102 protein-coding genes and 4 pseudogenes (1 of these 106 cut by a window edge) are annotated in these 111,856 nt (G+C 66.3%); 56 read left to right on the plus strand and 50 right to left on the minus strand.

Translation table 11 applies throughout. From position 1 onward, the window contains the following. The 4 genes from dnaA to ACSQ3O_RS00020 all read left to right on the plus strand — a co-directional run. The coding region (dnaA, locus tag ACSQ3O_RS00005; protein ID WP_436137389.1) for a chromosomal replication initiator protein DnaA at positions 1–1,365 on the plus strand (1,365 nt) is incomplete at its 5' end. Positions 1,366–1,532: 167 nt separating this feature from the next. Further along, entirely contained in the window at positions 1,533–2,651 is a 1,119-nt protein-coding gene (gene dnaN / locus ACSQ3O_RS00010) for a DNA polymerase III subunit beta (protein ID WP_436137390.1), read from the plus strand. 154 nt (positions 2,652–2,805) lie between these two features. After that, a complete protein-coding gene (gene gyrB / locus ACSQ3O_RS00015; protein WP_436137391.1) occupies positions 2,806–5,412 on the plus strand; it encodes a DNA topoisomerase (ATP-hydrolyzing) subunit B in 2,607 nt (868 codons plus the stop codon). A gap of 128 nt (positions 5,413–5,540) precedes the next feature. Beyond that, positions 5,541–5,954 carry a YkgJ family cysteine cluster protein gene (locus tag ACSQ3O_RS00020; protein WP_015011832.1) on the plus strand — a complete coding sequence of 138 codons (414 nt, stop codon included), beginning with the start codon at positions 5,541–5,543 and terminating at the stop codon, positions 5,952–5,954. Positions 5,955–6,031: 77 nt separating this feature from the next. Here ACSQ3O_RS00020 and ACSQ3O_RS00025 read toward each other — a convergent pair whose 3' ends face one another. The 5 genes from ACSQ3O_RS00025 to ACSQ3O_RS00045 form a co-directional block, all read right to left on the minus strand. After that, the gene (locus tag ACSQ3O_RS00025; RefSeq protein WP_436137392.1) at positions 6,032–7,672 is read right to left on the minus strand and encodes an AMP-binding protein; all 1,641 of its coding nucleotides are present in this window, start codon (positions 7,670–7,672) and stop codon (positions 6,032–6,034) included. Positions 7,673–7,763: 91 nt separating this feature from the next. Continuing rightward, positions 7,764–9,086 (minus strand): serine hydrolase domain-containing protein, encoded by a 1,323-nt coding sequence (locus tag ACSQ3O_RS00030; RefSeq protein WP_436137393.1) that lies wholly within the window; start codon positions 9,084–9,086, stop codon positions 7,764–7,766. Between the two features lie 73 nt (positions 9,087–9,159). Beyond that, the gene (locus tag ACSQ3O_RS00035; protein ID WP_436137394.1) at positions 9,160–9,732 is read right to left on the minus strand and encodes a thioredoxin family protein; all 573 of its coding nucleotides are present in this window, start codon (positions 9,730–9,732) and stop codon (positions 9,160–9,162) included. Between the two features lie 38 nt (positions 9,733–9,770). After that, on the minus strand, positions 9,771–10,496 hold the full coding sequence (locus tag ACSQ3O_RS00040; RefSeq protein WP_436137395.1) for a cytochrome c biogenesis CcdA family protein: 726 nt from the start codon (positions 10,494–10,496) through the stop codon (positions 9,771–9,773). Then, positions 10,493–10,999, minus strand: a complete 507-nt coding sequence (locus ACSQ3O_RS00045) for a DUF2147 domain-containing protein (RefSeq protein ID WP_436137396.1) — start codon at positions 10,997–10,999, stop codon at positions 10,493–10,495. Before ACSQ3O_RS00045 ends, ACSQ3O_RS00040 begins: the two co-directional genes overlap by 4 nt. A 179-nt stretch (positions 11,000–11,178) precedes the next feature. Here ACSQ3O_RS00045 and ACSQ3O_RS00050 point away from each other — a divergent pair, with 179 nt between their 5' ends. The 3 genes from ACSQ3O_RS00050 to ACSQ3O_RS00060 are packed head-to-tail and all read left to right on the plus strand — an operon-like array spanning position 11,179 to position 14,125. Beyond that, positions 11,179–11,937 (plus strand): response regulator, encoded by a 759-nt coding sequence (locus ACSQ3O_RS00050; RefSeq protein WP_436137397.1) that lies wholly within the window; start codon positions 11,179–11,181, stop codon positions 11,935–11,937. Beyond that, complete coding sequence (locus tag ACSQ3O_RS00055; RefSeq protein WP_436137398.1) at positions 11,934–13,253, plus strand: ATP-binding protein; 1,320 nt, start codon at positions 11,934–11,936, stop codon at positions 13,251–13,253. The genes ACSQ3O_RS00050 and ACSQ3O_RS00055 overlap by 4 nt, the downstream gene beginning before the upstream one ends. A gap of 59 nt (positions 13,254–13,312) precedes the next feature. Beyond that, positions 13,313–14,125 carry a DUF72 domain-containing protein gene (locus ACSQ3O_RS00060; RefSeq protein ID WP_436137399.1) on the plus strand — a complete coding sequence of 271 codons (813 nt, stop codon included), beginning with the start codon at positions 13,313–13,315 and terminating at the stop codon, positions 14,123–14,125. On the opposite strand, the gene ACSQ3O_RS00065 is transcribed toward ACSQ3O_RS00060, so the two are convergent. Next, positions 14,103–14,405, minus strand: a complete 303-nt coding sequence (locus ACSQ3O_RS00065; RefSeq protein WP_436137400.1) for an acylphosphatase — start codon at positions 14,403–14,405, stop codon at positions 14,103–14,105. The genes ACSQ3O_RS00060 and ACSQ3O_RS00065 overlap by 23 nt on opposite strands. A 69-nt stretch (positions 14,406–14,474) precedes the next feature. On the opposite strand from ACSQ3O_RS00065, the gene ACSQ3O_RS00070 reads away from it, so the two are divergent. Beyond that, positions 14,475–14,747, plus strand: a complete 273-nt coding sequence (locus tag ACSQ3O_RS00070) for an ATP-binding protein (protein ID WP_436137401.1) — start codon at positions 14,475–14,477, stop codon at positions 14,745–14,747. A gap of 146 nt (positions 14,748–14,893) precedes the next feature. Here ACSQ3O_RS00070 and ACSQ3O_RS00075 read toward each other — a convergent pair whose 3' ends face one another. Then, positions 14,894–16,198 (minus strand): M48 family metalloprotease, encoded by a 1,305-nt coding sequence (locus ACSQ3O_RS00075; protein ID WP_436137402.1) that lies wholly within the window; start codon positions 16,196–16,198, stop codon positions 14,894–14,896. Between the two features lie 294 nt (positions 16,199–16,492). On the opposite strand from ACSQ3O_RS00075, the gene ACSQ3O_RS00080 reads away from it, so the two are divergent. Together ACSQ3O_RS00080 and ACSQ3O_RS00085 are read left to right on the plus strand one after the other, a co-directional pair. Beyond that, a complete protein-coding gene (locus ACSQ3O_RS00080; protein ID WP_436137403.1) occupies positions 16,493–17,245 on the plus strand; it encodes a M48 family metallopeptidase in 753 nt (250 codons plus the stop codon). 280 nt (positions 17,246–17,525) lie between these two features. Further along, positions 17,526–18,917, plus strand: coding sequence for a homoserine dehydrogenase (locus ACSQ3O_RS00085; protein WP_436137404.1), 1,392 nt, complete (start codon positions 17,526–17,528; stop codon positions 18,915–18,917). A 102-nt stretch (positions 18,918–19,019) separates the two neighbouring features. Here the strand turns inward: ACSQ3O_RS00085 and ACSQ3O_RS00090 are convergent, their stop codons facing one another. Together ACSQ3O_RS00090 and ACSQ3O_RS00095 are read right to left on the minus strand one after the other, a co-directional pair. Beyond that, positions 19,020–19,655 carry an FMN-binding negative transcriptional regulator gene (locus ACSQ3O_RS00090; RefSeq protein ID WP_436137405.1) on the minus strand — a complete coding sequence of 212 codons (636 nt, stop codon included), beginning with the start codon at positions 19,653–19,655 and terminating at the stop codon, positions 19,020–19,022. Positions 19,656–19,657: 2 nt separating this feature from the next. Beyond that, positions 19,658–20,137, minus strand: coding sequence for an OsmC family protein (locus ACSQ3O_RS00095; protein WP_436137406.1), 480 nt, complete (start codon positions 20,135–20,137; stop codon positions 19,658–19,660). A gap of 67 nt (positions 20,138–20,204) precedes the next feature. Between ACSQ3O_RS00095 and ACSQ3O_RS00100 the strand changes: the two genes are divergently transcribed. After that, positions 20,205–21,647: a PLP-dependent aminotransferase family protein gene (locus tag ACSQ3O_RS00100; protein ID WP_436137407.1), complete on the plus strand. Its 1,443-nt coding sequence runs from the start codon at positions 20,205–20,207 to the stop codon at positions 21,645–21,647. Between the two features lie 32 nt (positions 21,648–21,679). Here ACSQ3O_RS00100 and ACSQ3O_RS00105 read toward each other — a convergent pair whose 3' ends face one another. Beyond that, positions 21,680–22,780, minus strand: coding sequence for an MBL fold metallo-hydrolase (locus tag ACSQ3O_RS00105; RefSeq protein ID WP_436141051.1), 1,101 nt, complete (start codon positions 22,778–22,780; stop codon positions 21,680–21,682). A 120-nt stretch (positions 22,781–22,900) separates the two neighbouring features. On the opposite strand from ACSQ3O_RS00105, the gene ACSQ3O_RS00110 reads away from it, so the two are divergent. The 3 genes from ACSQ3O_RS00110 (at position 22,901) to ACSQ3O_RS00120 (ending at position 26,296) form a co-directional block, all read left to right on the plus strand. Beyond that, a complete protein-coding gene (locus tag ACSQ3O_RS00110) occupies positions 22,901–23,599 on the plus strand; it encodes a TetR/AcrR family transcriptional regulator (RefSeq protein WP_436137408.1) in 699 nt (232 codons plus the stop codon). Positions 23,600–23,700: 101 nt separating this feature from the next. Further along, positions 23,701–24,279, plus strand: coding sequence for a gamma carbonic anhydrase family protein (locus ACSQ3O_RS00115; protein WP_436137409.1), 579 nt, complete (start codon positions 23,701–23,703; stop codon positions 24,277–24,279). A gap of 139 nt (positions 24,280–24,418) precedes the next feature. Next, positions 24,419–26,296 (plus strand): B12-binding domain-containing radical SAM protein, encoded by a 1,878-nt coding sequence (locus ACSQ3O_RS00120; RefSeq protein WP_436141052.1) that lies wholly within the window; start codon positions 24,419–24,421, stop codon positions 26,294–26,296. 211 nt (positions 26,297–26,507) lie between these two features. Here ACSQ3O_RS00120 and ACSQ3O_RS00125 read toward each other — a convergent pair whose 3' ends face one another. Beyond that, positions 26,508–27,878: a hypothetical protein gene (locus ACSQ3O_RS00125; protein WP_436137410.1), complete on the minus strand. Its 1,371-nt coding sequence runs from the start codon at positions 27,876–27,878 to the stop codon at positions 26,508–26,510. 170 nt (positions 27,879–28,048) lie between these two features. Between ACSQ3O_RS00125 and dinG the strand changes: the two genes are divergently transcribed. Together dinG and ACSQ3O_RS00135 are read left to right on the plus strand one after the other, a co-directional pair. After that, on the plus strand, positions 28,049–30,211 hold the full coding sequence (gene dinG, locus ACSQ3O_RS00130; protein WP_436137411.1) for an ATP-dependent DNA helicase DinG: 2,163 nt from the start codon (positions 28,049–28,051) through the stop codon (positions 30,209–30,211). 50 nt (positions 30,212–30,261) lie between these two features. Beyond that, positions 30,262–30,618 (plus strand): zinc ribbon domain-containing protein YjdM, encoded by a 357-nt coding sequence (locus tag ACSQ3O_RS00135; protein ID WP_436137412.1) that lies wholly within the window; start codon positions 30,262–30,264, stop codon positions 30,616–30,618. On the opposite strand, the gene ACSQ3O_RS00140 is transcribed toward ACSQ3O_RS00135, so the two are convergent. Together ACSQ3O_RS00140 and ACSQ3O_RS00145 are read right to left on the minus strand one after the other, a co-directional pair. Beyond that, a complete protein-coding gene (locus tag ACSQ3O_RS00140; RefSeq protein ID WP_436137413.1) occupies positions 30,590–31,672 on the minus strand; it encodes a M28 family peptidase in 1,083 nt (360 codons plus the stop codon). The two genes, ACSQ3O_RS00135 and ACSQ3O_RS00140, sit on opposite strands and share 29 nt — an antisense overlap. A 77-nt stretch (positions 31,673–31,749) precedes the next feature. Next, positions 31,750–33,171, minus strand: a complete 1,422-nt coding sequence (locus ACSQ3O_RS00145) for a serine hydrolase domain-containing protein (RefSeq protein ID WP_436137414.1) — start codon at positions 33,169–33,171, stop codon at positions 31,750–31,752. Between the two features lie 161 nt (positions 33,172–33,332). Between ACSQ3O_RS00145 and ACSQ3O_RS00150 the strand changes: the two genes are divergently transcribed. The 4 genes from ACSQ3O_RS00150 (at position 33,333) to ACSQ3O_RS00165 (ending at position 35,539) form a co-directional block, all read left to right on the plus strand. Further along, positions 33,333–33,944 carry a 3'-5' exonuclease gene (locus tag ACSQ3O_RS00150; protein ID WP_137747429.1) on the plus strand — a complete coding sequence of 204 codons (612 nt, stop codon included), beginning with the start codon at positions 33,333–33,335 and terminating at the stop codon, positions 33,942–33,944. Positions 33,945–34,121: 177 nt separating this feature from the next. Next, positions 34,122–34,703: an NnrU family protein gene (locus ACSQ3O_RS00155; RefSeq protein WP_436137415.1), complete on the plus strand. Its 582-nt coding sequence runs from the start codon at positions 34,122–34,124 to the stop codon at positions 34,701–34,703. 78 nt (positions 34,704–34,781) lie between these two features. After that, complete coding sequence (locus tag ACSQ3O_RS00160) at positions 34,782–35,045, plus strand: DUF3297 family protein (RefSeq protein WP_056643594.1); 264 nt, start codon at positions 34,782–34,784, stop codon at positions 35,043–35,045. Then, the gene (locus ACSQ3O_RS00165) at positions 35,042–35,539 is read left to right on the plus strand and encodes a ribonuclease HI family protein (RefSeq protein ID WP_436137416.1); all 498 of its coding nucleotides are present in this window, start codon (positions 35,042–35,044) and stop codon (positions 35,537–35,539) included. Before ACSQ3O_RS00160 ends, ACSQ3O_RS00165 begins: the two co-directional genes overlap by 4 nt. 21 nt (positions 35,540–35,560) lie before the next feature. Here the strand turns inward: ACSQ3O_RS00165 and ACSQ3O_RS00170 are convergent, their stop codons facing one another. The 6 genes from ACSQ3O_RS00170 to ACSQ3O_RS00195 form a co-directional block, all read right to left on the minus strand. Beyond that, positions 35,561–36,088: a GFA family protein gene (locus ACSQ3O_RS00170; protein WP_436137417.1), complete on the minus strand. Its 528-nt coding sequence runs from the start codon at positions 36,086–36,088 to the stop codon at positions 35,561–35,563. A 48-nt stretch (positions 36,089–36,136) separates the two neighbouring features. Further along, a complete protein-coding gene (locus tag ACSQ3O_RS00175; protein WP_436137418.1) occupies positions 36,137–37,429 on the minus strand; it encodes an RNA polymerase sigma factor in 1,293 nt (430 codons plus the stop codon). Positions 37,430–37,435: 6 nt separating this feature from the next. Further along, on the minus strand, positions 37,436–37,843 hold the full coding sequence (locus ACSQ3O_RS00180; RefSeq protein WP_436137419.1) for a VOC family protein: 408 nt from the start codon (positions 37,841–37,843) through the stop codon (positions 37,436–37,438). Positions 37,844–37,903: 60 nt separating this feature from the next. Further along, positions 37,904–38,440, minus strand: a complete 537-nt coding sequence (locus ACSQ3O_RS00185) for an SRPBCC family protein (RefSeq protein WP_436137420.1) — start codon at positions 38,438–38,440, stop codon at positions 37,904–37,906. Between the two features lie 33 nt (positions 38,441–38,473). Then, the gene (locus tag ACSQ3O_RS00190) at positions 38,474–38,890 is read right to left on the minus strand and encodes a YciI family protein (protein WP_436137421.1); all 417 of its coding nucleotides are present in this window, start codon (positions 38,888–38,890) and stop codon (positions 38,474–38,476) included. Positions 38,891–39,101: 211 nt separating this feature from the next. Then, positions 39,102–40,430 carry a M20 metallopeptidase family protein gene (locus ACSQ3O_RS00195; RefSeq protein WP_436137422.1) on the minus strand — a complete coding sequence of 443 codons (1,329 nt, stop codon included), beginning with the start codon at positions 40,428–40,430 and terminating at the stop codon, positions 39,102–39,104. A gap of 112 nt (positions 40,431–40,542) precedes the next feature. Between ACSQ3O_RS00195 and ACSQ3O_RS00200 the strand changes: the two genes are divergently transcribed. The 4 genes from ACSQ3O_RS00200 (at position 40,543) to ACSQ3O_RS00215 (ending at position 46,486) form a co-directional block, all read left to right on the plus strand. Next, positions 40,543–41,427, plus strand: a complete 885-nt coding sequence (locus ACSQ3O_RS00200; protein WP_436137423.1) for a LysR family transcriptional regulator — start codon at positions 40,543–40,545, stop codon at positions 41,425–41,427. Positions 41,428–41,951: 524 nt separating this feature from the next. Beyond that, on the plus strand, positions 41,952–44,000 hold the full coding sequence (locus ACSQ3O_RS00205; protein ID WP_436137424.1) for a TonB-dependent receptor plug domain-containing protein: 2,049 nt from the start codon (positions 41,952–41,954) through the stop codon (positions 43,998–44,000). Between the two features lie 3 nt (positions 44,001–44,003). Next, entirely contained in the window at positions 44,004–44,564 is a 561-nt protein-coding gene (locus ACSQ3O_RS00210; RefSeq protein WP_436137425.1) for a YfiR family protein, read from the plus strand. Then, the gene (locus tag ACSQ3O_RS00215) at positions 44,561–46,486 is read left to right on the plus strand and encodes a putative bifunctional diguanylate cyclase/phosphodiesterase (RefSeq protein ID WP_436137426.1); all 1,926 of its coding nucleotides are present in this window, start codon (positions 44,561–44,563) and stop codon (positions 46,484–46,486) included. The genes ACSQ3O_RS00210 and ACSQ3O_RS00215 overlap by 4 nt, the downstream gene beginning before the upstream one ends. A gap of 10 nt (positions 46,487–46,496) precedes the next feature. Here ACSQ3O_RS00215 and ACSQ3O_RS00220 read toward each other — a convergent pair whose 3' ends face one another. Then, on the minus strand, positions 46,497–46,862 hold the full coding sequence (locus tag ACSQ3O_RS00220; protein ID WP_436137427.1) for a YciI family protein: 366 nt from the start codon (positions 46,860–46,862) through the stop codon (positions 46,497–46,499). A gap of 418 nt (positions 46,863–47,280) precedes the next feature. Between ACSQ3O_RS00220 and leuA the strand changes: the two genes are divergently transcribed. From leuA to ACSQ3O_RS00240, 4 genes and pseudogenes are all read left to right on the plus strand, one after another. Beyond that, positions 47,281–48,960 (plus strand): 2-isopropylmalate synthase, encoded by a 1,680-nt coding sequence (leuA, locus tag ACSQ3O_RS00225; protein WP_436137428.1) that lies wholly within the window; start codon positions 47,281–47,283, stop codon positions 48,958–48,960. A gap of 134 nt (positions 48,961–49,094) precedes the next feature. Then, positions 49,095–49,598: a C40 family peptidase gene (locus tag ACSQ3O_RS00230; RefSeq protein ID WP_298451161.1), complete on the plus strand. Its 504-nt coding sequence runs from the start codon at positions 49,095–49,097 to the stop codon at positions 49,596–49,598. 174 nt (positions 49,599–49,772) lie between these two features. Beyond that, positions 49,773–50,873 (plus strand): 3-deoxy-7-phosphoheptulonate synthase, encoded by a 1,101-nt coding sequence (locus tag ACSQ3O_RS00235; protein WP_137747414.1) that lies wholly within the window; start codon positions 49,773–49,775, stop codon positions 50,871–50,873. A gap of 310 nt (positions 50,874–51,183) precedes the next feature. Beyond that, a pseudogene (locus ACSQ3O_RS00240) lies at positions 51,184–56,068 on the plus strand (EAL domain-containing protein). A gap of 1,162 nt (positions 56,069–57,230) precedes the next feature. Here ACSQ3O_RS00240 and ACSQ3O_RS00245 read toward each other — a convergent pair. Continuing rightward, on the minus strand, positions 57,231–57,788 hold the full coding sequence (locus ACSQ3O_RS00245; protein ID WP_436137429.1) for a Spy/CpxP family protein refolding chaperone: 558 nt from the start codon (positions 57,786–57,788) through the stop codon (positions 57,231–57,233). A 352-nt stretch (positions 57,789–58,140) separates the two neighbouring features. Here ACSQ3O_RS00245 and ACSQ3O_RS00250 point away from each other — a divergent pair, with 352 nt between their 5' ends. After that, positions 58,141–59,205, plus strand: coding sequence for a recombination-associated protein RdgC (locus ACSQ3O_RS00250; RefSeq protein WP_436137430.1), 1,065 nt, complete (start codon positions 58,141–58,143; stop codon positions 59,203–59,205). 100 nt (positions 59,206–59,305) lie between these two features. Here ACSQ3O_RS00250 and ACSQ3O_RS00255 read toward each other — a convergent pair whose 3' ends face one another. The 11 genes and pseudogenes from ACSQ3O_RS00255 to ACSQ3O_RS00305 all read right to left on the minus strand — a co-directional run bounded on the left by ACSQ3O_RS00255 (position 59,306) and on the right by ACSQ3O_RS00305 (position 71,017). Continuing rightward, positions 59,306–61,306 carry a beta-galactosidase gene (locus tag ACSQ3O_RS00255; RefSeq protein WP_436137431.1) on the minus strand — a complete coding sequence of 667 codons (2,001 nt, stop codon included), beginning with the start codon at positions 61,304–61,306 and terminating at the stop codon, positions 59,306–59,308. A 79-nt stretch (positions 61,307–61,385) separates the two neighbouring features. Then, positions 61,386–62,129: a gamma-glutamylcyclotransferase gene (locus ACSQ3O_RS00260; protein ID WP_436137432.1), complete on the minus strand. Its 744-nt coding sequence runs from the start codon at positions 62,127–62,129 to the stop codon at positions 61,386–61,388. Positions 62,130–62,145: 16 nt separating this feature from the next. After that, positions 62,146–62,892, minus strand: coding sequence for a pirin family protein (locus tag ACSQ3O_RS00265; RefSeq protein WP_436137433.1), 747 nt, complete (start codon positions 62,890–62,892; stop codon positions 62,146–62,148). 124 nt (positions 62,893–63,016) lie between these two features. Continuing rightward, positions 63,017–63,424, minus strand: coding sequence for a DUF3592 domain-containing protein (locus ACSQ3O_RS00270; protein WP_137747408.1), 408 nt, complete (start codon positions 63,422–63,424; stop codon positions 63,017–63,019). A gap of 83 nt (positions 63,425–63,507) precedes the next feature. Beyond that, the gene (locus ACSQ3O_RS00275; protein ID WP_436137434.1) at positions 63,508–64,308 is read right to left on the minus strand and encodes an enoyl-CoA hydratase/isomerase family protein; all 801 of its coding nucleotides are present in this window, start codon (positions 64,306–64,308) and stop codon (positions 63,508–63,510) included. 101 nt (positions 64,309–64,409) lie between these two features. After that, positions 64,410–66,209 (minus strand): AMP-dependent synthetase/ligase, encoded by a 1,800-nt coding sequence (locus ACSQ3O_RS00280; protein ID WP_436137435.1) that lies wholly within the window; start codon positions 66,207–66,209, stop codon positions 64,410–64,412. Then, the gene (locus ACSQ3O_RS00285) at positions 66,206–67,024 is read right to left on the minus strand and encodes an ABC transporter ATP-binding protein (protein WP_291472800.1); all 819 of its coding nucleotides are present in this window, start codon (positions 67,022–67,024) and stop codon (positions 66,206–66,208) included. Before ACSQ3O_RS00285 ends, ACSQ3O_RS00280 begins: the two co-directional genes overlap by 4 nt. Positions 67,025–67,037: 13 nt before the next feature. Beyond that, a pseudogene (locus ACSQ3O_RS00290) lies at positions 67,038–68,219 on the minus strand (ABC transporter substrate-binding protein). A 17-nt stretch (positions 68,220–68,236) separates the two neighbouring features. Continuing rightward, entirely contained in the window at positions 68,237–69,274 is a 1,038-nt protein-coding gene (locus ACSQ3O_RS00295; RefSeq protein WP_436137436.1) for a branched-chain amino acid ABC transporter permease, read from the minus strand. A gap of 10 nt (positions 69,275–69,284) precedes the next feature. Further along, positions 69,285–70,175: a branched-chain amino acid ABC transporter permease gene (locus ACSQ3O_RS00300; protein ID WP_056056932.1), complete on the minus strand. Its 891-nt coding sequence runs from the start codon at positions 70,173–70,175 to the stop codon at positions 69,285–69,287. Further along, positions 70,172–71,017 (minus strand): ABC transporter ATP-binding protein, encoded by an 846-nt coding sequence (locus tag ACSQ3O_RS00305; protein WP_436137437.1) that lies wholly within the window; start codon positions 71,015–71,017, stop codon positions 70,172–70,174. Before ACSQ3O_RS00305 ends, ACSQ3O_RS00300 begins: the two co-directional genes overlap by 4 nt. A gap of 156 nt (positions 71,018–71,173) precedes the next feature. Here ACSQ3O_RS00305 and ACSQ3O_RS00310 point away from each other — a divergent pair, with 156 nt between their 5' ends. After that, on the plus strand, positions 71,174–72,007 hold the full coding sequence (locus tag ACSQ3O_RS00310) for a TetR/AcrR family transcriptional regulator (RefSeq protein WP_436137438.1): 834 nt from the start codon (positions 71,174–71,176) through the stop codon (positions 72,005–72,007). Between the two features lie 311 nt (positions 72,008–72,318). Here the strand turns inward: ACSQ3O_RS00310 and ACSQ3O_RS00315 are convergent, their stop codons facing one another. From ACSQ3O_RS00315 to ACSQ3O_RS00340, 6 genes are all read right to left on the minus strand, one after another. Then, positions 72,319–72,534, minus strand: a complete 216-nt coding sequence (locus ACSQ3O_RS00315) for a hypothetical protein (RefSeq protein ID WP_436137439.1) — start codon at positions 72,532–72,534, stop codon at positions 72,319–72,321. A gap of 189 nt (positions 72,535–72,723) precedes the next feature. After that, entirely contained in the window at positions 72,724–73,293 is a 570-nt protein-coding gene (locus ACSQ3O_RS00320; RefSeq protein ID WP_436137440.1) for a hypothetical protein, read from the minus strand. Continuing rightward, complete coding sequence (locus tag ACSQ3O_RS00325; RefSeq protein WP_436137441.1) at positions 73,290–74,609, minus strand: AAA family ATPase; 1,320 nt, start codon at positions 74,607–74,609, stop codon at positions 73,290–73,292. Before ACSQ3O_RS00325 ends, ACSQ3O_RS00320 begins: the two co-directional genes overlap by 4 nt. After that, complete coding sequence (locus ACSQ3O_RS00330; protein WP_436137442.1) at positions 74,603–74,797, minus strand: hypothetical protein; 195 nt, start codon at positions 74,795–74,797, stop codon at positions 74,603–74,605. The genes ACSQ3O_RS00325 and ACSQ3O_RS00330 overlap by 7 nt, the downstream gene beginning before the upstream one ends. A 136-nt stretch (positions 74,798–74,933) precedes the next feature. Next, positions 74,934–75,458 carry a Cu(I)-responsive transcriptional regulator gene (cueR, locus tag ACSQ3O_RS00335; protein WP_436137443.1) on the minus strand — a complete coding sequence of 175 codons (525 nt, stop codon included), beginning with the start codon at positions 75,456–75,458 and terminating at the stop codon, positions 74,934–74,936. 142 nt (positions 75,459–75,600) lie between these two features. Beyond that, the gene (locus ACSQ3O_RS00340) at positions 75,601–75,807 is read right to left on the minus strand and encodes a heavy-metal-associated domain-containing protein (RefSeq protein ID WP_436137444.1); all 207 of its coding nucleotides are present in this window, start codon (positions 75,805–75,807) and stop codon (positions 75,601–75,603) included. 166 nt (positions 75,808–75,973) lie between these two features. Here ACSQ3O_RS00340 and ACSQ3O_RS00345 point away from each other — a divergent pair, with 166 nt between their 5' ends. The 4 genes and pseudogenes from ACSQ3O_RS00345 to ACSQ3O_RS00360 all read left to right on the plus strand — a co-directional run bounded on the left by ACSQ3O_RS00345 (position 75,974) and on the right by ACSQ3O_RS00360 (position 81,171). After that, the gene (locus tag ACSQ3O_RS00345) at positions 75,974–78,235 is read left to right on the plus strand and encodes a heavy metal translocating P-type ATPase (RefSeq protein ID WP_436137445.1); all 2,262 of its coding nucleotides are present in this window, start codon (positions 75,974–75,976) and stop codon (positions 78,233–78,235) included. Between the two features lie 118 nt (positions 78,236–78,353). Further along, positions 78,354–79,994, plus strand: a pseudogene (locus ACSQ3O_RS00350) (methyl-accepting chemotaxis protein); the annotation flags it as partial. A gap of 69 nt (positions 79,995–80,063) precedes the next feature. Further along, positions 80,064–80,372: pseudogene (locus ACSQ3O_RS00355) on the plus strand (CZB domain-containing protein); the annotation flags it as partial. A gap of 220 nt (positions 80,373–80,592) precedes the next feature. Then, positions 80,593–81,171 (plus strand): hemerythrin domain-containing protein, encoded by a 579-nt coding sequence (locus tag ACSQ3O_RS00360; protein ID WP_137747397.1) that lies wholly within the window; start codon positions 80,593–80,595, stop codon positions 81,169–81,171. Between the two features lie 292 nt (positions 81,172–81,463). Here the strand turns inward: ACSQ3O_RS00360 and ACSQ3O_RS00365 are convergent, their stop codons facing one another. Then, on the minus strand, positions 81,464–82,567 hold the full coding sequence (locus ACSQ3O_RS00365; protein ID WP_436137446.1) for an alkene reductase: 1,104 nt from the start codon (positions 82,565–82,567) through the stop codon (positions 81,464–81,466). 340 nt (positions 82,568–82,907) lie between these two features. Here ACSQ3O_RS00365 and ACSQ3O_RS00370 point away from each other — a divergent pair, with 340 nt between their 5' ends. Continuing rightward, positions 82,908–84,143, plus strand: a complete 1,236-nt coding sequence (locus ACSQ3O_RS00370) for a YbfB/YjiJ family MFS transporter (RefSeq protein ID WP_436137447.1) — start codon at positions 82,908–82,910, stop codon at positions 84,141–84,143. An 8-nt stretch (positions 84,144–84,151) separates the two neighbouring features. On the opposite strand, the gene gstA is transcribed toward ACSQ3O_RS00370, so the two are convergent. From gstA to ACSQ3O_RS00390, 4 genes are all read right to left on the minus strand, one after another. Beyond that, positions 84,152–84,760, minus strand: coding sequence for a glutathione transferase GstA (gene gstA / locus ACSQ3O_RS00375; protein ID WP_436137448.1), 609 nt, complete (start codon positions 84,758–84,760; stop codon positions 84,152–84,154). Positions 84,761–84,879: 119 nt separating this feature from the next. Continuing rightward, positions 84,880–85,650, minus strand: a complete 771-nt coding sequence (locus tag ACSQ3O_RS00380; protein ID WP_436137449.1) for a class II aldolase/adducin family protein — start codon at positions 85,648–85,650, stop codon at positions 84,880–84,882. A 173-nt stretch (positions 85,651–85,823) separates the two neighbouring features. Beyond that, positions 85,824–86,285 carry a carboxymuconolactone decarboxylase family protein gene (locus tag ACSQ3O_RS00385; RefSeq protein WP_298451259.1) on the minus strand — a complete coding sequence of 154 codons (462 nt, stop codon included), beginning with the start codon at positions 86,283–86,285 and terminating at the stop codon, positions 85,824–85,826. Positions 86,286–86,434: 149 nt separating this feature from the next. Further along, positions 86,435–87,355 (minus strand): RNA polymerase sigma-70 factor, encoded by a 921-nt coding sequence (locus ACSQ3O_RS00390; protein WP_436137450.1) that lies wholly within the window; start codon positions 87,353–87,355, stop codon positions 86,435–86,437. Between the two features lie 181 nt (positions 87,356–87,536). Here ACSQ3O_RS00390 and ACSQ3O_RS00395 point away from each other — a divergent pair, with 181 nt between their 5' ends. The 4 genes from ACSQ3O_RS00395 (at position 87,537) to ACSQ3O_RS00410 (ending at position 90,008) form a co-directional block, all read left to right on the plus strand. Then, positions 87,537–87,962, plus strand: a complete 426-nt coding sequence (locus tag ACSQ3O_RS00395; RefSeq protein WP_436137451.1) for a DUF4087 domain-containing protein — start codon at positions 87,537–87,539, stop codon at positions 87,960–87,962. A 90-nt stretch (positions 87,963–88,052) separates the two neighbouring features. Further along, positions 88,053–88,364, plus strand: a complete 312-nt coding sequence (locus ACSQ3O_RS00400) for a hypothetical protein (protein ID WP_436137452.1) — start codon at positions 88,053–88,055, stop codon at positions 88,362–88,364. 106 nt (positions 88,365–88,470) lie between these two features. Beyond that, the gene (locus ACSQ3O_RS00405) at positions 88,471–88,839 is read left to right on the plus strand and encodes a VOC family protein (RefSeq protein ID WP_436137453.1); all 369 of its coding nucleotides are present in this window, start codon (positions 88,471–88,473) and stop codon (positions 88,837–88,839) included. 152 nt (positions 88,840–88,991) lie between these two features. Then, positions 88,992–90,008: a hypothetical protein gene (locus ACSQ3O_RS00410; RefSeq protein ID WP_436137454.1), complete on the plus strand. Its 1,017-nt coding sequence runs from the start codon at positions 88,992–88,994 to the stop codon at positions 90,006–90,008. A 152-nt stretch (positions 90,009–90,160) separates the two neighbouring features. Here the strand turns inward: ACSQ3O_RS00410 and ACSQ3O_RS00415 are convergent, their stop codons facing one another. Then, positions 90,161–90,415 carry a YkgJ family cysteine cluster protein gene (locus tag ACSQ3O_RS00415; protein ID WP_436137455.1) on the minus strand — a complete coding sequence of 85 codons (255 nt, stop codon included), beginning with the start codon at positions 90,413–90,415 and terminating at the stop codon, positions 90,161–90,163. A 78-nt stretch (positions 90,416–90,493) separates the two neighbouring features. Continuing rightward, positions 90,494–91,111, minus strand: coding sequence for an NADPH-dependent FMN reductase (locus ACSQ3O_RS00420; RefSeq protein ID WP_298451283.1), 618 nt, complete (start codon positions 91,109–91,111; stop codon positions 90,494–90,496). A 134-nt stretch (positions 91,112–91,245) separates the two neighbouring features. Here ACSQ3O_RS00420 and ACSQ3O_RS00425 point away from each other — a divergent pair, with 134 nt between their 5' ends. Next, positions 91,246–92,538, plus strand: coding sequence for an SGNH/GDSL hydrolase family protein (locus ACSQ3O_RS00425; protein ID WP_436137456.1), 1,293 nt, complete (start codon positions 91,246–91,248; stop codon positions 92,536–92,538). A gap of 81 nt (positions 92,539–92,619) precedes the next feature. On the opposite strand, the gene ACSQ3O_RS00430 is transcribed toward ACSQ3O_RS00425, so the two are convergent. Together ACSQ3O_RS00430 and ACSQ3O_RS00435 are read right to left on the minus strand one after the other, a co-directional pair. Then, complete coding sequence (locus tag ACSQ3O_RS00430; protein WP_436137457.1) at positions 92,620–93,153, minus strand: anthrone oxygenase family protein; 534 nt, start codon at positions 93,151–93,153, stop codon at positions 92,620–92,622. A 59-nt stretch (positions 93,154–93,212) separates the two neighbouring features. After that, complete coding sequence (locus tag ACSQ3O_RS00435) at positions 93,213–93,806, minus strand: Crp/Fnr family transcriptional regulator (protein WP_436137458.1); 594 nt, start codon at positions 93,804–93,806, stop codon at positions 93,213–93,215. 158 nt (positions 93,807–93,964) lie between these two features. Here ACSQ3O_RS00435 and mnmG point away from each other — a divergent pair, with 158 nt between their 5' ends. The 15 genes from mnmG (at position 93,965) to ACSQ3O_RS00510 (ending at position 107,919) form a co-directional block, all read left to right on the plus strand. Further along, the gene (mnmG, locus tag ACSQ3O_RS00440) at positions 93,965–95,950 is read left to right on the plus strand and encodes a tRNA uridine-5-carboxymethylaminomethyl(34) synthesis enzyme MnmG (RefSeq protein WP_436137459.1); all 1,986 of its coding nucleotides are present in this window, start codon (positions 93,965–93,967) and stop codon (positions 95,948–95,950) included. Next, positions 95,947–96,630 (plus strand): 16S rRNA (guanine(527)-N(7))-methyltransferase RsmG, encoded by a 684-nt coding sequence (gene rsmG, locus ACSQ3O_RS00445; protein WP_436137460.1) that lies wholly within the window; start codon positions 95,947–95,949, stop codon positions 96,628–96,630. The genes mnmG and rsmG overlap by 4 nt, the downstream gene beginning before the upstream one ends. A 118-nt stretch (positions 96,631–96,748) precedes the next feature. Then, entirely contained in the window at positions 96,749–97,363 is a 615-nt protein-coding gene (locus tag ACSQ3O_RS00450) for a LysE family transporter (protein WP_436137461.1), read from the plus strand. A 24-nt stretch (positions 97,364–97,387) separates the two neighbouring features. Further along, positions 97,388–98,200 carry a ParA family protein gene (locus ACSQ3O_RS00455; protein ID WP_137747379.1) on the plus strand — a complete coding sequence of 271 codons (813 nt, stop codon included), beginning with the start codon at positions 97,388–97,390 and terminating at the stop codon, positions 98,198–98,200. A 34-nt stretch (positions 98,201–98,234) separates the two neighbouring features. Continuing rightward, on the plus strand, positions 98,235–98,777 hold the full coding sequence (locus tag ACSQ3O_RS00460; RefSeq protein WP_436137462.1) for an RBBP9/YdeN family alpha/beta hydrolase: 543 nt from the start codon (positions 98,235–98,237) through the stop codon (positions 98,775–98,777). Positions 98,778–98,839: 62 nt separating this feature from the next. Next, entirely contained in the window at positions 98,840–99,049 is a 210-nt protein-coding gene (locus ACSQ3O_RS00465; RefSeq protein WP_436137463.1) for a hypothetical protein, read from the plus strand. 25 nt (positions 99,050–99,074) lie between these two features. Beyond that, positions 99,075–99,371, plus strand: coding sequence for a cupin domain-containing protein (locus tag ACSQ3O_RS00470; protein WP_436137464.1), 297 nt, complete (start codon positions 99,075–99,077; stop codon positions 99,369–99,371). A gap of 43 nt (positions 99,372–99,414) precedes the next feature. Then, on the plus strand, positions 99,415–100,341 hold the full coding sequence (locus ACSQ3O_RS00475; RefSeq protein WP_436137465.1) for a ParB/RepB/Spo0J family partition protein: 927 nt from the start codon (positions 99,415–99,417) through the stop codon (positions 100,339–100,341). A gap of 239 nt (positions 100,342–100,580) precedes the next feature. Further along, on the plus strand, positions 100,581–101,915 hold the full coding sequence (locus ACSQ3O_RS00480; protein WP_436137466.1) for a hypothetical protein: 1,335 nt from the start codon (positions 100,581–100,583) through the stop codon (positions 101,913–101,915). A 19-nt stretch (positions 101,916–101,934) separates the two neighbouring features. Beyond that, positions 101,935–102,681 (plus strand): class I SAM-dependent methyltransferase, encoded by a 747-nt coding sequence (locus ACSQ3O_RS00485; protein WP_298451318.1) that lies wholly within the window; start codon positions 101,935–101,937, stop codon positions 102,679–102,681. 321 nt (positions 102,682–103,002) lie between these two features. Next, the gene (locus tag ACSQ3O_RS00490; protein ID WP_436137467.1) at positions 103,003–104,541 is read left to right on the plus strand and encodes a COG3014 family protein; all 1,539 of its coding nucleotides are present in this window, start codon (positions 103,003–103,005) and stop codon (positions 104,539–104,541) included. A gap of 35 nt (positions 104,542–104,576) precedes the next feature. After that, on the plus strand, positions 104,577–104,984 hold the full coding sequence (locus ACSQ3O_RS00495; RefSeq protein WP_063462219.1) for a YcfL family protein: 408 nt from the start codon (positions 104,577–104,579) through the stop codon (positions 104,982–104,984). Between the two features lie 42 nt (positions 104,985–105,026). Then, positions 105,027–105,644 carry a penicillin-binding protein activator LpoB gene (lpoB, locus tag ACSQ3O_RS00500; protein WP_137747371.1) on the plus strand — a complete coding sequence of 206 codons (618 nt, stop codon included), beginning with the start codon at positions 105,027–105,029 and terminating at the stop codon, positions 105,642–105,644. Between the two features lie 193 nt (positions 105,645–105,837). Beyond that, positions 105,838–106,800: a hypothetical protein gene (locus tag ACSQ3O_RS00505; RefSeq protein WP_436137468.1), complete on the plus strand. Its 963-nt coding sequence runs from the start codon at positions 105,838–105,840 to the stop codon at positions 106,798–106,800. A 6-nt stretch (positions 106,801–106,806) separates the two neighbouring features. Continuing rightward, a complete protein-coding gene (locus ACSQ3O_RS00510; protein WP_436137469.1) occupies positions 106,807–107,919 on the plus strand; it encodes an alpha/beta hydrolase in 1,113 nt (370 codons plus the stop codon). On the opposite strand, the gene ACSQ3O_RS00515 is transcribed toward ACSQ3O_RS00510, so the two are convergent. From ACSQ3O_RS00515 to ACSQ3O_RS00525, 3 genes are all read right to left on the minus strand, one after another. Next, entirely contained in the window at positions 107,897–108,529 is a 633-nt protein-coding gene (locus ACSQ3O_RS00515; RefSeq protein WP_436137470.1) for a flavin reductase family protein, read from the minus strand. The genes ACSQ3O_RS00510 and ACSQ3O_RS00515 overlap by 23 nt on opposite strands. A 157-nt stretch (positions 108,530–108,686) precedes the next feature. Further along, on the minus strand, positions 108,687–110,267 hold the full coding sequence (locus ACSQ3O_RS00520; protein WP_436137471.1) for a hypothetical protein: 1,581 nt from the start codon (positions 110,265–110,267) through the stop codon (positions 108,687–108,689). A 45-nt stretch (positions 110,268–110,312) separates the two neighbouring features. Continuing rightward, on the minus strand, positions 110,313–111,254 hold the full coding sequence (locus ACSQ3O_RS00525) for an AraC family transcriptional regulator (protein WP_436137472.1): 942 nt from the start codon (positions 111,252–111,254) through the stop codon (positions 110,313–110,315). Positions 111,255–111,319: 65 nt separating this feature from the next. Here ACSQ3O_RS00525 and ACSQ3O_RS00530 point away from each other — a divergent pair, with 65 nt between their 5' ends. Next, a protein-coding gene (locus ACSQ3O_RS00530; protein WP_436137473.1) for an MFS transporter crosses the window boundary here: on the plus strand, positions 111,320–111,856 show its 5' portion. Its footprint extends 735 nt past the window's final position; 537 of the gene's 1,272 nt are visible here — the first part of the coding sequence; the start codon lies at positions 111,320–111,322; the stop codon falls past the right edge of the window.

Below are 111,856 nucleotides of genomic sequence, written 5' to 3' on the forward strand. Positions count from 1 at the left end.
CTGTGGCAAGCCTGCGTAGAACAACTGGCGCAAGACCTGCCCGAACAACAATTCAACACCTGGATCAAGCCTCTGGTCGCCCAGGTGGCTGAGGACTTTTCCAAGGTCACCCTGCTGGTGGCCAACCGCTTCAAGCTGGACTGGATCCGCGCCCAGTACGCAGGCCGCATCGCCTCCCTGCTCGAAGGCCTGTACGGCCAGCCGGTCTCTCTGGAGTTAGCGCTCGCTCAGCGGGAATCCGTTACCCGTACTTATGTGCGCCCTGCATCGCCCGAGCCCTCCAGCGCCCCGGCACCGGCAGAATCCCCGGCCGCCAGCATCGACGAGGCCCCGGCCGGTGCCTTCCGCAACCGGCTGAACGCAGCCCTCACCTTCGAGACGCTGGTGGAAGGCACGGCCAACCGCATGGCACGCTCGGCCGCCATGCACGTGGCAGGCATGCCCGGCCACCTGTACAACCCGTTGTTCATCTACGGCGGCGTCGGCCTGGGCAAGACCCACCTGATGCACGCTGTGGGTAACCGCCTGCTGCAGGACAAGCCCGACGCCAAAGTTCTCTACATCCACGCCGAGCAGTTCGTGTCGGATGTGGTTAAGGCGTACCAGCGTCGCACCTTCGACGAGTTCAAGGAACGCTACCACTCGCTCGATCTGCTGCTCATCGACGATGTGCAGTTCTTTGCCAACAAGGACCGCACGCAGGAAGAATTCTTCAATGCGTTCGAGGCTTTGCTGACCAAGAAGAGCCACATCGTGATGACGTCGGACACCTACCCCAAGGGCCTGACCAACATCCACGACCGCCTGGTGTCGCGCTTCGATTCGGGCCTGACGGTGGCGCTGGAACCGCCCGAGCTGGAAATGCGCGTGGCCATCCTGATCAACAAGGCGCGCGTGGAAGGCACCGAGATGCCCGAGGAAGTGGCCTTCTTCGTCGCGAAAAACGTGCGCTCCAACGTGCGCGAGCTGGAAGGCGCGCTGCGCAAGATCCTCGCGTACTCGCGCTTCAACCAGAAAGAGATCTCCATTCAGCTCGCCCGCGAGGCGCTGCGCGATCTGCTGTCGATCCAGAACCGGCAAATTTCTGTGGAAAACATCCAGAAGACGGTGGCCGACTATTACAAGATCAAGGTCGCCGACATGTACAGCAAGAAGCGCCCGGCGAGCATTGCCCGCCCGCGCCAGATTGCGATGTACCTGGCCAAGGAGTTGACGCAAAAAAGCCTTCCTGAAATCGGAGAATTGTTCGGAGGGCGCGACCACACCACCGTTTTGCATGCCGTTCGCAAGATTTCGGGCGAACGCCAACAGCTGACCGAGTTGAACCAGCAGTTACACGTGCTGGAGCAGACCCTGAAAGGCTGAAACCCCGTGCGCTCCGGTAAGCCCGCTTCTGTAAGAACTTGTTCGTCGCTCCCGCGAGGGAACAAACACGTTCTTACAGGGCAAAATGGCGGATTGGGCAGCAGGGGGGGCACCACCCGTGCCGCTGCCAATGCACCGGTTTAGAAAATCCACAAGAGGTTGAAGACATGATCGTCCTGAAGGCAACACAAGACAAGGTTCTCGCGGTTCTGCAGTCCGTGGCTGGCATCGTCGAGCGCCGCCACACGCTGCCCATCCTGGCCAATGTGCTGATCCGCAAGACGGGCAATGCCCTGCAGCTGACGACCAGCGACCTCGAAATCCAGATCCGCACCACCGCCGAGCTGGGCGGCGACACCGGCGACTTCACCACCACCGTGGGCGCACGCAAGCTCATCGACATCCTGCGCACCATGCCCGGCGACCAGACCGTGAGCCTGGAATCGCAGCAGTCCAAGCTGATGCTCAAGGGTGGCAAGAGCCGCTTCACCCTGCAGAGCCTGCCCGCCGAAGACTTCCCGCTGGTGCAAGAATCCGCCGCCTTCGGCCCCGTGTTCGCCGTGCCACAAAAGACGCTGAAGGACCTCCTCGGCCAGGTGTCGTTTGCGATGGCGGTACAGGACATCCGCTACTACCTCAACGGCATCCTCTTCGTGGCCGAGGGCAAGACTCTCAGCCTGGTGGCCACCGACGGCCACCGCCTGGCGTTTGCCAGCGCCACGCTGGATGTCGAAGTGCCCAAGCAGGAAGTCATCCTGCCGCGCAAGACCGTGATCGAGCTGCAGCGCCTGTTGAGTGATGCAGGCGGCGAGAACCAGCCCCACATCGAGATGCAGTTCGCCAACAACCAGGCGAAGTTCACCTTCGGCGGCATGGAGTTCGTCACCAAGCTGGTCGAGGGCAAGTTCCCCGACTACAACCGCGTGATCCCCAAGAACCACAAGAACAGCATCACCCTGGGCCGCGCGCCCCTGCTGGCCAGCCTGCAGCGCACGGCCATCATGACCAGCGACAAGTTCAAGGGCGTGCGCCTGAACCTGGAGCCCGGCACCCTGCGCGTCGCGTCGAACAACGCCGAGCAGGAAGAGGCCGTGGACGAGCTCGACATTGACTACGGTGGCGACACCATCGAGATCGGCTTCAACGTGACCTACCTCATCGACGCCCTGGCCAACATGGGCCAGGACATGGTGAAGGTGGAACTGTCGGACGGCAACAGCTCTGCGCTGATGACCATCCCCGACAACGACAGCTTCAAGTATGTGGTGATGCCCATGCGCATCTGAGGCGGCCCCTCCCACCTGCCACACAGCCACGCAGCTGCACCCCGTTTACTATCGTATTGATAGCTACTAGCGCTTACTGGGTAGGCGGTAGAGCCCAATTTGACCATTGAAACTATTGGAAACCCACCGGTTTCCACGGACCCCAAGGCCCACCATGACCGCTGACAACAACCTGCCCGAGCAAGAACCTACCGGCACGGGTGAGCCTGTTCCCAACAAGATCGACACCAACCAGGCCGGGGCGAGCGAGAGCTACGGCGAAGGCTCCATCACCATCCTCGAAGGCCTGGAGGCCGTGCGCAAGCGCCCCGGCATGTACATCGGCGACACGAGCGACGGCACAGGCCTGCACCACCTGGTGTTCGAGGTGGTGGACAACTCCATCGACGAAGCCCTGGCCGGCCACTGCGACGACATCGTCGTCACCATCCACACCGACAACTCCATCAGCGTCACCGACAACGGCCGCGGCATCCCCACCGGCGTGAAGATGGACGACAAGCACGAGCCCAAGCGCAGCGCCGCCGAAATCGCGCTGACCGAACTGCACGCAGGCGGCAAGTTCAACCAGAACAGCTACAAGGTGTCGGGCGGCCTGCACGGGGTGGGCGTGAGTTGCGTGAACGCGCTCTCCAAATGGCTGCGCCTGACCGTGCGCCGCGAAGGCAAGGTGCACCAGATCGAGTTTGCGCGCGGCTTTGTGCAGGACCGTTTGCTCGACAAAGTCGATGGCTTTGAAGTCAGCCCCATGAAGGTGACCGGCGAGACCGAAAAGCGCGGCACCGAAGTGCACTTTTTGCCCGACACCGAGATCTTCAAAGAGAACTACGACTTCCACTACGAGATCCTGGCCAAACGCCTGCGCGAACTGTCCTTCCTGAACAACGGCGTGCGCATTCGTTTGAAGGACGAGCGCAGCGGCAAGGAAGACGACTTCTCGGGTGCTGGCGGCGTACGCGGCTTTGTCGAGTTCATCAACAAGGGCAAGACCGTGCTGCACCCTACGTCGTTCTACGCCGCAGGCGAGCGCCCGGCCGAAAGCTACGGCGGCATCCCCGGCACACACATCGGGGTGGAAGTGGCCATGCAGTGGAACAGCGCATACACCGAGCAAGTCCTCTGCTTCACCAACAACATCCCCCAGCGTGACGGCGGCACCCACCTGACTGGCCTGCGCGCCGCGATGACCCGCGTCATCAACAAGTACATCGAAGAAAACGAGCTGGCCAAGAAGGCCAAGGTCGAAGTCACTGGCGACGACATGCGCGAAGGCCTGTGCTGCGTGCTGAGCGTGAAGGTGCCCGAGCCCAAGTTCAGCAGCCAGACCAAGGACAAGCTGGTGTCGAGCGAAGTGCGCGCTCCTGTGGAAGACATCGTGGGCAAGCTGCTCACCGACTACCTGCAGGAAAAGCCCGCCGACGCCAAGATCATCTGCGGCAAGATCGTGGAAGCCGCCCGCGCCCGCGAAGCCGCCCGCAAGGCCCGTGAAATGACCCGCCGCAAGGGCGTGCTCGACGGTATGGGCCTGCCCGGCAAGCTGGCCGACTGCCAGGAAAAAGACCCCGCCATGTGCGAGATCTACATCGTCGAGGGCGACTCCGCCGGTGGCTCCGCCAAGCAGGGCCGCGACCGCAAGTTCCAGGCCATCCTGCCCCTGCGCGGCAAGATTCTGAACGTGGAAAAGGCCCGCTACGAAAAGCTGCTCACCAGCAACGAAATCCTCACGCTGATCACCGCCCTGGGCACTGGCATCGGCAAGGCTGGCGGCACGACGGGTGGTGACGACTTCGACGTGGCCAAGCTGCGCTACCACCGCATCATCATCATGACCGACGCCGACGTGGACGGCGCCCACATCCGCACGCTGCTGCTGACCTTCTTCTACCGCCAGATGCCCGAGCTGGTCGAGCGCGGCCACATCTACATCGCGCAGCCACCGCTGTACAAGGTCAAGGCCGGCAAGGAAGAGCTGTACCTGAAGGACGGCCCCGCGCTCGACGGCTTCTTGCTGCGCATTGCGCTGAACCATGCCAGCGTGAGCACCGGCGGCGCCAACCCGCAGGTGCTGGCAGGCGACACCCTGGCCGAACTGGCGCGCAAGCACCAGGTGGCTGAAAGCGTGATTGCGCGCCTGTCCAACTTCATGGACCAGGAGGCCCTGCGCGCCGTGGCCGACGGCGTGGCCCTGAAGCTCGACACCGTGGCCGAAGCCGAAGCCAGCGCAGTCGCCTTGCAGGCCAAACTGCGCGAGCTGAACACCACCGGCACCCCCGCCGAAGTGGCCGGCGAGTTCGACGCCCGCACCGACAAACCCATCCTGCGCATCAGCCGCCGCCACCATGGCAACGTCAAGAGCAGCGTCATCACGCAAGACTTCGTGCACGGCGCCGACTACGCCGCCCTGGCCGAAGCCGCTGAAACCTTCCGTGGCCTGCTCAGCGAAGGCGCCAAGGCCCTGCGCGGCGAAGGCGACAAGCAGAAGGAAGAAAAAGTGGGCGACTTCCGCCAAGCCATGAAGTGGCTGATCAGCGAAGCCGAACGCACCACCGCCCGCCAACGCTACAAGGGCCTGGGCGAAATGAACCCCGAGCAACTGTGGGAAACGACGATGGACCCCAACGTGCGCCGCCTGCTGCGTGTGCAGATCGACGACGCGATCGAAGCGGATCGCGTGTTCACGATGCTGATGGGGGATGAGGTGGAGCCGCGCCGCGACTTTATTGAGACGAATGCGCTTCGGGCGGGGAATATTGACGTCTGATAGATTGCTCCGTGGCACCGCAAGAAAACGCTCCCAAGGGAGCGTTTTCTTTTGACATGCCAGAGGAACTTGGATGAAGCTGGCGTTCCACTAAGCACCACCATTGCATGCTTTAACAATCCCACCCCATGCGCTCCCCCATCGCCATCGTTGACGTAGACCGCCTGGACACCTGGACCCGCTACCGTGCAGGCCTGTGCGACACCTGTGCGGCCAACTGCTGCACGATGCCGCTGGAGGTGCAGCTGTCGGACTTGGTGCGGCTTGAACTGGTGGACCCGTTCGAGGCGGAGCATGAGGAAATCCGCCACATTGCCAAGCGGCTGCAGAAGGCACGGCTGATTGACCACTTCAACCACAAGAACGCGATCTTCACGATGGCGCGGCGGGCGAGTGGGGACTGCAACTTTCTCGACCCCAAGACGCGGCTGTGCACGGTGTATGACAAGCGGCCCGAGACCTGCCGCCTGCACCCGCAGAAGAAGAGCCCCAAGCCGGGTTACTGCGCCTATGGGGCGCGGGATCTGCAGCGGCGGGGCTGATGACAGACAAGCGCTGAGGTGGCTCGCATCTCTAATCTGCGCGAGTCCACCGCCGTCTGAAACTGCGCCCCGCACGCTCACGCCATGTCGCGCAGCTCACGGCGCAGGATTTTGCCGACGCTGGACTTGGGCAGGGCCTCCACAAACACGATCTGCCGGGGCACCTTGTAGGCAGTGAGCGATGCACGGCAGTGGGCGGCAATGTGGTCTGCATCCACCGGTGGCACAGTGCCCGCCGCGCGCACCACATACAGCCGCAGTGCCTCGCCCGTTTTCTCGTCCGGCACGCCGATGCAGGCGCATTCCAGTACGCCGGGGCAGGCGGTGGCCACGGCTTCGACTTCGTTGGGAAAGACGTTGAAGCCCGAGACGATGACCATGTCCTTCTTGCGATCCACGATCTTGAGGAAGCCGCGCTCGTCCAGCTGGCCGATGTCGCCGGTTCGGAAGTAGCCGTCGGGTGTGAAGGCGGCTGCGTTGGCCTCGGGCTGCTGCCAGTAGCCGCCCATGACCTGGGGGCCTTTGACGCAGACCTCGCCGGACTGGCCCAGGGGGGCGGAGTGGCCCTGGTCGTCCAGTAGCCGCACGTCGGTCGAGGGCAGGGGCAGGCCGGTGCTGCCGCTGAAAGCGGTGACCGATGCGGGGTTGAAGGCCACCACGGGGCTGGTCTCGCTCAGGCCGTAGCCTTCGCGGATGAACTGGCCGGTGATGGCCTGCCAGCGGGCGGAGACCGAGGGCAGGATGGCGGCACCACCGCCGCCCGCCAGCCGCAGGTTGGAGAAGTCCACGCCTTGCGTGCCAGGGTGCGCTGCCAGCCCAGCGTACAGCGTGTTGACGCCCATGAAGACGCTGGGACGCGCAGCCTTCAACACGTCGATCAACCCGTCCAGGTCGCGCGGGTTGGGCACCAGCCAGTTGCGTGCACCCACCGCAAAGTAGCTGATCAGGTTCACCATCAGCGCGAAGATGTGATACAGCGGAATGGCGGTGACGATGACCTCCTGCGCGGGGCGAAGGGCATCGGGTACGAAGGCCTTGAACTGCTCCACATTGGCCACCAGGTTGCGGTGCGTGAGCATGGCCCCTTTGGACAGGCCCGTGGTGCCCCCGGTGTACTGCAGGAACAGCAAGTCGCCCCCCTCCAGCACGGGTGGGGCAAAGGGCAGGGTGGCGCCTTCGGCCAGGGCGCGCGCGAACGAGGTGGTGGTGTGCAGGTGGGCATCGACCGGCGGGTCTGCCAGGTCGGCCGCTGTGCCGTCGCCGGGTGCCACGGTGATGATGCTGTGCAGTTCCACCCGGTCCTGGATGGCGGCCAGGGTGGCGGTAGACCCGGCATAGATCACCATCACCCGCGCCCCTGCGTCCAGAAGCTGGTGCTCCAGTTCGCGCGGGGTGTAGAGCGGATTGACGTTGACCTGCACACAGCCTGCGCGCGCAATGCCCAGCATGGCGATGGGGAAGGCCATCAGGTTGGGGCACATCACGGCAATGCGGTCGCCCTTGCGCACGCGCAGTACGTTCTGCAGGTAGGCCGCAAACGCGCGGGATTGCTGGTCCACATGCGCATAGGTCAGCGTCTGCCCCAGGCAGGTGAATGCAGGCCGGCGCGCGTAGCGCTGCATGGCGGCACACAGCAGGTGCACGACGCTGGGGTGGCTGTCGGGGTCGATGTGGGCGGGGATGGTGCCGTAGCTGGTCAGCCAGGGTTGGGGGGACATGGTGCAAAGGTCCTCATGGGATGAAGTGGGGGCTGGGCATTGGGTCGGCCACAAGGGCCGCAATGGCCCAGCCCAGGGTTGTGCGCAAGGCTCAGCGCACAGCCTTGGCCAGTGCGGCAAAGGCCTGCCGATCCAGCGTGTGGGTGAAGGCGGTGTTGGGCACGGGGTGGGTCGAGAGCTTCACCACCACCAGCTCGGCCGCCGGGTTGATGTGGATGTGCTGGCCCATCAGGCCCTTGGCTTCAAAGGTGCCATCGGCATCGTGCGGTATCCACCACTGGTTGTGGTACGAGTAGCCCGCGCGCATGGCCGTGCCCGGGGCCTTGCTGAACTTGGCTGGGTCGGCGCCCTTGCGCAGCTCGGCAATGGTGGCGGGCGAGACGATCTGTTGGCCGTTAAAGCGGCCGTTGGATCGCAGCATTTCGCCCAGGCGGCCCAGGTCGCGCAGGGTGGCGTTCACGCCCACGCTGGTGACCTGGCCGCCGTTGGCGTCGGCAAATACGTACGCATCCTCCTGCGTGCCGAGCTTGGACCAGATGCGTTCGGACAACAGCGTGGCGTAACTCTTACCCGTCACGCGCTGCAGCAGCCAGCCCAGCACTTCCGTGTCCACCGACTTGTAGGCAAACGCGGTGCCGTGCTCGCCGTCCTTTTGCACAGTGGGCAGGTGCTCGGCCATGCTCTTGGCGCCGTTGCTGCCGGGGCGCGCAGGCTGCAGGCCCGCAGCGGCCAGGTACTGAAAGACACCGGAGGTCGGGTCCGCAAAGTCTTCGGCGTATTTGACGCCGGTGGTCATGTCCAGGGTCTGCTGCACGGTGGCATCGGCCCAGGCGCTGGTGGCCAGCTCGGGCAGGTAGCGGGGGATGAGCGCGTTGGCATCAATCGCACCTTCCTGGATCAGCTCGGTCACCAACAGGCCTACCAGCGACTTGCTCATGGACCACAGCACATGGGGCTGCTGCGGCTGCATGCCGATGTGATGGCGCTCGTACACCACACGGCCCCGGTGCAGCACCAGCAGGCCGTCGGTGTAGGTGGCCTTCTGCCAGTCGGCCAGCGTGGTGGGCGCGCCCTTGTCGTCTGCAAACGCCAGGGTGTCGGGCAAGGCGCGCGGCGCGGCGGGCAGTGCGCTGGGCGCTGCTGCACCCCGCCAGATGGTGGCAGTGGGCCCCAGTTCGCGCAGGTGCTGCGCGGCCCAGCGCACATTGGGATATTTGAGGATGTTGGCCAGCCGCACGATCTTGTCGGGCGGCGGGGGGAAGCCTTGCATCAGCTGCAGGGTCACGGGGTTGGTCGCGTCCGGCGGTGGCAGCTGCGGGGCCTGGGCCTGGCTGGCGGGTGCTACGCCCAGCAGGGTGCAGGCCAGGCCGATGGCGGTGAACGAGTGAGTCAGGTGGTGATGAAAGTGGCGCATGGTGAAAAGACCTCGGTCAATGGATGTCGAATAAGGGAAGAACAAGAAAAAGAAACGGAATCGGTCGGGCAGATCAGCCCCGCGCGGCCAGCAGCGTGCGAATCACGCCCTCGGTGCGCTCGTACTCGCCTTCGCCAAAGTGCTTGTAGCGAATGCGGCCCTGCGCATCGATGAGGTAGGCGGCGGGCCAGTACTGGTTGTTATAGGCCTTCCAGGTGCCGTAGCGGTTGTCCTGCGCCACGGGGTGCTTCACGCCATAGCGGCGCATGGCCGCCTCGACGTTGCTGGCCGAGCGCTCAAACGGAAACTCGGGCGTGTGCACGCCCACCACCGTGAGGCCCTGGGGCGTGTACCGCTCGGCCCAGCGGTTCACATGGGGCAGGGTGCGGATGCAGTTGATGCAGGCATAGGTCCAGAAGTCCACCAGCACCACGCGGCCGCGCAGCTGCGCCAGGCTCAACGGTTCGGAGTTGAGCCAGCGCTCGATGCCGGTGAACTCGGGCGCGGCGCCAAAGTCCGGCAGCGCTGCGGCCGGACTGACGGGGCCTGCGGCATGGGCAAGCACGGGTGCTGCCACGGCAGCAGCCATGGAAGCCAGAAATGCGCGGCGCACAGAGAAGAGTGGTGAAGAGGGGTGCGATGTCATGGTGAAAGCTCCTTGAAATCGGTGATGGGGGTGATGGGTTACAGGCCGCCCCAGCCCGAGGGATAGAACTGCGTGAGCCAGGCCGTGATCTGTCCATCCACCTCCCACAACATAGCCAGCGCGACGGCAATGACCACCACGCCAAACACCTGCTGCACGCGGTGTGCGTGGCGTGCCATGCGGCGCACATGGGTGGCTGCAGCCTGGCCGCCGTAAGCAATGACCAGCATGGGCAGCGCGGCGCCGGTGGAATACGCGAGCAGCAGCACGGCAGTGCCCACGCCCGCAGGCTCGGTGGCGATGAGGGTGAGGATGGAGGCGAGCACGGGCCCGGCACAGGGCGTCCAGACCGCGCCCAGGCTCAGGCCCAGCAGCAGGCCCCCCCAGTTGCCACCCCCGCTGCCCATGCCCAGGCTGGCCATGTGGCTGAGCACACCGCCCGCATGTTGACTGAGCCACTGGAACGGCCGGGGCCACACCGTGAGCACGCCAAACACCAGCAGCATCACGGCGGCAAACCGGCGCAGGCCTTCTTGCGACACACCGAGCACCTGCGTGAAGCTGCTGAACAGCAGCGCCACCGCCGCAAACGACAGCGCAAACCCCAGCGCAATGAACAGCGGGCGTGTGCGCTGCGCTGCACCGCTGCCGCCGCTCACCGAGGCCCCCAGCACCACCGGCAACATGGGCAACACGCAGGGCGCGCCCACGGTGAGCATGCCGGCGGCCACGGCCAGCCAGGGCGAGGTGGTCGCCATCGTCATTGCGCGCTCCCGTGCTCGGCTGCTGGGCGGCGCCACACCTGCGTCTTGCCAAACAACGGGATGCCCACGTAGGCACGCACCAGCAGTTGCTCGGGCTCGGCCGGGGTGAGGTGGGCGCGGTAGGTCTTGGCGTTTTCGCGGTTGTAGATCTCGCCCTGGTACTCGCTGTTGCCGCCATCCGCCAGGCGCAGGCCGGACAACAAAATCATGCCCAGCGCGGGCCGCGCGTCGGCAGCGGCCATGTCGGTGCCCGGCGCGCTCATGGAGCGGTTGGCCAGCACACGCACCACCTTGCCGCACAGGGTGTTGCCCCCGCCCGGGTTGCAGGGGGCGATGTTCACCTCCAGGTTGCCGCTTTCGGTGATCCAGCGGCCCAGCGGGGCCTTGGGTGGGGATGCGGGTTGGGCGGCAGCGGCGGGCGGCGCCTTGGCGGCCTCTTGCGCGCTGGCTGCGTGCGCCAGGCCCAGTGCCAACAAAGCGGCCACGGCGATGGGGAATTTCATGGCAAGGTCCTCGTGAAGTTCAGGAAGACGCCATTGAAGCCAGCGCAGGTATCGGCGATTTGTCTGGCCAGGGCTGTTTGGTATGCGCACTTGTCGATGCACGGTGCAGACAAGTTCAGATACATACGGGCCCGAAGTCGCCCCACCGCGCGCCTGCCAAAGCCCGGACAATGGCCGCCATGACGACGCCCCCGCCCGACCACATCCTGATCGTCGATGACGACGCCGGTATCCGCGAGCTGGCCGCCGAATACCTGCAGCGCCAGGGCCTGCAGGTGAGCGTGGCCGCCGACGGGCGGCAGATGCGCGAGGTACTGGCCACGCAGCGCATCGACCTGCTGGTGCTGGACCTGATGCTGCCCGGCACCGACGGCATCGCACTGTGCCGTGAGCTGCATAGCCCGGGCGCGCCGCCGCTGCCCATCATCATGCTCACCGCGCGCAGCGACGAGGCCGACCGCATCCTGGGCCTGGAGCTGGGTGCGGACGACTACCTGACCAAACCCTTCGCCGCGCGCGAGCTGCTGGCGCGCATCCACGCCGTGCTGCGGCGCACGCGCATGCTGCCGCCCAACCTGGCCGTGGCGGAGCCTGCGCGCCACCTTGCGTTTGGCGACTGGCGGCTGGACACCACGGCGCGCCATCTGCTCGATGCCACGGGCGCGGTGGTGGCGCTGTCGGGCGCCGAATACCGGCTGCTGCGTGTGCTGCTGGACCACCCGCAGCGCATCCTCACGCGCGACCAGCTGCTGCAGCTCACGCAGGGGCGCGATGCCGATGTGTTCGACCGCTCCATCGACCTGCTGGTGAGCCGCGTGCGCCAGCGGCTGGGCGATGGTGCGCGCGGCTCGCGCTACATCAAGACGGTGCGCAACGAGGGCTATGTGTTCTGCGCCGATGTGCAACCTGCGGCAGCACCCGCAGGAGCTGCGCCATGACGCTGCGCTGGTGGCCGCGCTCGCTGTTCGGGCGCATCCTGCTGGTGCTGGCGCTGGGCCTGGCGCTGGCGCATGCGCTGACGTTTGTGCTCGCGTTCGCCGAACGCAGCATGACCATGCGGCGGGCCATGGTGTCGTATTTCGCCAGCGACGTGGCCAGCTCGGTTGCCATGCTGGAGCGCCTGCCCGCCTCCGAGCGCGCGCAGTGGGTGGACCGGCTGGCGCGCCGCAACTACCGCTTTGCGCTGGCCGAACCGCTGGACGCCCCCGCAGACCCGTCCCAACTCGCACGCCTGGTCGCCAGCGCTGTGGCAGCCACACTGCCTGCCGACCGGGCCGTGCAGGTGATCGACCCCCGCGTGCCGGGCACCGAGCTGCGGCTGCAGCTGCGTCTGGCCGACGGCACACCCCTGGCCGTGGACATGGACGAGCCCCGGCTGCAGATCTCGCCCTGGGTGCTGGGCGCACTGGCGCTGCAGCTGGCGCTGCTGGTGGGCCTGTGCGCCTGGGCCGTGCGCGCGGCCACGCGGCCCCTGCGAACGCTGGCCGATGCGGCCGATGCGCTGGGGGCCGACCGCCCCGCCGTGCCCTTGGCCGAAGACGGCCCGCGCGAGGTGCAACGCGCCGCCGTTGCCTTCAACCATATGCAGCAGCGCATCCAGACGCACCTGCAGGAACGCATGCAGATCCTGGCCGCTGTCTCGCACGACCTGCAAACGCCCATCACCCGGCTGCGCCTGCGCGCTGATCTGCTGGACGACACCACGCTGCGCGACAAGCTGCACGCCGACCTGGCCGAGATGCAGTCGCTGGTGGAAGAGGGCATTGCCTACGCGCGCTCATCGCAGGCCGTGCGCGAGCCCCCGCAGCGCGTGAACCTGCGCGCGCTGGTGGAAAGCATCGCGCGCGACTACGCCGATGCGGGCCTGCCAGTGCAAGTGCTGCAGGCGGTGGATGTGACCTGCGACACCCGCCCCCAGGCCCTGCGCCGCCTGCTGTGCAACCTGGTGGACAACGCGCTCAAGTTTGCGGGTGCTGCCGAGCTGACGCTGGAGACGGAGAGGCCGGGCCAGTGGCTGGTGCGCGTGCTGGATCGCGGGCCCGGCATCCCCCAGGCCGACCTCGCCACCGTACTGCAGCCCTATGTGCGGCTCGAAGATTCGCGCAATCGGGGCACCGGTGGCACGGGACTGGGCCTGGCCATTGCCAGCGAACTGGCCAAGGCCCTGGGAGGCCGCCTGGTGCTGGGGCCGCGGCCGGATGGCGCGCAAGGGCTGGAGGCGCGGGTGGAGCTGCCGGAGGCGCTCCCCGCGTAGGCGTACGCGCAAGCGCCGCTGTACAGTGGCCGCTCCGTGGACTCTCAAAGGACACCGCCGTGGACACCTCTGCCCGCACCCGCCAGAGCGAGATCAGCGCAAGCCATCGGCACATCCGCGTCGGCATCGGAGGCTGGACCTTCGAGCCCTGGCGCGGCAACTTCTACCCTGCGGGCCTGGCCCAGAGCAAAGAGCTGCAGTACGCCAGCCGACAGCTGACTGCCATTGAGGTCAACGGCACCTACTACAGCACCTTCAAGCCACCCACCTTTGCCAAGTGGCGTGATGAAACTCCCGAAGGCTTTGTGTTCTCACTCAAGGCGAACCGCTTTGCGACCCACCGCCGTGTGCTGGCAGACGCGGGCGATTCGATCGCGCGGTTTGTCGACAGTGGGATCTCGGAACTGAAGCACAAGCTCGGGCCCATCGTGTGGCAGTTCGCGCCCACCAAGGCGTTTGATCCGGGCGACTTCGAGGCCTTTCTGGCCCTGTTGCCACGGCAGGTGGACGGCCTGCGGCTGCGCCACGCGCTGGACGTGCGCCACCCGAGTTTTGCGACGCCAGCGTTTGTGGCGCTGGCGCGCCGGTATGGCTGCGTGCCTGTGTGCACCGACTCCGACCAATTTCCGGCCATCGCGGATGCAGAGGCCGACTTTGCCTACCTGCGGCTGATGCGTGGCCAGAGCGACGTGCCCACGGGCTACACCCAGGATGCGATTGCGCAGTGGGCGCAAGGCGTGCGCACCTGGGCCAGCGGCGCGCGGCCACGCGATGTGTTTGTGTACTTCATCAACGGTGCCAAGGAGCGGGCGCCTGCTGGGGCAATGGAGTTGCTGCGGCAGCTGGGCGCTACACCGTCTCGCGCTGTGTGAAGCGCTGCGGCGCCTCGCCACCATCGGGCACGTTGCCCACCACCACGCGGTCCACACGCGCATGCTCCGGCCCCTGGTGCGCCCAGTCGATGAGCGCCAGCACGGCGGGTTCCGGGCCCCAGGCGCAGGCCTCCACGCGGCCATCCTCGCGGTTGCGCACCCAACCCGTCACGCCCAGGCGTTCCGCGGCCTGCACCATGGACCAGCGGTAGCCCACGCCCTGCACATGGCCGGTGATCAACAGATGGCGGGTGACGGTGGAATGGAGTTCTGCGTTCATGGCGGCACTGTAACGCGTGCCTTGTGCAGTGCACGCGCCAGCGGCACACTGCCCACAACACGACGCGCCATGTCCACCACAACCCCCAAGGCCCTGCCCACCATCGACCCCCAGCGCTGCACCGGCTGCGGCTGGTGTGTGGCGGTGTGCCCGCCGCATGTGCTGTCGCTGCAGGTGTTGGGCACGGGGCCCTGGGGCCCCAAGTGCTCCACCCTGCACGACGCGCCGGGCTGCACCGGGTGTGCACTGTGTGCGGTGCGCTGCCCGTTCGATGCGATCCGCATGGTGCGTGTAGGGGCTGCTGGTAAAGCCATGCACGACGGCCCGACTGAGGCGGGTTAACGGGTACGGGCTCGAATCCAGGGCAATCCCTTTTTCAGGTCATACAGCTGCAGCGCCTCATTCACACTCGCCGCCGCCTTCCAGGGCATGGGCATGGTGCGTACAGAGGCGAGAGCAGCGCGCGCCAGCCAAGCACCAAGCCCTTCTTACTTCACCGCATGCGATGCCAGACGCTCGTCGATGGTGACGGGCGCAGCGGCACCTGCCGCAGGATGGATCGGTTGCGCCATCGCGCGCTCCAGGTGGTCCAGCCGCAGGCGACTTTGGGGATGCGCGTCCGCAAACTGCAGATCGCTGTCACCCAATGCGTTCAGCTGCACCAGTGCAGACACGAGACCGAACGGGTCCAGCCCGGCACGCGCAGCCAGCACCACGGCCTCGCGGTCGGCAGCGTGCTCGGCCTCAGCGCCCAGACCCAGTGTGTGGGTATGGCGGGCCAGTGCCGTGAGGCTGGGAGACACCTTGCCGCTGCGTGCCGCGCTGTGCATGGCGCGCAGGTGGTGCCTGGATGCGACGTGGGCAATCTCATGCGCCAGGATGCCGGCCAGCTCGGCCTCGTCTGCGCAACGGTCCACCAGGCCACGGGTCAGAAACACGTAGCCTCCAGGGGTGCTGTAGGCGTTGAAGTCCGATTCATCCACCACCACGAAGGTCCATGGAAGTTGTGGGCGGCTCGACTGCAGACTGACCCAGCGGCCCAGAAGATTGACGTAACGCTGCATCTCCGGCGCAGGGTCCAGCGGCTTGCCTTGCAGCAATAGCGCAGCCATCTGGCGGCCCAGTTCGATCTCTTGCGCCTCAGTCAGGCTGTCCGCAGACTGCAGCAAGGCATTCATCGCACTGTGGGTATCTGCTGCGGCCGGAGCAGCTGCCGAGGCCATGCTGGAGGCTGCTTCTGCCGCGGCGGCGAAATGCGTCACAGGCAACGCATCTACCCGGCGTGGCTGCAATGCCGCCGCAGCAGCAAAGGTGCGCGCCTCATTGGCCGTCACGCGCATGCGGTCCGCCTGGCCCATGCCCTGACTTTGCGGCGCACCACGTCCGCTTGCACCCACAGACTGCGACACATTGCCTTCGCCCAGACCGCGGATCCCCACGGTGGACGTGGACACAGCGGTAGAGCCAACCCCACCCAACGGGTTACCCACTGCGCGCAATGCGCTGGCTGCGGCGTTGTCACGCGCTGGCGTGCCGATGTCGAACATGTGGATCCAGCCCGTGGCTCCAGACTCGGCACGGACCTGTACCCAGGCCCCCTGGCGCTGTGCGGTGCGCGTGACCTTGGCACTTGCAGCCAGGTCTGCCAACGCGCTACTGGTGTCCCCCGGTGCGGCGCGCAGCTGCGTCGCACGCTTGATCATTGCTTCTTCTTGGGCCTGGGCCATGCCCAAAAAACCAAGAAGCACCAGGCTGCCGGTGAATGCACGGCTGCCGCTGCGTAAGTCCACCATTTTTTCTCCCTCTCTTGGATGCTTCACACGGATGCGATGTCCGCGCACAACTTTCTGCGGCGCGCATTGTTATGGATTTCGGCAGGCCGGGCAAACCATGGACGCAGAAGGACGTGACTATTCACTGCGGCACGAAGCGGCCACAAGAAAAACAGCAGCTGGGCATGACAAAGTTCACACATCGTTACCTTGGTTGCATTCAAGGTGTCAACGCCAGCATTGGCTTTATGTACATTTCGCTCGCCTGCTGTAAGGGACAGCTTGTACGACCCACTTCAAATAAGACTTTTACCAATGAATCGCCGCGACCTGATCACTCTTGCAACACTCGCCTCCGGCATCAGCGCCGTTTCTCCCGTGTGGGCCCAGTTCAACTTTGGCAAAGCGCTGGAGGCCGGGCAGGACCTGGTGAAAGCCGAGTCCATCACCGACGAAGAACTCAACAAGTACTTTGACCAGGTGACTGTGCAGATGGACAGCCAAAGCTCCGTGGCCCCCGGCAGCAACGCCTATGCCAAACGCCTGACCAAGATGGTGACGGGTCTGCAGACTTACGATGGATTGCGGTTGAACTTCAAGGTCTATGTCACACCGCAGATCAATGCGTTTGCCATGGCCAACGGCACCATCCGCGTGTACTCGGGGCTGATGGACGCTTTCACCGACGATGAGGTTCGCTATGTCATCGGTCACGAAATCGGTCACGTCAAGAGCGGTCACTCCAAAGCACGCATGCAGGCGGCACTGCGCACCAGCGCACTGCGCAAGGGTGTGGAGTCGAGCAACACGCGCGCAGGCGCTCTGGCCAGCACAGAGCTGGGCAATCTGTTCGAGAAAGTGATCAATGCCCAGCACTCCCAATCCAATGAGCGCGAGGCAGATGACTATGCGCTGAAGTTCATGAAGGCGCGAAAATACAACCCGCAGGCCTGCGTGACTGCACTGGAAAAGCTGGCTTCTTTGTCCGGCGATAACTCCAGCAGCTTCCTGTCCACCCACCCGGCACCGAAGGACCGCGCCAGCCGCCTGCGGGAACAATTGGCCTGACAAACCGCCTGGGTTACACTGCGCGCTTCATGTCGTATACCACCGTCCCCTCCACCGCACAAGCCGCTGCCTTCCAAGGCATGGGCATGATGCTGTGCGCGTTCACGCGGGCACTGGGTGCACGAATGATTACCACCATTACCGCCGCGGCCACCTGAGCACGCGCAGGTGGCCGTTTCGGCAGCCACCTGGTGATCGCTCTCTTCTCCCCCAAGACGAATGCACGAAACCCAGCTCTGGCAGCTGGGTTTTTTTGTTTGTTCGTTAGCCGGAGAAGTCCATGTACCGCGATCCCGTCCAGTCCCTTGAAGCCCCATCGTTGCCGTCGTCCGCCACGGCCATGCGCCCCCTGCGCGTGGGCATGATTGGCATTGGCACCGTGGGCGCAGGCACCTTCCGTGTGCTGGCGCGCAACCAGGCGCTGATTGCAGGCCGTGCGGGTCGGGGCATCAAGATGGTGGTGGTCTGCGCCCGCAGCCTGGCCCGCGCGATGAGCGTGGTGGGCAAGGACGTGGCCCTGACCAATGACCCGATGCAGGTTGCCACACACCCCGACGTGGATGTGCTGGTGGAGGCCGCTGGCGGCACCGGCCCCGCGCGCGACTGGGTGCTGGCCGCCATCCGCGCGGGCAAGCATGTGGTCACGGCCAACAAGGCGCTGCTGGCCGAACATGGCAACGAGATCTTTGCCGCCGCGCGCCAGCACGGCGTGGCCGTGGCGTACGAGGGCGCGGTGGCGGTGAGCATCCCCATCGTCAAGGCGCTGCGCGAAGGCCTCACGGCCAACCGCATTGAGTGGGTGGCGGGCATCATCAACGGCACCACCAACTTCATCCTGAGCAAGATGCGCGACGAGGGCGTGGGCTTTGCCGAAGCACTGGCCCAGGCCCAGACGCTGGGCTATGCCGAGGCAGACCCGACGTTTGACATCGAGGGCCTGGACGCGGCGCACAAGATCTCGCTGCTGGCAGCCAATGCGTTTGGCATGCCCTTGCGTTTTGCCGATGCGCAGGTGGAAGGCATCACCGCACTGCAGGGCCTGGACGTGGCTTGCGCCGAGCAGCTGGGCTATCGCATCAAGCTGCTGGGCGTGGCCAGGCGGCGCAAGGATGGCGAGGTGGACGGCGTGGAACTGCGCGTGCAGCCCGCGCTGGTGCCCGCGACGCACTTGCTGGCGCATGTGAACGGATCGATGAACGCGGTGATGGTCAAGGGCGATGCCTCGGGCGTGACGATGTACTACGGCGCGGGTGCGGGGTCGGAGCAGACTGCCTCGGCCGTGATTGCCGACCTCGTGGATGTGGCGCGGCTGCAGGGCACACACGCTGCGCAGCGTGTGCCGCACCTGGGGTTCCACGCCGACGCGGTCAAAGACAGCCTGGCTGTGCTGCCGCGCGCCGCCGTGCACACGCGCCACTACCTGCGTGTGCCCGTGCACCAGGCCCAGCAGATCGAGGCCGTGGGCGCCTGGCTGGCGGCGCAGCAGGTGCCGGTGCTGCGTGTGGAGCTGGCGTGCGAGAAAACTGCACCTGCGGGCGCGGGCCCGCAGGTGCTGGTGCTGACGGACGCAGTGGCGCAAAGCACCGTGGACCTGGCCGTGCACGCACTGGCCGCACACCCGGCCGTGGCCGGGCCCGTGGCGGCGCTGCGGGTGGAGATGCTGGAAGGGTGAACGGGGTCGCCGCGGTGGGAGAAATATGAACAAAAATGGCCGTTTGCGCGCGTCCATCAAGCGCAAATAGCTACACATTTCATAGCATCATCTCTACACCGCTCAGGCCATCAGTCCGCCCAGCACCAGCGCCGCCATGTCCTCGGCTGCGGGTGTGCCTTCGGCCATGAGGCCCTGCACCACGCCTGCGCGGTCGGTGTCGGTGCGGTTCTGGCTCACCTTCCAGATGCCCTCCCAGCGCTCCACGGCCAGCTCGATGCCCACGATGGCGCGCAGCAGCTTGTCGATGTAGTCGGGCGGGGCATCGTCGATGCGCCAGGGCTCGGGGCGGTGGGCTTCGTGGCGCTCGCTCAGGGTGTGCAGGATGGCGCGCAGGCGCACCGGGTCGTCCACCGCGCTCAGGCGGCCATGCGCATGCACGGTGGCGTAGTTCCAGGTGGGCACCTGCTTGCCGTCAAGCGCCTTGGACGGATACCACGAGGGCGACACATAGGCCTGCGGGCCGTGAAACACCGCCACCGCCGCCTGCGGCAGCAGCGGCCACACGCCGTTGGCACGGGCCACATGGCCGATCAGCGTGCCGTGCGAGCCGCGCGCGGGGTCGAGGTACAGCGGGATGTGGTTGACGTGCAAAGCGCCCTCAAACGCAACCACCAGCGTGGCCAAGGGTTGAGCATGCACCAGTGCGTGCAGAGTGGTGGGGTCGGTGACTTGGAATTGCCGGTTGGGGTTGGCCATGGTCAGGCGCCTTCCACTTCGAGCACGGGCGCGCAGTCGATCTGCGTCTTGACCGAATTGGCCAGAAAACACGATGCGTGCGCGCGGTGGTGCAGGTCGTCCAGCTGCGCAGCACTGGGCGCGTGGGCCGCATCAAAGCATGTGACGGGGCGCAACTGCACGTGGGTGACGACCAGCTGGCCCTCAGCGTTCTTTGCCATGGTGCCCACGGCCGCGTCGGTGTAGCGGTTGAGCCGATAGCCCGCGCGGCTGGCGAAGTCCATGAACCACAGCATGTGGCAGCTCGACAGCGCGGCGACATAGGCTTCTTCCGGGTCCACCGCCGCCGCATCGGAATACGGCAACGGCACCACATGGGGCGACGACGACGCGGCCACGGTGGCCCCGCCATCGAACTGCCAGCTGTGGGCACGGTGGTAGCGCTTGTCCAGAAAATCGTCGGTGCCACGGGTCCAGGTGATGGTGGCGAGGTGCTCGGCCATGGTGGGAGGTCTTTCTACAATGGTTCTTCAGTTTATGGCGATGCAGCCCCATCAAAGGAACCAATTCATGCCAATTGCCAGAGCCAATGCCCCCGGCAGCCACCCCGGCCTGCTGCGCCAGCAGGTGTATGAGCAATTGCGCAGCGCCATCGAGCAGGGCCGGTTGCCTGCAGGCATGCGCCTGCCGCCATCGCGCGAGCAGGCGGGCAGCCTGGGGGTGTCGCGCAACACGGTGCTGTGGGCCGTGCAGCGCCTGCAGGCCGAAGGCTATGTGGAAGCGCGCGTGGGCGACGGCACCTATGTGTCGCAGGCAGCCGGCACGGCCCCCGCGCAGGGGCTGGTGGCGCCACCCCGGGGGCTGTCGCGGCGCGGGCAGCTGATTGCCGACACAGCGGCGCGCTGGCGGCCACCGCATGTGGCGGCGCGTGCATTTCGCATCGGCGCGCCCGAGGTGGAGACCTTCCCCTTCGCGCTGTGGGACCGCCTGGCGCGCCGGGCCAGCCCCGGCCAGCGCAGCGCCCGCGCGCAGTATCTGGACCCTGCGGGCGACCCCGACCTGCGCCAGGCCATTGCGCTGTGGCTGTGGGCCTCGCGCGGCATCCGCTGCGATGCGGCGCAGGTGGTGGTGTGCTCGGGCTCGCAGCAGGGAATCGACCTGATCGCGCGGCTGCTGCTGGACGTGGGCGACGAGGTGCTGGTGGAAGACCCCGGCTACCCCGGCATCCGCGCCAGCCTGCTGGCCCATGGTGTTCAGGCGCGGCCCGTGGCGCTGGATGCGCAGGGCCTGTGCATCGCCGAAGGCGCCGCGCAATGGCCCGGCGCGCTCATGGCCGTGGTCACGCCCACGCACCAGTTCCCCACGGGCGTGTGCATGGGCCTTGCGCGGCGCCAGGCCCTGCTGCAGTGGGCACGCACCCACGATGCCTGGGTGGTGGAAGACGACTACGACGGCGAATTCCAGTACGGCAGCGCGGCGCAGCGTGTGCCCGCACTGTGCAGCCTGCCGGGCTCGGAGCGGGTGCTGTACGTGGGCACTTTCAGCAAGACGCTGCACCCCGGCCTGCGCCTGGGTTTTGTGGTGGTGCCGCCCGCGCTGGTGGAGGCCTTTGCCATGGCCCGCGCGATCACCGACCGGCACGCGCCGGGTGATACACAGGCGGTGCTGGCGCGTTTTATTGCCGAGGGCCATTTGCTGCGCCACCTGCGCCAGATGCGCGAGCTGTACCAGGAGCGTCAACGCATCCTGATCCATTCGCTGGCTGGTGCCAGCGATGGCGCCCTGCGGCTTGCTCCCAGCGACCGGGGCATGCACCTGCTGCTGGAAAGCACGCCAGGCAGCGACGACGAGACCCTGAGCCGCAAGGCGCTCACGGCCGGGGTGATGCTGGCGCCGCTGTCACGCTACGCGATGCAATCGCAGCGGCGCGGCTGGCTGTTTGGCTACGCGGGCTACAGCGAGGCCGAGATTGTGGGCGCTGCGCGTATGGTGGCGCGGCTGGCTCAGCTTTGAGACAAGGCCTTTGAAGCAAAGGCCTTGGTGCCTCAGGATTGCGCCGGTACACGGGCAGCCACGCCCTGGCCCTCGGTCATCACCGCAGGGCGCGCCTGCGGCTGGGGGCCCTTCCACCACTGCTGCGACAAAGCAGGCTGGCGGATGTCCAGCCGCTCGCCCATGACCGGCGCCACCAGCGGCACGCCGGCTTTCGCAGCCAGGGCGGTGATGCGGTCGAACGGGTCCGTCCAGGCGTGCAGCGCCAGGTCGAAGGTGCCGTTGTGGATGGGCATCATGTGGCGGCCCTTCACGTCCAGGTGGGCCTGCAGGCTTTCCTCGGGCTGCATGTGCACGTCGGGCCACTGGGCATCGTAGGCACCGGTTTCGATCAGGGTCAGGTCGAACGGGCCATAACGCTCGCCAATGGCCTTGAAGCCGTCGAAATAGCCAGTGTCGCCACTGAAGAAGATGCGGGTGTCATCGGCCTGGATCACCCAGGACGCCCACAGCGTGCGGTTGCCGTCCGACAGGCTGCGGCCCGAGAAATGCTGCGCGGGTGTGGCCACCAGCTTCACGCCCGCGATGGTGGTGCCCTGCCACCAGTCGAACTGCTGCACCTTGGCAGCAGGCACGCCCCAGCCGATGAGGCGATCACCCACACCCAGCGGCGTCACAAAGTGCGCCACCTTGGGGGCGAGCTTCTGGATGGCGTCGTAGTCCAGGTGGTCGTAGTGGTCGTGCGAGAGCACCACGCCGGTGATGGGCGGCAGCTCGTCGATGCTGAGCGGCGGCGCATGAAAGCGCTTGGGGCCCATGAAGGAGAACGGCGAGGCACGCTCGGAAAACACCGGGTCGGTCAGCCAGAACTGGCCCTGCAGCTTGAGCAGCAGGGTGGAGTGGCCCAGGCGCCACAGGCTCCGATCGGGGGCCTGGAGCAGGTCCGCCTGCGTGAGCGGCAGCACCTGGGGCGGCTCTACGGGCACGGCGTCGGCGGGTTTTTCGGTCATGAAGCGCCACATGATGGCCAGGGTCTTGCCCAGACCCGGCGCCTGGCGTGGCGCCGCGTTGTGGAACTTGCCTTCGGTGTACTGGGGCGACTGCTCGTACGAGCTGGCCGGCAGGGTGGTGCAGGAAAGAATGCTGTAGGCCATGGCGATCAGGACAGTGAGGAGTACGAGGATTCGGAGCATGGAAGTGCCCTTCGGAAAATTACACTGCACAGTGTAGTTCACTTTTCAAAAAAGTAAACTACCCGGTGTAAAATTTTGACTATGACCGAGGCTCCCATCGTTCCCCCCACCCGCCTGACCGACCGCAAGCGCGACGCCATCGTGCAGGCCGCCATTGCCGAGTTCCGCGAACATGGTTTCAGCGGCACCAGCATGGACCGCGTGGCCGCAGCGGCCGATGTCTCCAAGCGCACGGTGTACAACCATTTCCCCAGCAAGGAAGAGCTGTTCGAGGCTATCCTGTGGCGCCTGTGGGACCGCAGCCATGCCGAGGCCGACATTGCCTACGACACCCAGCGCCCACTGCGCGCGCAGCTGCTGGCCGTGCTGGAGCAGAAGATGGAGCTGCTCAACGACACCAGCTTCATCGACCTCTCGCGCGTGGCCATCGCCGAGATGATGCACACGCCCGAGCGCGCCCAGGCCATGGTGGCGCGCCTGTCCGAGAAGGAAGAGGGCCTGCCGCGCTGGATCCGCGCCGCCCAACAGGACGGCGCCCTGCGCGCAGGCGTGGACCCACAGTACGCCGCCCACCAGCTGCACGGCATGGTCAAGTCTTTTGCCTTCTGGCCCCAGCTGGCCATGGGGCGGGCGCCCCTCACCGCCGCCGAGCAGCAACAGGTGCTGGGCGATGCGGTGGACATGTTTCTGGGCTTCTACGCAGTGCGGCCCGCCGTGGAGACCACCCGCGCCGCAGCGACCCCTGCCAAGCGAGCGGCCCGATCGACCAAGCCCCGCTGACCACACCCATCGTGCCTGCCAGGCACCTGGGGTGTCGGCCCCCGGCAACTGCACTACGCTCGCCACCACCCCTTCGTTTCTTCTTCCCGAGCCCCTCACCCATGCCCATCGCCCCCTACCTCGACACCCAGCCCACGCTCGACACCGGCGTTTTCATCCACGATTCCGCCCAGGTCATCGGCGACGTCACCCTGGGCCGCGACAGCTCGGTGTGGTGCAACGCCGTGCTGCGGGGCGACGTGAACCACATCATCGTGGGTGCCTGCAGCAATGTGCAGGACCTGACCATGGGCCATGTGTCGCACCGCAACGCGGCCAAGCCCGAAGGCTCGCCGCTGGTCATCGGCGACTACGTGACCATCGGCCATTCGGTGATCCTGCACGGCTGCCGCATCGGCAATGAATGCCTCATCGGCATGGGCTCCATCGTGATGGACGACGCGGTGATCGAAGACCGCGTGATGCTGGGCGCGGGCAGCTTGGTGTCGCCCGGCAAGGTGCTCGAAAGCGGCTACCTCTACATTGGCCGCCCCGCAGTGCGCCAGCGCGCACTGACCGATGCGGAGATTGCGTACCTCAAATATTCGGCCGAACACTATGTGCGGGTAAAGAACAACTACCTGACGGGCACGCCCCAAGCGGCTGCCGTGCCCCCTGCGCCCCCCGCCCACCAGGGATAAAGCCGGGCCGGGATAATCGGGGGTTCCACGACCTCGGCGGCGGCACCGCATCGCCCCATTGCCTGTTTTCACCATGTCTGTCGTCGCCCCCCCCTTGCCTGCTTCACCTGCCCAGCGCGTGCTCTCCGTCATCCCCCCGATGACGCAGCTGAACACGCCATACCCCTCCACCGCCTACCTCACGGGATTCCTGCGCTCGCGCGGCATGACGGCGGTTCAGGAAGACCTGGCACTGGCGCTGGTGCTGCGCTTGCTCTCGCCCGAAGGTCTGAAGGCCGTGGCCGCCAAGGTGGACGCACTGCCCGCCAAAAAGCAGAGCCCCGCCGTGCAAAGTTTTGCGGCGCAAAAGGACCGCTACCTCGCCACCATCGGCCCCGCCATTGCCTTTTTGCAAGGCCGCGACAGCACGCTGGCGCACCGCATCGTGGGCCGCAACTACCTGCCCGAGGGCCCCCGGTTTGCCACGCTGGATGTGTATGTGGACGACGAGGGTGGCGACCCGCTGGGCTGGGCCTTTGGCGCGCTGGGCCTGACCGACAAGGCCAAGCACATGGCCACGCTGTATTTGAACGACCTGGCCGACGTGCTGCGCGACGCGGTGGACGAGCGCTTTGAGTTTGTGCGCTACGCCGAATCACTGGCAGGCAGCCAGCCCACGTTCGACCCGCTGGCTACCGCACTGGCTGCGCCGCCCACGCTGGTAGACGAGATGCTGGAGCAGCTCACACACGAGGCCATCGCCAAACACCAGCCCACCGTGGTGCTGCTGTCGGTGCCTTTCCCTGGCTCGGTGTACGCCGCCTTCCGCATCGCGCAGGCCATCAAGGCACGCTACCCACACATTGCCACCGTGCTCGGCGGCGGTTTTGTGAACACCGAGCTGCGCGAGCTGGCCGACCCGCGTGTGTTCGACCACTTCGACTACGTGACGCTGGACGCGGGCGAGCGCCCGCTGCTGGCGCTGCTGGAACACCTGCGCGGCGAGCGCGGCCGCCAGCGGCTGGTGCGCACCTTCGTGCGCGGCAGCGATAACGAGGGCGGCGCGGTGCAGTACATCAACATGATGGAAGCCGACATCGCCTTCGCCGAGGTGGGTACACCCACCTGGGACGGCCTGCCGCTGGACCGCTACCTGTCGCTGCTGGACATGCTCAACCCCATGCACCGGCTGTGGAGCGATGGGCGCTGGAACAAGCTGACGGTGGCGCACGGCTGCTACTGGAAGAAGTGCAGCTTCTGCGACGTGAGCCTGGACTACATCAGCCGTTACGAAGGCGCCAGCGCCGAGGTGCTGGCCGACCGCATCGAGCAGATCGTGCGCGAGACGGGGCAAACCGGCTTTCATTTTGTGGACGAAGCCGCACCGCCTAAGGCCCTCAAGGCCCTGGCCACGGAGCTGATTGCGCGCAACGCAGGCATCAGCTGGTGGGGCAACGTGCGGTTTGAAAAAACCTTCACGCCCGACTTGGCCGAGTTGATGGCCGACAGCGGCTGCATCGCCATCTCCGGCGGGCTGGAGGTCGCATCGGACCGGCTGCTCAACCTCATGAAAAAAGGCGTGTCCGTGGACCAGGTGGCGCGCGTGACCAAGGCGTTCACCGACGCGGGCATCCTGGTGCATGCGTACCTGATGTACGGCTTTCCCACCCAGACGGTGCAGGACACGGTGGACGCGCTCGAATACGTGCGCCAGCTGTTCGCCAACGGCTGCATCCAGAGCGGCTTCTTCCACCGCTTTGCCTGCACCGTGCATTCACCCGTGGGCAAGAACCCCGAGGAGTACGGCGTGACGCTGGCACCGCTGCCGCCGGGTGACTTCGCCAAGAACGACGTGGCCTTCATCGACCCCACGGGCGTGGACCACGACGCGCTGGGCGCGGGCCTGAAGAAGGCCATCTACAACTACATGCACGGCATCGGGCTGGAAGAGGACGTGCGCATGTGGTTTCCGTTCAAGGTGCCCAAGACCACGGTGCGGCGGGACCGGATTGAGCGGGCGCTGCGCGAGCGGGGGTAAACGCGGCTCAAGGCGACGCTGGCGTCTCCGTCAGCAAAGTTGAGGCAAAAAATGGCCTTACCGCCTGATGGATAAGCGTTAATAGCTATTGATTTAATAGCAATCAACGTCTGGCCTGCGTGCCCTTTCCGGGACTGCCTGGGCGCATCTTGCAACTTTGGGCGCGCGTGGTGTTCACGCGCCGTTCGGTGCAGGCGTGCGGAGCCTGCTGTCACCAGTACAGCCACCGCTCCAGCGCATTGAGCACGATGATCACGATCACGCCGAGCAGGAAAAGGATCGCCTTGCGGCGCGCCTCCGGGCTCACCACCAGCTTGTAGACCGTGTACGCGGCGAGCGTGCCCACAAAAGGTGCTGCGATGGCGGCCCCGGACATGATGATCGCGCCGAGCTTGCCCCAGCCGTCGGTCCCGCCCATGGTCCAGATGGAACGCAAGGCGATCGCGCTCGGAATGGCCAGCCCCAACCACAGCACCCAGGACGCCACCGCCACGCTGACGTGGTGCGCGATCAGGCCATAGAGCGCCAAGGCGCCCAACACCCCGACCCAGAAGATCAGCCGCTTGAGCCAGAGCGGCTGGGGCTCGGCAGCGCGGCGTGCGGCAGCGGCTTCCTGGGCCTTGCTAGCCGCTGCGGCCGCCGCCTGGGCGCGTTGTTGTTGCTGCTGGTTCTCGGCGGATTCACGGAGGCCGCGCAGGAAGCCATCCACCGCCGGGTTGTCCACCTGCACAAGGATACGGACGGTGCGCGACAGGGCCTGGTCGTGCTGGGGAATGACGGTCTGCAGTGCCGCCCCCTGGCTGAACCAGTGCCCCATCTGCGCCCGCCAGCTGACGCCAGCGGGTGGCAGCCCATAGCCGCCCTCAACCGCACTGCAGAGGTAGTGCTGGGTGCTTTGCGGCGGCACCAGCTGGCGCGTGCTGTAGCGGGGCAGCGCGCATTGCATCAGCGGCGCTGCGGGCTGCAGGCCGGGGCGGCCCAGCTGCAGCGCGAATTCCGGCAGGGGCAGGGGTTCGGCCAGCGCGTTGCGCACGCCCAGCCACAGGTACAGCCCCCGGGGCCGCCCATCCTGCGCCCGCCGCACCCACAAGCCCGGCCCCTCCTGCACCAGCTCGGCCCCCAGCGCATCCAGCTCGGGCGGGCGGGGCACCTCGGGGCCATCGCGGTCCCATTCGGCCCGCAACTGCTTCGCCTTCAGGATGGTGGGCCACACGGCCCGCGCGCGGCGCTCCAGAAAGTAGGGGTCCAGCTCCCGGCCATGGGCGATGGCGGCTTCGATGCTGCTCCCGGCCGGTGTTGGCGCACCTTCCAGCGCCCGCAGCCAATCGTCTGCCAAGGCCAGCCGCAGATAAATCGCATCCGCCCCCTGGCCCACGGCCTCGGCCGCGCGTCCCCAGGCAAACCGTGCCGGGTCGGTGGGAAGCACTTGCTGCGCGAGCAAGCGCTGGCGCTCCTGGGTTTTGTCTGCCTGCGCCACCGCTGGCGGCGTTTTGGTTTGCGCCCTGGCCCCCCCGCTGGCCACCAGGCAGATCACCAGAGCCGCCCAGCCTAGCCATTGCGCCAGGGCTTGCTGCCACGCCATGGTCCCGTGCCGGCCAAGGCCTGCAACCTGCGCTGTTCTCCCTCGCATCGCATCCCCTTTTTAGGTGTCGTCGTGCGCGGATTGTGGGGCCAAGGGGCGGCCACAAGACCAGAATTTGGCCCCACCGCACGGTCGGCGGCCAGGCCGTCTGGAGCATGCGACACTACTGTATGTCTCAACAGGTGTGGGCCGCGCAGGCCCTTGAATCTTTCGATGCGGTGGTGCAGGCCACCGAGGGTTTTCGCAGCCGCACTGGCCAGCGGCTGATGGCCGAACAGGTGGCGCGCACGTTCAGCAGCGCCACGCTGGGCAAGGTGGATGAAGAAAGCGGCGAGCCCGCACCCACCCGCTCCATCGCCGTCATCCAGGCGGGCACGGGTGTGGGCAAGTCGCTGGCGTACTGCGCGCCCGCCATTGCGCTGGCACTGTCGCGTGGCACGCGGGTGTTGATCTCCACGGCCACGGTGGCGTTGCAGGAGCAGTTGGTCAACAAAGACCTGCCCGCACTGGCCGCATTGATGCCACAGCCCTTCAAGTTTGCGCTGGCCAAGGGGCGCGGTCGCTATGTGTGCAAACTCAAGCTCGACCGCCTAGCGGGCACGGGCGAGGCAGAAGAAGAGGCCGACGACGACCTGTTTGCCGAGGAAGAAGCCGCCGCCCGCGCCAAGCGCCCCCGGCACGAGACCGAGGCGCGCATCCAGTTCTATTCCACGATGGCGCAGACGCTGTCGAAGGGCGCGTGGGATGGTGACCGCGACAGCCTGGATACGCCGCCCGAGCCCGAGGTGTGGAGCCCCGTGGCGGCCGAGGGTGCCTCGTGCACCGGCAAGCACTGCCCGGCCTTCAGCCAGTGCACCTACTACGACAAGCGCAAGGAGCTGGTGGGTGCGCAGGTGATCGTGGCCAACCACGACCTGCTGCTGTCGTCGCTGGGCGCGCGCGTGCTGCCCGAGCTGGACAACTGCCTGTTGGTGCTGGACGAAGCCCACCACCTGCCATCGACCGCTTTGGATCAATTCGCGTGCAGCATGGACCTGTCGCGCATCACCTGGATCGAGCGCCTTGCCAGCCGGGGCCTGCGCATCGGTGCGCTGCTGGAGGTCGAGGAGATTGCCGACATCCCCAAGCACTCGGCCCAGCTGCGTCAGACGTTGCAGGACCTGGCGCGCATCGTGATGGACGTGTACGGCGCCCAGCTCAAAAGCCAGCCCAGCGCCTGGGGCCCGGCGCGCGTGCGTGTGCCACGGGGCGAATTGCCCGAACAGCTGATTGCGCCGCTGGGCCTGCTGGCCGCGAGTGCCGAGGGCTTCCTCGACGCCCTGCGCGCCATCAGCAAAGCCCTGCGTGCCGAGATGCGCGACAAGCCGGAAGAGGCCAAGCGCCTGTCCACGCTGTACGCGCAGATCGGCATGCTGGCCCCGCGCCTGGAAGAGCTGCACGCCACCGCGCAGCTGTTGCTGCAGGACGCGCCCGAGGGCGCGGTGCCGGCAGCGAAGTGGTTCACGCTGGAGGTGGATGGCGACTTCATCGTGGTCAAGGCGCATGCCAGCCCCATCCTGCCCGGCACCACGCTGCGCAACCACCTGTGGAGCGCAGTGCGCGGCGCGGTGCTGACATCGGCCACGCTCACCAGTTGCGGGCACTTTGACTTTTTCCTGCGCGAGGCGGGCCTGCATGGCGATGAGGCCACCACCACGCTCGAAGTGCCCAGCCCCTTCAACTACGCCGCGCAGGGCACGCTGATTGCGGCCGAGACGCGCGCCGACCCCAAGAACGCAGCGCAGTTCACCACCGAGATGGTCGATGCGCTGCTGCACGACATTGCCCGCGTGGAATACGGCGCGCTGGTGCTGTTCACCTCGCGCGAGCAGATGCGCCAGGCCGTGGACGCACTGCCCACCGCCATGCGCAGCGTGGTGCTGGTGCAGAACGCACTGCCGCGCACGCAGCTGCTCAAGCGCCACCGCGAGCGCGTGGACAACGGCGAGCCCTCGGTCATCTTCGGCATGCAGTCGTTTGGTGAGGGGCTGGATTTGCCGGGGCGATTGTGCGAATCGGTGTTCATCACCAAGCTGCCCTTTACCCCGCCCGACGACCCCGTGGGCGAGGCCCGCGCCGAGTGGCTGCGCGCCGTGGGCCGCGACCCGTTCAGCGAACTGGTGGTGCCCGCCACCGCCATCCGCCTCGCGCAATGGGTGGGCCGCGCGATCCGCACCGAAGAAGACCAGGCCCATGTGTACTGCTACGACAAGCGCCTGGTGCGCACCAGCTACGGGCAGCGCTTGCTCAAGGGCTTGCCGCCGTTTGCGCTGGAGCAACGCGCGCCGCTGTAGCCGCTGTACAGTCGCCAGCCCTTGTCACCACCACAACCAGAAAGAAAACCATGCCCCACACCGTGCCCGCCTGCCCCCAATGTGGCCTGCAGAACACCTACCCCGACGGCAGCAACTACGTGTGCCCCGACTGCACGTTTGAGTGGCCGCAAGTGGCCGATGCTGCGGACGCCGATGCACCCGAAGGCGACGGCGTGGTGCGCGACGCCAATGGCAACCCGCTGGCCGATGGCGATGCCGTGATCCTGGTGAAGGACCTCAAGGTCAAGGGCTCGTCGTCCACGCTCAAGAAGGGCACCAAGATCAAGAGCATCCGCCTGGTCGATGGCGCCGACGGCCACAACGTGGACTGCAAGACCGACCTGGGCAGCATGCTGCTCAAGTCGGAGTTCTTGAAGAAAGCCTGACCGAGCGGCTGAGCCCGTTCAGCGTGGCGACTGCGCAAGATCGCGCACCCCCCCCCTCCAGGCCCTGCACCACACGGGCCAGCCGGTCGTAGTCCACCTTGTCGGGCGTGTCCTCGCGCGTGTGGTAGTGCGGGTAGCGGTAGGGGGCAGTGTCGGTCACCATCAGCGCGGGGTAGCCCGCGTCGATGTAGGCCGCGTGGTCTGAATAGTCCACGCCGGGGATGAAACGCGGCGCCGCAATGCCTTCGGACGGAAACGCCGCATGCGAACGGAACGACCGGACCACCCGGCGCGCCAGCCCCAGGTCCGGCGTGGTCGCGACGAAGGAAATGAAATCACCCTGCGAGGGGTAGAACTGGTTCAGCGGCCAGGGGTACTTTTGGGACCCTGGTGCGCCCGAGTAGTACCCCATGGTCTCCAGCGACAGCATCGCCACCACCGGCGCCCCACGGGCCCGCAAGCCCTGGGCGTGCACCTGGCTGCCCATCTGCGGGGTCTTGAAAAAGGGCGGCTCTTCGTGGGTGTAGAGCACAAATATCACATCCGCCTGCGCGGTGGTGCCCAGGCTCTTGAGGCCTTTGGCCAGCGCCAGCACGGCAGCAGTGCCCGTGGCGTTGTCGTTGGCGCCGGGTGTTTCGTGCGCCGAGTCGTAATGGGCACCGACCACCACCAGGCGCTGCCCCGGCACGCTCTGGCTGGGCACCGTGACCTCCAGGTTGCGCACCACCGCACCGCGCGCCTTGAACTCCTCGCGCCGGACTGGGTAGCCGTACGACGCCAGCTCCGACTCCAGATAGGTCGCCACGGCCTCCAGGGCGGCAGGGTGCTGGGCGTTGTGCTCCTGCGCGGCAATCACCGCCACATGCTGGCGCAACTGCTGTGCCAGCGCCTGCTGCTCGGCGGTGGCCGGCGGAAGCTCGCCACGGTGCGAGCTGCCGGGCATGGTGGTAACCGCCAGGATGGCGGCCAGCAGCAGGCCCAGCACGGCGGCGAGGACGCCGGTGATGCGCAGCAGGCTGTGCCCCAGGCGCAGGGCGATCTGTGAAATTTTCATGGCGTCGTATTCACCGGCACTGCGTGCCTATTCCCCAATGCCCCATTGCCCCGTTGCGTATCCCCAGGGAGCATCCATTACTTTGGCGAAGCACTGCGACGCGGGCGCGCCTTGCGATAGCGGCGGGTGGCCTCGGCCAGCATCGCGTCCTTGGGCAACAGCTGGGTGCCGCCCACCCACAGCTCGGTGGCGGCGCCGCTGGCGTCGCGCACGCGCCGCACTGGCTGGCCCGGGCTGGCGTAGGCCGAGGCTTTCTGCACCACCCCGGTGTCACGCCCGGTGACGGCCAGCTCGGTGGTGGCGGTGTTGAAGGGCACGAACATGGCGGGCACCACCTGGCACACCACCTTGCCCATGGGCACCAGGTCGCTCGCCCCCCACAGGCTCCACCAGCGCCCCGCCCAGGCGGCTTCCTTTTTGCCCGGCGCACCATGCTGCTGGAACGCAAACAGGATGCTGGCAATGCCTTCCACCCACTCGGTGGACAGACCATCCTGCGCGTTGGTGAGCACGGACACCGTCAAATCAAGCGCGGGGTAGCGCGCCGTGCGCGACAAGAACCCCTGCAGGCTGCCGGTGTGGCCCATCCATTCGCGCGGGCCCGGCGCGCTGAGCATGGTGCCCAGGCCGTAGTGGGACTCGAGCAGGTTGCAGGGGTCGCGCCAGCGGCGCTGGGCCATCTCGCGGCGGCTGGCGGGCGAGAGGATGCTGTGCGGGCTGTCCGGCGCCAGCTGCGAAAAGAAGCGGGCCACGTCCGACGCGGTGGACACAAACCCGGCCGCCGGGGCCATGGCGTCGCACGGGTTGTCGCCCGGCACGATCAGGCGCTGGCCGAACGGAAACTCGCTGCTGTGGCCCACGGCCATGGGCGCACGCCGGGGCAGGTGGGGCATGTCGGGCGCGGTCTCTTCCAGGCCTGCGGCGGTAATCACGTGGCGCTGCATCCAGGTGGCGTAGTCCGTGCCGGTCACCTGCTCCATCATCAGCCCCAGCAGGCCGTAGCCGTGGTTGGAATACTTGAGCTGCACGCCCGGCTCCAGCGGCGGCTTGGCGCGCAGGTCCGCCAGCAGCTCGGTGCGGGAGAGATACGGCCGCCGGTCCAGAAACTGGCCGGCATCGGGGCCATCGCGCGTCACGCCCGCGCTGTGCGACAGCAGCTCGCCAATGCGCCCCCCGGCCAGGTCTTTGTGCAGGCCATCGACATAGCGGCCAATGGGGTCGTCCAGGCCGACCTTGCCCTGCTCGCGCAGCAGCATGACGCCCGCTGCGGTGAAGCTCTTGGAGTGCGAGGCAATGCGCAGGCGGTGCCGGGGCGTGAGGGCTTGGTGGGTGCGCATGTCGGCCACGCCCAGCGCCAGCTCCGCCACCGTTTCGCCGCCGCGTGCAATGGCCACGGAGCACCCGGGCTGGCGGTAGCGCTCCAGTTGCAGGTCCAGCCATTGCGGCAGGTAGTCCAGCGCGGCGTGGAGCCAGGCGGGTGGGGTGGCGTTTTTCTTCATGGCTTGCTCGGCTCCATGCATCCAGAAACAGGGTGGGGCAGTGTAGGCCACGCACTTTGGTGGGCCTGCGGACACACAGGCACGAAGGGCAAACAAGATTGCAGGGCAGGTGCGGCGGCACAATCCTTTCTTTTTGCTCCTTCCTTTTTGCACGCAGGCCCATGTCCCCCATCGCCGTCATCGACTTTGAAACTACTGGCGTCTCGCCCGGCCAGGGCGCACGTGCGACCGAGGTGGCCATCGTGCTGCTGGAGGGCGGCCAGGTGGTGGACCGGTTCCAGAGCCTGATGAAAACCGGGGTGTGGATTCCGTCGTTCATCACCCAGCTCACCGGCATCACCAACGCGATGGTCAACGCCGCGCCCGACGCGGCCGGGGTGATGCAGGACGCCGCGCGTTTTGTGGGCGATGCGCCCATGGTGGCGCACAACGCGGCGTTCGACAGCAAGTTCTGGCAGGCCGAGCTGGCGCTGGCGGGGCTGCCCGCACCGCAGCCGTATGCGTGCACGGTGCTGCTGTCGCGGCGCCTGTACCCCGAGGCGCCCAGCCACAAGCTGGGCACGCTGGTGGACTACCACGGCCTGCCGCGCACAGGCCAAGCCCACCGGGCGCTGGCCGATGCCGAGATGGCCGCCGCGCTGCTGGCCCGCATGCAGCACGACCTGCGCACGCGCTGGCGCGTGGCCGAGCCCAGCCATGCGCTGCTGCAAACGCTGCAGCGCTGTGCCAAACCGGCCGTGGGGGCGCTGCTGGCGCGGCACGCGGCGGTGTAGCCACGGCCCGCACGGAGCGCACCCATCCACGCTTTGATACTACTAATTTGATAGCTATCAGGGCATGATGGACGCGCGCAGAAGGCCTTTTTTATTCAAATTTCTTGCATACTGGGACTGCCGCAGCCCGGTGCCGGGTGGCTGCGCCCACAACAACCCCCGATGAAAGGTCTTGCCATGGGAATTCTGGTTTTGGGACTGGTGCTGTTTCTGGGTGTGCACTCGGTGCGCATCGTGGCCGATGGCTGGCGCACACAGACGCTGGCGCGCATGGGCGAGATGCCGTGGAAAGGGCTGTATTCGCTGGTGTCGGCCGCGGGCCTGGCGCTCATCGTCTGGGGCTATGGCCTGGCGCGGCAGCAGCCCGTGGTGCTGTGGGTGCCGCCCATCGGCATGCGGCACGCGGCGGCGCTGCTCACGCTGATCGCCTTTGTGCTGCTGGCCGCCACCTATGTGCCGCGCAATGCCATCAAGGCCCGGCTGCACCACCCCATGGTGCTGGGCGTGAAGGTGTGGGCGCTGGCGCATGTGTTGTCCAACGGCAACCTGGCCGACGTGCTGCTGTTTGGCTGCTTTCTGCTATGGGCCGTGCTGAGCTTTCGCGCCGCGCGCCAGCGCGACCGGGCGCAGGGCACTGTGTACGCGGCGGGCAGCGCTGCGGGCACGGCAGCGGCTGTGGTGGTGGGCGCCGTGGCCTGGGCGGGCTTTGCGTTCTGGGCCCATGCGTGGCTGATCGGCGTGGCGCCGCTGGGGCGGTGATCGAACGCCGGGACGACCCGCACCGCAAATGCCGGAGAATCCGCGCTTTGCGTTTTTTCCTTTCTCGCTGAGACCTCTATGACCGAAGCCACCACCCCCAACACCCCCGCCCAGCCGCCCCTGCCCGACCACCTGTCGGTCAACCCCCGCAGCCCGCACCATGTGGCCGCCGTGTTCGAGCACGACATCGGCATCCGCCTCAATGGCAAGGAGCGGTTTGATGTGGAGGAATACTGCATCAGCGAAGGCTGGGTGAAGGTGCCCGCCGGCAAGACGCTGGACCGCAAGGGCCAGCCGCTGCTCATCAAGATCAAGGGCACGGTCGAAGCGTTCTACAAGTGACCGCTGCACGGGCGGCCGCGCCGCTCGCTCCTGGTGCCTGGGTAATCCACTGTGATGGCAGTGCCTGGCCCAACCCCGGTCGCATGGGCCTGGGGGCGGTGCTGACGAGCCCCGACGGCACCGTGCAGCACCAGATCTCCGAAGCCACCACCTTTACCGGCTGCAACAACGAGGCCGAGTTGCGCGCGCTGATGTTGGCGCTGCAGTGGCTGGCGCAGCAAGGCATCACCACATCGAGCCCGGTGCAGGTGTTCAGCGACAACAGTGTGCTGGTGGAGCAGTTGGGCGGCCACCCCAAGGCACCCATCGCGCGGCTGGCGACGCTGTTTGACGAAGCACGCGGGGCACTGCGGCAGTTCGCACAAGCCCAGGTCCTGTGGATTCCCCGCCACCGCAATGGCGCGGCCGATACGCTGGCGCGCGCCGCCCTGGGGCTGGCACCCAAGGCCGCCACGCCGCAGGGGCAGACGCTCAAAAAGCGCCGCAAGCGCTGAGCCCGCGCCCGGCACGCGCCATCAGACCGGATCGAGCCCTGCAGCCGCCCGGTAGGCCTGGATGCGCGGCAACAGCGCCTGGCGACGGGCGATGCTTTGCGCAGGCCACAACCCATCGCGTTCGTAGTACTCCGCCACGGCGGGTGTCCCCGGCGGCAGCACCACCCAGGGCTGTTTGGAGGCCGTGAAGATGTGGATGTCCGGCGGCAGGTGGTCCGGCACATCCAGCGTGCCCACGCGCACAAAGGCCATGAGGGGCCCCGCGCCTGCGTAGTGGCTCCAGACCGCCACCTGGCAGTGCGGGCACCGCGCAATCTTTTGGCCCATACCGCTTTCTGACGGGGTGTGCACCATCGCCGGGACACCTGCGAGCAGTTCCACGCGGTCGGCCTCGATCATCGCGTTCAGCGCAAAGGCTGCGCCGCTTTCGCGCTGGCACCAGCGGCAGTGGCAGCAGTGCACAAACAGCGGAGGCGTGAGCAGGCGGTAACGCACCTGGCGGCAGGTGCAGCCGCCTTCCAGCGGGTACTCAGGGACAGGGTGGGGCATAGCGATGGTGTCCTTGCAGCGGGGTGAGGGTGGGCGCAACACCGGCCTTCAGCCGCAGGCACGGGCCAGCAGCAGCGCCTTTTCCTGCGCGTTGCGGGTGAGGCTGGCCGCGCGCTCGAATTCGGCACGCGCTTCATCCCCCCGGCCCAGCTTGGCCAGCAGGTCGCCGCGCACGCTGGGCAGCCAGTGGTAGTGGCGCAGCAGGGGGTCACCCGCCAGCGCATCGACCAGCGCCAGCGCGGCTGCGGGCCCTTCGGCCATGCCCACGGCCACAGCGCGGTTCAGCGCCACGACGGGGGAGGGCGCCACCTGCAGCAGTGCGTCGTACAGCGCCACGATGTGGGGCCATTCGGTGTCTTGCGCCTGCCGCGCGCGTGCGTGGCAGGCGGCGATGGCGCCCTGCAGGGCGTACGGCCCCCAGGGCTTGCCGGCGCGCGCCAGCTGCTCGGCCTTGTCGAGGGCCGCCAGGCCCCGGCGCACCAGCAGGTGGTCCCAGCGCGCGCGGTCCTGGTCCATCAGCAGCACGGGCTGGCCTTGTGCGTCGGTGCGTGCGGGCAGGCGCGATGCCTGGATTTCGAGCAGGGCCACCAGGCCCTGCACTTCGGGCTCGTCGGGCACCAGGCTGGCCAGCACGCGCACCAGGCGCTGGGCCTCGCCACACAGCGCAGGGCGCATCCAGTCGTCGCCCGCCGTGGCGGCATAGCCTTCGTTAAAGATGAGGTAGATCACCTCCAGCACCGACGCCAGGCGCGGCGCACGCTCGGCCGCGCCGGGCACCTCAAACGGCACATGGGCGGCCGTGAGGCTGCGCTTGGCGCGCACGATGCGCTGGGCCACGGTGGGCTCGGGCACCAGAAAGGCGCGTGCGATTTCGGCCGTGGTGAGGCCGCCCAGCAGCCGCAGCGTGAGGGCCACGCGCGCCTCGGTGGGCAGCACGGGGTGGCAGGCGGTGAAGATGAGGCGCAGCAGGTCGTCGCCGATGTCGTCCTGCTCGGCGTGCATGAGGGTGTCCACCACGTCGGGCGCGTACTGCGCCTCCAGCGCTTCGAGGTCGTGGCCCAGAGCCTCGTTTTCGCGCTGGTGCAGCGCCTGCTGGCGCAGGTGGTCAATGGCGCGGCGCTTGGCGGTGGTCATGAGCCAGGCGGCGGGGTTGGCGGGCAGGCCGGTGGTGGGCCAGTGCTCCAGCGCGGCCAGCAGCGCGTCCTGCGCCAGTTCTTCGGCCCGGCCCACGTCGCGTGTCATGCGCGCCACGCTGGCGATGATGCGTGCGGCCTCGATGCGCCACACCGAGTCGATGCTGCGGTGCAAGGCATCGCGGTCGGGCAGGGCAGATTCGTGCATGCCCTCTTAGCCCAGGGCCTGGCTGGCATCCACCATGTGCACAAACTCCCAGGTGTGGCCATCGAGGTCGTCAAAACTGCGCGAGTACATGAAGCCCAGGTCCTGCGCCGGGCGCGGGGTGGTGCCGCCAGCGGCCACGGCCTTGTCCACCAGCGCATCGACCTCTGCACGGCTTTGGCACGAGAAACACACCAGCACTTCGGAGGTCGTGCGCGCGTCGGCAATCGCTTTGTCGGTGAAGGTTTGGTAGAAGCTCTTGACCAGCAGCATCACGAAGAGGTTCTCGCCCACCACCAGGCAGGCGCCCTGGTCGTTGGTGAACTGGGGGTTGAACTCGTAGCCCAGAGCGCGGAAGAACGCCTGCGAGCGGGCCATGTTCTCGATGGGCAGGTTCACGAAGATCTGTTGGTGCATGAAGTGCTCCTGAAGAAAGGGGAAGGTATAGGGAAACGCGGGGTTTGCAAAGAAGGGGGCTCAGGTCGCGGGCTTTTGCGCCACGGCCTGCAGGTAGGCCAGGCCGTCCTCGAAGTCCTGCCCCACCATGCGGTCCATGTTGAAGAACAGGTGGGCGATCTTGGCGAGGTAGGGCACCGGGCCCTGCATGGCCCAGGTCACGCGGGTGGCGCCGGGGCCCTCGGGCAACAGCGTGAATTCAACCTGGTTATGGGCTTCGAACGGAGCCACAAAATCGAGCTTCATCGCCACGCGCGCCGGGGCGGTGGCGTCCACGATTTCCATGCTGCCGGTGCCCACCTTGTCACCCTGCCAGGCGTAGCGTGCGCCGGGGCCGGTGGTGGTGGCGCTGTATTCGCCCTGGATGGCGGGGTCCTTGCGTTCGTAGGGGTTCCAGGTGTTGAACTGGCGCAGGTCGTGGATGAGCCCGTACACCCGCTCAGGCGATGCGGAAATCACCCGGCTGCGTTCCACGCGGAAAGTGTCGGGGCGCGTGGCGGCATAGGCCAGCAGCAGGGCCAGGGCGGCGAGCAGCACGAGGGCAATGGTCTTGATCATGGTGGGGTCTCCTGTGTCATAAGGCGCCAGGGCTCAGCCGCGTGCGGCGTCGAGGTCGCGAAAGCGCTGCACGGCCTCGCCGGGTGCGAAGTCGTCCAGTTCAAAAACCGGGCGCACTTCAATCTCGGTCTCCAGGCCCTCGCCGCGCGGGTTGGGGAAACGGCGCGCCCATTCCATGGCCTCTTCGCGGGAGCGTACCTGGATCAGCGTGTAGCCCGCCAGCAACTCCTTCGTTTCGGTGAAAGGGCCATCGACGACCGTGCGCTCGCCCGCCTTGCCGTAGCGTACCCGCCAGCCCTGGGCGCTGGCCTTCAGGCCCACGCCGTCCAGCAGCACGCCCGCGCGGGCCAGTTCTTCGTGGTAGGCGCCCATGGCGGCAAGCAGGTCCTCGCCGGGCATGGCACCGGCTTCGCTCTCGGGGCTGGCTTTCACCAGAATGATGAATCGCATGGCAGATCTCCTGTGGGGGTGGTACACGCTGCGCAGAGACGGGAGGGGAAGGAAGAATTTCTCTGCGCTCATCCTCCACGACGGGCGACCAAGCGCGAAATCGACACGGGTTTCGAAAATTCAGGGTTTGTACTTAGAAAATTTTCATTCCCAATGAAAAACAGCCCATGCCGGACCCGGCATGGGCTGTTTGCGAAGGGAGCCGCAGTGGTCAGCGTTTGGCTGCCGGGTTCTGCGCCATGTACGCCAGCGTGGCGCTGGTGAGGGCCCGCACGCCGACGCGCAGGGCTTTTTCGTCGATCACGAACTCGGACGAGTGGTTGGGCGCACCGGACTTGTCGCCAAAGGGCGAGGCATACAGGTTCCAGAACACCACGGGCACGCCGCTGCCGCCGAACGAGCCGAAGTCTTCCGAGCCCATGGAGGGCAATACCTCCCTGGCCTTGTCGGCACCACCGGCGGCAGCGGCGAACGCGGGGGCCAGGGCTGCAGTGATCTTCGGGTCGCTGACCACCACCTCGTAGCCAGTGTCGATGGTGACCTCGGCCGTGAGGCCCGCGCTCTCGGCGATCTTCTGCGCCTTGAGGCGGATGCTCTCGTGCGCGACCTTCTGGTTGCGCGCCGACAGCGAGCGCACGGTGCCGCCGATCTCGGCCGTGTCGGGCAGGATGTTCACGCGGTTGCCGCTTTGCAGCAGGCCCACGGTGACCACCGTGGGGCCGTCCAGCGGGTCGATCTGCTGGCTGATGATGCCCTGCAGCGCGAGCACGATCTCGGCCGCGGTCAGCGTCGGGTCCTTGGCCGTCCAGGGCGACGAGCCGTGGCCGCCCTTGCCCTTGAGCTTGATGTTGAAGACATCGCCGCTGGCCATGAAGCTGCCGGCACGGTAGGCCAGGGTGTTGCCCGGTGCGCGGGCACTGATGTGCTGGCCCATGACGACATCGACCTTGGGGTTGTCGAGCACTTTGGCCTCCATCATCGCCTTGGCGCCGCTAGGCACGGGGCCGGGGCCCAGTTCCTCGGCCGGCTGAAACAGGAAGACCACCGTTCCTGCAAGCTCGCTGCGCACGCTGGAGAGCGCCTGCGCCGCGCCCAGCAGCATGGCGACATGGGTGTCGTGCCCGCAGGCGTGGGATACGGGGGTCTCGTTGCCGCGCCACTGCGCGCGCGCGGTGGACTTGAAGGGCAGGTCGTTGCGCTCCTGCACGGGCAGGGCGTCCATGTCGGCGCGCAGGGCCACCACGGGGCCAGGCTTGCCGCCGCGCAGCACGGCCTTGATGCCGGTCTTGGCGATGCCGGTCTGGATTTCGATGCCGGGCATCTTGGCCAATGCGGCCGCAACGTAGGCAGCTGTTTGCACCTCTTCGTAGGACAGCTCGGGGTGCTGGTGGATGTGGCGGCGCCAGGCGATCACCTGGGGCTCTGCGGCATCGGACAGGGCCAGCACGCGCTGGGCCAGGGGGGATGCCGCCGTCTGGGCGTTGGCGGACAGGGCCAGGCTGGCCAGCAATGCGGCGAGCGGCAGGAGCCGGTATTTCATGGGGGAACCCTTCGGGATGGACAAGAACGCCAGCCACTCTAGCGTCGAGCCCATGCCGCGAACAGTCACAATTTCGTTGTCGTGAAAACTAAAATGCATCACCGCATTCCCCATGAAACCGCACCAGCTCAAAGCTTTTCTCACCGTGATGCAACTGCGCAGCATCCGCCAGGCGGCGAATGCGCTGTTCATCACGCAGCCTGCGATCTCGCGTGCGATCCGCGAGCTGGAGGAGAGCCTTCAGGTGCCACTCTTCGTGCGCGGCGCCCAAGGCGTCACGCCCACCGAATACGGCCTGGCCTTTGAAAAACGTGCGCGCCTGCTGGAGCAGGAGGCCGAGCGCGCACGCGATGAGCTGCGCCAGATGCGCGATGGCCAGCTCGGTTGCGTGCGCGTGGCGGTGTCGTCGGTGCCTGCCATGGCGCTGCTGCCGCAGGCACTGGCGCTGTTCCGCGCCGAACTACCCGCCACGGCACTGGAGTTCAGCGAAGGCCTGGCGCCGCTGGTGCTGCCCGCGCTGCGCGAGGGCTTGCTGGACCTGGCACTGGTGCAGCACCGCGTGGAGCGCATCGGCCCCGAACTCGATTGCGAGGAGCTGCTCACCACGCCGCTGGCCATCTGCGCGCGCGTAGGCCATCCGCGCGCGCGGGTGCGCAGCCTGGCCGCGCTGCAGCACGAGGAGTGGGTGGGCTGGGACCGGGCCATGGTCGAAGATCTGTTCGCCGGCAGCGGCGTGCCCGCGCCAGAGCGCATCGTGGTCAGCCGCTCGATGGAGATCACACGCGCGCTGGTGGGGCGGGGCGACCTGATCAGCGTGTTCGCCCGCCCGGCGCTGGACCGCGAACTGGCGCGCCATGGCATCCGCGCCATCCCCGTGCAGACACGCCTGCCGGAACTCACCATCAGCGCCATCACCCGAAAGGGGGCCCTGCCCACGCCGGCCGCAGGCAAATTCCTGGCCGCCGTGCGCCTGGCAGCCCGGTCCCTGCAGCACTAAAAGCAAGATTTTTGACGGGCTGGACAGCCACACGCCAGAACCTGCACGCGCCCCGTCCTGGGTGCTGCACCTGGTGGCGGCAAGCGAGACAAATACCCGGGTTTTCGCCGGCGCACGGGGTCTTTGGCTCCGGGCTCCCGGCCCCATCCTTGCGATCCCGCGCAAAGGAAAAGGACCAGGGAAAAAGCACTGCTGCGGTCCCTGCTGCGCTTCAGCGCCGACGGGCAGGGGGCTGGATCTCCGCCGCCCAGGCCCGGGAACGGGGCAAGGACTGAAGGCAGCACCTGTGGATGTGTGGGGGCTCATCCTGGTCTGCAACGCGTGCTTCTCACCCAATGCGTGCAAGGGATCCTAGGGACATCACCAATGCGGGGCCCTGTGATCCGCAGCATCCCGTCGATACAATTTGTAAAGAAAAAAGACCTGTACCTGTCCCACCCCGGATCCATCGACAGACACGCGCCCGTACACCTGCCTTGAACAGAAACACAGTGCGCCTGCCTGCCCTACACGGAGGCCAGCCCATGGCACGAGGATCTAGAAGAATGCTGCAGCGGCCACCACCGCACATGCCGACCTTGCGGCGGCTGTTTGCCGAGGTGTTGGCACTGCTGTGTGCCGGGGGCCTGCAGGCGCAAGCCCAGGCCCAGGCGGCGGTGGCCGACCTGCCGCTGGAGCAGCTCATGCAGATGCAGGTCACCACGGCCAGCCGCTATGCACAGACCGCACTCGAAGCCCCCGCCGCCGTGAGCGTGGTCACGGCCGACGACATCCGGCTGTTGGGCTACCGCACGCTGGCCGAGGTGCTGGGCAGCATGCGCGGGCTGTACATCTCCTACGACCGTGCCTACCACTACCTGGGCATGCGGGGCTTTGCGACCCCGGGCGACTACAACACGCGCGTGCTGCTGCTGGTCAACGGGGTGCGCTTCAACGACAACCTCTACGACCAGGCGGGGATCGGCACCGACTTTCCGCTGGACCTGGACCTGGTGGACCGGGTGGAATTTGTGCCCGGGCCCGGGTCGGCGGTGTATGGGGCCAACGCCTTCTTTGGTGTGGTCAATGTGATCACGCGCAATGGCCGCCAGCTGCCCGGGCCGCAGGTGAGTGCCGAAGCCGGCAGCCATGGCAGCGCCAAGCTGCGGTTGTCGGTGGGCACGGTGGATGCGCTGGGGGCCGACTGGCTGGTTTCGGCCACCCGGGCCACCAAACGCGGGGCCGATCAGCGCTACCCCGCGTTCGACACCCCTGCGAACCCAGGCGGCGTGGCGCAGCGGCTGGACTATGACCGCAGCACCCAGCTGTTTGTGCGCCGGGCCCACGAGGGGCTGGTGCTCACGCTGGCCCATGGCGAGCGCACCAAGGGCGTGCCCACGGCAGCGTTCTCGCAGGTCTTCAACGATCCGCGCTCGCGCTTCATCGACCAAAGCACCCTGCTGGCGGCCGAGTACACCACGCAGCTGCAACCTTCGCTGGCGCTCACCGGGCGTCTTTACGCGGGCCGCTACCAGTATGTGGGCGACTATGTGTACGACTACCCGCCCGTCACGCTGAACCGCGATGTGGGCACTGGCCAGTGGTGGGGCACCGAATGGCAGTGGGTCAGCACGGCGCTGGCGCGCCACAAGCTCTCGTGGGGCCTGGACTACCGGCGCGACACGCGCATCGACCAGACCAACATCGACATCGCGCCGCCCGCGCAGTACCTGGACGTGCGCCGCAAAGGCGATGTGCTGGGCCTGTACTTCCAGGACGAATTCGCCCTCAGCCCCGACCTCACGCTCCATGCCGGGCTGCGCTGGGGCAAGCAGTCGGGCAGCGCGAGCGCCGTCCATCCCCGCCTGGGCCTGGTGTACTGGTGGAACCCCAGCACCGCCGTCAAGCTGCTGCATGGAACCGCCTACCGGCCGCCCAATGCTTACGAGCGCGATTACCGCGTGGACCTGCCCGGTGGTGTGGTGGATGGGGCGGGCCTGCGCTCCGAACGCGTGCGCACCACCGAGCTGGCGCTGGAACACGCGCCCACCGGTGCCAGCCGCTTGCTGCTGACGGCGTTCCGCTCGTCCGTGACCGACCTGGTCGTACTGGACACCGCCAGCCATGCGGACCGGCTCACGGTGGGCAACACCCGCGCGGTGCGGGTACATGGCCTGGAGGCCGAAGCCGAACAGCGCTGGCAGGGCGGGCAGCGCCTGCGCATGGCCTATGGCTGGCAGCGGGCGCACGACCCCTCACAGGCGGGCCCGCTGACCAACGCCCCCAGGCACCTGCTCAAGCTGCAGTGGTCGGACACCTTGCACCAGGCCACCGGGCCCGTGGTGGGCGCCGGGCGCTATGCCATCGAAGCCATCGGCATCGGCCCACGCAGCACGGTGCGGGGCAAGCGCCTGCCGGGGCATGTGCTGACCAACATGACCTACACCACGCGCATTGCCGGCACCGATGTGTCGGTGGGGGTCTACAACCTGTTCGATCGCAGGCATTCGGACCCGGCCTCGTTCGAGATCCGGGAAGACGCCGTGCGGCAGGACGGGCGGACCTACCGCATCAAGCTCACCTACACGTTCTGAGCCATGTGCCACACCCTGCGCCCCCACAGCAAGCTGGTGAAGCTGGTGGCCTGGCTGTGGGTGGCGCTGTGCACCGCAGGCTGGGGCGCAACCCATGCCAACGAACCCGTGGGCGAGCTGGAGCTGAAGGCCGCCTACATCTTCAACTTCATCCAGTTCATCGAATGGCCCGACAGCGAAGGCGACTCGGCCCAGGAGATGAGCCTGTGCGTGTCGCCCTTCAGCCCCCTCAAACGCCCCCTGAGTGCGCTGGAAGGCAAGCCCGCGGGCAAGGGCCGCATGCTGCGGGTGAGGCTGCTGGAGCCCGGCAACCTGCGCCAGTGCCGGGTGGTGGTGCTGAACAACATGGATGTCGAACCCGCGCTGCGTGCGCTGCGCACCCTGCCTGCGGCACACGGGGTGCTCACGGTTTCCGATGAGCTGACTTTCGTGAATCCGGAAATCGTCATCGCACTCGCCCAGCGCGACGGGCGCATCGTGTTCGGCATCAGCCCCGATGCGGCCTCCAAGGCGGGGCTCACCATCAGCTCCAGGCTGCTGCGCCTGGCCCGGGCGGGCAAATGAACATCCCGCCACCCGCGCCCGCCGCCCCGGCACCGGCTCCGCTGCTGCCGCCCATCCTGCTGTCCTCGCGGCTGGTCGCCACGGGCATCCTGTCGGCCGGGCTGGCGCTGCTCACGGTGGTGCTGGCACTCACGGGCATGGACTACTGGAGCACCCGCAGCTCCATGCTGCAGGACAGCCGCGTAGAGGCCGCCATCGTGGCCGACAACGTCTCGGCGGCGGTCATGTTCCGCGATACGGGCACGGCCAACGAAATGCTGGGTGCGCTGCGCGCATCCTCCATGGTGCTGGCGGCGGGCGTGTACGACACCGACGGTGTGCTGTTTGCCCACTACGCACACAACCGCGACCCGAACTTTCCGACCACGCTGCATGCGACGGGCATGGACGGTGCGCTGGAGCGCTCCGGCTGGGAAATGCTGGAGATCACCCGCGCCATCCCGGGCGCTGCGGGCACGGCCAATTCGCTGGGCACGCTGTACATCCGCAAATCAATGCGGGAGGTGCACACCCGGCTGGCCATCCGCTTTGCCAGTGCGCTGCTGGTGGCCGTGTGCGCCATGGCGGTGGCCACGGCCATGGTGCTGCGCAGCCGCGCCGCCGTGCGCGAGGCCGAGCAGCGGCTGCACACGCTGGCCCACACCGACGCCGTCACCGGCACCGGCAACCGCCATGCGTTCAACGAGCGGCTGGCCGCCGAACTGGAACTGGCCCGTGGCATGGGGCACAGGGTGGCCCTGGTCTACATCGACCTGGACAACTTCAAGACACTCAACGACACCTTCGGGCATGCCGCAGGCGACGGCCTGCTGCGCCAGGTGGCCCAGCGCCTGCAGTCGGTGGTGCGCAGCGCCGACACCATCGCACGCCTGGGGGGCGACGAATTCGCGCTGATCCTGCGGCTGGACATGGACGACGCCGCGCTGCAGAAATACGCGCAGCGCATCATCGGCGTCTTCCAGGCGGCCTACACCGAGGTGGGGCAGCAGATGAACGTCACCGGCAGCGCGGGCATCGCCACCTTTCCCGACGATGCGCCCGACATCAACGCCCTGGTCAGCAACGCCGACACCGCCATGTACCGCGCCAAGGAGATGGGCAAGAACCGCTGCGTGCGCTTCGAGCCGTCGATGAACCAGGCCGCGGTGCGGCGCCAGGCCATCGAGCATGCGCTGCGCGCCGAGCTGGAGCAGCAGGGCGGCGGGCTGGCGCTGCACTACCAGCCGCTGTTTGCCGCGCGCGACCAGGCCCTGGTGGGGGCAGAGGCCCTGCTGCGCTGGACCCATGCCGAACTGGGCGCGGTGCCGCCGCTGGAAGCCGTGTCGGTGGCCGAGGACTGCGGCCTCATCGTGCCGCTGGGCTACTGGGTGCTGCGCACCGCGTGCCGCGACGCCGCGCGCTGGACTGCACGCGGGCCGCTGCGGGTGGCCGTCAACATCTCGGCGCGCCAGCTGGGCGACCCGCAGTTCCTCGAACGGGTGATGGACATCCTGCGCGAGGAAGGCCTGCCTGCCCACCTGCTCGAAATCGAACTCACCGAAACCGTACTGATGGAAAACATGGAGGCAGGCGCGCACACGCTGCACCGCCTGAGCCAGCTGGGCATCCACCTGGCCATCGACGATTTCGGCACGGGCTACTCGTCCCTGGCCTACCTGCGCCAGTTGCCCATGCGGCGCTTGAAGATCGACCGCAGCTTTGTGCGCGATCTGCCCGAGCAGGAACACAGCCGCACCATCGTCACCGCCATCGTGGCGCTGGCCCATGGCCTGGGGCTGCAGGTGACTGCCGAGGGCGTGGAAACCCGGCAGCAGGCCGACTATCTGGTGCAGCAGGGCTGCGATGTGCTGCAAGGCTATGTGTTTGCGCGGCCCATGCCCGCGCCGCAGTTTCTGGCCCTGCAGGCCGACGCCAGCGCCTAGCGCGGGGCCGTCAGGCCACGGCGCCGTGGTAGCAGGGCGCGACCTCGCGCACCTCCACGGTGGCCCACTCGGCGGCGGGGCATGCGCGCGCAATGGCCACGGCCTCGTCGCGGGTGGCGCAGTCCAGCAAATAAAAGCCGCCCACCATTTCCTTGGTCTCGGCAAACGGCCCATCTACCAGCCGGGTCTGGCCCTCGCGCACCTGCAGGCGCACAGCCTGCTCGGTGGAGGCCAGCGATTCGGAGGCACGCAGCAGGCCCCGGGCCTGCAGCCCTTCGCCAAAAAGCTGCATGCGCACATAGGCCTCCTGCCCACCCGCCAGCCCCCGCTCGGCGCGCTGGCCGTGGGGTTCCATGATGAGCAGCATGTAGGGCATGGGATGTCTCCTGAACAGAAGGTACAAAGGGCTGCGGGGCAGGCCCGGGCCGCCATCCTACCAGCGGTGAATACTATTAATTTGATAGCAACAAGCGCTTATCTATCGCGCGGCAGCGGCATTTTTTGTTCATATTCTTGCGCTTTGCTGCAGGCCTGTGCTATCTTTGAGCCCCTATGCAACGCAGCATGCTCCTATCCACCCTATCGCTAGGCCTAGTGCCTGGCCGGGGTCTGCCTGCGTTCGCCACCCTCGTTGCCTGACTCGCTCAGCGCAACACCTGATCTCCCCCTGACCCCGGCCCGCGAACCAGCCTTTGCATACGCAAAGGGCTGCAGGGGATGTCACACGTTTTGTTTTTCATTCGTTGTTGACCTGCAGTGCCCCTGCGCACTGCACACCGTTCGTGGAGCCTCTCATGATTGCCAAGCCCGCCACCAAGTACCAGCCCATCGCCCCCATTGCGCTCGCCGACCGCCAATGGCCCAGCCGCAGCATCACCCGCGCGCCCGTGTGGCTCTCCACCGACCTGCGCGACGGCAACCAGGCCTTGTTCGAGCCCATGAACGGCGAGCGCAAGATGAAGCTCTTTCACGAGCTGGTGCGCATCGGCTTCAAGGAGATCGAAGTCGGCTTTCCGGCCGCGTCGCAAATCGACTTTGACTTTGTGCGCCGCCTCATCGACGAGAACCTGATCCCTGACGACGTGACCATCATGGTCATGACCCAGTCGCGCGAGGACCTGATCGCGCGCACGGTCGAGGCCGTGAAAGGCGCACCCCGCGCCATCGTGCACCTCTACAACGCCACCGCGCCCGCCTGGCGGCGCATCGTGTTCGGCATGAACGTGACGCAGGTGATGCAGCTCATCAGCCACCACGTGGGCTACCTCAAGCAGCTCACCGACGCGCAGCCCGCAACGCAGTGGACCTTGCAGTACTCGCCCGAGACCTTCAGCGCCACCGAACTCAGCGTGTCGCTCAAGGCGTGCCAGACAGCCATCGCCACCTGGGGCGCAGGCCCCGGCCGCCCCATCATCATCAACCTGCCCACCACGGTGGAAAACGCCACACCCAACGTATTTGCGGACCAGATCGAGTGGATGGACCGGCACCTGTCGCCGCGCGAGCACATCGTGCTCTCGGTGCACCCGCACAACGACCGGGGCACGGGCGTGGCGGCGGCAGAACTCGCGATGATGGCCGGTGCCGACCGCGTGGAAGGCTGCCTCTTCGGCAACGGCGAGCGCTGCGGCAATGTGGACATCGTGACGCTGGCGCTCAACATGTACACGCAGGGTGTGCACCCGAACCTCGACTTCTCGGACATCACGTCAGTGGCACGCATTGCGGAGGAATGCACCGCGCTGCCCGTGCACCCGCGCCACCCCTATGCAGGCGACCTGGTATTCACAGCGTTCTCGGGCTCGCACCAGGATGCGATCAAGAAGGGCTTTGCGGCGCAGGACCCGAACGCCTTGTGGGAAGTGCCCTACCTGCCCATCGACCCTGCCGACCTCGGCCGCACCTACGACAGCGTGATCCGCGTGAACAGCCAGTCAGGCAAGGGCGGCATCGCCTTCTTGCTGGAGCGCGAACACGGCGTGGTGATGCCGCGCCGCATGCAGGTGGAGTTCAGCGCCGTGGTGCAGCGCCAGACCGACGCGAGCGAAGGTGAGATGACGGGCGATGCGCTGTGGGCGCTGTTCCAGGGCACCTACCTGCACGCCCCCGCGCAGGCCCCCATCACCTGCCACAGCCACCGCATCGATGAAGACGGCCAGGGCATCGAGCTGGACGTGACCATCGACGGCACGCGCCAGACACTGCGCGGCCAGGGCAACGGCCCCATCGCCGCCACGGTGGATGCGCTCGGCCTGCCGCTGCGCGTGGACCACTACGAGGAACGCGCCACCGGCACGGGCGCCAACGCGCAGGCGCTGGCGATTGTCGAAGCCGCGATGGAGGGCGTGGCTGGTGCCACCTTTGGTGCGGGGACCAGCCACAACATCGTGACGGCCTCGGTGCAGGCCATCGTGAGCGTGGCCAACCGCTTGATGGCGCGGCGCACCGCGCCCCAGGCCGTGGTGGTGGCATAAGCCCCAGGGCTCTACTAAAAAAAGATAGCTGCTGGCGCCCGATGGACGCGCGCTGGCAGCATTTTTTGCCAATATCCCCAGGCCAGCGGTGGAGTAGGGGCCCACACCGCGCCCCATCCAGTACCCTTGCGCCCATGCGCGTTTTTCACCGCCTGGCTTTTGCCACCTGCACCGCTGCCCTGCTGGTCCTTGCCGGATGTGGCACCTCACGGCCTCCGCCCAACCCGGTTTCCACTGCGCCGTTGCGCACCACGCCGCCGCTCTCGGCCGAGCAAGCGCACGACATCGCCATCCATGCCCTGGGCCTGGTGGGCACACCCTACCGCTTTGGTGGCAACACGCCCGACTCGGGTTTTGACTGCAGCGGACTCATCGGCTACGTGTACCGCAACCAGGTCGGCACGCCACCGCCGCGCACGGTGGCGCAGCTCAACACCTGGGGCTATCCCATCGACGGCAGCGAGCTGCGCGCGGGCGACCTGGTGGTGTTCGGCACGGGCCGCCAGCCCAGCCATGCGGGCATCTATGTGGGCGAAGGGCGGTTTGTGCACGCGCCGTCCACCGGCGGCACGGTGCGGCTCGATCACCTGCAGTCGCGCCACTGGGCGCGGCAGAATGCGGCGTACCGCAGACCGTAGCCGCTCCCCCCTGAGTCGCCTTCGGCGCCTTCCCCCTGAGGGGGACGACGCACTCGCTGCGGGGCGGCCCTTGCTCTGCGTCTCTCGCGCTGGGCCGCGCCAGAGCCGACGGCCATGCCCTGGTTCGATCGCCAATAGGGGCTGGAATCCAGCTCCGCGACAATCGGGGCCACCATGACCCACGCACACCGCTCCGCCACCCCCATTTCCACCCACGACACCACGCGCATTGATGACACGCGCATCAAGGCCGTGCGCCCGCTGATCACGCCGGCGCTGCTGCAAGAGTGGTTGCCCACGCCCGATGCGGCGCTGACCCTGGTTGAATCCAGCCGCGCCGCGATTTCGCGCATCCTGCATGGGCAGGACGACCGGCTCATCGTGGTGGTGGGGCCCTGCTCCATCCACGACCATGGCCAGGCCATGGACTATGCGCGCCAGCTCAAGGTACAGGCCGATGCACTGCAAGACGACCTGCTCATCGTGATGCGCGTGTACTTCGAAAAGCCGCGCACCACGGTGGGCTGGAAGGGCTATATCAACGACCCGCACCTGGATGGCAGCTTTGCCATCAACGAAGGGCTGGAGCTGGCGCGCCAGCTGCTGCTGGATGTGCTGGCGCTGGGGCTGCCGGTGGGTACCGAGTTTCTGGACCTGCTCTCGCCGCAGTTCATCAGCGACCTGGTGAGCTGGGGCGCGATTGGCGCGCGCACCACCGAGAGCCAGAGCCACCGCCAGCTGGCCAGCGGCCTGAGCTGCCCCGTGGGTTTCAAGAACGGCACCGACGGCGGCGTGAAGGTGGCGAGCGACGCCATCCTGGCGGCGAGCGCCGCGCACGCCTTCATGGGCATGACCAAGATGGGCCAGGCCGCGATTTTTGAAACGCGCGGCAACAACGACTGCCACGTGATCCTGCGCGGTGGCAAGCAGCCCAACTACAGCGCCGCCGATGTGGATGCGACCTGCGCCGTGCTCAAGGCCGCAGGCCTGCGCGAGCAGGTAATGATCGACGTGAGCCACGCCAACAGCAGCAAGCAGCACCAGCGCCAGATCACGGTGGCCGAAGATGTGGCGCAGCAGATTGCGGCGGGCGATGCACGCATCACCGGCCTGATGATCGAGAGCCACCTGGAGGAAGGCCGCCAGGACATCGTGGCGGACCAGCCGCTCAAGCCCGGCGTGTCGGTGACCGATGCGTGCATCAGCCTCGCGCAGACGTTGCCGGTGCTCGGCAGCCTGGCCGCCGCCGTGCGCGCCCGCCGCAACCACCGTTGACAGCAATCCAGTAACAATCCGCCACCAGTGGCGGCAGGCACGCCACCGGGCGTGTGGCCCCCGGTTCATCTGGGGCAAACCCCCATTCAGCGCCCCCGCAGGGGGTGTCTGTGCGGTGTAGCATTGCCCCTTTGAACCTTGGGGCTGCCGCCCCCTGGATTTTTACCCGTGGTGCAAGCGTTCAGCGTGTGCCCGCCTGCTGTCCGACTGCCTTGTTGATCCCGCTGCCCTGCGCCTGCCCAGCCACCCCGGTCGCCCTGATCCGGCTGTGCCGATGCGCGCGCCTGGGCTCCGTGCTTGCCTGACGACCATGCCACCAGCGCAAGCCACCGCAGAAGCCGCAAGGCTCCAGGCACTGCAGTCTTACGCGATCCTCGACACCCCGGCCGAAGAAAGTTTTGACCAGCTGGCCAAGCTGGCCGCGCAGGTATGCCACTGCCCGATGGCGGTGGTCAACTTTGTGGACCATGAACGCCAGTGGTTCAAGGCCACGGTGGGCGTTCCCTTCCGCGAAACCGACCGTGCGATTGCGTTCTGCGCCCACGCCCTGAGCGGCAGCCGCGAGCCCCGGGTGGTGCCCGACACCACCCTGGACCCCAGCTTTGCCAGCAACCCGCTGGTGCTGGAAGAACCCCACATTCGCTTTTATGCCTGCGTACCCCTGGTCACGAACGAGGGGTTTGCGCTGGGCACCCTGGCGGTGCTGGACGGTGTGCCGCGCAGCCTCTCGCCCGAACAGCTGGAAGGCCTACGCATCCTGGCTGAGCAGACCATGATGCAGCTGGAGCTGCGCCGCCAGAAACGGCTGCTGGGCGACCTCGTGCAGCAGCGCGACCAGATGCACGCCGAGCTGGCCGCGCAGGGTGAGGCACTGCGCGTGACGGGACAGATTGCACGGGTCGGCGGTTGGACCGTCGAGCTGCCCGGCATGCAGCTGAGCTGGTCCGACGAAATTGCTGCCGCCTACGGCATTGCACAACGCACGGGCACGGCGGCACAGCTCCTGCAGTTCTACACCGTGCCACACCGGGCAGCCGTACAAAAGGCCTTCAACGACTGTGTGCTCACAGGCGCGCCGTTTGACATCGAGGCCGAGATGGTGATGCCCGGCGACCGGCACTTCTGGGTGCGCACGGCGGGCCAGGCAGTGCGCGATGCGGACGGCCGCATCGTCCGCGTGCAGGGCGCGTTCCAGGACATCTCGGCCCAGCACCAGGCCCACCAGGCGCGGCAGTTCAGCGAAGAGCGGTTTCACCTGGTGTCGCGCGCCACGGCCGATGCCGTGTGGGACTGGAACCTGCACACCGATGCGATGTGGTGGAACGAAGGCATGCAGAACCTGTTTGGCGTGCCACTGGACCAGCTGCCGCCCGACAGCACCTCGTGGACCCTGCGCCTGCACCCCGACGACAGCGCTGCGGTGCTCGATGGCATCCACGCGGCCATCGATGGCACGGCCAACCACTGGTCGGACGAATACCGTTTTCGCCGCCAGGATGGCAGCTACGCCTGGGTGCTGGACCGGGGCTTCCTGATCCGCGACCTGCAGGGCAAGGCTGTGCGCATGGTGGGCGGCATGACCGACATCAGCGCCCAGAAGCTGGCCGACCTGGACGCCCAGCGCGATGCGCAAAACCATGCCGAGCTGCTGCAGGTGCAGCAGCGCATCTCGTCGCTGGACATGCCCTTGCCCGAGGTGCTGCAGCTGGTTGCCAGCACCGTGCTGCGCCAGACCCATGCGCGCGGCGCGATGGTGGAGCTGCTGCAGGGGGGTCGCCAGCTGGTGGCACAGGCCTCGGCGGGCGACCATGTGCGGCCGGTGGGCAACCTGCTGCCCGTAGACCAGAGCCTGCTGTGGCCCGCGCTCAGCCAGGGCCAGACCGTGGTGTGCAACGACACCGAGGCCGAGGGCTGGGACATGGCCTCGATGCCGCACCGCCATGGCGTCCTGTCGGTGATGGCCGTGCCGCTGCGCAGCGGCGACGCCATCGTGGGCTCGCTCAAGGTCACCTCCGACAAGACCAACGCGTTCTCACGCCGCGATGTGGCCCACCTGGAGATCCTCACCGAATCCCTGGGCGCCATGGTGCAGCTGCGCCATGTGGCCGGGCAGCTGCACGCGTCCGAGCTGCAGTACCGCATGCTGTTTGACGAGCACCCGCACCCGATGTGGGTGTACGACAAGGAAACGCAGCGGCTGCAGGCCGTGAACCGGTCGATGGAAACCCACTACGGCTACACTGAGGCCGAGCTGCTGACCATGCAGATGACCGACCTGTGGCCTGCTGAGCGGCGCGATGCCATCCGCGCGTCCATCGACGCCATCCCCATGGACCAGCGCAACAAGCCGGTCATCAGCCGCCATGTCAAAAAAGACGGCTCGTTCATGGACGTGGAGATCACGGCGGGCAGCATCAGCTTCAATGGCCGCCCGGCCCGGCAGGTGCTGGCCACCGATGTGACCGAGCGCCTGCGCACCGAGCGCGAACTGGCGCGCATGGGCCGCGCGCAGCGCCTCTTGAGCGCCTGCAACGAAACCCTGGTGCGCGCCACCTCCGAAACAGCCTTGCTGCAGGCCATCTGCCAGATTGCGGTGGACATCGGCGGCTACCGCATGGGCTGGGTGGGATTGGCGCTGGACGATGAACGCAAGTCCATCCAGCCCGTCGCCCACGCGGGCTACAACGAACACTACCTGGAGAACCTGCACCTGTCCTGGTCGGCCGACGACCGCTATGGGCGGGGCCCGGCAGGCATGGCCATCCGTTCGGGCCAGCCCGTGATCGTGCAGGACATCCGCACCGAAGGCGACTTTGCCGACTGGACCGAGCGCATGCTGGACAACGGTTTCCACGGCGTGATCTGCCTGCCCCTGCGGCACCGCGACCAGGACCGAGCCTTTGGCCTGCTCTACCTGTACGCCCCCGACATCCTGCAGATCAGCCCCGAGGAAGCCGCGCTGCTGCAGGAGCTGGCCAGCGACTTGGCCTTTGGCATCACCAGCCTGCGCGCGCACAAGGCGCAGCAGCGGCTGCAGGCCTCGGTGCTCAAGGTGGCGGCGGCGGTGTCAGCCAGCACAGGCACCGAGTTTTTTGTGCAGCTGGTGCGCAACATGGCCGACGCGCTGGATGCGCAAGGCGGCTGCGTGGTGCGGTTGCTGCCCGCCACCGCCAAGGACCAGCCGCCCCGGGTGGCGACGCTGGCTGCCGTGCTCGACGGTCAGATGCTGCCCAACGACGAATACTCCCTGGCGGGCACCCCCAGCCTGCTGCTGATGGCGCAGCGCACCCATGTGGTGGCCGACAAGGTGCAGCAGCTCTACCCCGAGGCACCCATCCTCGCCAAGGTCGGCGCCCAGGCCTATGCAGGCCAGCAGCTGTGCAATGCCGACGGTGAGGTGGTGGGCATCGTGTTCGTGCTGTTCCGCCAGCCGATTGCCGAAACCGACTTCATCGCCTCCACGCTGCAGATCTTTGCCTCGCGCGCCTCGGCCGAGATCGAACGCCAGCTGGCCGATGCCCGCATCCGCCACCAGGCCTCGCTGCTGGACAAGGCACAGGATGCCATCGTGGTGCGCGACCTGGAGCACCGCGCCATCTACTGGAACAAAAGTGCCGAGCGCCTGTATGGCTGGTCACAACTACAGACGCTGGGCCAGTCCATCGAGACCCTGCTCTACGACGACCCCACCCATTTCCGCCACGCCACCCAAACGGTGCTGGAGCAGGGTGAGTGGACGGGCGAGATCGTGCAACGCCACCGCAACGGCAGCACCATCGAGGTTGAAGGCCGCTGGACGCTGGTGCGCGGCGACGATGGGCAGCCGCAGTCCATCCTGGCGATCAACACCGACATCAGCCAGCGCAAGGCCAATGAGCGCGAGATCCAGCGCCTGGCGTTTTACGACGCACTCACCGGCCTGCCCAACCGCATGCTGCTCATGGACCGCATGCACCAGGCCCTGGCCACCGCGCAGCGGCGCCAGCAGGGCGGGGCGCTGCTGTTCATCGACCTGGACAACTTCAAGACCTTGAACGACACCCTGGGCCATGACCAGGGCGACCTGCTGCTGCAGCAGGTGGCGCAGCGCCTGAACACCTGCGTGCGCAGCGTGGACACGGTGGCCCGGCTGGGGGGCGACGAGTTTGTGGTCATGCTGGAAGAACTCAGCCCCAAGCCGCACGAGCTGGCGCTGCACGCCCGCAGCGTGGGCGAAAAGATACTGACCATGCTGGCCGTGCCCTATGCGCTGGAGGGCTACCAGTACCGCAGCACGCCCAGCATCGGCATTGCGCCCTTTGCAGGCGAGCTGACCAGCGTGGGCGAGCTGCTCAAGCAGGCCGACCTGGCCATGTACCAGGCCAAGACGGCGGGGCGCAACACGCTGCGCTTTTTTGACCCCGACATGCAGGCCGTGGTCACGGCCCGCGCCGCGCTGGAGGCCGACCTGCGCTCGGCCCTGGCGCAGGATGAATTCTTGCTGCACTTTCAGCCGCAGATGCGCCACACCGGCCAATGTGTGGGGGTGGAAGCGCTGGTGCGCTGGGCCCATCCACAGCGGGGCATGGTCTCGCCTGCGCAGTTCATCCCGCTGGCCGAGGAGACCGGGCTCATCCTGCCCCTGGGCCGCTGGGTGCTGCACAACGCCTGCCAGCAGCTGGCCAGTTGGCAGCAAGACCCGGCCCTGGCCCACCTGACCATGGCCGTGAACGTGAGTTCGCGCCAGTTCCGCCATGCCAGTTTTGTGGACGACGTGGCCCGGGTGCTGGCGATCACGGGCGCCCCATCCGGCCAGCTCAAGCTGGAGCTGACCGAAAGTGTGCTGGTGGAGGACATGGAAACCACCATCGCCACCATGGAAGCGCTGCGCAGCTATGGCGTGGGTTTTTCTCTGGACGACTTCGGCACCGGCTACTCCAGCCTGAGCTACCTCAAGCGCGCCGCTGGACCAGCTCAAGATCGACCAAAGCTTTGTGCGCGACCTGCTGACCGACCCGAACGACGCGGCGATTGTGGACACCATCATCGGCCTGTCGCGCAGCCTGGGCCTGGAAGTGATTGCCGAAGGCGTAGAGAGCACCGAGCAACGCGAGCTGCTGGCCCGCGCAGGCTGCCAGCTCTACCAGGGCTACCTGTTCAGCCGCCCCCTGTCTGTGGACCTCCTGGACGCCTTCCTGCGGGCACCGGCGGCGTAGGGCCCTTTCTTTTCTCTGCTTTTCCCGCAGACCTGGACCGAACCGCAGCCAAGGCTGCGTTTTTTTTCGCCCTTTTTGTCCTTCTCGCCCCCCTTTCGTCACGTTTGACCTGTGCAGGGACGGCTGGCCATCACCCTGAGGCCCCGACATGCGGTGACGGCCACGCATGGGGTCCCCTGCCGCGGTGCTCCGGACCCCGGAGAAGTTGTTCCCTGTCTTTCTTCTTATATCTTTTATAAATACATAGTCGTAGTAGTAAGGGGCGGCCCCCGCTGTGGACAACCGGGTTTTCTGCTGCCCTGGCGTGCACTTAGCACCGCGCCAACCCTGTGCACCAACCCCTGCTGCCGCTGTCCCGGCAACGGGGACAAAAGCCCGCAGGCGGCGTTTTCTGTGGATAACCCCTGGCTTGTGCCAAAACTATCCCCAGTTTTACGCACCGGGCGCCAGGTCGTGAAATTTTTGATTCAAATTGGGCCTATGCGCGCATTGGGTAAGCTTTTTTAGCTATCAATTGGGTAGCTAACGGAGTGCGATGCAGGGCACCCATCGTCCCCGCACGCGGCATCCGTCCCGGCCAGACGCAGGTGTTGGCGCCGTCCAGGTCCCGTCGCCGGATGGAATCCCCCCCCGTTTTTTGATCCGTTCTCCGAATCGGGCCGCTATCCCCACCTTCCTGCGTCTCACAGAGGGTGAATGGGGCCCCGAAATGGCGGTTCTGGTTGTTCTTTAATAGCTTTATAGATAAATAGCAGTAGTAATAGAGCAGCCCCGTTTCTGTGGACAAACCCTTTTTCCTGAATGCTGGCGCGGGTTTGCGTCGCCGCAAAGTCTGTGCGGCGGGCTGCACAAAGCCCGGGGCCGACAGACAACAACTTTGCGGCACTGCCTTTTTGTGTGGATAACCGCCCGGTTGTGCCAGAACTGTTCCCAGACTTATCCACAATCCGGGCGCAGGCCCTGGTTTTGGGGGCCTGTGGATGGGCATCCTTGGCCTCGTGCTGCGTTTGCAGCGGGTCCTCTGGTGGCTCGCCGGCCCCACAGCCCTAGTCCCATAGCCGGGCAAAGCGCAAAAAAACCCGGCGTCCTGGGGAGGAGCGCCGGGTGGGCGGGGATGTGCGGGGCTACGCCATGGAGGCGGGCCCGCTGGTGCCTGCGTGGCTTACTGTGCCGGTGCCGGGCCGGGTTTACCGCTCGCGCCGCCGTGGTGGCGTTCACCCGGGCCGCCATGGCCCCCATGGCGGCCTTCGCCGCCCTTCATGCCGCCCATGTGGTGCCCACGGTGTGCCTGGGCATCAAAGGTCTTTTGCTGCTCGGGCGTCAGCGCGGCATAAAAGGCCTTGGTAGCCTCGCCCCGGCGGTCGGCTTCGGCGGCATGCTGGGCGCGCAGGGCCCGCATGCGGTCGATGCGCTCGGGGGTGGTGAGCTTGTCCATGTCCTGGCGGTCCAGGCGGGCGGGGCGCTCGCCGGGCTGCAGGGCGGTGGTGAAGCTGGTCCAGGCGGGTTCCTGGGCGGCGGTCAGCTTGAGCTGGGCCTTGAGTTCGGCCAGGTGCTTGGCATGGCGCTGGGCGTGGTCGCCGTGGCGGCGCTCGTGCCGGGCGTCAGGGGCCTTGGCCGAAGCAGCAGGGGGCGCAGCAGGCGGCTGTTGCGCCAGAACGGGCAGGGCCATGGCTGCCAGCAAGGCGGTGGCAGCAAAACGGCGTTGGAAGGTGGATGCCATGGGAGGGAGTCCTTTCACAGGGGTTGGCTCGCTGCAACGACCGTTTCAGCGATTGAGGGTCAGTGTCCGCCCCGCATGTATCGCCGCCGTGCGCGTTGGATGAGGCTGTGTAAAGTTGTGCCAAGAAGCTTCATCGGGGTGCGGCCTGTTCCCATGGTCCATTATGGTCAAAATGCCGCCTTCCGCGCAATGGATAAGTCTTTATAGCTATTAAATTTGTAGCTTTTGACAGGCGTCAAGCCGCAGCCCCGGCGGGCCTGCATCAGGCCCGGGGTGGCGACCGCCGACAATGGCGGGTTCCGAGCCCGTTGGCTTGCTTTTTATTCACCAACGACCCAACAAAAGGTTTTCCGTGTTCAAGAACATGATCGTGTACCGCATTGCACCGCAATGGCAGGTGGAATTGACGCAGATCGAAGAGGCACTGGCCAAGGCGCCCTTCATGGAATGTGGCGCCACGCAGGAAAAATCCCTGGGCTGGGTGCCGCCACGCGGCGATGCCCACGGCCCGCTGGCCGAGTCGGTCGGGGGCCAATGGATCCTGCGCTTCATGGTCGAATCCAAGGTGCTGCCCGGCAGCGTGCTGGCGCGCAAGGTCAAGGAAAAGGCCGAACGCATCGAGCAGGAAACCGGCCGCAAGCCCGGCAAGAAGGAAAGCAAGGAGCTCAAAGACGAGGCCAAGCTGGACCTGCTGCCCATGGCCTTCACCAAGCAGGGCTCGATGTGGGTGTGGATCGACACCGCCTCGCGCCTCCTGGTGCTGGACACGTCCAGCCAGGGCCGTGCCGACGAGGTGGTCACGCTGCTGGTCGAATCCCTGCCCGGCCTGTCGGTGTCGCTCATCAACACCCAGACCAGCCCCCAGGCCGCCATGTCCCACTGGCTCAAGGAGCAGGAACCGCCCGTGGGCTTCACGGTGGACCGTGAATGTGAACTCAAAAGCGCGAACGAAGAAAAAGCCGTGGTGCGCTACGCCCGCCACCCGCTCGACATCGAAGAGGTGCAGGCCCACATCGACGCAGGCAAGCTGCCCACCAAACTCGCCCTCACCTGGGACGACCGCGTGAGCTTCATGCTCACCGAGGGGCTGCAGATCAAGAAGGTATCGTTCCTCGACACCGTGTTCGAGGGCACCAAAGCGGATGATGGTGGTTTTGACACTGACGTGGCGATTGCCACCGGCGAGCTGGTCAAGCTGATCCCCGACCTGATCGAGGCGCTGGGGGGCGAGGCGGAGAGTGGTGTGGCCAGTGCGGCCGATGCGGTGGCAGCCACTGCAACTGCTGTTGTTCCAAACACGGCTGCACCACGGGTTTCGGCGCCCACGGCACCTGCACGTAAATCAGCGGGAGGTGGCGTGGTGACCGGGCCTCGGGAGGCGCCTGTGGACACAGACCCGGAAGCAGCGCCGTTTTGAGCTGATCATGCCCCCTGCGGTTCGCACTGCGGGCGCTGACCGCAGACTGCGACGGTGCACATTGCTGGCGGCAGGGGGCGTGACATCCGGGTTCTGAAAATCACTTGGACAGGCGTTTGCTTTTTTGCGCCACGTTCCTGATTTCCTGGACAAATAGTTTTCTCCAGACACCTTGTGTACTGTCTTCGACCAGCTGTGGCATCAAGCCGAAGGCCAAGGTGCGTTCTCCCCGCACCATGATTCCGCTATCGCGTTGCATGATGTCTGTGGCCAGCAACTGGTAGCCTGCCCGGGGGGTGATAGAGGCGTAGCTGGTATAGAGACGGCGGGATGGCTTGAGGCGATAAATTTCACCATCCACCAGAAAAATACCACCCTTGTTATTCCATTTGATTTTTTCAATACCAAATACTTCGTTCATCCAGTCGAAGGTGGGTTTTCCATTTTCATCAAATTCTCCAAGCCGCATGTCCTGGATGAGTGCTCCACCATTTTTCCAATAGGTAGTGAGTTTGGATTTTATGCTTTGTGGCAGTGCTGCTTGGTGTGGCACGAAGATGGCATCAAGGCTCTGAACGATCAAATCGTCCTGGAGCAAGTTTTTTTCACCAATGAGATAAACATCCAGCTCTGGTTGGTCGCTCAGAATTTTGTATGCCGCAAACAGAGCATCTCGGTGGATGTTCCTTCCGGCGCTTCTTTCTCCATGCCACACATAGAAGTTCGTGGTAGAACCCAGAATGCCAATTTTGATTCTTTTCTGATCGACATTCGGACGGGTTGTTGCGGGTTTGACGGAAATGGCACGGAGTTTTTCTGTATCGACGGTGGCTGATTGCCCTTCAGTAGCCTGGCGCTGGAATCCTCCCACCTCGAAACCGATGACGTTGGGTTGAGAAAGTGATTGGGAGATGGAGCGATTGATAACAGGAATCAGCTCGTGGGTTTTCTTTTGTCTTTCCCACACTTCTGCATAGGCACCCACCATGATTTGCTTGTAGCCTAGCGAGCCCATGTAGTTGGCAAGTGTTGGGAGAACATCCGCGTCTGGCAAAAGCTTATATCCGTCATAGAAATTGAAATCGATCACAGCAATATCGATGCAGCCTGCCAGTTTTTCAACAACACCGGTTGTATAGATTGCGTCATGCGATGTGAATGTCTCGGCAAAGTAGCCAATTGCCAAAGCTCCTTTTCTCTGAATGGCTTTGGAGTACAGGCAGGTAGCATCGCGAAGTCGGTTCTCCCTGTATTCTTTGTGGGCATGGAGGAGTGGTTCTGCTTTTTGAGAACCTATTTCAATATTGTTGTTGTAGTTGATGACAGGTTGTGGCTCCCCATATTTTTTTGCAAAATCTTGTTGGGTAGACTCCTTGTAATCACGCCATTGGTAGCCAGTTTGTCCGTACTTTATCTCATGCTCTTCCTGAAGACCCACTGCAAAGCCAAGTATCTTTCCTGGGTAACGGTTGGAAAAGTGATGAACAGTTTTTTCTATGAATTCCGTTGATTTTTTTTGAATTAATTCATCAGTAAAATCTAATTGCCATTGATATTCTCCAGAGAAATTTTTCATTACTGAATCTGGATGATCTTTGTAGATCCATGCTGGTACGGTGGAGGTGTCAGGTACTTTTTGGCCGTTCTCGTTGAGATACGTTCTCCCTCCCATGTCGAGTACCAATATAAGAGAAATTCCATTATTAACAATGGCATCAAGGTACTTGTGATAGTGAGAGAATTGATGATTATTTTTTTGAACCTCAATGTCAGACCAATTGAGATAAAAAGTGATGTGAGTGAATCCACTTTTCTTTATTCGACTCAATAGATTGGCATCCTGATTGATATCCCAAGGCATCAAAATAATGCTTGAAACAGGATCCTTGGGTGCAAGAGTGTTGGCAAAGGCGACGGAAGAAAAAAGAAACGCCGCAATACAGAGGATTTTTTTCATGGAAGAGGCTTCGGAATAAATTCGAGGTGCTGTCCCTGCATTCAGGAGCGCAGGGTGTTTTTCCATCGGCTCCTGGGTGTGGACGTATGGGGCACGCAGGCGAAAGAACAACAGGCACGGAGGTTTTCTGTGCCATTGTTTCATGGACCGTACCAGCGGTTTCTCAGGAGCCTGAACACCAATGTTCCATTGAGGACCATGGACGCATCCCCTGCTGCGAATGTCAGGGAAACGGCTCTATCCGCGCCACCATCGCCGCTAGCCTGTCCACATACCCATCCTCCACCCCCAGCACATCCAGCTGTCGCACGAGCTGATCCAGGTAGTCGCGGTTGCTGCCAATGCGGCCACAGGCGCGGGCGATGGTGGCAGCGGTGGACTGCATCGACAGGCCCCTCTGGTGGTGGGGGTGCCGGGTGTTGGCGACCAGCACCAGCGCCTGCACCGTGCCCTGGGGGGTGGGCAGGGCCAGCAGCGCGGGGCAGTAGGCGCCGGTGATCATCTCGCGGCGCCAGAGCAGGCGGGATTCGGCGTCTACCAGCGGGGCAGGGATCCGGAAAACCAGGCCTTCGCAGGCCCCGTCGGTGTCCGGCTCCAGCGTCAGTACCAGCCCGGGGCAGTCGGGTGTGCCCCGGCCTATCGTGGTGCCCAGGGAGAAACGGCGTGCATACCCTGGCAGGTGTGCGCGGCGCACCTCAGCAAAGTGAAAGCCCGGGTTCCACATCAGCGAGCCATAGGCAAACACCCACAGATCCTGCTGCTGGGCCGTGATGGTGGAAAGCACATCGCGGCGGGATTGCTCCACCTCGCTGTCGGGCAGGCGCCAGTGGGCGGGCAGGCCCTGGCTGCGGGCCTGGGCATCCCACTCGGCCAGCACCTCGTCGGTCAGGCGCAGGCCCGAGGCGCTGGCCGGGGTGAGCCGGCCTTGCAGTTCGGGCAGGTGGGCAAAGGCGTTGGGGTGGGGCATGGTGGCGGGTCGTGGGTTATCGGCGGGCCAGGTCGAACACCAGTACCTCGGCGCCTGCGCCGTGGGCCAGGGTCAGCTGGTGTTCGTTTTCCAGCAAGGCGCCATCGCCAGCGGCCAGTGGCACGCCGTTGACCTGCACGGTGCCCCGTGCCAGGTGTACGTAGGCCAGGCGTTGGGTGTCGAGCGGCTGGGTGGCGCTCTCTGCGTCGCCGTCGAACAGGCCTGCCCAGAGGGAGGCGTCGGCATTCATGCTGACCGAGCCCTCCAGCCCCTTGCGTGAGGCAATGCGCACCAGGCGGCCCCTGCGGTCTGCGGCCGGGAAATGTTTTTGTTCGTAGCTGGGGCGTATGCCCGTGAACAGGGGCTTGAACCAGATCTGCAGGAAGTGGGTGTCCTGGTCCTGCAGCGCGTTGAACTCGCTGTGCTGCACGCCCCAACCCGCACTCATGCGCTGCACATCGCCGGGGCGCAGGATGCCGGTGGGGGTGGGCGAAGGGGTGGTGCTGTCTGCATGGCTGCGTTGCGCCACGTTGTCCCGGTGGGCCAGTGCGCCGCTGAGCACATAGCTCACGATCTCCATGTCGCGGTGTCCGTGGCTGCCAAAGCCCTGGTCGGGTGCCACGGTGTCGTCGTTGAGCACCAGCAGGTTGCCGTGGCCCTGGTGGCGCAGGTCGAAGTAGCTGCCAAACGAAAAGCTGTGGGCGCTGTGCAGCCAGCCGGTGGAGGAGCGGCCCCGGTCGGAGGCGGCGCGGACGGTGATCATGATCCAAACTCTAGATGACGCCTTCCCGGCCATCAATCGCTGGCCGTCGAACTCACTGTCCTGAGGCCCAGACCAATGTCCGGTGCCTGTGCACAGACATCGCTGATGCGGTCTGGCCTGGTGGTCAGAGAAGAAGGAGCGCGGCCAGGGCCAAGGCGCCGCCCACCAGCACCAATGTCCAGGACGAGGCCTGCTTCACGAACACGAAGCTGCTCGGGTCGTTCGGCAGATAGGCGATCTCCACGGGGCGGTTGGCCTTGAATTCGGCCAGCACCTCTTCCGGGAAGCTGTGTTTGACGACCATCTGCTGTCCGCTCTCCGTCTTGAAGCGGAACTCGGCGGTGTAGGTGGAAGAGCCGCTTTTCTTGAATTCGGTGTACTGCGTGATGGGCTCCACCACAGCATGTTTGCCGATCTTCAGTGTTCTGGACAGCTCGGACCGTTCCTGCATTCCAAAAGCGATGAACACGATCCCGGCGAGGACGCCCAGGATTTTGAACAGCAGCTTGCCTTGTTGACGCGATGGCTTCATGCGCTCACTCCCTCCGTTTTGGCTGGAGTGTAAGGGCGTGGAATCATCGGCGCTGGTGAAGCGGGCAGCGCAGCCGCAGGCATTTACCGGCCCGCAAACGACGGGCTCTGGCGCTGGTGAAACGCCTCTACCCCCGCGCGGAAGTCTTCGGTGCCTGCGCAGCGCACAAAGGCGTCTTTTTCTGCGGCCAGCTGCTCGGGCAGCGTGTGGTCCATCGATGTGCGCATCAGGCGTTTCATGGCGCCGTAGGCCAGCGTCGGACCATTGGCCAGGCGCTGGGCCAGGGCGGCGGTGGCGCTGTCCAGTTCGGCAGCGGGCACCACGCGGTTGATGAGACCCAGGCGCAGGGCGTCGTCGGCCGTGAAGGCCTCGCCCAGCAGCGCAATCTCCAGCGCCTGGCGAACACCCACGATGCGCGGCAGCGCCCACGAGGCGCCCACATCGCAGCTGGTGCCGAGGTTGATGTACGCCAGGTTGAAGCGTGTGCCTTCGGCAGCGATCACGTAGTCGGCCATCAGCACCAGGCTCAGGCCCGCACCGGCGGCCGCACCGTGCACCTGTGCGATGACAGGCGCGTTCATCTGCGCGAGCAGCAGCAACGCCTGGTTCAGTGGCGTGAGGATGTCGATGGCGCCCTGCACCAGGTCGGCGCGTAGCGTGGCCAGGTCGCCCCCGGCCATGAAGCCCCGGCCGTTGCCACACAGCACCACGGCGCGCACACCGGGGTCGGCGGCGAGGGACTGCACGGCGGCGAGGAAGGCGTTGGCCATGGGCACGTCGATGGCGTTGAGCGCCTCGGGCCGGTTGAAGCGCAGCGTGGCGATGTCGCCGTCACGCTCCAGCAGCAAGGGGTGAATGGTGGGGATGGCTGCGGTGTTTTTCATCTCAAATAAGCCCTCTGAGCGCGCCAGTAAAGCGCTTATAGCTCCTGTTTTGATAGTGAACGGATCAGGCAGGTCTTGCAGGTCTGTCCACCAACCCGCGTTCAGCCGTACAGCGCCTCGATCTCGGCCGCGTAGGTTTTGTAGATGCTGGAGCGGCGCACTTTCATCGTTGCGGTCACCTCACCATCGTCGTGGTCCAGCTCTTTGGTGAGCAGGTGGAACTTGCGGATTTGCGAGACCTGCGCCAGGCGCTGGTTGCCCTGGTTGATTTCGGCATCGATGAGGCCACGCACCTCGGGGTGCTCCACCAGCGAGCGAAAGTGCGTGAACGGAATGCGCCGCGCCTCGGCCCATTTGCCCACGGTTTCGTAGTCGATCATCACCAGCGCGCCGACAAACTTGCGCGCCTCGGCCACGATGATGCATTCCTTGATAAAGGGGCTGCCCTTCATCGTGTTCTCGATCTCGGAGGGCGTGAGGTTCTTGCCGCCCGCCGTGATCATGATGTCTTTCAGACGGTCCACGATCTTGATCTGGCCTTGCTCTTCGCGCACCACGTCGCCGGTGTGCAGCCAGCCGCCCACGATGCTGCTGGCCGTGGCCTCGGGGTTCTTGTAGTAGCCCGCAAACACCATGTCGCCTTTGAGCTGGAGTTCGCCGTTGTCGGCAATGCGGTGCTCCACGCCTTGCGTGGGCACGCCCACGGTGCCTACCACCACATGGTCCAGACGGTGGCCCGTGACCATGCCGGTCGATTCGGTCAGGCCATACACCTCGATGAGCGGCACGCCCAGCACACGGAAGAAGCGGACCACGTCGGGCGGAATGGGCGCCGCCCCCGTGAGCGCGACGTGCGCGTTTCGCAGGCCGATGAAGTTCTGCAGCGCGCGGAACACCAGCCAGTAGCTCGCAGCAAAGGTGAGCTTGTCGGCAGCGCTCCAGGCACTGCGCGGCTTCTCGGCCAGCGGCTTGCAGGCGTTGTAGGCCTTGTGGAACAGCGCGCGGCGCAGGCCACCGGTTTCCTGCAGCTTGATGTGGATGGCCGCGTGCAGCTTTTCCCAGATGCGAGGCACGCCCAGGAACATGGTGGGCGCGACTTCGCGCAGGTCTTCCTGCACGGTGCGGATGGATTCACCAAAGTTCACCTGCGAGCCGATGTACACGGGCACAATGCTGGTCAGCATCTGCTCGGCCACATGGCACAGCGGCAGGTACGACAGGTGTGTGGTGCCTTGCGACAGTTCCAGCCGGTCCACGATGCCCGGCACCACGCCCCGGATGTTGCGGTACGAAATCATCGCGCCCTTGGGCTTGCCGGTGGAGCCCGAGGTGTAGATCATCAGGCCCACGTCATCCAGCCGCTGGCGTGCAAGGGCGTCGTCGATGATCGCCTGCTGGCCCGATGCCGCGCCCAGCTGTTCGACCTCGTCAAACGTGGTGATGAACTGCCGCACCTCCGGCGCAAAGCTGCGCAGGCCCTTGGTCTCCATGACCACGATCTTTTTCAGGCGCGGCAGCTCGGGCAGTGCGGCCAGCAGCTTGTCGGTCTGCTCCTGGTCTTCGCAGACCATGATTTCGATGTCGGCATGGCCCACCACATAGGCCACCTCGTTGGTGGGGCTGGTGGGGTAGACACCCACGGTCACCGCGCCCACCAGGCCCGCGCCCATCTGGGCCAGCACCCACTCGATGCGGTTCTCGGAGATCACGCCCACATGCCCGCCCGCAGGCAGGCCCAGCGCGCGCAGCCCCAGGCCGAAGTGGCTGGCGCGCTGGTGGTACTGCGCCCAGGTGAAGGGCTTCCAGATACCGAAGTCCTTTTGCCGGATGGCGATGCGCTGCGCGTCGGTGCGCGCGCGCTCGCGCAGCATTTGGGGCAGGGTGAAGTCGGGGAGCGTCATGACAGCCATCTTTTGCGGCGCTTGTAGTGCTTGATCTCTTTGAAGCTCTTGGCCTCGCCGCCACCGCCCATGCCCAGGTAGAACTCGCGCACATCGGGGTCGTTGGCCAGGCGCTCGGCCGTGCCGTCGATCACGATCTTGCCGTTCTCCATGATGTAGCCCCGGTGCGCCACGGCCAGCGCCACGGTGGCGTTTTGCTCCACCAGCAGCATGCTGGTGCCGCGCTCGGCATTGATGCGCGCGATGATGGTGAAGATGTCTTCGACGAGCTTGGGAGACAAGCCCAGCGAGGGTTCGTCGAGCAGGATGAGCTGGGGCTGCGCGATGAGTGCGCGGCCAATCGCCAGCATCTGTTGCTCACCGCCCGACAGGTAGCCGGCCAGGCCCTTGCGCCGCTCGTGCAGGCGCGGGAAGTAGCTGTAGACCAGATCGAAATCCGGCGTCGCATCCTTGCGCCCTGTGAGCGCATAGGTCGCTGCCACCAGGTTCTCTTCGACCGTGAGGTCTTCAAACACGCGGCGGCCTTCCATCACATGGCTCAGGCCGTTGCGCACCAGCTGCTGCGGTGCGAGGGCCGCTGTAGGCTGGCCGTTGAAGTGGATGCTGCCGCTTTCGACCACACCATCCTCCAGCGCCAACAGGCCCGAGATGGCCTTGAGCGTGGTGCTCTTGCCCGCCCCGTTGCTGCCCAGCAGTGCCACGATCTGCCCCCGTGGCACGGCCAGCGACAGGCCGCGCAGGGCCTGCACCACCTTGTTGTAGATGACCTCGATGTTGTTGACTTCGAGGACGTGGGCCGGGGTTGGCTGGGTCATGGCAACAGCAGGGTCAGAGCTTGATCCAGTCGGAGGCCGCAACCATCTTCTGGGCCTTCATGTCGGCGCGGTACACGCGGCCCACGGGGATGGAGTTGCCGCTGATGGTGATCGGCACACCGATCAGGCCACCCGTGTCGAAGTCCTTGATGGAGTTGAGCGCGGTCTTGAGGTTGGGGCCTGTGAGCGGCTTGCCCGCATCCAGGCAGCGCTTGGCCGATTCGGTGAACAGCATGGCGGCCAGGAAGCCCTGGATGTAGGCCGTGCTCTGGTACTCGGGGCGCATGGCACGGATCTTCTCCAGCATGGGCGCCTTTTCGGTGTCGTAGTAGTAGCGGTAGGGCATCACGCCCATGAAGCCGTCGGCGGCCTCGCCCATCTTCATCACGGTGGAGCTGTCCATGGTCCAGAAGGTGCCCATCCATTTGCTGGTCATGCCCTGCTGCTTGCCCTGGGTGATGAACTCGGGGATGGGTGCGAGGATGTAGCCGTGGAAGATGGTGTAGTCGGGCGCAGCGCGGCGCAGCTTGATGACTTCGGTGGACACGTCCACGCTGCCAGCGGGCGTCATGATCTTGATGGGCACCGACAGGCCGAGCTTCTTGGCCATGGCTTCGCTGGACTCTATGGGGTCGCGGCCGAATTCGGAATCGGAGTACACGAAGGCCACCTTGGCGCCGGGCTTCTCTTTGGCGATGTGCTTGAGCAGGATGCCGAACATCTCGGTGTAGTCGGGGCCGACCAGAAACTGGTTGGGGTACTTCGTGGGGTCGTTGAGTTCGGTGGCAAACGATGCGCCCGCCATCAGGATGTTGCCGTTGCGGTCCAGCTCGGGGTTGATGGTTTTGGAGAAGCCTGTGGAGTCGCCGTAGTACAGGTTGACCTTGTTCTGACTGGTGATCTTCTTGAACGCAGCCACCTACACATCGACCTTGTAGCCCGTGTCTTCGGGCACGTACTTGACCTTGCGGCCCTTGATGCCACCCGCGTCGTTGAGCATCTTCACGTAGTCGCCCATGCCCGCGTTAATGCCGACCCCCGCAAACGCGAACACGCCGGTGAGCGGGATGGAGCCACCGATCACGATCTCTTCGGCGCCTTGGGCCAGCACCGACAGCGGGCTGGTGAGGGCAGCGGCGCCAGCGGCTCCGAGCAAAAGTTGGCGGCGCTGGAAGGAAGTGCGTTGTGTGTCCATGGTTGTCTCCTATAGGTTTAGTTGCGGAAAGGCCAGAGATGGAAGAAACGACGGACGCGCCGCCACACTTCGGCCAGGCCATGGGGCTCGAAGACGAGGAAGCCGATGATGAGCAGGCCAAATATGACCGTGCGCACGGGCGAGAGGAACACTGTGAGTTCGCTGCCACCGGGCACCAGGTCCACCACGAGCTTGAGCAGCTCGGGCACCATGGTCATGAACACGGCGCCCAGGATGCCGCCCAGGATGGAGCCCATGCCGCCGACGATGATGGCCGCCAGGAAGAAGATGGACATGAGCAGCGGAAAACTCTCGGGCGTGACCACGCGGAAGAAGTACGCCCACAGCCCGCCTGCCACACCCGCATAGAACGACGACAGTCCAAACGACAGCAGCTTGTAGCGCAGCAGCGGTATGCCCAGCACCTCGGCCGAGATGTCGCGGTCGCGGATGGCGATGAAGGCACGGCCCACGCGCGTGCGGAACAGGTTGGCCGCGCCCAGCAGCATGAGGATGGTGACGGGCACGATGAGCCAGTACAGCCGGAACGAGGTGTCGAGCGCCATGCCGAACAGCTTGGCGGGTGGCACGCTCAGGCCGCCGGTGCCGCCGGTGAACTTCCAGTTGGCAAAGATGAAGTGCGCGATGAACGATGCGGCAATTGTGGCAATCGCCAGGTACAGCCCCTTCACGCGCAGCGAAGGAATGCCCACCACGATGCCGCCCAGCATGGCGACAAAACCACCGGCCAGCAGGTTGAGCACAAAGGGCGTGCCCACCTTGGTTTCCAGCACGGCCACGGTGTAGGCGCCCAGGCCCATGAAGGCCGCTTGCCCCAGGCTGACGAGGCCTGTGTAGCCCGTGAGGATGTTGAGCCCCGTGGCGCTGGCCACATTGATGCTGACCAGGCAGGCCAGGTACAGCCAGTAGTCGCTGGCCATGAACGGGAACACCACCAGCAGCGCAGCGCCCACGGCCAGCCACACCCTTTGCGTGCGCGAGTCGAACAGCGCCGCGTCGGCGATGTAGGTTTCCTTGAGGGTTCCGATGCGCATGGGGTCGGCCTTACAGTCTCTCGATTTCGTGGGTGCCGAACAGGCCGTACGGCCGCACCAGCAGCACCGCGACCAGCACGATGAAGGTGGCCAGCAGCTTGTATTCGCCGCCCAGGTAGGCCCCGGCCAGTGCCTCGATCAGGCCGATCAGGATGCCGCCGACGAGCGCGCCGAGCACGCTGTCGAGCCCGCCCACGATGACGACCACCAGCACCGACAGCCCGAACACACCCATGCTGGACGAGATGCCGCCAATCGACCCCACGATGATTCCGGAGATGGCCGCCAGCATGGCCGATGCCACCCAGGCCAGCGAGAACACACGCGGCACGTTGATGCCCACCGAGTACGCGGCCGCCTGGTCGCTGGCCGTGGCGCGCAGGGCCACGCCGCCGCGCCAGAAGCGGAATACCACCAGCACCGCTGCGATGAAAACGATGGCGATCACGGCGCCCCAAAACACCTTGGGCGCGAGGAACGCGTCGCCCACCATGATGGGCTGCGTGGGCATGAAGTCGGGCAGGCGGCGCTGGTCAGCCGTCCAGATCATTTCCACCAGGCCCACCAGCACCGAGGCCAGGCCCACGGTGACCATGAAGACGGAGATCGGCGGCTCGCCCAGCAGCGGGCGGATCATGGTGCGCTCGATTACCGCGCCCAGCAGGCCCGTGCCCAGCACGGCGGCCGGGATGGCCAGCCACAGCGGTAGCGCGAACATCGATGCAAAGGTGAAGAACAGGTAGGCGCCCACCATCAGCAGCTCGCCGATGGCAATGTTGACCACGCGGGTGGCCTTGTAGACCATGACGAAAGCCAGTGCGGCCAGTGCGTATAGACCGCCCCCGGCGATGCCGGTGAGGCTGATCTCAAACAGGTAGGCCCAGTCGAAGTTGCCGGTCATGCGGTGGTCACCCCCTGCAGCTTGGCGCGCAGGTCGCCCACGTCGCCTGCGCCCAGGTAGGCGCGGATGACCTCGGGGTTGGCCTGCACGGCGGCGGGAGTGCCCTGTGCGATGACCTGGCCGAAGTTGAGCACCACCACGTGGTCCGACAGGTCCATCACCATGCCCATGTCGTGTTCGACCATCAGCACCGTCACGCCCCACTCCTCGCGCACGTCGAGGATGAAGCGCGCCATGTCTTCGGTCTCTTCGCGGTTCATGCCGGCCACGGGTTCGTCCAGCATCAGAATCTGCGGCTGCATGGCGAGGGCGCGGGCCATCTCCACGCGCTTTTGCAGGCCGTAGGGCAGGGCCGATACGGGTGCGTGGCGGATGTGGTCGATTTCGAGGAAGTCGATGATGCGCTCCTCGATGTCGCGGCGCAGTTCGGCTTCTTCGCGGCGTGCGCTGCCCAGGTAGAACAGCGCGTCGAGCACGTTGGTTTGGAGGTGCGCGTGGCGGCCGAGCTTGATGTTGTCGAGCACCGTCATGCCGCGAAACAGCGCAATGTTCTGAAAGCTGCGGCCCAGGCCCAGCTTGGCGCGCTGCGGTGCAGGCACGCGGGTGATGTCCTGGCCCTGAAAGCGGATGGACCCCTGGCTGGGCCGGTAAAAGCCCGAGATGGTGTTGAACAGCGAGGTCTTGCCCGCACCGTTGGGGCCGATGACGGCGGTGATGGAGCCGGGCAACACATCAAACCCTACGCCAGTCAGCGCCTTGACGCCGCCGAACGCAAGGGTCACGCCCTCTACCTGGAGCAGGGGCGGTGCGGAAGAAGAAGGGCCGGAAGGGGTTGTCTCCATTGGCTTTCTAATACGGGTTGTTCGCAGCTTCTGGACAGAAATTTCTCGCGGACCCTGTAGAAATTTCCTACTTCTGCGTAAACTGTTTACTCGTGAGTAGATTCTGGAAGCCGCCACCCCATTCAGCATCCGTACTTTCCCGAGGAATCGCCACCCATGCCCCAGGCCAAAGCGGCATCGACCCGACGCAGCAGCAAAAGCAGCACGAGCAGCGGCAGCAGCCCCCAGCGCGCGGCCCCCAAGCCTTCACCCGCAGCCCCGGGGCCTGACGACGCGCCCGCCGCCGCTTCGCCCTGGGCGCCCGTGTCGCACCGTGAACGCCAGCGCGAAGCCAAGCGCAACGCCGTGTTGCAGGCGGCGGCCCAGTTGTTCAACGAACGCGGCTTTCACGCCACCTCGCTTGACGACATCGCCGCGCGCCTGAACGTGACCAAGCCCACGCTGTATTACTACGTGAAGAACAAGGACGAGATCCTGCTGCAGTGCGTGCGCCAGGGCCTGGACATGATGCTGGAGGGCATCGAGGCGTCGCGTGCTGCAGGCGGCAAGGCCATCGACCAGCTCATGACCTGCATGCAGGTGTACGCACGCATCGTCACCATGGACTTCGGCATGTGCCTGATCCGCGTGGGCGACGAGCAGGTGCCCCCCGAAAGCCGCAAAGAGCTGCGCCGCCTCAAGTCCGCCATCGACCAGGAGTTCCGCCGCCTGGTGGCCGAAGGCGTGGCCGAGGGATCGATCCAGCCCTGCGACCCCAAGATCACGGCCTTTGTGATTGCGGGTGCGCTCAGCTGGATCGGCCGCTGGTACCAGCCCGGCGGCGAGTACACGGCCGAGCAGGTGGCGCAACAGTGCATTGCAACCCTGTGTGACGGGGTGCTGCGACGGCCTGCGCGGGCCGCTGTGTCGGAGGTGGTGCCTGCCCCTGCCGCCCAACGCAAGGTGGGTGGCGCCAAGGCCAAGTCCCCGGCGCGGTCAGGCAAGACCTGATACCTCTCCGGGGCCAGGGTTTCAAGGTTTTTTTGCCCCTGCCGCCCGATGGGCATGCTCTGTTAGCTATTTAATTGATAGCGTTTTGGAGTTTTGAGCTTGCACCTCTGGTGCTTGACGCACCCGTTTAGGCGGATCTTGTCAAAACCTCATGCGTTACTTTGGTGAGTGCAGTGTGAGCTTTGGTTGTCTGCGGATGGATGCTGACGCCCCCGGCCTGCAGCCCCTGCAGCGCCTGAAACAGCTGCTCGACCTTGTTGCCGTCAAACACGCCACCTGGCCCTTGGGCGTGGATATCGGTGAACGGTGACTCATACAGCCGCGCTGCGGGCATGGCACCGAGCTCGGCCACCCCGGCCCCCTCCGGCCTTGTAGAGCCAAGCCACCGCCAGTTCTAGCTTGCGGCGGGCGTAGGAGCAGGCTGTGCGCGGGTCGGCATGGGCAGCGGCCTCGGCACGGCGGGCTTCGGCCAACAGGTCGGGGCAGTCTGGTTGAAGAGAGCAGAAGTTCGATGACAACGTGCTCATGCACCTCTCCCAGTGCGTTGATTTTGTTTGATGGGTATTTGATCGGAGACGCTTTCCGGTCAAAGGAGCCAAGAAAAGTCTTTGGCTGACAACAGGTTACCGAGACCCTCTATTTGACTGGCAGTTGATCGTGGCGTGTTGAACCTTGGTTTGTCCCGATGTCTTCCTCATGAATGAGGGAGACATCAGCTACCCGCCAGCTTTCTCAACGGCTTGCGCAATCAGCGGTGCCATTTTTCGCAAGCCCTCCAGATTCAGCTCGCCAGCCAAATACAACTGATACCACGACTGCCGCCAGCGAATGACGCGCTCGCCATCGCGCAGCTTTAGCTTTTTCAGCGTGAACTCCGCTTTGGCGCGGTGGCTGGCCGGTACAGCGTTGGTCACACGCATTTGCAGGGATGGCAACTCGATCTCGAACCAGCCAGCGCCCACCTCATAAGGGTCGAGCACGGTGTCGTCCAGTGTGCGCTTGGAGGAGTTGAGCGTGCCGGAGGCAAACCGGTAGTTATCCCACGCGTAGGCTTTGTCGGGGTGGTTTTTGTAGCTTAAGTAGTGGTCTACCGTGCCGCCGGTCGGGTCGTGCATTGCCGCGTAGCCGCACAGGCCTGCAAAGCCATCACTGAGGTCCTTTGTGTACGGTAGCCAAAGGGCTTTGGGGCGCTTGGCATGGGGACTGGCTTTGAGCCATTGGTTGCCGGGCGTCTGCACCTCGGCATCAAACCGTTTGGGCTTCTTGACTTTGGCGACCGGAATCATGGCTTGGCCTTGGGCGTCTTTTTGCTGCGGGTAGTCTTGGGTGCTTTGGTGCTCTGGGCCCGCTTGCGTGCTGCGGTCTGGGTGTTCAGCTGCGTGTTCACAATCCAGCGCGGCCAGAACACATCGCCCGCAGGCAGCAGCTTTTGCAAGCGTGCATGAATGGCGGCTTTGGTGCCAAGCCCTTTGGGCAAATGGCCTTCACCGCGCATGAAGGCCTCTGCCGCTTCAATGGCCTCTTCGGCCTCTTTCGAGCGCGCCTGCTCCAGGCCAAAGGTTTCTGACACCAGCCAGTTCGTCACGTCCCCTTGCACCGCCCAGCCGCCTTGCTCAATGGCGACAGCGCCGTTTTGCAGTGAAAGATGCACCAAATCATCTTGTGACTCTTCAAAGATTGGCTCGACCGAAGCCGCCACCAGGGGCGAATGCGTAGCCACCAACACCTGGGGCAGAGTGCTGGCCTGGCCACGCAGTTCATCCACCGCCTTGAACAGGCTGGGCAACACCGTGCGCTGCCAGCGGGGGTGCAGGTGGGTTTCGGGCTCGTCAAACAGAATGACGAAACGATCCTCCGGCTTCTTGCCCAGCAGCTTGGCCGCCACGGCATGCTCGTGCCAGGCCCACACCAAAAAGTACACCAGCGCCAAAATGCGCCGCACTCCCGCCGATGCCAGAGCAACAGGTACGGTCTGGTTGCCCACAAGCAGGGTGGGGCGGTCACGCCCCTCGCCGATGAACACGCGTTGCGGTGGCCCCGCCCTCAGGGGCTCTTGCAGGGGCGACATGACCTCCAGCACCTTGGCCAGGGCGGTGAACTGTGGCTTGCGGCCTTCCTGCCAGTTCACCCAATCGCGCTCCAGCCCTTCGCACACCCGTTGGCCGTTCACTTCCAACCCGTTCCACACTTCGTCGGCCTTGAAGTGATACGCCGCAGGGCGGTTGGGGTCGGTACGCCAGTAGTTGCGCGCTGGGTCCCACACCGAGAAGCCCCCATCGATGCGGATGTAGACCACGATGCCCGGCATCACGGGCCGGGCGGCGGGCAGAGTCCAACTGGCGTCGGGGCGGTGAAACACTGACTGCACTTCGGTGACCCTGGAGGTCTTGCCCTGCACCCCGTAGGTGATCGTGGCCTTTTTGGTGCCTGTGGGCAGGGCCACCGCTCCCGCCCAGGTGCGGGTGAGAGCCCACCAAGCCAAGTCCAGCAAAAAGCTCTTGCCCAGCCCGTTATCGCCTGCGATGAGGTTCAAACGGTCTGCCCATTCCACCTGGACATCCGGGGCCAGCCCGACGTGGTTCAAATGCAGGTATTTCAGCATAGGTGTGGTGTTGTGAAGAGATTGGTGGGGCAGACTTTACAACTGCCCCGCAAACGCCCGCTGCTGCAGCGAGGCAAACGGCGCATCCAGTGCAGCCAGGGCGCGGCGGTGGGTGGCTTGGCGATGCCGCCGGACCAGAAGGCGTTCCAGACTTGATCGACTTTGTTGCGCAGGTCACCGGTGAGCATGGGGCAGGCAGTAGCAGGCTGTGGGAAACCCCGAGAGTCTGCCATGGGGGGGCTTGCCGCAGAGGTGTGGGCCGCGTGGTGGGCAGGGGTTTGAAGGTTTTTTGGCCCCTGCCGCGCGATGGGTATGCCTTGTTAGCTATTTGTTTGATAGCGTCTTGCGCGGTGCTGCGCTGCGGGGTTCGCTGTTACCCGCTGCCAGGTCGTCGAGGATGGGGCAGTCGGGCCGGTCGTTGCCTTTGCAGCAGGACACCAGCGTTTGCAGGCTGCGCTGCATGGCTTGCATCTGGGCGATGCGTTCGCTCAGGTCGTCGATGTGTTGCTGCGCGATGCGCTTGACCTGGCTGCTGGCGCGGCTGCGGTCGTGCCACAGGCCCAGCAGTTCGGCGATTTCTTCCATCGAAAAGCCCAGGTCGCGGCTGCGGCGGATGAAGTGCAGGGCGTGCACGTCGGCCTCGGTGTACTGGCGGTAGCCGCTGTCGGTGCGCGCCACGCCGCTGATGAGGCCCAGCGATTCGTAGTGCCGCACCATGCGCGCCGAGATGCCTGCGCGCCGGGCGGCGACGCCGATGGGCACGGGCCAGGAGATGGCGCGGGGCGCGGCTGGTTTGCCAGGCGTGGGGGCCGGGGTAGTGCGTGCGTGCTGGGGCGTTGGCGTGGTCATGGTGGGCCCTTTGGGGGGAGGGGCAGTAGTGCGTATTCGCGTTCATCCATCGCAACCGTTCGGGCTGAGCTTGTCGAAGCCTCGCGCGGCGCTTCGACGGGCTCCGCGTGAACGGGTTGAGATTTTTGAATACATACCCGTATCAGGCTGCGACGGTGTAGCCTTCTTCGGCAATGGCGGCGGCCAGGGCCTCGCGGGGGGCGTTGCTGTCCACGTCCACCTTGCCGCTGGTGCGGTCGATGCGCACCTGCGCGCCGGGGTCTACCTGCTGCACGGCCTGGGTGACGGCGCGTTCGCAGTGGCCGCAGGTCATGCCCTGCACTTGGAAAGTTGTGGTGGTGGTTGCCATGGGGTGTCCTTGTAGAGTTGAAGAAATGGCCGTTGGAGTGACCGAAGCGAATGTTGAAGCTTGACATCGTGGCAGAGTCAACCGGGCCTGAAGGCACTCATGGTGTGAGGGTTGATCAAAATCAATGCTTGACCTTGCCATCACGTCAAGGATCAGCATCCCGGCCATGAACACCATCACCACCCCCCCCACCATCGCGCCCGGGTCTGTGCACTCGCTGGACCTGGGCATTTCTGGCATGACCTGCGCAAGCTGCGTGGGCCGTGTGGAGCGCGCGCTGCGCAAGGTGCCGGGCGTGCAGGAGGCCTCGGTCAACCTGGCGACCGAGTCTGCGCGCATTGCCTTTGTCACGCAGGTCGGCGCCGACGCTGCCGCGATGGAGGCGGTGCTGCGCCGCGCCGTGCGCAATGCGGGCTACGAGCCGCGTGCGGCGGGGCAGGACGAGGCGGTGGAAGACCTGTCGCCCTGGGCGGGGTTCCTGCCCGTGGGCATTGGCCTGCTGCTGTCGGCGCCGCTGGTGCTGCCGATGATCGGCGACCTGTTTGGCCAGCACTGGATGCTGCCCGCCTGGGTGCAGTTTGTGCTGGCCACGCCGGTGCAGTTCATCCTGGGGGCGCGCTTTTACAAGGCGGGCTGGCATGCGGCCAAGGCGCTGAGCGGCAACATGGATTTGCTGGTGGCATTGGGCACCAGCGCGGGCTGGGGCTTGTCGATGTGGCTGTGGTTGACGGCCCCTACGGACCACCCGGGGCATGTGCCGCACCTGTACTTCGAGGCGTCGGCCGTGGTGGTCACGCTGGTGCTGCTGGGCAAGTGGCTGGAGGCGCGCGCCAAGCGCCAGACCACGGCGGCCATCCGCGCGCTGCATGCGCTGCGGCCGGATGTGGTGCATTTGCTCACCAAGCAGGGTGAGGTGGATGTGCCGGTGTCGGAAGTGCTGGTGGGCGACCAGCTGGTGGTGCGGCCCGGCGAGCGCATCCCCGTGGACGGCACGGTGCACGAGGGGCACACGCAGGTGGATGAATCCATGCTGACCGGCGAGCCCCTGCCAGTGGCGCGCGATGTGGGCGCGGCGCTGACGGGCGGCTCGATCAACGGCGATGGCCGCATCGTGATGGCGGTAACGGCTGTGGGCGCCGAGACGGTGCTGGCCCAGATCATCCGGCTGGTGGAAGACGCCCAGGCGGCCAAGGCGCCCATCCAGCGGCTGGTGGATGAGGTGTCGGCCATCTTTGTGCCCGTGGTGCTGGGGGTGGCCCTGCTCACCCTGCTGGGCTGGTTGTGGTTGGGCGCAGGGGCCGAGGCGGCGCTGATCCACGCCGTGGCGGTGATGGTGATTGCCTGCCCCTGCGCGCTGGGTCTGGCCACGCCGGCGGCCATCATGGCGGGCACGGGGGTGGCGGCCAAACATGGCATCCTGATCAAGGACGCGCAGGCGCTGGAGCTGGCGCACAAGGTGGACACGGTGGCTTTTGACAAGACCGGCACGCTGACCGTGGGCCAGCCCCGGCTCACGGCGTTTGAGGTGGTGCCGGGTCTGGACGATGCGGCGGTGATGGCGGCCGTGGCCGCAGTGCAAAGCGGCAGCGAGCACCCGCTGGCGCGCGCGGTGGTGGCGGCTGCGGGCGAGCGGCAGATTAACGTGGCCACCGCGCAGGACGTGCGCGCTGTGCCCGGGCGCGGCACCGAGGGCGAGGTGGACGGCCAGAGCACCCTGGTGGGTAGCCTGCGCTGGATGCAGGAGCTGGGGGTGGGCCTGGGCCCGTTGTCAGACCGCGCGGAGGCGTTGCAACGCGAAGGCGCCACGGTGTCCGCCGTGGCCCAGCGGGTGACCGAGGGATTGGCATTGCGCGCGGTGATGGCCTTTGGCGACGAGCCCAAGCCGGGTGCGCGCGAGGCACTGGCGGCGCTCAAGGCGCGCGGCATCCGCACGGTGATGGTGTCCGGAGACAACCGGGGCGCGGCCGAGGCCATGGCCCGCCGCCTGGGGCTGGACCCGGCTGCGGGCGAGGTGATGGCCGAGGTGCTGCCGGGCGACAAGGCGGCCAAGGTGGTCGCGTTGCAACAAGGCGCCGATGGCAAGCGCCATCATGTTGCGATGGTGGGCGACGGCGTTAACGATGCCCCAGCACTCGCCGCCGCGGATGTGGGGATGGCGATGGGCAATGGCACCGATGTGGCCATGCATGCAGCGGGCATCACGCTGATGCGCGGCGACCCGATGCTGGTGGCGGCGGCGCTGGACATTTCGCACCGCACGGTGATGAAGATCCGCCAGAACCTGTTCTGGGCGTTTGCATACAACGTGGCGGGCATTCCGCTGGCGGCGCTGGGTTACCTGAACCCGGTGGTGGCGGGGGCGGCCATGGCGCTCAGCTCGGTCAGCGTCATGGCGAATGCCCTCTTACTCAAGCGCTGGCGCATGTGATAAATACGTACAGCACAGTTATCGATGTCTGGCAAACTGCAACGATTTGTTGCGAATCCGTGGCCTCGGGGGAGGTGCGGCGACCGCATTGACATACCAATATGAAGGACGACAGATCATGAATCTCTTCTCGCTCATGCGGCAGTTCACCATACGCTTGCGCATGCTGGGCGCCATCGGCGTGGTTCTGGGGCTGCTGGGGCTGCTGGGGGGGGCGGGCATGCTGGGCATGTTCCGCATCCACGACATGAGCCAGAACTTCATGGACCACTCGTTCGCCAAGGTGAGCAACATGGCCGAGCTGCGCGGCGAGATGGGCGCCATCCGCCAGTTCGAGAAGGACATGATCATCGGCTACGAAAAGCCCGAGGCCGTGAAGGCCGCCCACACCAAGTGGCTGGCCAGCCATGACAAAGCCAAGAAGATCGCGAGCAAGTTCCTGGAAGGGGGCGAGGATGCCGACAACGTCGTGGTGCGCAACATCATCACCAAGCTCGACAGCTACAAGGACCTGTTTGCCCATGTGGCGCGCCAACTCGAAGCCAGCGGCTACGACACCGCCACCATCGCCAACCGCATGAGCGGCAAGGCCGTGGCCGAATTCGACCTGGCCGACAAGCTCATGGCCGAGCTGGACACCGTGCTGCGCAACGAGGTCACGCAATCCGTGGCACAGCAGGGCGAGGTGTCCAACCAGACCAAGTGGCTGTTTGTGCTGGCCGTGCTGATCACGGTGGTGGTGGTGGTGCCCACCACGCTGATGAACATGAACTCCATCTGCAAGCCCCTGGAAGATGCGCGCAAGATGGCGCAGGCCATTGCGGGCGGTGACCTGTCGCAGCACATCGCGGCCGAAGGCAAGGATGAAGTGGCCGACCTGCAGCGCGCGCTGCGCGAGATGCAGCAGGGCCTGGGCGCTCTGGTGGCGCAGGTGCGCGATGCCAGCGGCAACATCGCCACGGCCAGCCAGGAGATCGCCACGGGCAACCAGGACCTGTCGCAGCGCACCGAGCAGACAGCCAGCAACGCACAGGAGGCCGTGTCCTCGCTGTCACAGCTCACCTCCACCGTGCAGCAGACAGCATCGTCCTCGCAGATGGCCAACCAGCTCGCGGCCTCGGCCTCGCAGATGGCTACCCACGGCGGTGGCGTGGTGCAGCAGGCTGTGGCCAGCATGCACGAGATCTCGACATCGAGCCGCAAGATCGGCGACATCATCGGCCTGATCGACTCCATTGCCTTCCAGACCAACATCCTGGCGCTGAACGCTGCCGTGGAAGCCGCCCGCGCAGGCGAGCAGGGCCGGGGCTTTGCCGTGGTGGCGAGTGAGGTGCGCAGCCTGGCGCAGCGCAGTGCCGCAGCGGCCAGCGACATCAAGGGCCTGATCCAGAGCAGCGTGACGGCCGTGGACGGCGGCGTGCGCCATGTGGAAGAAGCGGGCACGGCCATGAAGGACATCGTGAGCAGCGTGCAGCGCGTGGGCGACATCATTGGCGAGATCACGGCGGCGGCGTCCGAGCAGTCGGCCGGCATCGGCCAGGTGAACAGCTCGGTGGGCGAGATCGACCGCATGACGCAGCAGAACGCCGCGCTGGTGGAGGAGTCTGCCGCCGCCGCAGATTCGCTGCGTGAGCAGGCCGCGCGCCTGTCGCAGGTGGTGCAGCAGTTCCGCCTGGCCGACAGCGGGCACGCTGCAGCAGTGGGGCATTTTGCGGGTGGGCACTCCATGGCGCTGGCACCTGCCCCTGCGCCTACGGCCAGGGCGCTGGCGGCCCCGTCCAACCAGGGCATTGATCTGGAGTCGGCCATCAAGGCCCACGCGCAGTGGCGCGCCAAGCTGCGCAATGCCGCCCAGCAGCGTGAGCATCTGGATGCGGACACCATTGGCCGCGATGATTGCTGCGAACTGGGCCGCTGGCTGCATGGCAAGGGGCAGGGCTCCTATGGCGCACTGCCGGCCTTCCAGTCACTGGTGGACCGGCACCGTGAATTCCATGAGGTGGCGGGCGGAATCGCCAGGACCATCAACCGGGGCGCTTACGCTGAAGCCGAGGATGCACTGGCAGGCAACACGCGGTTCTCGCAGGCCTCCAGTGCGGTGGGTGCAGCCATCGTTTCGCTGCGCAACCAGCTTTGAGTACCTAGCTGACGCGCTGAGCCCGTCCGTCCCCCTGGCGCCCTGTGCGCTCAAGGCCCTGCAGGCGTGGCTTGCGGGGCCTTTGTTTTTGGTGGGCGGCGCTGCGGTGCGGACGGTACGCCGCCCTGCCCAGCACCCGGTTTGTTGACTTGTGTCATGAGAGGCCGCGCGCAGCCGTGGCACCCTTGGCCCTGTTGTTCATTCTGCTGGAGCGTGCGCCATGCCATCGATCAGCCTGCGAACCATTCGCGAAGAGCATGCGTCGCTTTCGGCCGTGCTCCACTCCCTGCGCCTGATGCTCGACCAGGGCCCCGGTGACGAGCCCGCTGCGTTTTTTGATGTGATGCGGGCGATGCTGTTCTACATCGACGAGTTTCCCGAGCGGCAGCACCACCCCAAGGAATCGCAGTGGCTGTTCCCCCGGGTGGCCGAACGCTCGCCCCAGGCCGCCGAGGCCATCGCCCAGCTGGAGCGCGACCACGCAGGCGGCGAGGCCGCCGTGCGCGAGCTGCAGCACCTGCTGCTGGGCTGGGAGCTGATGGGCGATGCGCGGCGCGAGGTGTTTGCCCAAGCGTTGCAGACCTACATCCGCTTCTACCTGGACCACATGCGCCTGGAAGAGTCCGTGGTGTTGCCTGCGGCCCAGGAATGCCTGCAGCCCGGCGACTGGACGGCCATCGACGCGGCCTTTGCCAGCAACACCAACCCGCTGGCCCCCGGCAAGCCGCGCGACGCGGCGTACGACCGCTTGTTCACGCGCATCGTGATGCGGGCGCCCAGTCCCATCGGGTTGGGATGAGTTGTTCGCGCACATCACCTCCACAACCAAACCGTTCACGCTGAGCTGGTCGAAGCGCTGTGCGGGGCTTCGACCAGCTCAGCCCGAACGGTAATCTCAGTTATCCATAGCGCTGCGCGCCACCCGCAGCGGATGAAACTGGCGCGGCCAAGGCCAGCGTCCCCGTGCAAGGGCCGCCAAGCCGTGGATGCGGCGCTTCGCTTGCGTGCACCGGGGGCATCCCCCTCCCCGCATTGCGCAGCAATGCGAGAGAGAGGGGGAAGGCGCGAAGCGACTCAGGGGGTGTTTCATTTCAGGCGCTGAGCGCCGGGTAGTCCGTGTACCCCTCGGCGCCACCGCCATACAGCGTGGCGCGGTTCACCTCGTTGAGCGGTGCGTTGGCGTGCAGGCGCGCCACCAGATCGGGGTTGGCGATGAAGGGGCGGCCAAAGGCCACGATGTCGGCACCCTGGGTCAGGGCGGTGTCGGCCAGTTCGCGGGTGTAGGCGTTGTTGACCATCCAGGCGCCCTGGCCACCCGCTGCGCGGTAGGCGGCCTTGAGCGCGGCGTAGTCGAAGGGGCGGCCTTCCACCTCGCGTGGGCCACCAGTGGCGCCTTCGATGAGGTGGAGGTAGGACAGGCCCAGGGGCCCGAGCTGGCGCACCACGTAGTCGAACAAGGGCTGCGGATCGGCATCGACGATGTCGTTGGCGGGCGTGACGGGCGAGAGGCGGATACCGGTGCGGCCGCCGCCGATTTCTTCGGTGATGGCGCGGGTCACTTCCAGCAGCAGACGGGCGCGGTTTTCGATGCTGCCGCCGTAGGCGTCGGTGCGCTGGTTGGCGCCGGTCTTGAGGAACTGGTCGATGAGGTAGCCGTTGGCGGCGTGGATCTCGACGCCGTCAAAACCGGCCTCGATGGCGGCGCGGGCTGCGCGGCGGTAGTCGGCCACGATGCCGGGGATCTCGGCCAGCTCCAGCGCGCGGGGCATGGAGGTGGGTGTGAAGGTGGGCACGCCGTCCTTGATGAGCACGGTCTTGGTGTTGGCCTGCACGGCCGAGGGCGCCACGGGTGCGGCGTTGCCGGGCTGCAGGTCGGTGTGCGAGACGCGGCCCACATGCCACAGCTGCACCACGATCTTGCCGCCTGCGGCGTGCACGGAAGATGTGACCTTCTTCCAGCCTGCGATCTGCTCGGGCGCATACAGGCCGGGCACGTCGGCATAGCCCTGGCCCTGCTGGCTGATGGCGGTGGCCTCCGAAATGATCAGGCCCGCGCTGGCGCGCTGGGTGTAGTAGGTGGCGACCAGGTCGGTGGGAATGGCATTGGGCGAGCGGTTGCGCGTGAGCGGTGCCATGGCAACGCGGTTGGCCAGTTGCAGGTCACCGGCTTGGATGGGGTCGGAGAGAAAAGGCATGGGTCGAGGCTTTCGGAAAAAGGTTGCAGACCATCGAAGGAACGGGCGCAAGCGTAATGCTGCAGCGCAAAACTTGCAGCGCACATGCGTCAACAAGGCTTCTGTTTTTGTGCTAACCGCGCGGGCGTCGTGGGTGGCTTGGGTGTCTTGGTACCGGTGTGCATTCAAAAATATCTACACCATCCGTTCACGCTGAGCCTGTCGAAGCGCTGCGCAGGGCTTCGACAGGCTCACCCCGAACGGTTCTTCTCTCTCTTCGGGCTCGCGCGGGCGTCCCTCAGAGCGTCACAGGGCGCAGGCCCGGGCGCGATCTGCCAGGGTGCGGCAGAATCAAAACGCCATGCCCACACGCCCCGCCCCTGTTGACGTTTCTGCAACTTCCACGCCACCCCTTTCCGCCCTGTGGCTGGCCATAGCGCTGTCCATGGGGGCGGCGATCTCGCTGGGCATCACGCGGTTCTCCTATGCCTTGCTGCTGCCACCGATGCGCGAGGACCTGGGCTGGTCCTACACCCTGGCCGGGGGCATGAACACGGCCAATGCGCTGGGCTACCTGCTGGGCGCGCTGGCCACGCCGCTGCTGCTGCGGCGGGTGGCTCCGGGCCGGGTGCTGCTGGTGGGGGCGGTGCTGGCGTCGGTGTTCATGGGGCTCAGCGGCTTTTTCACCGCCGCGCCGTGGCTGCTGCTGCAGCGCCTGTTGGCGGGTGTGGCCAGTGCACTGGTGTTCATCGCCGGGGGGCTGCTGGCCGCGCGGCTGGGCGCGCACGAACCCGGGCGCAGCGGCCTGCTGCTGGGGCTGTACTACGGGGGCACGGGCTGGGGCATCAGCCTGTCGGCGCTGCTGGTGCCGGGCGTGCTGGCGGCAGCGGGGGCCGTGCCGCACCCCTGGGCGTGGGCCTGGTGGGCGCTGGCGCTGGCCTGCGTGGCGGCCACGGCGGTGTTGTGGTGGCCCGCCCAGGCGCTGCAGGTGCTGGCGCCGCCACCGGCCAGCCCCACGGCGTTCAACATCACACCGCCCCCCGCCAAGCTGCGCTGGCGGGCGCTGGCCCCGGCGCTGCTGGGCTACGGGCTGTTTGGCGTGGGTTACATCGGCTACATGACCTTTGTGGTGGCACTGCTGCGCGAGCAGGGCGCCAGCGGGGGGGCGGTCACGGGCTTCTATGCGCTGCTGGGGCTGGCCGTGGTGCTGTCGTCGCGCATCTGGGCCGGGCTGCTGGACCGCAGCCGGGGCGGCGAGGCGCTGGCGCGGCTGAATGCGCTGCTGGGGGTGGCCACGGTGCTGCCCGCGCTCACGGGCGCCTGGCCGGTGGTGCTGGCCTCGGGGCTGCTGTTTGGCGGGGTGTTCCTGTCGGTGGTGGCATCGACCACGGCGCTGGTGCGGCACAACCTGCCGCAGGCGCTCTGGGCCAGCGGCATCAGCGCGTTCACCATCGTGTTTGCGGCCGGGCAGATCGTGGGGCCCACGGTGGTGGGCTGGATTGCCGATGGGCCCGGGGGCCTCGCGCGCGGGCTGGTGTTCTCGGCCTGCGCGCTGTGGGTGGGGGCGCTGGTGGCGTGGCGGCAGCGCCCCTTGTAGCCCCGGCCTTACTTCAGCAGTCCTTCGGCCTTCATCGCGGCTTGCACGGCGGGGCGGGCGCCCACGCGTTCGCGGTGGGCCGCGAGGTTCGCCAGGCCGGAGATGTCGAGCTTGGTAGGCTGCGTCCAGTTGGTCACGGTGAACAGGTAGCCGTCGGCCACGGTGAACTGGTCGCCCATCAGGTACTGCTTGCCCGCAAGCTGGCTGTCCACCCACTGCAGGCGCTGCAGCAGGCGCTCGCGCACCATCGGCTTGTACTCCTCGGGGGTAGCGGGGTTGAACAGGGGGCTGAAGCCCTTGTGCAGCTCGGTGCCGATGAAGGTCAGCCACTCTTGCAGGCGGTAGCGCGCCAGGGTGCCGTTGGCGGGGGCGAGCTGCTTGTCGGGCACCTGGTCGGCGATGTATTGCACGATGGCCGGGCCTTCGCGCAGGCGCTCGCCACTGTCCAGCTCCAGCAGCGGCACGTAGCCCAGCGCATTGATGGTGTAGTAGTCGGTGCCGTCCTGCAGCTTGTGGCTTTTGGTGCTGGCCAGCACAGGGGTGTAGGCCAGTCCTGCTTCGTGCAGGGCGATGTGGGGGGACAGGGAGCAGGCGCCGGGGGAGTAGTACAGCTTCATGGGTCGATCCTTGAAAACAACGGTCGGAAACCGCCGATGCTATGCGCTGCGCCGGATTCTTGCAGGCGCCGGGGAGCAACCCCGGCGCCCGCTGTATGGCGCAGCGGGGATGCGTCGCCTCAGCTGTCGTAACCAGGCGCCTCGCGCTCTACCTTGCGCAGCAGCGCAGGCCAGGCAAAGGCGCCGCCCAGGCCGCCGGTCTGCACACGCATGGCCTGGGCCACGCCGCTCACGATTTGCGGGTTCACCTGCGTCAGTTCGCCACCCGCCTGCGCATCGATCTGGATGCGGCAGGTGTTCTCGAAGGTGTACATCGACAGGAACGCGTCGGCAATCGTCTTGCCCACGGTCAGCAGCCCGTGGTTGCGCAGCATGAGGAAGTTGGCCTCGCCCAGGTCGGCCTGCAGGCGCGGCTTTTCCTCGTCGCGGAAGGCCACGCCTTCGTACTCGTGGTACGCCAGCGAGCCCAGCACGAAGGTGCTTTGCTGGCTGATGGGCAGCACGCCGCCCTGTTGCGCGCTCACGGCCACCCCGGCGCGCGTGTGGGTGTGCAGCACGCAGCCCGCCTCGGGCCGGGCCTCGTGCACGGCGCTGTGGATCACGAAGCCCGCCGGGTTCACGGGGAAGGGCGATTCGTGCAGCTTGTTGCACTGCATGTCCACCTTGATCAGGCTCGATGCCGTGATCTCCTCGAACATCAGGCCATAGGGGTTGATGAGGAACTGGTGGTCGGGGCCCGAGACCGACTCGGGCAGCTTGGCGCTGATGTGGGTGAAGACCAGGTCGCTCCAGCCGTACAGCGCCACCAGGCGGTAGCAGGCGGCCAGGTCGCAGCGCAGCTGCCATTCTTCGGGGCTGACGCTGGCTTGCAGCGAGGGGATGGTTAGCATGGGGTGGTGTCTCCGCTGTTGTGGGTTTTGAGAGGCACCACTGTAGGCCGCCAGCGCGCGGGTGACTGTCAGCCAGGCTACACAGGCGGGGTGAGGCCTGGGTTTCTATAGCTATAAAAATAATAGCTAGCGAGGCAATGCAGTCGCGCGGTAACGGCTTGTTTTTCTTGAAATCACACAGCGGGCGTTGCGGGAATCGGTGCACGCATGCCCGCATTGATCAGGTTCCAGCCGTTGATGATCGCAATCGCAAAGCCCAGGTCGGAGATTTCCGCATCGCTGAATACGGCCTTCAGCCGGGCGAACTCTTCGTCGCTCGCATCGCTGTGGGGCGTGGCGGTGATGATCTCGGCCCAGCGCAGCGCGGCGCGTTCGCGGTCGCTGAAAAATGGCGCCTCGCGCCAGCCCGCCACCGCGTTCAGGTGGCGCGGCTCCATGCCGTCCTTGACCAGCACATGCCAGTGCATGTCCATGCAATAGGCGCAGCCGTTGATCTGCGAGACACGCAAGAACACCAGCTCGGCCAGGCGCAGGCCCAGCGGGCCCTTCTTCACGGTTTCGGACAGGTTCACCAGGCCCATGAAGGCCTTGGACGAGAGCTGGTGGTAGGGGAGGCGGGCGGTGTGCTGGGACATGGAAAACTCCTGAAGGGTTGGAAAGAAAACAAACTGCTCTGGAAGATGCCGCAGCGAACGGGCTGCTGCCGCCTTCCATACCCTTCAAGACGTTGCGCGGTGCGCGCTTGTGACAGGTGGGCCCGCAAAAAACCGTCGCTTCTTTGGCCTCAGCGTTCGTCCAGCACCGCTGGCACCCCCACCAGCTTGTCTGGGTTGCGCACCGCATAGATCGCCACGATCCGCTCGCCATCCGTCACCAGCGCCTGGGCGGACTCGATGCGCCCGTTCACATAGCGCAGCAGCCCCGGCTCGCCGTTGATGAGCGCCATGCGGTAGGCCACCTGAGCACCCAGGCGGCGGAACAGCGCCCAGTACAGGTTGGCGATGCGGAACGGCCCCACCAGCGGCTTGGGGAAGGACGGCACCTTGCCGCCGCCGTCGCCGATGAGCTGCGCGTCTTCGCTCAGCAAGGCTTCGATGGCGTTGCGGTCGCCGCTATGAGCCGCCACCATGAAGCGTTGCAGCAGCTGGTGGTGCACGGTGCGTGGCACCTCAAAGCGCGTGCGCGCCTGCTGCACGCGCTCGCTCGCGCGGTGCACCATCTGGCGGCACGCGGCCTCGGTCTTGCCCAGCTGTGCGGCGATCTCGGGGTAGTCGTAGTCGAACACCTGGCGCAGTAAAAAGGCCGCGCGCTCCTCCGGCCCCAGCCGCTCCAGCACATACAAAAAGGCCACCGACAGCTCCCCCGCCAGCTCGGCAGCTGCTTCGGGCGTGTGGTGGTGTTGCGCATCGCCGGTGGTGGGGTCCTGCAGCTGCACCAGCGGCTCGGGCAGCCACCAGCCCACATAGGCCTCGCGCTCGGCCTTGAGCGCACGCAGCCGGTCGATGGACAGGCGCGTGACCACCGTCACCAGCCAGGCCTCGGCCGATTGCAGGGTGGCAGGGTCCTGGCGGCTCCAGCGCAGCCAGGCGTCCTGCAGCACATCCTCTGCATCGGCGCGCACGCCCAGCATGCGGTAGGCAATGCCGAACAGGCGCGGGCGCAGGGTGGTGAAGGGGTCGGCGGAGGTGGGGGCAGAAAGCGTCATGGCAGCGAAGCGTGGAGGTAGAGTGTGCGCCCAAAGCACCGGATCGGGCGGGGCCTGGGCATAGACGCGCGGGGCGGCGGCTGTGTGACACCAAGGCATCAATCACTTCTGTTTTGATAGCTGTCAGGGCATGATGGACGCGCCGAAGAGCCCTTTTTCTTTCAATCCAAAGAGGACTACCATGTCACTTGCTCCCACCCCGCTGCAGCGCCACGCCCCCCGCCTGGCGCTGGGCGCCACGCTGCTGGGCTTCGCCCTAGCTGCCATCGCCCAAAACACCGCACAGCCCTCCGTGCCATCGACCAGCCGCGCTGCCCCGCCGGAAAACCGCTGCGGCTGGTTCCACAACCCCACCCCCGGCAACGCCACCCTGACCGACCGCGACGGCGAGTGGGTGATCAGCACCCAGGCGGGGCCCGAGGCCGAGGGCGACTGGCCCGTGTTCACCGACGCGCAATGGAAAAAGACCAACGGCCACTACGGCCACGGCTGTGCCTGCATGAAGGTGGTGGTAGACCGCCGCGAACAGCGGGTGCTGCGCATCGCGTCGGCCACGGCCAAGCCGCTGAAGGCGTGCCGGGAGGATCGGGCGTTGCCGAGGCCGTGAGCTAGATGGAGTGGTCTTGACTTGGCTAGGTCCGAAGCGATGATGGGTTTCTTTCTGTGGCCAGCGACCTTCAAAACAAGGGATAGCGCAATGACTGGGTGGGAGTTTGTATTGGTGTTGGCTTGGCTGTTGCTGCCCCCACTGCTGTTAGCCACAGGCTTCCTGTTTTTGCTTCACAAGAGGAATCCGGGGCGAACGGTGCGACGCACCATTGGGGCTGTCGCTGTCTTGTTTTTGGTGTCGATGTGCTTTGCTGTAGGGATGATCATCCTTGGACCGGCAAGCCTGAACAGGTATTTGGGTATGCGTGATGAGCCATTTATGTGGGCGCCGTTCGCTTTTATCGCAACCTTCCTGGCCTTGCCTTTTGCAGTCTGGTGGGTCTCTCGTAGACATTCGTGAAATATGAGGCAAGGTCGATCAACGCCATGCCCGCAATAGTGGCCCGAAACGGCTTGCCAATTGCAACGTCCGTATTGATCTTTGTTTTCTAACCTAGGAGCCCCCCATGCCCCACACCCTGAACTGGTTCGAGATCCCCGTGACCGACTTTGCGCGCGCCAAGGCCTTCTACGAGACGGTGCTGGGCATCAGCATTGCGCCCATGGCCATGGGCCCGACCATGATGGGCATGTTGTCCACCGACCCCACTGCCGTGGGCGGCGCCATTGTTCAGGACGAGGGCGGCGCGCCGTCGCAGACGGGGACGATGGTGTACCTCAATGGCGGTGATGACCTGGCGCCGATGCTGGCGCGTGTGGTGCCAGCGGGCGGAGCCGTGGTGGTGCCGAAGACGGAGATCGGCAACGATTTCGGTTTCTTTGCCCATTTTGTGGACACCGAGGGGAACAAGGTCGGTTTGCATTCGATGGGCTGATCCCTGGACCTGCCAGATCCGCTGCATTGGCGCGGTGGGCCCGCCCCCACGGTGCCTGGGCTGGCTTCCACCATGCCGGTTGACGTTGGATCGGTTGGCCAGCCGAGGCCTCCACAAAAAGCGCCGACAAAAACACCCCAAGAATCACACCCATGACCCAGCCACACCATCCCCCCACTGCGGCGCCCGTACCCTGGCGCGAATCTTTTCTGGGCGGCTCGCCGCAGGCGGAAGCCGCGCTGTTTCGCACGCTGGCCGAGCAAATGCGGGCCGTGCAGATACGCAACCAGCAGGCCAGCGGGCAGAGCCGCCCCGGCCGCACGCTGCATGCGCAGATGCTGGCGGGCATTGTGGGTGCGCGGCTGGAGGTGAACCCCCAAATCGCGCCCGGCCTGGCGCAGGCGCACTTTCAGCCGGGGGCTGTGCTGGCTTGTGATCTGCGGCTGTCGTTTGCCAGCGGGCTGGCGCACGGTGGGCTGCAGCGCGACATGCGGGGCGCGGCCCTGCGCCTGCACCTGCCGCAGGGCGGGGCGCATGAAATCTTGTTGACCAACTTCCCCGTTTCTCATGCGCGCGACGCGCGCCAGTTTGTCGAGATCGCCACCCTGATGACCGGGCCCAAGGCGCTGATGCCGCTGAAGATGCTGCTGCGCCTGGGGCCGGGCGAGACGCTGCGCGTGCTGCGCAATCTGTCGGCCGCCACGGGCGGGGGGCGGGGCCTGGCCGAGGAGGCGTTCTGGTCCCGTGGGGCGCTGTTGTGGTCCGAGGCCGGGCCGGTGCGCCTGAAGCTGCACCCGGCGGCGGCCGTGGGGGACGTGCCCGCGGAGGGAGAGTCTGTGGCCGCGCATTTTGCGCGGCTGCTTGCATCGCAGGACTTGGCCTGGCACCTGTCGGCCCAGCGCTACCAGGACGAGACCCGCACGCCCATTGAGGATGGCTGCACGGGCTGGTCTGACGCCGATGTGCCGTGGGAGCGCGTGGCCACCCTCACGGTGCCGCGCCAGGACCTGGGCACGCCAACTGCGAGCGCCCAGGCGCAGGCCCTGGATGCCACGCCCTTCAACCCCTGGCATGCGCCCCAGGCGTTCCGGCCCCTGGGCAATCTGAACCGTGTGCGGCGCGACATTTATGCGGCCAGTGCACAGCGCTGGGCGGGGCGCGATGGGTAAGTGGCGGAGGTGGGAGAGATGGAGCCGCTGGCGCGCCGCCGCATTCGGCGCGTTGAGGGGCTCTAGAACGTGTTGACGATCTTAGGGTTGGGAGACGCGCGGCACGGCAAGGCGAAGAAATAACGACACGGATGATTGGCAGACAGACGGGATCAGGGCCGCGTCAGGTCTTCGAGCCGCGCCAGGTAGTGCATGGCGTGGTCGCGGTCTTCGCCGCACATGGCGGCTGAGGGTTGCAGCCCCCCGCACACGGCGGGCCGCTCGGGCTGCCCAAAAATAAGGCAGCGTGCGTCATCCCCCAGCTGGATGCAGCGCACCCCCGCCGGTTTGCCGTGCGGCATGCCCGGGATGGGGGAGCTGATGGAGGGGGCGGTGCAGCAGGCGCCGCAGCCAGGGCGGCAATCCATTGGTTTTGCTCTTATTTGTATAGCTGTCAGGGCTTGTGGGACAGGCGCAAGGGCTTTTTTTGGCCCCTGTTTCAACGCTTATTGGCCCGCAACGGCATCGCCATGCAGACGGGCCGACGCCCAGAGCACCTGGTCCACGACGGCGCGCACGCGGTCGCGGTGGGCTGGCTGGATGAGGGCGCCGCTGTCGTCAAACGCGCTGCCCGCCGAACCCAGCGCAAACGCCTTGGGTGCGAGCCAGCATTCGGCATTGATGAGCAGGGGCGCCAGGTGGCTTTGTGAGCGCAGGCCGCCCAGGGCGCCGGGCGAGGCGCTGAGCATGCCCACGACCTTGCCGCGAAAACTCTTGCCGCCGTCCTGCCAATCCGGGTTGCCTTTGACGGGGCTGGAGGCCCAGTCGATCGTGTTCTTGAGCAGGGCGGTGTAGCTGCCGTTGTATTCGGGCGAGCAGACGATCCAGGCGGGGTGCTGCCAGAGGATTTCCTTCAGGCGGATCACATCGGCGGGCGTGCCCTGGGCTTCGAGGTCGGCGTTGTACAGCGGGATGTCGAAGTCGGACAGCTCCATCAGCGTGACGCTGGCGCCCGCCTCGCGCGCGATGGCGGCGGTGGCATGGGCCAGTTTGCGGTTGAAGGACTGCTGGCGTGTGCTGCCAGCAAAGACGAGGAGGGAGGAAGGGGTGGTGGTGTGGGGCATGGTGCTTGCGATTGAATCACAGGGGCGCGGCAGGAATCCTGCGCGATGTAAGGCCTGGAGGGAAATGGCAGGTAACACGCCCTAGACTTGGGCGCATCAACAATGGGCCATGAAGAAAGATAGGAGCACTTGCAATGCAGTCTGTGAAAACCTGGATGCGTACCAATCGGCGTTTTGTTCTGTCGGCGCTTGGTGCTTTGGCTGCGGGCGGGCTGGCCGGTTGTGGCGGTGGTGGCTCGGGAGGCAGCCCCGCCGTGCCGGAAGTGGCGAAGCCGGTGGCAACCTGGTTGGGGGTGTTGAGTGATCTGCAGGAGGACGTGCGGTTTCTCGATATCCCGCCGTCCGCCAGCACGGCTTTCACAGAGCAGACGTTGCGGCAGATTGCACACCTGTCGCTGGGCGGCGACCAGGTTCGTATCAAGTTTGGCAATCTGTATGGCAAGGCACCTGTGCCCCTGGCGCGTGTTCGTGTGGCCTTGAGTACCGGGGCAGGCGCCGTGGATTTGGCGACGGACGTGGCCGTGACCTTCCAGGGGCGGGAATCCGTGTCGATCCCGGTGGGTGGAGAGGTCTGGAGCGACAAGGTGTCGATCCGGGTGCCAGACGGAGCGAACCTGGCGGTGAGCGCGTATGTGCGGGAGTCGGCGGACTCCACGTCGGCGCACCGTTATGCGAATGCGATTCAGTACGTGGGTGCTGGTGATCTGAGCAGCGCTGCGACCATGCCGACCACCCCTGGCAACCAGCTCACTTCGTGGCACTGGATGAGTGCGATCGATGTGTACAGGACGGGGCCTGCCCGCGTGGTGGTTGCTTTTGGCGATTCGCTGACAGATGGCAATGGTTCTACCCTGGGCGCGAATCAGCGGTACCCAGACCTGTTGTCTGCCCGGTTGCTCAAGGCTGGTGGTGGAGGCGGGGCGGTGTCGGTGGTCAACGCGGGGCTGGGGGGCAACCGCTGGTTGCACGATCGGTTCGGCTTGAAGGGGGCGGAGCGTTTTCGGCGAGACGTGCTGGGAGTGTCAGGGGTGACGCACGCCATCGTGCAGATGGGCATCAACGATATTGGTTTTCAGCAGGCCTGGACGCCTAATGAGAAAGCAACAGCGGTGGAAGTGATCGCCAGCTTGGCAGGTGCGATTGCTGTCGCCAAGGGCGCCGGGATTCAGGTGTATCTGGCCACGTTGACGCCTTTCAAGGGGCACGTGTATTTCTCCGACGCTGGAGAGGATATGCGCCAGGCGATCAATACCTGGATCCGCGCCAATACTGAAGTTGCGGGCGTTTTTGATTTTGACGCGGCTGTGCGTGACCCGGCCGATCCGGCGCGTATCTTGGCGGCATACCGTGACGCAGACAATCTGCATGTGAATGATCTGGGCTATGCCCGCATGGCAGAGAGCGTTCCTCTTGATAGGTTCCGCTGAGCCTCAAATCACATCGTTTTTCCTTGGCGGCCTGTCTCGTGGGTGCGCCGAGGGACTGCTGCAACGGCGCCAGGCGCGTGCCTAGGACGGGGCTCTTGGGGGAGCCTGGCGCGCCGCAAAACTGCCCAGCGCCGCCCCAAAACACCCCAGGCTGAGCCACGCCCGCCACAGGTTGGCCGCATTCCACTGGTCACGCACCTGGGTCCAGTCCGCGGGCAGGGCATGGGGGTTCCAGGCTTCTGTCGTGTGGTTCAGGGGCAGGTTGACCTGCTGGGTGAAGAACACGATGCCCAGCAGATAGGCCACACCGACCAGGGCCAGCAGGCGCCACCACAGGGCGCGGTGGTCCCGCCAAGCCGTGGCCAGGGCCAGCGCGCACCACAGCGGTGGGCCAAAAAACAGACCAAAGAACAGGGCGTGCCGCACGTTGCGGTTGAAGGCGGACTGCACGGTGGCGTAGGTAGCCCCGTCCATCTGCAGCATGGCCAGGTTGACGTTGGCGCTGTAGGTGCCGAAGAACCCTGCCATGAGGCCGAGCCAGAGCACGGCGAGGGTGTGGGTCAGGAGGGAGAGCAGCAGGGACTGTGTGTTGTGGGCGTGCGGATGGATGGTCATGGGCGGCAGGACTGCTGAGGACGATGCCCGAACTCTGCCGAAGGCCCGCGCCTCGCGCCTTATCCTTTGATAAGCCCCATCTCGCTGCGAAGGCGCGACAACGAGACATCCGTGACGCCCAGGTACGAGGCCAGGTGCTTGAGTGCGATGCGCTCGGCCCAGTCCGGGTGCTGCTCCAGCAGGTGGACGTAGCGCTGGCGGGCGCTGAGCTGCAGGAACTTCTGCTCGCGCTGCATCTTGCCGTCGAGCAACGCGCACAGCACCCGGTGCTCCAGCGCAGCCCACGGGGCCCAGCCCACACTGGGGAGTGGAGCATCTGCATCAGCGGGGAAGGGCAGGGTCCACACCACGCTGTCTTCCAATGGTTCCACGTGAAACATCACCGGCTGCTGGCGCAGTGTGGGGGTGATGGGCCAGCACAGCGCGCCGTCCAGAAAAAAGTTCTTGTTGGACTCCGCCCCGTCGCGGTCCAGGTAGTACAGCCGCAGCGCGCCACGCTCCACCCACCACAGGTGCCGCCAGTGTTCGCCTGCATGCAGCAGGGGCTGGCCGCGCTCGAACACGCGCCGTTCGGCGCTGGCCCACCAGGTGCCGATGGCCTCTGGTGGGGGGCCGAGCAACTGCGTCAGAAACAGGGGGAGAGAAGGGGGCACAGACACAGCCTTCGCAAAGTGGGAAAATCGCGGGTTGCCTGCTGGGGCGCCATGTGCGCCCACCCTCAGCAGGGCCGGTGTGCAGCACTTCGGGCAGAGGGTGCCTGCGCGCGCTGGATATTTTGATTGTCGGGCCGCCAGGCCCCGGAGTGTTTCCCATGTTGTACCCCCAGGAATTTGATGTGATCGTTGTCGGCGGTGGCCATGCAGGCACCGAGGCCGCGCTGGCCGCTGCGCGCATGGGCAGCAAAACGCTGCTGCTGACCCACAACATCGAGACGCTGGGGCAGATGAGCTGCAACCCCAGCATCGGCGGCATCGGCAAGGGCCACCTGGTGAAGGAAGTGGATGCGCTGGGCGGCGCCATGGCCCTGGCCACGGACGAGGGAGGCATCCAGTTCCGCATCCTCAACAGCTCCAAGGGCCCTGCGGTGCGGGCCACGCGGGCGCAGGCCGACCGCATTCTGTACAAGGCCGCCATCCGCCGCATGCTGGAGAACCAGCCCAACCTGTGGCTGTTCCAGCAGGCAGTGGACGACCTGATGGTGGAGGGCGACCGCGTGGTGGGCGCCGTGACGCAGGTGGGCATCCGCTTCCGCTCGCGCACGGTGGTGCTCACCGCAGGCACCTTCCTGGACGGCAAGATCCATGTGGGCCTGAACAACTACGCTGCGGGCCGGGCAGGGGACCCGCCCGCCGTGTCGCTGTCGGCACGCCTCAAGGAGCTGAAGCTGCCCCAGGGGCGCTTGAAGACTGGCACGCCCCCGCGCATCGATGGGCGCAGCATCGACTTTTCGAAGTGCACCGAGCAGCCCGGCGACGGCATGCCCGGCGGCGTGAACGAGGGCACCGTGCCCGTGTTCAGCTTCATGGGCAATGCCGCCATGCACCCCCAGCAGGTGCCCTGCTGGATCACCCACACCAACGAACGCACACACGAGATCATCCGCAGCGGCTTTGACCGCAGCCCCATGTTCACCGGCAAGATCGAGGGCGTGGGCCCGCGCTATTGCCCGAGTGTGGAAGACAAGATCAACCGCTTTGCCGACAAAGACAGCCACCAGATCTTTCTGGAGCCCGAAGGCCTGACCACGCACGAGTACTACCCCAACGGCATCAGCACCAGCCTGCCGTTCGACATCCAGTACGACCTGGTGCGCAGCATGCCGGGGCTGGAAAACGCACACATTCTGCGCCCCGGCTACGCCATCGAATACGACTACTTTGACCCGCGCTCGCTCAAGAGCAGCTTCGAAACGCGGCAGATCCAGGGCCTGTTCTTTGCTGGGCAGATCAACGGCACCACCGGCTACGAAGAGGCGGCCGCGCAGGGCCTGTTTGCGGGCATCAATGCTGCGCTGCAGTGCCGGGGAGATGCGCCCTGGCTGCCCGGCCGGGACGAGGCCTACCTGGGCGTGCTGGTGGATGACCTGATCACCAAGGGTGTGACCGAGCCCTACCGCATGTTTACCAGCCGGGCCGAGTTCCGCCTGCAGCTGCGGGAGGACAACGCGGACATGCGCCTGACCGAAGTGGGGCGCCAGATGGGCCTGGTGGACGATGCGCGCTGGGATGCTTTCAGCCGCAAGCGCGATGCGGTTTCACTTGAAACAGAACGCCTGAAGGCCACCTGGGTGAACCCGCGCAACCTGCCCGCGGCGGAATCCGAGCGCGTGCTGGGCAAGAGCATCGAGCACGAGTACAACCTGTTCGAGCTGCTGCGCCGCCCGGATGCGAGCTACGCCAACCTGATGTCCATGGACGGCGGCAAGTACGCATCGGCCGATGTTTCACGTGAAACCCTGGGCGACCTGAGCGCATCGGTGCTGGAGCAGGTGGAGATTGCCGCCAAGTACGCGGGCTACATCGACCGCCAGAAGGGCGAGGTGGAGCGCGCCGCGCATTTCGAGAAGCTGCGCTTGCCGCCCGACCTGGACTACATGCAGGTCACGGCCCTGAGCATCGAGGCACGCCAGGTGCTCAACCGCCATCGGCCCGAGACCCTGGGCCATGCCTCGCGCATCACGGGCATCACGCCCGCGTCGATCTCGCTGCTGATGGTGCATTTGAAGAAGGGCGGGTTCAAGGAATTTGCCGTGGCCCCGGCAGCGCCCGCCAAGGCAGAAGGCGAAGTGGCGGCATGACGATGGCGGTGAATACCCACTACGACAGCCTGCGCCAGCAACTGCAAGCTGGGGCCGATGCCCTGGCGCTGGGCTTGAGCGATGTGCAGGTCGGGCTATTGATGGATTTTCTGGCGCTGCTGCAGAAGTGGAACAAGGTCTACAACCTGACGGCCGTGCGCGACCCGCAGGAGATGATGACGCACCACCTGCTGGACAGCCTGGCCGCCGTGGCGCCGCTGCGCAGGCATGTGGCGGGCCTGCAGCAGGGCGGGGTGGCGGCGGTGAAGCTGCTGGATGTCGGATCGGGCGGCGGCCTGCCCGGCGTGGTGTTTGCCATCTGCTGCCCCGAGGTGGATGTGAGCTGCGTGGACACCGTGGGCAAGAAGGCGGCCTTCATCCAGCAGGCGGCGGTGGCGCTCAAGCTGCGCAACCTGCACGGCGTGCATGCGCGGGTCGAGACGCTGACCACACCGTTTGACCTCATCAGCTGCCGCGCGTTTGCCTCGTTGCCGGACTTTGTCACCTGGTCGCGCAGCGCACTGGCCGCGCCCCATGGCGTGTGGCTGGCCATGAAGGGCAAACACCCCGAGGATGAAATCGCCGCGCTGCCTGCGGATGTGGCGGTGTTTCACGTGGAACAGCTCACTGTGCCGGGCCTGGATGCGGAGCGCTGCATCGTCTGGATGAAGCCGGTCTGATGGCCCGCGTGCTGCGGTGCCGACTTTTCAGCGGCTGGGGCAGGGTGGTCGCGTAAACTCGGCTCCTCACTTCGGGGCGTCCCTCACTGCCCCCACCCCCAGCCCACCGGGAGAAACCATGTTCGGCATCGCAGACTACGGCGCCTTTGTCGCTGCCATTGTGTTGTTCCTGCTCATCCCAGGCCCTGGCAATCTGGCGCTCATCACTTCCACCAGCAAGGGCGGCATCCGGGGCGGGTTGGCCGCCACCATGGGCGTGATTGCGGGCGACCAGGTGCTGATGTGGGCGGCGGTGGCGGGCGTGGCCACGCTGCTGGCCACGTACCCGGCGGCCTTCAACGCCGTGCAGTGGCTGGGCGCGGCCTACCTTGCGTGGCTGGGCTTCAAGATGGTCACGGCCAAGCCGGGTGCCCAGCCCATCCTGAACATTGAGCCGCGCCACTATTTCAAGCAGGCCGGGCTCATCACCTTGCTCAACCCCAAGGCCATCGTGTTCTACATGGCATTCTTTCCGCTGTTCGTGGACCCAGCCCGGCACCAGGGCATGCTGACCTTTGGCGTGATGGCAGCCACGGTGGCGGCATTGACGTTTCTCTATGGCCTGACCGCCGTGCTGCTAACCCATCACCTGGCCAAGCGCATGCGCGCCAATCCGCGCATCGGCCGCGCGCTGGAAAAGATTGCGGGCGTCTTCCTGATCGGCTTTGGCATCAAGCTGGCCATCTCCAAATAACACCACACGAACTGCAGCACCCACATGGCCAAGATCTTTTGCGTTGCCAATCAGAAGGGTGGGGTGGGCAAGACCACCACCACTGTCAACCTTGCCGCCGGCCTGGCCAAGATCGGCCAGCGCGTGCTGATGGTGGACCTGGACCCGCAGGGCAACGCCACCATGGGCTCGGGCGTGGACAAGCGCAGCCTCGACCTCACGGTGTACGACGTGCTGCTCGAATCCGCTTCGGTGAAAGAGGCGGCGGTGCTGTCGGACAAATGTGGCTACTGGGTGCTGGGCGCCAACCGCGAGCTGGCGGGTGCCGAGGTGGAACTGGTGACGCTGGAGCACCGCGAAAAGCGCCTGAAGGCCGCGCTGGCTGAGGCGGATGCCGACTTCGACTTCGTGCTCATCGACTGCCCGCCGTCGCTCTCGATGCTCACCCTCAATGGCCTGTGCAGCGCCCACGGCGTGATCGTGCCCATGCAGTGCGAATACTTCGCGCTCGAAGGGCTCACGGACCTGGTCAACACCATCAAGCAGGTGCATGCCAACCTCAATGCCGACCTGCAGATCATCGGCCTGCTGCGCGTGATGTTCGACCCGCGCATCACGCTGCAGCAGCAGGTGAGCGACCAGCTCAAGGGCCACTTTGGCGACAAGGTGTTCAACAGCGTGATCCCGCGCAACGTGCGCCTGGCCGAGGCGCCCAGTTATGGCTTGCCCGGTGTGGTGTTCGACCCGGCCGCCAAGGGCAGCCAGGCGTTTGTCGAGTTTGCCGAGGAGATGGTCGAGCGCGTGAAAAACATGCCTGCTGCAGCCTCTTCCATGGCCAAAATGCCTGCTTCCGCCTGATGGATAAGCGCTAATAGCTATTAAATTGATAGTAATGAAGCCCGCCACCATCCTGCTGCTGCCCGGCTGGCAGAACTCCGGCCCTGACCACTGGCAAAGCCGCTGGGAGGCCCGCCACGGCGACCAGCGCGTCGAGCAGCACGACTGGATGCGCCCGCTGCGCGGCGACTGGTCGGCGCGCCTGGAAGAGACCGTGGCCGATGCCGAGGGCCCGGTGGTGCTGGCAGCGCACAGCCTGGGCTGCATCCTCACGGCCTGGTGGGCGGCGCACACCCGCCACGCGGCCAAGGTGCGCGGCGCGCTGCTGGTGGCGCCGGGCGATGTGGAGCGGCCCGACCTGGCCGCGCAGATCCACGGCTGGGCACCCATTGCGCGCCAGCCTTTGCCTTTCCCGGCCGTGCTGGTGGGCAGCCGCAACGACCCGTACTGCAGCTTCGAGCGCGCCGAGGGGCTGGCGCAGGCCTGGGGCGCGCGGTTGGTGAACTATGGCGAGCGCGGGCACATCAATGCCGAATCCGGGCTGGGCGACTGGGACGAGGGGCGGGGCTGGCTGATGCAGCTCGCCACCCCGGCATGAGCCGCTGGGCTTTTTGGCGCAAGCGCCCGCCAGCGGGAGGGGCAGCGCAGAGCCAGGCTCCCATGGCTCGGCGGCGTCCTGTCGATCTCTACGTGCCGCTCGATGCACTGCACATCGTGCTGGCTTGGCTGCTGCCCAGTGGGGCGGTGGTGGTGGGCGCGCTCGGGCAGTTCATGCTGGCCTTGGTGCTGCTCACTGTGGCCTTCGGTGTGTGGTTGCGCCTGTGGCGCAGCCGCAAAAAGCGCCGTGCCATGGGCCGTGCGCCGCGTTGACAACCCCCTGTACCGTTTCGCATCCATGTCCAAAATCTCTCTCGCGGCCATTGCCGACCAACTGCCCCGCGCCTGGAACTCCACCGTGGTGGGCCGCGCTGCGGGCGCCAACCTCACGGTGCTGCGCATGGACGACGCGGCCTATCCCGACGAATCGCACGACTTTGACGAGGCCCTGCTGGTGCTGGATGGCTGCATGCGCCTGGACCTGCAAGGCCAGGTCACCGAGGTGAACGCAGGCGAGGTGTTCATCGTGCCCGCAGGCGTGCCCCACGCCGTGGCGCCCGGCAGCCACGGCACGCTGGTCATCATCGACCGCTGAAGATTTCCCTCTCCCCATTCCCTTTTCGAGAAGAAGACATCGCATGGTCACCAAAAAACCCAAGGGCCTCGGCCGAGGCCTGGAGGCCCTGCTGGGCCCCAAGGTCGAAGACAAAGTGGAGCAGGCCCAGGCTGCCGAAGCAGGCCTGCCCAGCAGCCTGCCGCTGTCCGAACTGGTGCCGGGTGTGTACCAGCCGCGCACGCGCATGGACGAGGGCGCGCTGTATGAGTTGGCCGAAAGTATCAAGGCCCAGGGCATCATGCAGCCCATCCTGGTGCGGCGCCTGGTGGATGGCGAGCATGCGGGCAAGTACGAAATCATTGCGGGCGAGCGGCGTTTTCGGGCCTCGCGCCTGGCGGGCCTGGCCGAGGTGCCGGTGCTGGTGCGCGACGTGCCCAACGAGTCTGCGGCTGCGATGGCGCTCATCGAGAACATCCAGCGCGAAGACCTGAACCCGCTGGAAGAAGCCCAGGGCCTGCAGCGTCTGGTGCGCGAATTTGGTCTCACGCACGAGCTGGCCGCGCAGGCCGTGGGCCGCTCGCGCAGCGCCGCCAGCAACCTGCTGCGCCTCTTGAACCTGGCTGAGCCGGTGCAGACCATGCTCATGGCGGGCGACATCGACATGGGCCATGCGCGCGCGCTGCTGGCGCTGGACCGCGCCGCGCAGATCACGGCGGGCAACCAGATCGCGGCCAAGAAGCTGTCGGTGCGCGAGGCCGAGGCGCTGGTGAAAAAGCTCAGCGCCGAGTTCAGCCTGGTGCCCCAAAAGCCCAAGAAGGAAAAGTCGCGCGACTTGAAGCGCGTGGAAGAAGAGCTGTCGGACCTGCTCATGGCCGAGGTCGAGGTGCGCGTGAAAAAACGCGTCAAGCGCCATGGCCGGGTGGAGGACATGGGCGAGCTGGCGATCCAGTTCGGGTCGCTGGAGGCGCTCAACGGGCTGATCGACCGCCTGCGGGGCGAGAAGGTGTGAACGAACCCCGCACCGTGGGCGCCGCTTCTGTTGCGGCGCAACCATGCGTGAAATAGCGCACGGAAACGGTTTCCAGCCGTAACTTGCGCAGGCAAAATGCGTCTGTGCGGGGCCTACACTGCGCTGCGTTCAACACACCCGGGTTGACCGCAAGGCCTCTTGACAGGGCGGCGACAATGCCGCGCTGCGGCCCACGATGGTTTGCCGGGTGATTCCTGTATCTCCTGGAACAGACCACCATGACCTCTTTGCGCTTTGTCCTGACCCCCGCCTGCCTGGCCGTTGGCCTGAGCATCGCCAGCCTGGGCGCCCAGGCCCAAAACACCAAAACCCCCAAGGTCCAGCTGTGGATGGACCTGTCCACCGGCACCATGGCGGGCATGCCCGAGATGGACAGCCTGCCCGGCGGCGGCGGCATGCTCGGCGGCCTCATGGGGGGCGGCGCGCAGGGCAGGGCAGGCAACGGCAACACCGCCTATGGCCATGCCCGCGCCATGTCCGTCATGCCGCCGCGTGTCATCGACATCGCCCTGCACAACAGCTTGCGTCCCGGCGTAGAAGCCAGCCAGGCCATCCCGCCCGGCATGCGCATGGGTGAATCCCTGCCGCTGATCCCGCCGCGTGCCCAGCCCACCCAGACCGAGCCCGGTGACGTGCCGCAGGAATACCAGCAGCACCAGCCCAAGGGCCGCATCCTGCTGTACTGGGGCTGCGGCAGTGCGGTGCGTGCGGGCCAGCCGCGCGTGATCGACCTGGCGCGCGCCAAGCCAGCCGACTACGCCCAGGCCTTTGCAGGCCGCGCCGTGCCCGACCGGGGGCCGCGCGTGGGCCCGGCCTATGCGCTGTACCCCAACGAACGCAACCAGGTCAGCCTGTCGCGGGACAGCTCGGTGGTGGGCGACCACCAGGTGCGTGGCGACGGCGTACCTGCCTCCATGAAATTCACGCTGGGCGCGGCGCAGGACCTGATGCCCGCCATCGACCTGCGCACCACCGGCAAGCCGCAGGACAGCATGGGCACCAGCTGGCAGCCCGTGCGCAATGCGCGTGCCTACTACCTGCATGCCATGTCGCAGAACGGGGACGACCTCATCATGTGGTCCAGCGCCGAAACGCCCGACACCGGCATGGGCCTGTTCGACTACCTCTCGCCCGCCACCATCGACCGCTGGCTCAAGGAGCGCGTGCTGCTGCAGCCCGAGACCACGCAGTGTGCGATTCCTCAAGGCATCTTCGCGGGCGGGCGCGATGCCACGCCCATGCTGCGCATGATGGCCTACGGGGGCGAAAGCCACATCGTGTACCCACCCCGCCCGGCCGACCCCAAGGCCGCGTGGGAGCCCGAATGGTCGGTGCGCGTGCGTGTGAAGTCGCACACCATGGCCATGCTGGGTGAGGAGATGCAGGGACAGCGCGGGGGCATGGGCGCTGCCGCCCCGGCGGGCGCCGGTGGCGGAGCTTATTCGAGCGGCATGGGCAGCGGCCAGACCGCAGGCGGCGCGCCGTCGGATGGGGGCACCCCTGGCGAGGTGGTGAACCCCGTCAACCTGCTGCGCGGCCTGTTCGGTCGCTGATCCAGAAAGAACACACCCCATGCTCGCCCTGCGCATGCCCTGGCCCTTGCCCGCGCTGATGGCGTGGGCGGGTGCGTGGCTGATTTTTGTTGCGCTGCAACGCGCTGCCGTGCCGCCCGTGGGGGCCCTGCTGGCCGCCTGCCTGCTGGGTACGGCCGCCAGTGTGCTGGGTGGCAGCTGGTGGCGGCGGGGGTTGATTGCGGCGGGGTTCCCCTTGTCGCTGGCGCTGCTGGGGGCGGCCAGCCTGCCCACCTGGGCGTGGCTGGTGCCGCTCGCGCTGCTGTTGCTGGTGTACCCGCTCAACGCGTGGCGCGATGCGCCGCTGTTCCCCACTCCACGCAACGCGCTGCAGTCCCTGGCCGTGCAGGCGCCGCTGCCGCTGGGTGCGCGCGTACTCGATGCGGGCTGTGGCCTGGGCGATGGTCTCAAGGCCTTGCGCCACGCCTACCCTGCGGCCCAGCTGGAAGGGCTGGAGTGGAGCTGGCCACTGCGCCTGCTGTGCGCCTTGCGCTGCCCGTGGGCCCGGGTGCAGCGTGCCGACATGTGGAAGGCCGACTGGAGCACCTACCAGATGGTGTACCTGTTCCAGCGGCCCGAGAGTATGGCCCGCGCGGCTGCCAAGGCCCAGGCCGAGCTGGCGCCCGGCGCATGGCTGGTGAGCCTGGAATTCGCTGTGCCTGGCTGGTTGCCCAGCGCCCAGCTGCGTGCGCCCGGTGGGCGTGTGGTGTGGCTGTACCGCATGCCACTGAACCGCGTGGAGGGCTGAGATGCACCACGCCCTGCTTTTGTTTCAGCCTGTGTCCCAGGCACCGAACGGTTACAGAAAAGATACAAGCTTTTGCTACATTGCGCGGCTGGCTACAACCCCATACACAACAACCAAGAAACTCACAGCCAGAGGGGGTCGCACACAGCACGTATCCGCGCCGGGAGGGGGCGCACGGGCTGCCAGCACCCGCCTTGACCGGACTTCCACCACGCACGCCGTATGCACAGAACCCTCCCTTGGGCGGGGTTGTTGTGCGGCTGCGCGTGGGAAGCGCGGGGTGTTTCTGGTGAGCAACCGACCGATCTGCAAGGAGCATCCATGACCGCCCACCCATCCCGTTTCCGTCCGCGCCTGCTGTGGGTGCTGGCGCTGAGCGCTGCCCTCACTGGCTGTGCCACCATGCAGAGCCACGACAAGCTGGCCACCGACATGCAGACCGCCGGCCGCTCGGGGGGCATTCCTGCTGCCATCGCCCAGCTCGAAAGCACGGCCAAGACCGAAGAAGAAAAGACAGCGCTGCTCTACAACATGGAACGCGGCGAACTGCTGCGCATGGACCGCCGCTACCCCGACAGCACAGACGCCTTCCTGCTGGCTGATAACAAGGTCAAGGAATGGGAAGAGACCGCCAAGACCAATCCCAGCAAGCTCATGGGCACCGTGGGTGCCGCGCTGATCAGCGAGCGCCTGAAGGTCTACGAAGGCCAGGACTACGAAAAGGTGTGGGTGACCACGCGCCTGGCGCTCAACCGCATGGCCGTGGGCGACTTTGAAAACGCCCGCGTGGACATCAAGCGCACGCACGAACGCGAAGCCATCATTGCCGAGTTCCGCGCCAAGGAAACCCTGGCAGCTGAAGAAGAAGCCAAGTCCAAGGGCGCCACGTCCGGCGGCAAGGAACTGAACGGCTACCCCGTCGAGACGCTCAACGACCCCGAGGTGCTGGCGCTCAAGAACGGTTACCAGAACGCGCTCAGCCACTACCTAGCCGGTTTCCTGTACGAAATGCTCAACGAGCCCGGCCTGGCCGCGCCCGGCTACCGCAAGGCGATTGAACTCAAGCCCGAAACGGCCGTGCTCGAAGAAGGCCTGCGTGGCCTGGACAACCGCACCGGCTTCACCTGGAAGCGCCGCCAGCGCATGACCGACGTGCTCTTCATCGTCGAAGCCGGTGACGCCCCCGCGCGCAAGCCCAAGGCCTTCACCATCCCCGTGCCCACCGGGCGCGGCCTGGTCACGGCCAGCATCTCCTACCCCGTGATCGAGCCTTCCAAGGATGCGCTGCTGACCACCATTTCTGCGGCAGGCACCGACCTCAAGCTCGAAAAAGTGGTGGACGTGAACGTGATGGCGCGCCGCGCGCTCAAGGATGAAATGCCCGGCATGGTGCTGCGCGGCTTCACCCGTGCGGTGGCCAAGGGTGTGCTGCAGAACGAGCTGCAAAAGCGTGGCGGCCTGATCGGCGGCATCATCGGCGCGGCCGCCTCGGTGGCCACCGAGCAGGCCGACGACCGCATGTGGCGCATGTTGCCCGGCCGCGTGTATGTGGCCCGTGGTTACCTGCCGCCCGGCGAACACCTGGTGAGCGTGAACGGCCGCCAGCTGCCCCAGCCCATCAAGATCGACGGCCAGTACGCCCTGGTGCCCCTGCGCATGTACGACAACAGCGTGCTGACCGGCGACGTGGCCATGCTGGGCCAGTTGCCCACCGTGGCCGCTGCGCCCCAGCCTGCCCCCGCCGCAGCGGCGGCACCCGCTGCCCCGGTGCGCACCACTAACAACAACCGCACCCGCCCCGTGCCCGCGTCTACCGTCAAGCCCACGGCAGCCCAGCCCGCAGCGGCCGCCAAGAACTGATCCCTGTTTCCGACCCCATTCAAGGAGCCTTCGGTATGAGAAACCGTTTTGTCCCCGCCGCGATCCCCACCGTGCTGTGCGCGGGCCTGATCGCCCTGGCCACCAACGCCAGCGCCCAGCTGCATGACCCAGCCACCCCGCTGGCTGTGGCCTCCAAGGTCGCCCTGCGTGGCGAAGCCAACAGCATCGCCGTGCGCGAGATGCGCATCGTGCGCAAGAACGACATCCTGGTGGTGCAGGCCGACATGGCCAACATGGGTCGCACCGACCGCACCGTGTTCTACCGCTTCAAGTGGCTGGACAACGTGGGCAACCAGGTGGGCGATGGCGAGTCCTGGAAGCAGATGAGCGTGCTCGGCCTGGGCCAACAGACCGTCAAGAGCGTGGCGCCCACGTCTGCGGCTGTCGATCTGCGCCTTGAGATGAATGTGGAGCCGCGCTGATCGCGCCGCCCACCCCGATTGTTGAGTGAGGAGTTGAAAACCATGACCACCCAGAACCGTATCCAGCGCACCGCGCTTGTCCTGGCCCTCGCGGCCGGCACCCTGGCCCTGTCGGCCTGCCAGAACCTGTCGTCCCCTACCGTGCGTTTTGACCGCCAGGTCAACTACGGCGACGCCAAGGCCGTCGAGCTGGTGACCAACGAATTCGGCTCCACCGACCTGCAGATGATTGCCGAGAAGATGACCGGCGGTTTGCTCGAAACCGGCATCTTCCAGGGCCGCCCCACGGTGACGATCTCCACTGTCAAGAACAAGACCAGCGAGTACATCGACACCACCAACGTGATGAACTCGATCCAGACCTCGCTGGTCAAGTCAGGCAAGGTGCGCTTTGTGCGTTCCATCAACGAGATGCAGGCCGGCGTGGACGAGCTGCAGCGCCAGAACCAGAGCGGCCTGTACAAGCAGGGCACCACCGCCAAGGTCGGCCAGATGACCGCCGCCAAATACTCCATGGAAGGCGAGCTGACCAGCATCGTCAAGCAGAACAACGCCACCAAGGACGTGTACTACAAGTTCACGCTCAAGCTGTTTGATGTGCAGGAAGGCACGATCGAATGGCAGGACGAGAAAGAAATCAGAAAGACAAGTAAGCGGTGACATCCCCCTGAGGCGCTGCGCGCCTTCCCCCTTCTCTCGGCTTCGCCGGGAAGGGGGACGCCGCCAGTGCGGCGGGGCGGCCCTTGCACGGCGCCCGCTGGCCTGCGGCCGCTCCAGTTTCGAAGGATGTCGGTGCTGAGGCGACATCGCTCGATGAATTCATGACTTTCCGTTAGCTCACAAGGAGCACACCATGCAACGCAGAATTACCCTCCACGCGGCCCTGGCCGTGATTGCGGCCACCACGCTGGCCTGGGGCACGGGCGCACAGGCACAGCAGCCCGGCGCCGCACCCAAGATCGCCGTGACCGACCTGGCCTACGCCCAGCGCGTGTCCGAATACTTCATGGCCGGTACCTACCAGCGCAGCAGCCAGATGAGCGCCCAGGGCAGCCAGGGCGGTAGTCACAGCCACGGCATGTACGGCGGCGGGGGCTCGTACTCGGGCCAGCAGTCCATGCAAGCGTCCGAACAGGCCAGCGGCACGTATGTGGCAGGCCGCTACAGCTACATCGAACAGCGCGAGCTGGGTGGCTACACCAACGACATCAAGGGCGCCATCCTGCAAGGCACCTACTTCCGTCTGATCCAGGGCAAGGGCTTTGACGCGGGCAAGCCCCAGCCCTCCAAGGCCGAGCAGGTACTCAACCAGGTGCAGGGCGGCAAGATGGCCACGCCCCAGGCGCAGCCCCAGGTGGCCGACGTGATCAGCCGCATCAAGAAGGGCGAGTTCAACGGCGCCGACTACGTGCTGTTTGGCGTGGTGTCGAGCATCGATTTCACCGACGCGCTCTCGCCCCTGCAAGGCACCACCAGCGCCACGCGCCAGTATGGCCTGCAGCTGCTGGCCGACTTCTCGCTCATCAACACCAAGACCTACGAGATCAAGGCCGCGTTCTCCGCCCAGGGCGAAGGCAACGACACCAAGATCCTGTCGATCCGTGGTGACATCGCCCCCCCCAACCGCGCCAAGGTGATGCGCGAAACCTCGCTGTCGCTGGCGCAGGACGTGTACCAGCAGCTCGCCGGGCAGCTGGGTTACACCGATGCCAACCTGGCGCGCGGCGTGCGCCCGCCTCCGGTGTACCAGCAAGGTGGCCAGCCCATGCCCATGCCGCAACCCCAGCAGCCCGAGCAGGTGCTGATCCTCAAGTAAGCCCCAGTGCGCGCCGCTGTGCACCCCCAGCCCCTGCGGGCCGTGGCCTGTGCGGTGCGGCCCCTCTCCAAGGCCAGCCCCCCGCTGGCCTTTTTTGCGTCTGCCGCCCTGGCACTGCTGCTGACCGGTTGCTCGGCCCCGCACCCGCCCACGGACCTGGTCGCTGCACCGGCAGCCCCGCCGGTGCCTGCCACCACGCAGGGCGCGGCACCGGGCGCGGAGTTCGGTGTGCGGACCTTGCCGGGTGCGGGCGGCGCCACGCTCCAGGCCCTGCAACGTGGTGAACGCGCAGCGCCCCTGCGCTACCGCGTGATCGTCATCCCTGGCTCGGGCTGCGCGGGCATGGGCCCGATCGCCGAACGCTACTTTGCCGGCCTGCTGCACGCGCAGGTGCTGGTGCTGCACAAGCCGGGGGTAGACCCCGGAGCCCACACCGCCCCCGCCGACTGTCCGCACCGCTTTGTCTCGCGCGACCGGCATTCCACCTGGCTCGCACACGCCCGCGCGGCCCTGCGTGCGGATGTCCTCTCGCGCCAGGGACAGCCCGCGCTGCCGCAGCTGCTGGTGGGCATTTCCGAAGGGGCAGAGCTGCTGCCTGCACTGGCACCCGAGGTTCCACAGCTCGCAGGCCTGGTGCTCATCGGCGCGAGTGGGCTGGACCCGCAGGAGGCTGGGGCATTGCAGGCCCGCCGACAGGGCGTGCAGGGCGACTGGGCCGCGCTGGGCCAGATCTCGGCGGGTGCTCCGCACGACAGCGTGGTGGTGCAGGGGCGCAGCCTGGGTTACTGGCGCGACCTGTGGAACTGGCCGCTGACCCTGCCTCTGCTGCAAGGCCCCTGGCCGCTGCTGCAGGTGTGGGGCAGCGACGACGCGCTGGTGCCCGCCGTGGCCTACGCCCGTTTTGCGGAGCTGGCCGCCTTGCGCACCGCGCCCTACTGCGCCCGGCGCATCGACGGTGCCGACCACGGCCTGCAGCGCGCCGCCGCAGGGATGGACGGCGTGCAGCAGGTGTGGGCCTGGACCGAGCAATGGGCCCGTCAACCGGCTGCCGGGCTGTGTGCGCCGCTGCGGCTGTTGCGAGAGCCGCAGCAGGCCCCTAGCGCGGCCGGTACATCCTGAACAACTGCTCCTGCCCCACCGTGAAATAGTCCGCCGGGCCGCCGCCGCGCAGGATGTGCCCTGCGTTGGCGGTGTCGTACACACCGTTTTTCAGCAGTGCGGTGTCGATGTGCACGGCCACCACCTCGCCCAGCACCAGCCAGGTGTCCACCTGGGCGCCATCCACACCCTGCAGCTGCAGGATCTGCGTGCTGCGGCATTCAAAGGTGACGGGGCTTTCGGCCACGCGCGGCGGGCGCACGCGCGTGGAGGGCAGGGGGGTGAGGCCGGTCAGGTCGAACTCGCTCACCTCGGGTGGCACAGCCGCGCAGCTCTGGTTCATCACCTCGGCCAGGTCGCGGGTGGCCAGGTTCCACACAAACTCGCCGGTGGCCTGCACGTTGCGCACCGTGTCCTTGTAGCCAATGCTGGCAAAGCCCACGATGGGCGGCACGTAGTTGAACGCGTTGAAGAAGCTGTAGGGCGCCAGGTTGGTGGCGCCGCTGGCGCTTTGCGTGGAGATCCAGCCAATGGGGCGCGGCCCCACGATGGCGTTGAACGGGTCGTGCGGCAGGCCGTGGCCCTGGCGGGGTTCGTAGCTGTGGAAGGTGCGTGCGGGCGGTGGGGTCATGGGGCTTTGTGGGCAGGGGCAGACAGCCAGTACCTTAGCGGCAGACGCCGCACGCTGCGGTCACGGGGGTATCAAGGCGCTCACTTTTTAATAGCTATTCACGCTTATTGGATGCGCGGAGAGGGCTTGTTGGAGTGCTGAAGCACCGTCCCTTGGCTCAGCGGGGCGGGCTGGGCGCAGCGCAGATGCCGGGGGTTGCGCGCGGCGGAACGGTGCACACCATGCGCAGCTGTGCGGAGAACGTGCCCTGGCCGATGCCGGAGCTCGACGCCGTCAACCAGGAGACCTGCTGGCGCACGCGCTCCAGCGCCGCGCGAACCTCCGCCTCGCTGCCGCTTCCCTCCAGCTCGACAAGCTGGCCGCGCTTGCCGTCGCGCAGCACCAGCTTGGTCAGCGTCACCCCGTTGCCCAGCACCGGGCGCAGCGCGTCTTCCACCTGTTGTTGGGTGTAGGCGCTGCCCGTCGCTGGCAGGCACACGCTGCGGTCGCCCGGCGCCGCGCACAGAAAGGTGACGAGCACGCGGTAGGCCACCTGGTCAGCCTCGCGCCGGACCCAGGCCACCTGCGAATTGCGCACCTCGCCCGAGCGCTCCAGCGCCTGTGCCCACTCGCGCACGGCCGCGTCATCGGGTGCGCGGCCTTCCAGCGCCGCGCCGTCCTTCCACAGGTCGATCTTGCCCAGGGTCACACCGCGTGGCAGCAGCGGCTGCAGCACGTCGCTGATCCGCTGGCGCGGCGAGACGGGCTCACCGCTGGCAGCCTGCGCGCCCGGGGGAGGCGGAGCGCCAGGGTCGGGCGTCGGCAGTACCGGCCGGGGGCCGGCAAGGCCCATCACCTCCTGTTGCAGCGCGCGGGTTTCATCCCGCAGGGCGCTGGTCAGGGGCATGGGGTTCACGCGGCCCGCAGGCACTTTGAGCGCGCTGACGGGGCCATCGATCCAGATCGGGTATTCCAGTGCGATCTTGCCCGGCGCGCTGGCTGGCTGGTAGTAGCCTGCTTCTGTGTCTGCGCCAATGCGGATGGAAAACCGGGCCCGGGTGGTGGTGGCTGACACGCCCACGTGGCGCGCATCCATGTCGTGGAACAGCAGCGCTGTGCTGCGTTGGGAGCTGGCCAGCTGCAGCCACTGGACCTGCCCTGTACCACCCGCCACCACCGATGCGTTCGAGCTCATGCTCAGCAGGCCCAGGCGCGCCTGATGGAACCACAGCTTCATGCCGTGGCTGGGGTTCAGGCTCATGCGCAACACCGGCAGGTCCACCCGGTCAAACAGCACCTTCAGGTTGTCACCGCGCAGCAGCATGTCGTGGGCTGTAGCCAGCTGCAGCGTGAAACACACGGCAGCGTTGTCAGCGCCCACGCGCGGGATGGCCGACGTGCCCTGCGCGGCGCTGATCGTCACGTCGTACGGCCGGGGGCGGCTGCCACCCTGGCGGTCCGCACTGTAGGTGGTGTCGGCGATCTGGAACGTCCCCCGCCCGAGGAACAGCCGGTTCTCCGCACCCGACACCACGCGCACCGTGCAGTCGTTGGCGATGATGTGCACATGCCGCAAGTTTCCCAGCCGGCCCGTGTTCGGGTCCCAGGGGCGCTCACGCGCGTCGCGCAGCAGGTTGGCGCGTTCGATCAGCGTGTCGGGTGTGACGTCCAGCGGCGCGGCGTGGGCCGGCGCAAGGGGGGCGCACACCAGCGCGACCAACACCAGGGAACGAATGCGTGGAGTGCGAAGGGGTGTCATGTTGTCCCATGGTACTGACGCACGGGCACCCTGTACTCACCTCCCTCACTGCGGCACCGGCTGCTGCTGCCCCAGAAACCGCCCTGGCGGCTGTCCCACCGATTTGCGCACCATGGCGCTGAAGGCGCTGGCGCTGTAGCCCAGCTCGGCGGCGATCTGGCCCATGGGCATGCGCCCAGCGGCCAGCGACACGGCCTTGGCCAGGATGACTTGCTGGCGCCACTGGGTGAAGGTGCTGCCCAGTTCGGAGCGGAACAGGCGCGCCACGGTGCGGGGGCTGGCGCCCGTGTCCTGCGCCCAGTCGGCCAGGGTGTCGTGGCGCGTGGGGTCGGCCAGCACGGCTTCGCAGAGGTGGCGCAGGCGCTTGTCCTGGGGCAGGTCCACGCCCAGCTTCACGGCGGCGGCGCGGGCCAGTTCGCCCCTGACCAGGGCGCTCAAATGCTGTTCGCGCCGCAGGTCTGTGGGGCTGATTGCGGGGCCGCCGTCGGGCGCGGTGGGCATCTCGCGCACCAGGGCACGTAGCAGGTCAGACACCTCCAGCACGCGGCACTGGCGCCAGGCGTCTTCGTGGTCGCGTGGCACGCCGGGGCCGCAGCGGCCCCGGGGCTGGTGGAAGTACAGCGTGCGCAGGTCGGCGTCTTCCACCATGGTCACGGCGTGTTCCACGCCGGGCGGAATCCACAGCGCGCGCGAAGGGGGCACGATGTAGGTGCCGTGGTTCACCGTGAGCCGGATCACGCCCGTGGTCGATATCGCCACCTGTGCCCAGGGGTGGCTGTGCGGCATCACCTGCGTGTCGGCGGCCAGCCAGCGCAGCTTGGCGCGCACCGGGCGCGCGGCGGTGGGCACAAACAGCTCGGGCGTGAGCGAATCCACATACGACATTCCGCGCGGCTTGCCAGCGGGCGCACGGGGCACGACCTGGGCCGCAAAATGCTCCACCCCCGGTTCGGCGGGCGATGCGTGGTCGGTGGGCGGGTTTGGCATGTTTGCGATAGAAGTTGTCTGCCTATCGTAAACCTGCCGAGGCCATGCTGCCTAAGATCAAGCCCATGACTGCTTCTTCCTCCAGCACCCTCGCCAACCCTGTCCCCTTGCGGCAGGACGCCCGCACCATTGGCCTCATCGGCCTGGCCCACGGCAGCTCGCACTTCTTTCACATGCTGCTGCCGCCGCTGTTTCCGTGGCTGATCGGCGAGTTCGGCTTCAGCTATTCCGAGCTGGGCCTGTTGGTGTCGGTGTTCTTCGTGATTTCCGGCGTGGGCCAGGCGCTGTCGGGTTTCATCGTGGACCGCGTGGGCGCGCGGCCGGTGATGTTTTTTGCGCTGTCGAGCTTTGCGGCCGCGGGCCTGGCAGCGGGCACGGCGCAGGGCTACACGGGCCTGCTGCTGGCGGCGGCATTGGCCGGGCTGGGCAATGCGCCGTTCCACCCGGTGGACTTCACCATCCTGAACAAGCGCGTGTCGCCGCAGCGCCTGGGGCATGGTTTTTCGGTGCACGGCATCAGCGGCAACCTGGGCTGGGCCACGGCGCCGGTGTTCATGGCGGGCATTGCCACGGCCACGGGCTCGTGGCGCACGGCCTGCCTG

Origin of the sequence: Acidovorax sp. LjRoot74 (genome assembly GCF_964254355.1) — a bacterium.
Lineage (GTDB): Bacteria > Pseudomonadota > Gammaproteobacteria > Burkholderiales > Burkholderiaceae_C > Acidovorax.

Bases quoted from the DNA above. Each gene is read 5' to 3' on its own strand.
- leuA (WP_436137428.1), top strand. From the start codon at position 47,281: ATGATTGCCAAGCCCGCCACCAAGTACCAGCCCATCGCCCCCATTGCG.
- ACSQ3O_RS00115 (WP_436137409.1), top strand. From the start codon at position 23,701: ATGCCCATCGCCCCCTACCTCGACACCCAGCCCACGCTCGACACCGGC.
- ACSQ3O_RS00285 (WP_291472800.1), bottom strand. From the start codon at position 67,024: ATGACCCAGCCAACCCCGGCCCACGTCCTCGAAGTCAACAACATCGAG.
- ACSQ3O_RS00150 (WP_137747429.1), top strand. From the start codon at position 33,333: ATGTCCCCCATCGCCGTCATCGACTTTGAAACTACTGGCGTCTCGCCC.
- ACSQ3O_RS00505 (WP_436137468.1), top strand. From the start codon at position 105,838: ATGCAACGCAGAATTACCCTCCACGCGGCCCTGGCCGTGATTGCGGCC.
- ACSQ3O_RS00195 (WP_436137422.1), bottom strand. From the start codon at position 40,430: ATGAAATACCGGCTCCTGCCGCTCGCCGCATTGCTGGCCAGCCTGGCC.
- ACSQ3O_RS00460 (WP_436137462.1), top strand. From the start codon at position 98,235: ATGAAGCCCGCCACCATCCTGCTGCTGCCCGGCTGGCAGAACTCCGGC.
- ACSQ3O_RS00415 (WP_436137455.1), bottom strand. From the start codon at position 90,415: ATGGATTGCCGCCCTGGCTGCGGCGCCTGCTGCACCGCCCCCTCCATC.
- ACSQ3O_RS00380 (WP_436137449.1), bottom strand. From the start codon at position 85,650: ATGCTAACCATCCCCTCGCTGCAAGCCAGCGTCAGCCCCGAAGAATGG.
- ACSQ3O_RS00495 (WP_063462219.1), top strand. From the start codon at position 104,577: ATGAGAAACCGTTTTGTCCCCGCCGCGATCCCCACCGTGCTGTGCGCG.
- ACSQ3O_RS00040 (WP_436137395.1), bottom strand. From the start codon at position 10,496: ATGACGATGGCGACCACCTCGCCCTGGCTGGCCGTGGCCGCCGGCATG.
- ACSQ3O_RS00455 (WP_137747379.1), top strand. From the start codon at position 97,388: ATGGCCAAGATCTTTTGCGTTGCCAATCAGAAGGGTGGGGTGGGCAAG.
- mnmG (WP_436137459.1), top strand. From the start codon at position 93,965: ATGTTGTACCCCCAGGAATTTGATGTGATCGTTGTCGGCGGTGGCCAT.
- ACSQ3O_RS00275 (WP_436137434.1), bottom strand. From the start codon at position 64,308: ATGAAAAACACCGCAGCCATCCCCACCATTCACCCCTTGCTGCTGGAG.
- ACSQ3O_RS00420 (WP_298451283.1), bottom strand. From the start codon at position 91,111: ATGCCCCACACCACCACCCCTTCCTCCCTCCTCGTCTTTGCTGGCAGC.
- ACSQ3O_RS00325 (WP_436137441.1), bottom strand. From the start codon at position 74,609: ATGCTGAAATACCTGCATTTGAACCACGTCGGGCTGGCCCCGGATGTC.
- ACSQ3O_RS00345 (WP_436137445.1), top strand. From the start codon at position 75,974: ATGAACACCATCACCACCCCCCCCACCATCGCGCCCGGGTCTGTGCAC.
- ACSQ3O_RS00070 (WP_436137401.1), top strand. From the start codon at position 14,475: ATGTCCACCACAACCCCCAAGGCCCTGCCCACCATCGACCCCCAGCGC.
- ACSQ3O_RS00255 (WP_436137431.1), bottom strand. From the start codon at position 61,306: ATGAAACAATGGCACAGAAAACCTCCGTGCCTGTTGTTCTTTCGCCTG.
- cueR (WP_436137443.1), bottom strand. From the start codon at position 75,458: ATGACCACGCCAACGCCCCAGCACGCACGCACTACCCCGGCCCCCACG.
- ACSQ3O_RS00090 (WP_436137405.1), bottom strand. From the start codon at position 19,655: ATGGCCAACCCCAACCGGCAATTCCAAGTCACCGACCCCACCACTCTG.
- dnaN (WP_436137390.1), top strand. From the start codon at position 1,533: ATGATCGTCCTGAAGGCAACACAAGACAAGGTTCTCGCGGTTCTGCAG.
- ACSQ3O_RS00320 (WP_436137440.1), bottom strand. From the start codon at position 73,293: ATGATTCCGGTCGCCAAAGTCAAGAAGCCCAAACGGTTTGATGCCGAG.
- ACSQ3O_RS00465 (WP_436137463.1), top strand. From the start codon at position 98,840: ATGGCTCGGCGGCGTCCTGTCGATCTCTACGTGCCGCTCGATGCACTG.
- ACSQ3O_RS00245 (WP_436137429.1), bottom strand. From the start codon at position 57,788: ATGGCATCCACCTTCCAACGCCGTTTTGCTGCCACCGCCTTGCTGGCA.
- ACSQ3O_RS00395 (WP_436137451.1), top strand. From the start codon at position 87,537: ATGTCACTTGCTCCCACCCCGCTGCAGCGCCACGCCCCCCGCCTGGCG.
- gyrB (WP_436137391.1), top strand. From the start codon at position 2,806: ATGACCGCTGACAACAACCTGCCCGAGCAAGAACCTACCGGCACGGGT.
- ACSQ3O_RS00405 (WP_436137453.1), top strand. From the start codon at position 88,471: ATGCCCCACACCCTGAACTGGTTCGAGATCCCCGTGACCGACTTTGCG.
- ACSQ3O_RS00450 (WP_436137461.1), top strand. From the start codon at position 96,749: ATGTTCGGCATCGCAGACTACGGCGCCTTTGTCGCTGCCATTGTGTTG.
- ACSQ3O_RS00390 (WP_436137450.1), bottom strand. From the start codon at position 87,355: ATGACGCTTTCTGCCCCCACCTCCGCCGACCCCTTCACCACCCTGCGC.
- ACSQ3O_RS00520 (WP_436137471.1), bottom strand. From the start codon at position 110,267: ATGACACCCCTTCGCACTCCACGCATTCGTTCCCTGGTGTTGGTCGCG.
- ACSQ3O_RS00515 (WP_436137470.1), bottom strand. From the start codon at position 108,529: ATGACCCCACCGCCCGCACGCACCTTCCACAGCTACGAACCCCGCCAG.
- ACSQ3O_RS00370 (WP_436137447.1), top strand. From the start codon at position 82,908: ATGCCCACACGCCCCGCCCCTGTTGACGTTTCTGCAACTTCCACGCCA.
- ACSQ3O_RS00485 (WP_298451318.1), top strand. From the start codon at position 101,935: ATGCTCGCCCTGCGCATGCCCTGGCCCTTGCCCGCGCTGATGGCGTGG.
- gstA (WP_436137448.1), bottom strand. From the start codon at position 84,760: ATGAAGCTGTACTACTCCCCCGGCGCCTGCTCCCTGTCCCCCCACATC.
- ACSQ3O_RS00475 (WP_436137465.1), top strand. From the start codon at position 99,415: ATGGTCACCAAAAAACCCAAGGGCCTCGGCCGAGGCCTGGAGGCCCTG.
- ACSQ3O_RS00480 (WP_436137466.1), top strand. From the start codon at position 100,581: ATGACCTCTTTGCGCTTTGTCCTGACCCCCGCCTGCCTGGCCGTTGGC.
- ACSQ3O_RS00050 (WP_436137397.1), top strand. From the start codon at position 11,179: ATGACGACGCCCCCGCCCGACCACATCCTGATCGTCGATGACGACGCC.
- ACSQ3O_RS00180 (WP_436137419.1), bottom strand. From the start codon at position 37,843: ATGCACCAACAGATCTTCGTGAACCTGCCCATCGAGAACATGGCCCGC.
- ACSQ3O_RS00430 (WP_436137457.1), bottom strand. From the start codon at position 93,153: ATGACCATCCATCCGCACGCCCACAACACACAGTCCCTGCTGCTCTCC.
- ACSQ3O_RS00170 (WP_436137417.1), bottom strand. From the start codon at position 36,088: ATGCCCCACCCTGTCCCTGAGTACCCGCTGGAAGGCGGCTGCACCTGC.
- ACSQ3O_RS00125 (WP_436137410.1), bottom strand. From the start codon at position 27,878: ATGGCGTGGCAGCAAGCCCTGGCGCAATGGCTAGGCTGGGCGGCTCTG.
- ACSQ3O_RS00215 (WP_436137426.1), top strand. From the start codon at position 44,561: ATGAACATCCCGCCACCCGCGCCCGCCGCCCCGGCACCGGCTCCGCTG.
- ACSQ3O_RS00110 (WP_436137408.1), top strand. From the start codon at position 22,901: ATGACCGAGGCTCCCATCGTTCCCCCCACCCGCCTGACCGACCGCAAG.
- ACSQ3O_RS00145 (WP_436137414.1), bottom strand. From the start codon at position 33,171: ATGAAGAAAAACGCCACCCCACCCGCCTGGCTCCACGCCGCGCTGGAC.
- ACSQ3O_RS00340 (WP_436137444.1), bottom strand. From the start codon at position 75,807: ATGGCAACCACCACCACAACTTTCCAAGTGCAGGGCATGACCTGCGGC.
- ACSQ3O_RS00470 (WP_436137464.1), top strand. From the start codon at position 99,075: ATGTCCAAAATCTCTCTCGCGGCCATTGCCGACCAACTGCCCCGCGCC.
- rsmG (WP_436137460.1), top strand. From the start codon at position 95,947: ATGACGATGGCGGTGAATACCCACTACGACAGCCTGCGCCAGCAACTG.
- ACSQ3O_RS00295 (WP_436137436.1), bottom strand. From the start codon at position 69,274: ATGCGCATCGGAACCCTCAAGGAAACCTACATCGCCGACGCGGCGCTG.
- ACSQ3O_RS00085 (WP_436137404.1), top strand. From the start codon at position 17,526: ATGTACCGCGATCCCGTCCAGTCCCTTGAAGCCCCATCGTTGCCGTCG.
- ACSQ3O_RS00270 (WP_137747408.1), bottom strand. From the start codon at position 63,424: ATGAAGCCATCGCGTCAACAAGGCAAGCTGCTGTTCAAAATCCTGGGC.
- ACSQ3O_RS00045 (WP_436137396.1), bottom strand. From the start codon at position 10,999: ATGAAATTCCCCATCGCCGTGGCCGCTTTGTTGGCACTGGGCCTGGCG.
- ACSQ3O_RS00280 (WP_436137435.1), bottom strand. From the start codon at position 66,209: ATGACGCTCCCCGACTTCACCCTGCCCCAAATGCTGCGCGAGCGCGCG.
- ACSQ3O_RS00175 (WP_436137418.1), bottom strand. From the start codon at position 37,429: ATGCACGAATCTGCCCTGCCCGACCGCGATGCCTTGCACCGCAGCATC.
- ACSQ3O_RS00100 (WP_436137407.1), top strand. From the start codon at position 20,205: ATGCCAATTGCCAGAGCCAATGCCCCCGGCAGCCACCCCGGCCTGCTG.
- ACSQ3O_RS00105 (WP_436141051.1), bottom strand. From the start codon at position 22,780: ATGGCCTACAGCATTCTTTCCTGCACCACCCTGCCGGCCAGCTCGTAC.
- ACSQ3O_RS00155 (WP_436137415.1), top strand. From the start codon at position 34,122: ATGGGAATTCTGGTTTTGGGACTGGTGCTGTTTCTGGGTGTGCACTCG.
- ACSQ3O_RS00410 (WP_436137454.1), top strand. From the start codon at position 88,992: ATGACCCAGCCACACCATCCCCCCACTGCGGCGCCCGTACCCTGGCGC.
- ACSQ3O_RS00075 (WP_436137402.1), bottom strand. From the start codon at position 16,198: ATGGTGGACTTACGCAGCGGCAGCCGTGCATTCACCGGCAGCCTGGTG.
- ACSQ3O_RS00365 (WP_436137446.1), bottom strand. From the start codon at position 82,567: ATGCCTTTTCTCTCCGACCCCATCCAAGCCGGTGACCTGCAACTGGCC.
- ACSQ3O_RS00035 (WP_436137394.1), bottom strand. From the start codon at position 9,732: ATGACATCGCACCCCTCTTCACCACTCTTCTCTGTGCGCCGCGCATTT.
- ACSQ3O_RS00055 (WP_436137398.1), top strand. From the start codon at position 11,934: ATGACGCTGCGCTGGTGGCCGCGCTCGCTGTTCGGGCGCATCCTGCTG.
- ACSQ3O_RS00230 (WP_298451161.1), top strand. From the start codon at position 49,095: ATGCGCGTTTTTCACCGCCTGGCTTTTGCCACCTGCACCGCTGCCCTG.
- ACSQ3O_RS00030 (WP_436137393.1), bottom strand. From the start codon at position 9,086: ATGCGCCACTTTCATCACCACCTGACTCACTCGTTCACCGCCATCGGC.
- ACSQ3O_RS00260 (WP_436137432.1), bottom strand. From the start codon at position 62,129: ATGCCCCACCCCAACGCCTTTGCCCACCTGCCCGAACTGCAAGGCCGG.
- ACSQ3O_RS00315 (WP_436137439.1), bottom strand. From the start codon at position 72,534: ATGAGCACGTTGTCATCGAACTTCTGCTCTCTTCAACCAGACTGCCCC.
- ACSQ3O_RS00200 (WP_436137423.1), top strand. From the start codon at position 40,543: ATGAAACCGCACCAGCTCAAAGCTTTTCTCACCGTGATGCAACTGCGC.
- ACSQ3O_RS00305 (WP_436137437.1), bottom strand. From the start codon at position 71,017: ATGGAGACAACCCCTTCCGGCCCTTCTTCTTCCGCACCGCCCCTGCTC.
- ACSQ3O_RS00220 (WP_436137427.1), bottom strand. From the start codon at position 46,862: ATGCCCTACATGCTGCTCATCATGGAACCCCACGGCCAGCGCGCCGAG.
- ACSQ3O_RS00080 (WP_436137403.1), top strand. From the start codon at position 16,493: ATGAATCGCCGCGACCTGATCACTCTTGCAACACTCGCCTCCGGCATC.
- ACSQ3O_RS00065 (WP_436137400.1), bottom strand. From the start codon at position 14,405: ATGAACGCAGAACTCCATTCCACCGTCACCCGCCATCTGTTGATCACC.
- ACSQ3O_RS00025 (WP_436137392.1), bottom strand. From the start codon at position 7,672: ATGTCCCCCCAACCCTGGCTGACCAGCTACGGCACCATCCCCGCCCAC.
- ACSQ3O_RS00425 (WP_436137456.1), top strand. From the start codon at position 91,246: ATGCAGTCTGTGAAAACCTGGATGCGTACCAATCGGCGTTTTGTTCTG.
- ACSQ3O_RS00330 (WP_436137442.1), bottom strand. From the start codon at position 74,797: ATGCTCACCGGTGACCTGCGCAACAAAGTCGATCAAGTCTGGAACGCC.
- ACSQ3O_RS00205 (WP_436137424.1), top strand. From the start codon at position 41,952: ATGGCACGAGGATCTAGAAGAATGCTGCAGCGGCCACCACCGCACATG.
- ACSQ3O_RS00235 (WP_137747414.1), top strand. From the start codon at position 49,773: ATGACCCACGCACACCGCTCCGCCACCCCCATTTCCACCCACGACACC.
- ACSQ3O_RS00095 (WP_436137406.1), bottom strand. From the start codon at position 20,137: ATGGCCGAGCACCTCGCCACCATCACCTGGACCCGTGGCACCGACGAT.
- dinG (WP_436137411.1), top strand. From the start codon at position 28,049: ATGTCTCAACAGGTGTGGGCCGCGCAGGCCCTTGAATCTTTCGATGCG.
- ACSQ3O_RS00360 (WP_137747397.1), top strand. From the start codon at position 80,593: ATGCCATCGATCAGCCTGCGAACCATTCGCGAAGAGCATGCGTCGCTT.
- ACSQ3O_RS00210 (WP_436137425.1), top strand. From the start codon at position 44,004: ATGTGCCACACCCTGCGCCCCCACAGCAAGCTGGTGAAGCTGGTGGCC.
- ACSQ3O_RS00120 (WP_436141052.1), top strand. From the start codon at position 24,419: ATGACGCAGCTGAACACGCCATACCCCTCCACCGCCTACCTCACGGGA.
- ACSQ3O_RS00310 (WP_436137438.1), top strand. From the start codon at position 71,174: ATGCCCCAGGCCAAAGCGGCATCGACCCGACGCAGCAGCAAAAGCAGC.
- ACSQ3O_RS00160 (WP_056643594.1), top strand. From the start codon at position 34,782: ATGACCGAAGCCACCACCCCCAACACCCCCGCCCAGCCGCCCCTGCCC.
- ACSQ3O_RS00190 (WP_436137421.1), bottom strand. From the start codon at position 38,890: ATGCGATTCATCATTCTGGTGAAAGCCAGCCCCGAGAGCGAAGCCGGT.
- ACSQ3O_RS00300 (WP_056056932.1), bottom strand. From the start codon at position 70,175: ATGACCGGCAACTTCGACTGGGCCTACCTGTTTGAGATCAGCCTCACC.
- ACSQ3O_RS00185 (WP_436137420.1), bottom strand. From the start codon at position 38,440: ATGATCAAGACCATTGCCCTCGTGCTGCTCGCCGCCCTGGCCCTGCTG.
- ACSQ3O_RS00490 (WP_436137467.1), top strand. From the start codon at position 103,003: ATGACCGCCCACCCATCCCGTTTCCGTCCGCGCCTGCTGTGGGTGCTG.
- ACSQ3O_RS00265 (WP_436137433.1), bottom strand. From the start codon at position 62,892: ATGATCACCGTCCGCGCCGCCTCCGACCGGGGCCGCTCCTCCACCGGC.
- ACSQ3O_RS00020 (WP_015011832.1), top strand. From the start codon at position 5,541: ATGCGCTCCCCCATCGCCATCGTTGACGTAGACCGCCTGGACACCTGG.
- ACSQ3O_RS00385 (WP_298451259.1), bottom strand. From the start codon at position 86,285: ATGTCCCAGCACACCGCCCGCCTCCCCTACCACCAGCTCTCGTCCAAG.
- ACSQ3O_RS00525 (WP_436137472.1), bottom strand. From the start codon at position 111,254: ATGCCAAACCCGCCCACCGACCACGCATCGCCCGCCGAACCGGGGGTG.
- lpoB (WP_137747371.1), top strand. From the start codon at position 105,027: ATGACCACCCAGAACCGTATCCAGCGCACCGCGCTTGTCCTGGCCCTC.
- ACSQ3O_RS00135 (WP_436137412.1), top strand. From the start codon at position 30,262: ATGCCCCACACCGTGCCCGCCTGCCCCCAATGTGGCCTGCAGAACACC.
- ACSQ3O_RS00140 (WP_436137413.1), bottom strand. From the start codon at position 31,672: ATGAAAATTTCACAGATCGCCCTGCGCCTGGGGCACAGCCTGCTGCGC.
- ACSQ3O_RS00400 (WP_436137452.1), top strand. From the start codon at position 88,053: ATGACTGGGTGGGAGTTTGTATTGGTGTTGGCTTGGCTGTTGCTGCCC.